This is a genomic window from Solihabitans fulvus, from assembly GCF_008386585.1.
GTDB classification, from domain to species: Bacteria; Actinomycetota; Actinomycetes; order Mycobacteriales; family Pseudonocardiaceae; genus Solihabitans; species Solihabitans fulvus.
Genome location: NZ_VUOB01000063.1, coordinates 1 through 115343 on the forward strand (window position 1 = coordinate 1; position 115343 = coordinate 115343).

Consider the following 115343-nt stretch of genomic DNA (forward strand, 5'->3'; position numbering starts at 1 on the left):
GGCGGCGGGGGCGACCGGTGCAGCGGAAAGCTTGGTGCCACGGCGAGGCCGGCGCCCCCCGTCGACGGGGGGCCGGCCGGCCGAGCCCCGACGCCGGCGAAGATCGTCGTGGCTGGCGGTTTCGGCGTCGGTAAGACGACGTTTGTCGGTTCGGTGTCGGAGATTGTTCCGTTGACGACCGAGGCGGTGATGACGGAGGCCAGTGCTGGGGTGGATGACCTGTCGGCGACGCCGAACAAGGTGACCACGACGGTGGCGATGGACTTCGGTCGTGTGTCGCTGGACAGTGATCTGATCTTGTATCTGTTCGGGACGCCGGGTCAGCATCGGTTCTGGTTCATGTGGGACGACTTGGTGCGGGGCGCGATCGGCGCGGTCGTGCTGGTGGACACCCGCCGTCTTGCGGACGCGTTCGCGTCGATCGACTTCTTCGACGACCGGCAGTTGCCGTATGTGGTGGCGGTGAACTGTTTCGACGGGTTGCTGCACCACCGCGTCGAGGACATCCGCGACGCGCTGACGATCGACGAGTCCGTCCCGATCATCACGGTCGACGCCCGCAACCGGCAGTCCACCAAGCAGGCGCTGATCAACCTGGTCGAACGCGCCATGCGCCAACACCTGCACGCCTAGTGCGGTGTCCCGGACACCGCACTAGCCCGTCGTCGGCGCGTCGTCGAGGAACGTCGCCGGGGCGAGTCGACGCCGGTCCACGGCCAGCCGGAACACGTCCGGGCGGCCGTAATGGCCGGCCGCGTCGAAGTTCTGCCGCTCGGCCCGCACCGCGGCGGGGTCGAGGTCGGCGACCAGCAGCCGCTCCTGCCCGCACACCGGCTCGACGATCCACCTGCCGTCGGGGCCGGCGATCGCAGAGCCGCCGTCGTAGGAGGACGGCGTTCCGGCGTCCAGGATCGCCTGGCGCAGCGGGAAGTCCGCCGGCACGTCCGCGTAGTCGATCAGCGCGCCGACCGCCAGCGAGTACACCCTCCCCTCGATGGCGACGAACCGGGTGATGTCGCCGGTCAGCCGGCTCGACCCCGGCCAGGTCGACACGTGCAGCTGCGTGCCGTCCGCGTAGAGGGCGTGGCGGGCGAGCGGCATCCAGTTCTCCCAACAGGAAAGCCCGCTCACCCGCAGCCCTGCGACGTCGTGCGCGCGCAGCCCGTGTCCGTCGCCGGTGCCCCAGACCAGCCGCTCCTCGAACGTGGGCATGAGCTTCCGGTGCGCGCCAACGAGTCCGCGCACGGGGTCGAGCGCGACGAGCGTGCAGTACACCGTCCCACGGGACCGCTCGGTGATGCCGAGGTAGGTGAACACCCCGACATCCCGCACGGCGTCGGTGATCTCGCGCAGCTCCCGGCCGCCCAGCTCGACGGCGGCGTCCAGGTAGGCGGCGTAGGCGGCCTTCTGTGCGGCGTCGTCGAACCGCGCGCCGTCGGTGAGCGTCAGCCAGATCGGGTAGCCGGCGAGGAACGCCTCGGGGAACGCCACCAGCTCGGCCCCGGCGTCCCCGGCGAGACCCAGGTACTCGACGATCTTGGCGACACAGGCCTCGGTGTCCAGCCACGGACAGCGAACCTGGGCTGCGGCGACGCGCATCGGCACTCCTCGCGGTAGGTGCCCTGATCGTGGCGCGTGGCAGCCGCGTCGTCCAGACTCGCGCTAGTGCTCGGTCGCGAGTTCCTTCGCGTCGTCCGCATCGGCCGTGCGGCACTGGTAGCCCGACCGGTGCTTCCTGCTGAGCCGCCAGCCGGCGACCAACACCAGCGCCACCACCGGCAGCGCGTAGATGGAGTACCGCTGCACCGGGTCGAATCCGGCCATCAGCACCACCAGCGCGAGGAACGCCAGCACGACGTAGTTGGTGTACGGCGAGCCGGGCATCCGGAAGGCGGGCCGGGTCAGCTCGCCGCGAGCCGCGGCCTTGCGCAGCCTGGTCTGCGCGACCAGCAGCACGGTCCAGGTGGACAGCACACCGAGCGAGGCGATGGCCGTGGCGATGTCGAACACCTGGTGCGGCACATAGAAGTTCAGCACCACGCCGATGACGTAGACCATCGAGGTGAACAGGATCCCGCCGTAGGGCACGTGCCGCCTGCTCATCCGGCCGGTGAACGAGGGCGCCTCGCCGCGCTGCGCCAGCGACCGCAGGATGCGGCCGGTGGCGTACAGGCCGGAGTTGCACGAGGACAGCGCCGCCGTCAGCACCACCGCGTTCATCGCCGCGCCGACGCCCGGCACGCCGAGCCGCGCGAACACCGTGACGAACGGGCTCTGTAGGCCGCTGTAGGCGTTCCACGGCAACAGCAGCACCATCAGCAACACCGAGCCGACGTAGAACAGGGCGATCCGCCACACCACGCTGTTGATGGCCTTCGGCACGATCTTGCGCGGGTTCGCCGTCTCGCCCGCAGTGATGCCGACCATCTCGATGGCCGCGTAGGCGAACACGACACCCTGGAGGCTCAGCAGCGCGACACCGACACCGCTCGGCAGAAAACCGCCGTGCGCGGTGAGATTGTGCAGCCCTGCCTGGTCGTCGCCGATGTGCGCCGCGCTGAGCACCAGCCCGAGCCCGACCACCAGGAACGCGACGATCGCGAGCACCTTTATGATGGCGAACCAGAACTCCAGCTCGCCGAACAACCGCACCGACAACAGGTTCACCGTCAGCAGCACCACCAGCGCCGCGAACGCGCTGACCCACTGCGGCAGGTCGGGAAACCAGTACTCGACGTAGATGCCGACCGCGGTGATCTCGGCGACACCCGTCATCGCCCAGTTGAGCCAGAACATCCAACCGGAGGCATATCCCGCCCACGGCCCGATGAACTCGCGGGCGTATTCCACGAAACTGCCGGCGGTCGGCCGGTGCAGCACGAGTTCGCCGAGCGCGCGCATCACGAAGAACGCCGCGATCCCGCACACCAGATACGACAACACCAGGCTGGGGCCGGTCTGGGACAGCCTGCTGCCCGAGCCGAGGAACAGGCCGACGCCGATCGCGCCACCAATGGCGATCATGCCGATATGCCGGTTGGTGAGGGATTTCGCGTATCCCTCGCTGGTGGGCTCGGTGTCGTTCTCCGTCGCGTCGTCGTTGGTGAACGATGCGCTCACGCGACCCCTCCTCATGCTGCGCCAGGACAGCCGACCATAACGAGCGACCGCGCGTCGGGTGGTAATCGAATCCGGGTGATTCGACTCACGGTCACCCGAAAGAGTGCCCTTGGCGGTGGCGCGGCGCACAACGGACGCAGCGGATTTCGGCGCGGCGGCCGAGGATGGTATGGGAAATCGGCGGATTGAATTCCGCACCCGGCGCGGGCCGTCCGCCGGCCTGCTCTTACGATCTTCTTAGCGGTGTGACTGCCTTTCCCGCCGTCGGCTCGGGGCAGGATCGAGACAGGGCCGGAACGGACAGGGAGGCGTGGGGTGCACATCGTCATCGTCGACGACGAGGAGGCCGTTTGCGACTCGTTGTCGCGGACGCTGCGCTTCGAGGGCTACACCGTCGCGATCGCGCACGACGGCGCGCGGGCGCTGGAGCTGATCCGAGCCGAGCAGCCCGACGGGGTGATCCTCGACGTGATGATGCCCGTCCTGGACGGGTTGGAGACCTGCCGGCGGCTGCGCGCCGAGGGCAACCTGCTGCCCATCCTCATGCTGACGGCGCGGGACTCCGTCGGCGACCGGGTCGCGGGGCTCGACGCGGGCGCCGACGACTATCTTGCCAAGCCGTTCGCCCTCCAGGAGCTGCTGGCCAGGGTCCGTGCGCTGCTGCGTCGCACCGTCTACCTGAACGCCGCGCACGCGGCCGGCACACCGGTCGCCGACGGGCGGCTCCGGTTCGAGGACCTGGTGCTCGACCCGCTGACCCGCGAGGTGCACCGCGCCGACCAGCTCGTCCGGCTGACCAGGACCGAGTTCTCCATTCTCGAGGTGTTCCTGCGCCACCCGCGCCAGGTGCTCACCCGCACGATCATGTTCGAACAGGTGTGGGGCTACGACTTCGGCACCACCTCCAACAGCCTCGACGTCTACATCGGCTACCTGCGCAGGAAGTTGGAGGCGGACGGCGGGCACCGGCTGCTGCACACCGTGCGCGGCGTCGGCTACGTGCTGCGCGAGGAGCCGCTGTGACGCGGGTCGGGCGCCGCTGGCGCAGGCTCTCGCTGCGCAACCGGCTGACGCTCATCGCGGCCGTCGCCGTCGCGGTCGCGGTGATCGCCGTGTCGACGGCGGCGTGGGGGCTGATCAAGGTCCGGTTCTACCAGCAGCTCGACGACCAGCTCCGGGCCGACGTGCCGATCGCGTCGACCGCGAGCAGCCCGACCGCCGCGCTCACCGCTCTGCGGCCGGACCGGACGCCCAGCGACCCACCCGTGCCCGAGGACCCGTCCGGCGTGTCGTCGATCGTGGTGCGCTTCCTGGACAGGTCGGGGGAGCCGGTCGCCTACAGCGGCACAGTCGATGTGCTCGACCAGCCGACCAGCATGGAAAGCGCCATGGCCAGGGGTATCGGGCCGCGGTTCGCGCCGGGGCCCATGATCGAGAACCGGCACGGCTGGCGGGTTGCGACGCTGCCGACCGCGAACGGCGCGGTGCAGGTGGCCCGCAGCACCGAGGGCATCGAGAAGACCCTCACGAAGCTCGGCCTGATCCTGATCCTGGTCGGCGCGGGCGGGGTGCTCGGCGCCGCGCTGCTCGGTCGCACGGTGGCGCGCGCCGGGCTGCGCCCGGTGCACGCGCTGACGGACGCGGTCGAGCACGTCGCCCAGACCCACGACCTCAACGGCAGGATCGGGGTCAACGGGGACGACGAGGTAGCCCGCCTTGCCAAGGCGTTCAACGACATGCTCGCCGCGCTGGGCGCGTCGAAGACCGCGCAGCGCAGGCTGGTCGAGGACGCCGGGCACGAGCTGCGCACGCCGTTGACCAGCCTGCGCAACAACATCGAGCTGCTGATCCACGCCGAGCAACAGAGTGGCACCGGCCGGGTGCTGCCGGCCGCGGACCGCGCCAGGCTGCTCGCCGACCTAGGCGCGCAGGCCGCCGAGCTGACCGTGCTCACCACCGAACTGGTCGACCTGGCGCGGGAGAACAACAGCCCGGAGCCGTTCGAGCAGGTCGACCTCGCCGACCTGCTCGTGGCCGCCGTTGAGCGGACCAGGCTGCGCGCGCCGACGGTCCGGTTCAACACGACGCTGTCCTCGGTGCCGGCGAACGCCCGGCCCGCGTCGCTGGAGCGGGCCGTGCTGAACCTGTTGGACAACGCGGCCAAGTGGAGTCCGCCGGACGGCACGATCCTGGTGACGCTCGGGGTGCGGACCGACGACGGCCCGCCGCACGCGGAGATCACCGTGGCGGACGAGGGCCCCGGCATCGCGCCGGAGGACGAGCCGAGGATCTTCGAGCGCTTCTACCGGGCGACCGCCGCGCGGTCCATGCCGGGTTCCGGGCTCGGGCTGGCGATCGTGGCGCAGACCATCGAGGTGCACGGCGGCAGCGTGCGGGCCGAGCGGGCACCGAGCGGCGGGGCGCTTCTGCGGGTGCGACTGCCGATCGCCTGACGCCGACGATCACCGTGTTGGTGGTGTTGCCCGCCCGTTGCCCACCGTCCGCTCGGCAACGGACCGGCGACCGGCTCAGGACTCGCGGCGCTCCCGCAGTTCCCGCAGCGCGGCCAGCTCAGCGCCGGCACGCTCGTTGCCGGCCTCGACCGCGCGGGCGTACCAGAGTTCGGCCTGCTCCTCGTCTTCCTCGAAATCGCTCATGTCGCCGAGATTCGCCATCGCGTTGCCGTCGCCGAGTTCCGCCCCGCGCAGCAGCCACGGCCGTGCCGCCTCGCCGTCGTCCTGTGCCCACAACAGGAAGCTGCCAAGACTCTCGACGGCGCGCACGTCGCCGGTGGCGGCCGCCAGGCGCAGCGGCCGCTCGGCCAGGTCGGGGTCGCCGACCTCGTCGTCGGCACCTCGGTAGACCAGGTCGGGCAGGCGCAGCAACGTGTTCAGGTCGAGCTGGTGCGCTTCGCCGGTGTCGGCCAGGCGGACCAGGCGTTGAGCGAGTTCGGCGTCGCCGTCCTCGTCGCCGGTGCCCCGGTGGACCAGCTCGGCGAGCCGCCGCAGCGCGGGGGCGTCCAGCTCGTTCGATCCGTCCATTCGCCCGTTCTCCTTGCCATGTCTGGATGTGCCGAGGACAGTCTGGCCGATGGCCACCGAGCCTGGCCGGTCAACCCGCAGCTGATCGGATTCTCACCGGAACACTCTCGTGTTCTCATCGTCGTCTTATCGAGTTGCCCGAGATTTGACCCGTGCGAGAACACGGGTCGGAGCGCTGGGTCCACGTGGCCCTCGGCTGTTTCGCGGTGTCCGTGCTGGCGATCGGTTACCTGCACGTCGACCTGCGCGGCCGGGTCGACCCGCTCGCGCAGGTCGTCAGCGACTACGCGCTGGTCGGCTCCGGCGCGGACCTCTTCGACGTGGGCGTGTGCTCGCTGGCCGCCGGCACGGTCGCCCTGCTGGTCGGCCTGACCGCGGCGGGCGCGCCGCAGAGTCGGCCGGTGCGGGCGTTGTTCGGCGCGTGGTGCCTCGGGCTCGTGCTCTGCGCGCTGTTCCCGACCAGCCCGACCGGCAGCCCGCTGTCGATGTCGGGCCAGGTGCACCGCTTCGCCGGCGGCGTCATGCTGGTGAGCCTGCCGCTGGCGGGCAGGCTGTTCGCCGGGCAGCTCGACGGCGAGCAGCGCTGGCGGGCCGTTGCCGCGCGGGTCAGGACGCTGTCGCGCTGGTCCGTGGTCGCGCTGGTCGCGTTCGTGCTGAGCCAGGTTCCCGAGGCGACGCCCGGCCTGCCCGGCGCGCGGCTGCTGGCCGGCTTCGCGGTGCCCGGCCTCGCCGAGCGGGTGTTGATGGCCGTCGAGCTGGCGGTGCTGGTCTCGCTCGGCCTCGCGACGCTGCGCGCGGAGCGAAAGCCGTTGCCGTGTTAGGGATCGCGATCGCCTGCGCCGTCGCGGCCGCGTGCTGTTTCGCGGGCGCCGTGCATCTCCAGCACAGCGCCGTGCGCGCTGCCGCCTCGGCCGGCGTGCTGCCGTTCGCCGCGCTGCGCGGCCTGCTCTCCTCGCGGGTCTGGCGGTCCGGGATAGCGCTGACCGTCGCGGGCGGCGGCCTGCACATCGTCGCGCTGTCGTTGGCGCCGTTGGTGATCGTGCAGCCGATCGGCGTGCTGAGTCTGGTGCTGACGGTGCTGTTCGCGCGGACGACGCGCGGACCCGGCGTGCTGGCTGCCGTGCTGCTGTGCGCGGGCGGGGTCGGCGCGTTCGTGTTGCTGTCAGCCGGGTCCGCCGCCGACACCGCGACGAGCCCGCCGCAGCTCGGCCCCGCGCAGCTCGTCGCCGCGGCCGGGCTGCTGCTGGCCGCGATCGGCCTGGCGACCAGGGGAAGGGCGCGCTGCCCGCTGCTCGCCGTGGCCACCGCCGTGCTGTTCGGCTTCGGCTCGGCACTGGTGCGCGCTGCGGCAAGCGGCCCCGGCGGGCCGTCGCCGCTGCCCGCGGTCGAGGCGGTCGCGGTGCTCGCGGTCGGCGGCTGGCTGCTGCACCAGGCGTACGCGAGCGGGCCGGCGGCGATCGTCGTCGCGGCCACCACGGTGGTCGACCCGATCACGGCGGTCGGCATCGGCGTTGGCCTGTATGGGGAATCGGCCGCGCCGACGGCGGGCCACCTGATCGGAGAGACGGTGGCCGGGCTCGCCGCCGTCCTCGGTGTGCTGGTGCTGAGCCGACAGAACGGCACTGACGAACAGAAACAACCACCAAGGGAGAACGACGTGATGTCCACGAAGCCACTGCGGGTCGTGATCGGCGCGGACACGTTTCCGCCCGACATCAACGGCGCGGCGCGCTTCGCGCACCGGTTGGCCGTCGGCATGGCCGCGCGGGGCCACGACGTGCACGTGATCTGCCCGTCCGGCGACTCGCGGGCGAGCACGACCACCCTCGACGGCGTCACGGTGCACCGGATCGGCTCGATGCGCACGCCGTTCCACCCGACGTTCCGGGTCTGCCCGCCGTGGCGCGCGGCCGGTGCGGTGCGGTCGCTGTTCGCCGAGCTCGAACCCGACGTGGTGCACGTGCAGGCGCACTTCCTGATCGGCCGGTTCCTGGCCCGCGCCGCGCGCCGCGGCGGCGTGCCGTTGGTGGCCACCAACCACTTCATGCCGGAGAACCTGCTCGGCTACGGCCCGGTGCCGCCCGTGCTGCGCGCGCCGCTGTCCCGGTGGGCGTGGCGGGACCTGGCCAGGGTGTACCGCTCGGCCGTGCTGGTGACGGCGCCGACGCCGCGCGCCGTGCAGTTGTTGCGCGACAACGGGATGACCGGACCGACCGTCGCCGTCTCCTGCGGCATCGACCTCGACCTGTTCGGCCCTGCCGCGAACCGGCAGGTCGGCCGGCCAGAACCGGAGGTGGGCAGGTACAGCCCCTCGGTGTTGTTCGTCGGGCGGCTGGACGAGGAGAAGAACGTGCACGAGCTGCTGCGCGCCGCCGCGCGGTGGCCCGCCGACCTGGACGCGAGGATCGAGCTGGTCGGCGACGGTTCGCAGCGGGCGGCGCTGACCGCGCTCGCCGAGGAGCTGGGGATCGCGCACCGGGTGCGGCTGCGCGGGTTCGTCGACGAGGCCGAACTGGTGGAGGCCTACCGCCGGTGCGCGGTCTTCTGCATGCCGGGCACCGCCGAGTTGCAGAGCCTCGCGACGATGGAGGCAATGGCGGCGGGCAAGCCGGTGGTCGCCGCCGACGCGATGGCGCTGCCGCACCTGGTGCAGTCGGGCCGCAACGGGTGGCTCTACGAGCCGGGCGACGTGGACGCGCTCTCGGTGCGCCTCGCCGGGCTGCTGCGGGACTCGGCCACCAGGGCGCGGATGGGCGCGGCCAGCCGGGAGATCGTCGCTGGCCACGACCTGGACCGGACGCTGGACACCTTCGAGGATATCTACCTGGACGCGGTCGGCGTGGTCAGGGTGGGTGCGCTGCCCGAGGCGTCCTGACAAGCGAGGTTCGCGTTGTCATTTTGTGTCATGTCGTGTGACACGCGAACGATCGAATAGCTATCGAGTCTACCTGGACACTGCGTGACCGTCGCTACACGGAGGGAGGTGCCTACGTTTGGCCCTACGACGTCGGCCAATCGCCCTGTAACAATCGTTCATGCTCCGGCAAGCCCTGTCATGTGTTGTCATATAGTGGGCGCGCCGGTCATGCGGGCAGGGTCTGGTTCGGGTCGAACGAAGCTGGTGGTGGGGTGGGCGAGATGGTCGGTGGATCGGTCACGGCGACGAGGTTCGCGGTCGAGCGGGTGGGCGGCGCGCAGGTCGGCGGGTGTGCCGACGGCGAGGACATGTTCAGCACGATCTTCGAACGCTCCGGCATGTGCATGGCGCGCCTCGACCCGCAGTTCCGGGTGCTCGACGCCAACCCCGACTTCGTCCGCCAGTTCGACCGCGCGCCGGCCGAGATGACCGGGCGCGGCCTGCTCGACCTCATGCACCCGAGCGTCGGCGACCGGCTCGGCCGGCAGCTGGCCAAGCTGGTCGAGGGCCGCCGCTCCAGGGTCAGCGAGCACGTGGTGGCGCTCCGCGCGGGCGGCTCCGCGTTCACCGGCGAGCTGACCGGCGTCGCGGTGCAGGGCCACGACCGCAGGACCGGCGCGATCGTGGTGCTGATGCGGCCGGACGACCAGGCCGTGCCAGGGCAGGTCGTCGTCGACCGCGACCGGGTGCTGACCGAGGTCGACGCCAAGATCCTGGAGGGCGTCGCGGCCGGCATGTCCACCGTGCAGCTCGCCGCCCAGCTCTACCTGAGCCGGCAGGGCGTCGAGTACCACGTGAGCGCGATGCTGCGGAAGCTCAAGGCGCCCAACCGGCCGGCGCTGGTCTCGCGGGCCTACGCGCTCGGCATCCTCAGCGTCGGCAGCTGGCCGCCGAAGGTCCTGCCCAACTGCGTCAAGTAGCGGGGCGGCCCCGGCGCGGGGCCGGATGGCGTCAACCCGGAGAGGTAGCGCCGTTCATCCCTCGGGCCCCGGCGACTACGTACGTGGGGCGATGGCAGCGCACTTTTCCTTGTGAATCATAGGTTTCCCAGCCGATTCACAAGGAGGACGTGTCGTGATCCGTCGACTTCTTCCCCTCGGTGCCGCGCTCGCCGTCGGCATCGGTGCCCTCACACCGGTGGCGATGGCGAGCGCCGCGCCGACACCGCTCCAACTCACCCTGCCGGCGCCGACCGGACGGGAACCGATCGGCACGGTGTCGCTGCACCTGGTCGACCCATCCCGGCACGACGACTGGGTGCCGGGCCAACCTGTGCGCGAACTCATGGTGCAGCTGTGGTATCCGGCCGCCGACACCGAGAACTATCCGGTCGCGCCGTGGATGTCGCCGGGCGCGGAGAAGCATTTCCTTACCCAGTACGGACTTTCGACCGACCAGATCCGCCTGCCGGTGACGCACGGCCACGTCGGCGCGCCGGCGCAGCGGCGCGCGTGGCCCGTGGTGCTCTACTCGCACGGCTCGCACGACGACCGGAGCGGCGGCACCGCGGAGGTCGAGGACCTGGTCAGCCACGGCTATGTCGTGGTCACCATCGACCACACCCACTACGCCAACGAGGTCGAGTTCCCCGACGGCCGGGTCGTGCCCGAGGTGCACGACTCGGACGTGCCGCGCCAGGTCGCCATGCGCTCGACCGACACCAGCTTCGTGCTCGACCAGCTCAGGACGATCGCGGGCGGCGGCGACCCGGACGCCGAACACCGCCCCCTGCCTCGCGGCCTCGGCGCCGCGCTCGACCTGCACGACGTCGGCATGTTCGGCCATTCCTTCGGCGGTCTCACCACCGCGCAGGCCATGCACGACGACCCGAGGATCCTGGCGGGGGTGGACTTCGACGGACCGTTCTTCGGCGGGACGGCCGCCACCGAGGGTGTGACCGGGCCGTTCCTCGTGCTCGGCTCGCGCACGCACGACTGGCGCGAGCTGTTGCCGCTGCTGCACGGCTGGCACCGGGACCTCCAGGTCGGCGGCTCGGCGCACCAGTCCCTGTCCGACTGGGAGTTCCTGATCACCCAGGCGCAGCCGGTGCTGAAGTGGACACCGGAGCAGCTCGACCAGGCGATCGGCACCATCGATCCCGCGCAGGCACTGAAGATCGGCCGCACGTACCTTCGCGCGTTCTTCGACCTGCACCTGCGCGGCCGGTGCACCAGGCTGTTCGACGGGCCGACGCCGCGCTTCCCCGAGGTCCAGTTCATCAACTAGTTCGCCGTCACGCCACCGTGGCCGGCTGGGTCGCCGCCCCGTCGGCCGCGGTGGGCACCGCGCGCGTCGTCCGCAGCGGGGACAGCAGGACCGGCAGGACCGCGAACAGCTCGCCGAGCGTGCCGACCCACATCGCCTGTCGCACACCGACATACGTGCCGAGCACGCCGCCGGCCACGGCCCCGATCGGCATCGAGCCCCAGACCACGAACCGGAACGTGGCGGTGACCCGGCCGAGCAACGGTGTCGGGCACTGCCGCTGCCGGATGCTGACCGCCGAGATCTTGTAGGTCATGAAGCTGACCCAGCCGAGGCCGTTGAGCGCCAACGCGATCGCGAACCGCCAGTCGGCCTGGTACATCGGCACGGCGAGCAGCCACAGCGCGGCGCTCACCGCCATCGACAGCCACATCGCGGGACCCTGGCCGACCCGCGCGACGACCCGCGCCACCAGCAGCGCGCCGAGCAGCCCGCCAACCGCCTCGACGGCGAACACCAGGCCGCACAGGAAAGGCGACAGGTGGAGCTGGCCGGCGAGCAGCACCAGCAGCACCGAGGCGCCGATCGTGCCGCACAGGTTGGAGATCGCGGAGCTGATGGTGATCGCCCGCAGCAGTCGGTTGCCGAGGACGAAGCGCAGTCCCTCGGCGATCTCCGCACGCAGGTTCCCGGCCTTGGCGCTCGCCGGCCTCGTGTCGGGCCTGCGAACACCGGCAAGGAACAACGCCGACAGCAGGAAGGTGACCGCGTTGACGACGACCGCCACCGGCGCGGTGAGCGCCCCGATCACCGCCCCGCCGAGGCCGGGCCCGCCGACCGCGGCGACGTTACGGGTGACCTCCAGCCGGACGTTGCCCTCCACCACCTGCTCGGCGGTGACCAGCCTCGGCAGGTAGCTCTGAAAGGCCACGTCGAAGAACGCGGTGCAGACGGACATGCCGAACGCCACCACGTACAACTGGGGCAGGGACAACACATCCAGGCACGCGGCGACGGGAACCGAGCCGAGGAGCACGGCACGGCAGCAGTCGCCAACGATCATCACCCTGCGCTGCCGCATCCGGTCCACCCACGCGCCGGCCGGCAGCCCGATGACGAGCGCGGCCAGATACTCGAACATGACCAGCAGGCTCGCCTGGAACGGCGTGGCGCGCAGGGTTCCGATGGCCACCAACGGAAGCGCGACCACGGTCACGCCGGCGCCGACCTGGCTGACGGTGTCGCCCGCCCACAACCGCCGGAAGTCGCGGTGGAAGAGCAGGCTCGAACGGTTCGGCGTCATGGCCGTCAACACACCAGCTGGCGACGGGCGCGACCAACGTTTTAGCCTGGACGAAAAGGTCGGGGCACCGGGGGCGGCATGGGCGAGGTCAGGTTCGACGCGAACGACGTCGCCAACATCAGGTTCGCGATCTCGCCGCTCTGGGAGACCGTCGCGAGCCTTCGGGCGCTCGCCGACCCCGGCCGCCACGTCGTCCACCTGCCGTGGATCAAGACGGCAAGGACGGCGGCGCAGGGCCGCGACCTCGCGGCGCGGACGGCCCCGCTGCTGGGATTGACGGGGCGGGACGGCTCGCTGCCCGCCTTCCTGACGCCGCCGCCGAACTGCCCGCTCGCCGAGTTCGAGGAGGAACTCGCGATCGTGCTGGCCACCCCGGCGGCGCGGGTCAGGGCCGATCTCGAGGCGACGCAGCCGTCCTCGTTCGCCCGGGCCCTCGCCGAGGACCCCGAGCGGGAACTGCCCCGCCTGGTCGACGCGGTGCGCGGCTGGTGGCTGGCGGCGATCGAGCCGCACTGGTCCCGCATGCGGGCCGTGCTGGAGGCGGACATCTCGCACCGGGCCCGCCAGCTCGCCGAGGACGGCCTCGCCGCGCTGTTCGACAGCCTGCACCCGACGCTGCGCTGGGCGGGCGACCGCCTCGTCTCGACCGATCCGCGCAGCCCCGAGATCGAGCTGCGCGGCAGGGGACTGCCGTTGACGCCGAGCGTCTACGCCAACCGGTGCGTGTTGCTGGCCGGCGGCGCCGCGTCCTCGCCCGTCGCGATCTATCCCGCCCGCGCCGTCGGCACGCTGTGGGAGGGACGGCGGACCGACGTCGACGGGCTCGCGCGGCTGCTGGGCAGGAGCCGCGCCCGGCTCCTCGGCTACACGAGTTCGCCGAGCACCACGACGCAACTGGCCGCCCGCACCGGCCTGAGCCTCGGCGCCGTGTCCCAGCACCTCGCCGTGTTGCGGGAGGCCGGGCTGGTCACCAGCAGCCGCTACCGGCGCGAGGTGAACTACACCGCGAGCGATCTCGGCGCCGCGCTACTCGACCGGGCCTGACGACCGCCGTCCGGCCGCGCGTTCCGCTACGCGCGTCGACTCCGGCGGTCCAGCGCCAGAGCGAGCGCGAGCACCGTGCCGAGCGCGACGCAGAAGCCGCCGACGATGTCGGTGGGGTAGTGGTAGCCGAGCCCGACGAGCGTGCTGGCGACCGCGACCAGCACGAGCGCCGAGAGCGCCAACTGGGCCGTCCGCCACGCGCGGGTCAGCCCGGACAGCAGCACCCAGGCGGCCACCACCAGCGCGGACACGCTGGTGGTGTGCCCGCTGGGGTAGGACAGCCACTGCGCGTCCGCGCCGATGGTCCGGCCGGTGATCGGCTTGAGCAGCTCGGTCACGCCCAACGCCAGCGCGGGCCCGAGCAGCACGAGGACCAGGCCGGCCCAGCGCCGCCGGATCGCGCAGTACCCGGCCAGCGCCAGGATCGCCAGCACCACCGGCAGGGGGTCGGCGATGCGCAGGACGAGCCGCTGGAGCCCGAGGTGGGGGTCGAGCAGAGTGTTCACCGCGGAGGTCAGCGGCCGATCCACGCGGCCCGGCACGCGCCCGCCCGCGTAGACGACGCCGAGCGCGGCCGTCACGACGACGGAGCCGAGCAGCAGCCACACCGCCGTTCGCCGCCGCGCCTCGGGCAGCAGACGGCCGCCGGTCCGCGTCTGGTCCTGTGCCGCGTCGGTCACCCCGCCACCGTACGGGGCCGGCGCCGGGCGGTCCCGGTCAGCCGTTCCCACCCCGTGGACGGCGGCGATGTCCGGCAGCCAACCGGAGATCCGGTCCGGCGCGCACGGCGCGTGTCCCTGGCGACACGCGCGGCAACACCACTTCGTTACTCATCGAATTTGTTGATACCGGCGCGCGGCGCGCCCATGACCGGATATACCCAGCGCGACGTCTACTGGGGAGGACTCCATGAACGCGCTGCTGGCCGCACTGCCGCCACTGGTCGCGCTGATGTTGTTGCTGGCCAAGCGAAGCGCCGTCGTGGCGGCGTCGTCCGCGCTGCTCGCGGCGCTGGTCATCGCGGCGATCGCGTTTCCGGTGTCGCTCGGCACCCTCGGTGGGGCGCTCGGCCGGCTCGCGCCGACCGCGGTGGAGGTCGTGCTGATCCTGCTCGGCGGCCTGGTGCTCAACCAGCTGATGTCCGCGGCAGGCGCGCAACAACGGCTCGCCGAGGCCATTCTCGGCCTGTGCGGCTCGCCGACCCGCGCCGTCGTGCTGATCCTGCTGGGTGTCACGCCGTTCGCGGAGTCGGTGACCGGCTTCGGCATCGGCGTGGTCGTCGCCATCCCGCTGTTGCGCCAACTCGGCCTGCCGCCGGTGAAGGCGGCCATCATCGGCCTGCTCGGTCTGCTCACCGTCCCGTGGGGCTCCCTCGGCCCTGGCAGCCTGGTCGCCGCGCAGCTCGGCGGCGTCGACTACCAGCAGCTCGGCGTCCGCTCCGCGCTGCTGTCCGGCCCGCTGTTCCTGATCTCCGGCGTCGTCGCCCTCTCCGTCGCCTACGGCGTGCGCGCGGCCCTGGCCGGCCTCGGCGACCTGCTGCTCGGCGCGGTCGTGCTCGCGGCGACCCTGTGGGCGGTCAACAGCTTCGTCGGTGTGCCGCTCGCCGGCGTGCTCGGCGGCCTCGCCGTGATCCTGGTGCTGCTGCTGGTCTCCCGGCTCGCGCCGAACCGCGCGGCACGGCGTCCGGCCGACCGCGCCACCCGCTCGGCGGTGCTGCCCTACCTGCTGCTCGTGGTCGGCCTGCTCGGCAGCCGCCTGGTGCTGAACCTGGTCGGGAACCCCGCAGGCTGGAGCGCGGTGGCCAGTCCCGCGTTGTGGCTGCTGGTGACCTGCGTGGCCGGCCCGGTGCTGCTGGGCCTCGACACGGCGGGGGCGCGCGCCGGCTGGCTCGCCGGGCTGCGCCGCACGGCGCCGGTCGCCACCGCGACGGTCTTCTTCCTCGCGGTCGGCGTCGTGCTGACCGCGTCGGGGATGAGCGCGGCGCTCGCCGGCGCGGCGGCCGGGCTCGGGCGGCCCTACCTCCTGCTCGCGCCGTTCGTCGGCGGCCTCGGCGGCTTCCTGGCCGGCTCCAACACCGGCGCCAACGCCATGTTCGCGGCCAGCCAGGCCGCCGCGGCGCACGCGCTCGGTGTGTCGACGCTGACCGTCCTCGGCGCGCAGAACACCTCGGCGGCCCTGTCGATCATGGCGTCCGCGCCGAGGGTCGCCCTCGCCGCCCAGGTCGCCTCGACCGCCCCGGCCCAGACTCCGGCCCAGGCGCGGGTGCCGGCCCCGGCGGGCGGCGGCGCGGTGGCGACGACCGAGGCGGCCGAACCCGACGCCACCCCGCGCCGCGTGCTGCCGACCGTCGTGCTCACCGACCTCGCCATGCTCACCGTGATCGCGGTCGTCACGGCGATCACGGCCTGACTTCGCGATCACGGTGCTGGCGGTATCCGATCCGCTTCGAGAGGAGAACAATCGGGAGGCACGGGGAACAGAGACCAGCGCCGGGGGACTCTCGGAGGTGGTAGGTGACCGAGCGACACGCGCAGCCCGGCCGCGACGCGCCGGCCCTGGACTCGGCCGCCACCTTGGTGCGAGCCACCGCGCAGGCACTGCGCCGCCAACGGTTTTCCCGCCTCGGCCTTGACCGGACCGTCGGCGCGCGGCTGCGGTTGTCCCGCTGGCTGCCGCACGCCGCCCGCGACCGCGCGTTCGCGGCCGTCGGCGCGCTCGGCGGCGTGCCGCCCGGCCAGCTCGGCCACGTCGACCTCGGCCGGACCGCGCAGTGGGTCGTCGACCAGTACCGGCCCTCGGGGAAGCGGTACCCCGGGGTCGTCATCGGCGCGTCCAACGGCGCCGCCGTGCACCTGTGCGCCGCGCTGGGCATGCCGTGGCTGCCGCAGACCACGCTGCTGCCGATCCTGTGGCAGGGCAACGATCCCGACCGCCCGGCGGCCGCCATGCGATTCGGCCAGCAGGCCGCCGAGCCGCTGCTGGAGTACAACCCCGACGTCGTGCTGCACCACGTGCACGACGGCAACCAGGGCCGCGTCGGGATGAGCCGCACGACGTCCTTCCGGCTCAAGTGGTTGCGCCTGCCGCTCGCCTACCAACGGTTCGTCGACGAGCACGTCGAGCCGGGCGGACCGGTGCTGCTGCTGGACTGTCGGCTGCGCTGGCCGGCCACGAGGGTTGCCGAGCGGCACCTGTTCCAGACCGGCGGCTACGGCGGCCTCGACCCGGACGCCCACCTGCTCGGCAGCGCCGAGGTCGCGGAGTTCCTTGCCGCACAAGGATCGACGCTGCGGCACTTCGACGCGCCGCCCGCCGACGGGCCAGCCCCGGAGGGCGAGTGGGGCACCGCCCCCGAACTGGTCGCCGACGTGCTGGACTGGGCGGCCGCCCACAACCGGCCGGTGCACCGGATCAGCTTCGAGGACCCGCAGGCATTGTCCGCGCCGACCACCGAACTGCACCGGGAATGGTTGCGCACCAAGGGGTTCTCCGGCGACCGGCTGCTGGTCGAGTCGTACCTGATGGTCGATCCCGTCGGTGCGGCCAAGGTCGGGCTGGTGCCGTTCTGGACGGTGTTCCCGGTGCGCAGGGCGCAGGCCGGCCTCCAGCGCTACGTGGCGGACGTCGCGCCGGTGCGGGAGTTGCAGGTGCTGCTGTATCCGCACGGCGTTCGGTCGGCGGGCTGGGGCCCGCCCGCGTGCTGGGACAGCCTCACCGAGTTCGTCGACCGGGTTGAACTGCCCGCGACCGACCGCCGCAGGTACCCGGCCGACTACCGCGCGTTGCCGGCCTACGGTTCGCTGCTGCGCGGTCTGGCCGGCGGGACGCCGGAACTGCCCCTGCCGACGCTGTCGGCCGCCGAGGTCCTGGCCGGCCTGCGTCGCCTCGGTGGCACCGAGGTCTCGGTGATCGACGACGACGCCTCCGACCAGCCCCGGCACGGGCGGCGCTGACCGGCCGCCCGCGCCGGACGCGGTGTCGCTCGGGCGTCAGTCCCCCGCGCGGCCGCCGAACATCAGGTCCTCCCAGGCCCGCCACGCGGTGTACTCCGGCCGCCACCTGAACTGGTTCAGGCTGTCCGAGAAGCTCTGCGTCGGCGCTTGCACCGTGCGCAGGAACAGCTCGCCGACCCCGTCCAGCTCGACGAAGCTGATCGAGTCGGGCCCGGCGTCGAGCTGTTCGAACGCCTCCGGCAGCCCGAAGACCGGATGCGCCAACAGGTCGGCGACCTCGACCAGCGACGGACCGGCCGGCCATTCCACGATCAGCTTCGCGCCCTGCGCCCACGCGGTCAGCCACCCCGCGCGGCCGAGCAGCAGACTGCGGCGGAACACCGCGCTGCCAAGGGCCGCCGGCCCTGGCACCCGCCCCTCGGCGGCGATCCTGGATCGTTCCAGCGAGGTCAGCTCGCCCGGCTGGTCGAGCCCGATCCAGCGGGCGGGCGTGTGCCGCTCGCGCAGCCAGAGGTCGGCGAAGGTCGTCGCGGCGTGCCAGGCCCGCCGCCCGACGCCGGCCAGCACCACCCGCGCGGCGGGCTCGGTGTCGACCAGGTACAGCTCGACGCACCGGTCGAACTGCCGGTGCCGCAGCCCCGGCACGCCGTTGAGCTCGTCGAACACCACCCTCGGCAGCAGTTCGAGCAGCAACGGCCCGAGCGCGACCTCGTGCGGATGCAGCGTCAGCGTGTGGAAGGGCGCCCGCTCCAGCTCGACCGACCGCAGCAGCTGCGTCGGCCGCTCGCGGCCGTCGCCGGACCCGAGCTGGAGGTGGCTGGCCGAACTGGACACCGCGCGCAGCAGCCCCAGCTCCAGCTCCTGCTGCGCGACGCTCGTCGCCTCGGGAAACAGGGCGCGCCGCAGCTCGGGCGGCAGCACGGGCCGGTGGCCGGAGTCGGCGCGCAGCGCGTCGACGAGCGCGTTGCGGCGGACGTCGCCCAGGTCGGCCACGACGGGCCGGATCGCGGGGGTTGCCTGACTGGGGTTCTCGCCGGTGTAGCGACCGCGCAGGTCGACCAGCTGTTCGGTGAGTGACGTTCGTGCCATGACCAGTCCTCGGTTCCACCGCCCGGCTCGGCAGGACAAGGACGCAGTGGCGCGCGTCGCGTGATCGACAGGTGTTCCCGTGAGCAGGGGTACCTCAACCCTGCGGCGGATCTGCCACTCGTATGCCGGGGAGTGGCTCCTGCCGGGCGTCTGCTCACCACGCCTGGCCCGAAACTACCACGGGTCCAGCTACGGTGTTGGGGACAGACCGGTCAGTCGTTGATGGGAGTTCGTGGTGGGTGCCGAGGAGACCAGCTTCATCGAGTGGCGGGCGAAGGCCAAGGACGAGCGGCAGCACAAGCAGAGCTCGGTGAAGGTCATCGTCATCGCGGCCGTGCTCGCGGTGATCGCCATCGCGGCGATCCTCTACCTGGTGCTGTAGGGCGATGGAGGACGTCCGCTACGTGCGTTTTCACGCGAAGACCCCGAACGGACGCGGCAGCTACCCCGGCGTCTTCGGTCTGGTGAACGGCCTGTCCCGGACCGGGCGGCTGACCGAGGTCCAGGAGCGGTTCCGCGAGACGAACAACGCCTGGTACAACGCGAACTACACCGACCCGACCACGGTCGACCCGTCGGTCTACGACCGGGAGGCGAACCCCGGCGCCGCCGCGTGGTTCAAGCCCTCGGCGGCCCAGCTGATCGAGCGAGTCACCGGCTACCTGGAGATCCTCGACGCACACGGCGTCGGCTGGGTCCGGGCGGAGTCCACCGATCCGGGCAGGATCATCTACGAGGATGCCGAGCAGATCGTCGTGGTGCCGCACGCGCCTGCGGCCGGTTAGCTCGACCATCCCTCTGCCGTGCCGAAGGGGCACCTCCCGCGCAGCGGCGCTGCTGTTCGCGGGAGGTGCCCCTTCGTCGTGCGTCAGGGCAGGCCGGGCGGGTCAGTGCGCCGCGTAGCCGGTGAGCCGCTGTGGTGACACCCGCACGACCACGCGCACCGCGCCCTCCGCGTCCTGTTCGAAGGGCTTGCCGTCGTACTTCCAGGACAGCTTGTCGTTGAGCTCGACGCCGCCCGACTCCTCGATCTTGGCAAGGCCGCGGACCTCCACGTAGTTGTAGGGGTTTCCGTCCTCCAGGATGGTCACGCTGACCTGTGGGGTCCGCCGGATGTTGCGATCCTTGAGCCGCCCGGCGACCGTCGAGAACACCAGGTCGTCGCCGTCGCGGCCGATCCACATCGCGGAGGTCTGCGGGCTGCCGTCGGCGTTCACGGTGGCGAGCACGGCGAAGTTCCTGCCGTCGAGGAGAGCACGCACGGCGTCGTTCAGTTGCACAGTCACACCGGCAGGCTAGGCCCGCACACCGGGGACGCGCACGAAATCGGGACGAAGCAACACATTTCGCGACTCTGCTGCGAACAGCCGATTGACAGCCCGACACCGCTCGGCGAGGGTGTGCCGAGACCAAGTGGTATAGACCAACTTGGGTATGGACCACGTCTCCGGATGTGGAGGCGGGTTCCCGGCAGGAGGGGTCCCTGTGTCGAGCACCAAACGGTGGGCAGCCGCCGCGATAGCCCTGTTCGCTGCCCTGGGTGTGGCGGCAGCGCCGCCGGCCGGGGCGCAACAGCAGCCGCAGCAACAACAACAGGACAACCGGGCCAGGGACCGCGTGGTCTCGGCGTATTTCGCCGACTGGGACGTCTACGGGCGCGGCTACCGCGTCAGCGACATCCCGGTCGACAAGATCAACACCATCCAGTACGCCTTCGGCGTGCCGACCTTCGACAAGGCCACCGGCGCGGTCGGCTGCGGCATCCTCGACCCCTGGGCCGACTACCAGCAGGTGTACTACGGCGGCGCGGGCTCGGTCGACGGCATCGCGGACAACCCCAACGACCCGAACCAACACCTGTTCGGCAACTTCAACCAGCTCCGCAACCTCAAGGCCGCACACCCGGGTCTCAAGGTCGAGATCTCGCTCGGCGGCTGGTCGAAGTCCACCTGGTTTGCCAGCGTCGCCGCCACCGCCGACCGCCGCGCCGCCTTCGTGAAGTCCTGCGTGGACACCTTCATCCTCGGCAACCTGCCCACCGGCGGCTGGCCGGCCGGCGCGGGCGGCCCCGGCGCCGCGGCCGGCGTCTTCGACGGCATCGACATCGACTGGGAGTACCCGACCAAACTCGGCGCGGGCAACGTCGACTACGGCCCTGCCGACCGGCACAACGCCACCCTGCTGTTCCAGGAGTTCCGCCGCCAGCTGGACGAACTCGGCGCGACGACCAAGGCGCACTACCTGCTCACCGCCGCGCTCCCCGCGGCCACCGGCAGCACCGCCGACTTCGAGCTCGCCGCCGCGGTGCGGTCGCTGGACTGGGCGAACGTGATGACCTACGACTACAACGTGCCCTCCGGCCAGCTTTCCGCGCCCAACACGCTGTTCCGGCCCGACTGGCGCGACCCCAAGGCCGACGACCCCACCTGGAACACCACCGGCACGGTCGCCCACTACCTCCGCAGCGGCGTGCCCGCGAACAAGATCGTCGTCGGCGTTCCCTTCTACGGCAACGAGTACCTCCGCGTCCCCGGCGCGGACCACGGCCTCTACCAGAAGGCCGACAACAGCGGCCAGGACGGCAACAGCCTGGCGTGGGACGCGAAACCCCAGCCCTCCTACCACGACCTGGTCGACGTCGCCAAGGTCGTCGACAAGAACGGCAAGGGCGGCAACGGCTTCACCCGCTACTGGGACTGGTCCGCCGGCGAGCCGTGGATCTTCAGCGCCGCGCAGAACCACCACCTCTGCGGCGGCACGAACCCCGACGGCAGCTGCGCTTCTCCCTACCAGGCAACGACGACAACCACCATCACCTACGACGACCCCGCCGCGATGGCCGAACGCACCAACCTGGTCCGCGCCGCCGGCCTGCGCGGCGTGATGGCGTGGGAGATCAGCCAGGACTCCGACGACCACGCCCTCACCGCCAAGCTCGCCACCCTGCTCCCGCCGAGCGGCCCGCCCGGTCCGCCGCGGCAGCCGCTTCCCCCTGTGGTCAGCCAGGTTCCGACCACCGATCCGGTCGTGTTCGTCACCATCGACGATGGCTGGACCACCCCGGCCGACGGCCAGCGCCTGCTGCTTGACCAGCAGGCCAAGCCGACCATGTTCGTGCTGCCCGACGCGGTGGCCAACAACCCCGGCTACTTCACGACGCTGGAGGCGGCCGGCGCGGTGGCGGAGGACCACACCGTCAGCCACCGCGACCTCACCACGCTGCCCGAAGCCGAGCAGCAGAAGGAGATCTGCGGCGCGCGCGACCGCAACGCCACCACCTTCGGCGAGACTCCCAGCCTGCTGCGTCCGCCGTACGGCTCGTACAACACCGACACTCAGCGGGCCGCGGCGGCGTGCGGCATGCACGCCATCGTCAACTGGGACGCCGTCGTGGCGGACGGAAAGATCAGCTACTACAACGGAAGCCTGAAGGCCGGCGACATCATCCTGCTGCACTTCACCGCGAACCTGGCCACCGACGTCCAGGTCGCCCTCGACGCCGCCAAGGCGGCCGGCCTACACCCCGCCCAACTCACCAGCTACCTGCACTGAGCGGGCCGCCCACGACGGCGTGGGCCCTCGCGCGCTGAGTACCAGGACGGGTCCCGTGGATCTCCGTCCCGCCCGTGATCGAGTCGCGGCGGGGGAGGCCCACGGGGTCCGCCCTAGTGGATCCGTGTCCGCCTAAGGCATTTGTGCCCTATTGCAGGCTGGACCCGGTGGTTAGCTTCGCCTAAGAGCTCCTAACACAATGACTGTCCGACGGAGTGGCGTCCAGCTGACGCCTCGCCACGTTGTCGTCGCCCCACATGGCTCCGCCATGAGGGGCTCCTCCGCCTTGCGACGCGCCACCTGGACGCCACTCCCAGTCGAACGCCATCGTGTTAGGAGCTCTCAGTGGCGACGTCATGATCGTCCGGGCGCGGCACTCCACCCATCCCTGCTGTGGGGGAGGTACTCAGCCATGCACAACAAACACAACAGCGAGCAGGCGTCGACGACCGGGTCGGTCAGCCGTCGCACCGTGCTCAGGGCGGCCGGTGGCCTGGCCACCGCGTTGACCACCCTCGACCTGATCGGGGCCGGTGTCACGGTTCCGATGCGCAGCGCACTGGCCCAGGATGCCTGTGGGCTGCCGGACATCCAGTTCGACATCGGCAACTACATCGCCCCGCCGCAGACCGAGGAGAACAACGTCGTCGTCCGGTTCGGCCCGGTGAACACGACGTTCCTCACCGCGCGGTTGACCCGCACGCCGACCAAACAGGACCGGTCCTCGCTGGCCAACGCGCTCGCCGCGCTGGAGGCCAGCTACCCGTTCAGCGCGGGCGGCATCTTCACCTTCATCGCCTACGGCATTCCGTACTTCGCCAAACTGCCCGGCGGTCTGACCGGCCCGCTGGTGTCCGCCAGGATGCCGCGCCTCGCCGCCGACCACAGCCGCCTGGTGCTGGAGGAGGCGGTGGTCGGCCCCACGGACGTGTCCCCGCAGAATCCCGGCATCACCAAGCGACGGTTCAACGTGCCAGTGCAGGTCGAACAGAACGACGTCCTGATCACGATTCGCGGCGACGACTCCAGCTACGTCGCCGACGTGGTCAGGTGGTTCGGCGGGAGCAACTCGCTCGCCGGCCGCGCGGTCGCCTCACCGGTGCCGAGGCTGCTCACGTTCACGTCGAGTCGCGCGATGTTCCAGCAGATGGGCCTGCCGCGCTATGTCGCCGACCGGAACCAGCTGCCGTTCGCGAAGTTCATCCACCCGCACTCCCCGATGTGGATGGGGTTCGGCGACCAACAGGTCCAGGGCAGTGGACCGGCCGAGATCACCACCTGCGCCGGCAACTCATCGGCACGGCTGACCACGGCGGTCGCGGGAGACTACTTCGATAGCGCATCCGTCCAGCACCTGTCGCACCTCATCCTGGACATGGAGCAGTTCTTCGACTTCGACGCGGCCGGAAACCCAGGTCCGGACGGCGTCTTCACCGAACGCGTGCAGTACATGTTCCGATCGACGCCGCCACCGTCGCTCGGCAACCCGGACCAGTACACCGACGGCGGCGGCCCGTCCTTCCTGGAGACCACGTTCGCGGGCACCGGTGACGCCGAGAACAGCGCGAAAGGCATTGGAACTCCGGAGAACCAGCATCGGATCGGCCATCTGTCCGGCTTGCAGCGGTCGTCGCGGGCGGCCGACGGTACGCCGATCCACATCAGGATGGACGGGCCTGGCTTCGACAACCTGGACGTGCCGGACGGAAGCATCCAGCCGAAACTCCAGTTCACGGTCTTCGTGCCGAGCGCCGACTTCTTCGCCACGATGCGCCGCAACCAGGCGTCGCTCGACCTGGCCGCGGCGAACGCTGTTCCGGAGCAGGACAACGGGCTGGAGCGATTCATCACCGCCACCAGGAGGCAGAACTTCCTTGCCCCGCCCCGCCGGCACCGGGCCTTCCCACTGCTCGAACTCACCTGAGATGTAACCCGGGCACGTATCTAGTAGGGGAGTGCGCTTCGACAGACCGGGCTGCTCGTGGAGAGGACGCTGCCATGGACAGGCGTTGGGCGCGCGAGCTGGCCTCGAGGCTCGAGTGGCGGGGGAGGCACGGGGACGAGGCGCTCGTGCCCGTGCTCCACCCGAGCCTCACGGGAGGGGCGGGGCGGGCGCCGTCCGGCCGGGACTCGCCACCCCTGGCCGGCGGCTCCCGGCGCCGGTTCGTCCGTGGGGCCTCGATTGCCGCCGCCGCGGTGGCGACGGCGGTCGGGTTCGGCCTGGACCGCCTGGTGATCGGCGGCCAACGGTCGGTCGCTCGCCGTACCGGCACCGCGGAGCCGACCCTGGAGCCGTACTCCGGCCAGTGGCGCTTCGTCGCGGCCGGCAAGGACCTGCCGGAGGGCGGCGTGTGCCCGTTCGACCTCGGCGCGGTCGTCGGGTTCGTCGAACGCGCCGACGGCACGGTCCGCGGGATCGCCGGCGTGTGTACCCACCTGGGGTGCCGGCTGATGCTGGACACGCCGGCGCGGCAGCTCAGTTGCCCCTGCCACAACGCGGCGTTCTCGATGACCGGGGCCGTGCTGCGGCACCAACTCCCTGTCCCGCCGCCGGTCCTGCCCCGACTGTTGGTGCGCGAGGCCGGCGGCGTGATCCAGGTGTTCGTGCCGTAGTACGGCCCCGGTGGGCCGTCACGGGTTCTGCGCCTCCTTCGGACGCGGAGCCGCCGGGGTGCCGGAGTGGCGGCTCGCCGGCCTGAAATGGCTCAGGCGCAGGAGATGTGGCGGTATCGCGGTGTGGGGTCGGGCCCTGGGGACCGGCGACTTCCGCGTGGCAGCGGCCAGCACCAGACCGGCGGCGATCAGGACGACGTCCTTGATGACGTACTGGCCGGCCAGCGTCGGCTCGAGCGGATGCGTCCAGATCTCCCCTGGCACCAGGACAAGCGACGACATCGCGCCGGCCATCTGGACGAAGAACACCGTCAGCGTGAGGCGCGGCCAGAGGCCGGTGAGGAAACCGAGTCCTATCAACGTCTCCATCAACGCCAGCAGCGGCTGGGACACGCCAGGCGGGACCAGGTCGAAGGTGATGATCGACATGGCACGGGTGGCCAGTTCCACGGCGGGGCTCATGCCCGCGAAGAACTTCAGCATGCCGAACCACACGAACACGACGCCGAGGCACAGCCGTAACAGCGTGAGGCTGTGCGAACAACACCATGCCCCGACCCCGGCGGACAGGGATCTGAGACCATCGAACGACTTGTTGAGGCTCATGCGCTGGTTCCTGTTCTGCTAGGGAACCTGCCCGACCGTCACGTGGTGCGCGCAGTCACAGGAGGGCAGTTCATGGCGGACCGGACGGGAGTGGCGTCCCCGTCTCGGAGACGAACGTGAACTGGGCAGCGTCGGGCAGCGCCTCGACAGCCGGCGTCACGCGGGTCTTGCTCGACCACGGGACGGTGGGCTCACCCTCTCGGTGAGCCGCAGCGTCCCGGGCGCCGTGACACGGGTCGGCAGCCCTCGACGGCGCACATCAGCGCGCCCGCGTGTCATCTCGTCCATGGCATTCATCGCAACCTCGCCAGCAGGGGTTGGGTCGGTTCGCGCGTTACGACCAGAATTGTCCAGACCGACTGGAAAACGCACACGGACCAGAAGGGCTTAGGCGGACCCGGATCCCCTAAGCGGATCCGGATCCTTTGGAGGGTGCGCCGCCGCCTCGAGCGCTAGGTGTCAACCCAGGTTGACACCTGCCCGCACAGCTACCTAGATTGACGCGATGCGCCTCAGATCGACACGGTTGTTCGGTGCGGAGCTGCGGGCCGAGCTAGGCACCCCGACCCGGTTGCGAAAGCTGCCGAGCAGTCCCCGTTCCCGGGTGTGGCGGGCCGAGCTGAACGGCGTCCCCGCAGTGATCAAACAGGTCGTCGGCGGCCAGGATCCCGGTGTGCGGTTCGACCGCGAGGTCACCGCGCTCCGGCTCGCCGCCCGCGCCGATCCGCCCCTGGTTCCCGCGATCCTCGGCGTCGACCCCGACCGGCGAATCCTGGTGCTGGCGCGCGTGGACGCCCAGCGCCCACCCGAGGACTGGGTGGTGGACTACGCGGCCGGGCTGGCCCGGCTGCACGCGACCACCTCCGCCGCCGACCTCGGCAGCCTTCCCCGCTGGACCGCGCCGGGCGCGCACGACGTCGCGGCCTTCCTAGACCTGGCCCGCGCGCTGGAAACACCGGTGTCGCCCAAGGCTTCCGCCGAACTCGACGGTCTGCTGAACCGGCTCGACCGCCAGGCCGGGCACGCGCTGCTGCACGGGGATCCCTGTTACGGCAACGACCTGCACACCGCCGAAGGGGTCCGGTTCGTCGACTTCGAACAGGCGTCGCTCGGCAACGGACTCACCGAACTGGCCTACCTGCGCATCGGCTTCCCCACCTGCTGGTGCGTCACCGCGCCGACGGAACCCTTGCTGCGCAAGGCCGAGAACGCCTACCGCGATGCCTGGCGCGCCGTGACCGCCACCGATCTCGACGGCGACCTCACTGACGCATGCGCAGGCTGGCTGATCCGAGGCAGCGCGCTGGTCGAACGAGCGTGCCGCGACGGAACCGACTACCTGGCGAGGATCCCGCACCAGGACTGGCAGTGGGGCACCGCGACAGCCCGGCAACGGCTGCTCCACCGCCTAACCGTCGTAGCCCAACAAGCCACGCCCACGGCCGAGTTGACCACCGTAGGCACCCTCTGCGCAGCGATGCGCGACACCCTCCTAACCCGCTGGCCCACCCTCCAACCACTACCCGCAACCCGCCCCTAAAACCACCCCACAGACCGCGCCTCACCCCCGTAACCCATCAACGGGCCTTTTCGGGGCGGCGCTGCTGGTTACGGGAGCACGACGAGGCGCTTGCCGCGCATGTCGGTTCGCTGCCAGGCGGTCTCGATGTCGCTGAGCGGGACGGTCTCCACGTCGAAGGTGAGTTCGCCGGATCGCGTCCACTGCACGATCCGGCCGAGCACCTCGGCCATGGTGTCCGGGCCCAGTCCCTTGGCCGAGCCGTAGATCTCCACCCCGGAGGTACGCACACTCTCCGCGGCCAGCGCCAAGGTGGCCCCGGCCACCTCACCGACCTGAATGACCCGGGTCGGCTTCTTGGGGAACGCAAACGAATCCGGGACCAGTGAGCGCAGCAGGATTTCGGTGGGGCGACCCCACAGGTAGTCCACGACGACGTCGTAGCCGTCCCCCCTGGCATCGGTGAACGCCCGCACCAGTTCCTCATCGGACACCGTCGTGTTGATCACCGTGTCGGCGCCGAGATCCCGCACCTCGCGCAACTGGTCCTCGTCACGACCGGTCGCCACGATCCGCCCGGCGCCCGACAGTCGAGCCAACTGGACCGCGAGCCGGCCGCCGAACCCGGTAGCGCCCTGTACCAACACCGTCTCGCCAGCAGCGAAACCCGCAGCGGTCGTGATCGACATGCCGGTGAAGGCCGCGCCCAGCACAGTCGCGACGACCGGCTCGATGCCCTCGGCGATCGGCACGACGGCATTGCTGGCCACCACGGTCTTCTCGGCCAGCGCACCGTAGGGCAAGCGTGGGTTACCGAACCCGACCAGCGTGCCATCGGCCAGGGCGCCAACGCCGTCGAAGGCCGGGATCACCGGGAACTGGGCAACATAGTTCTTGCTGGCATAGTGCGTGCCGGCCGCGATCGCCTTGTCGACGTTCTCGACCGCGACCGCCCGCACCGAGATGAGTACCTCGTCGTCGCCGGGCACCGGGTCCGGGAAGTCCTCATACCGGGGCACGCCACCGGCCTCGTGCAACACCGCAGCCTTCATCACAGCTCCTGGCCGAAGACCGAGGCGATCCACCGCTGCCAGGCCGCCAGCACGCGCGGCCGACGGGCGGGCGAGTGGTTCCACCTGCCGTTCCGCGCATGGTGGTGCGCGACGGAGTGATGCCGCGCGCGGCCGTGGTGCGTCGTGCCCTGATGCCCGGCTGGGTGCTCGACGTGAGCGGGAACCCCGGGAATGCGATGCATCGCCGAATGTGCCAGGTCGCGGAACGTGTGCTGGGCTGTCATTGTCGTCATCCTCTCCGTTCTCTATCACCGATAGGGAGACTCTATCACTGATAGGCTGCGTGTGGGAGGTGCAATCAGTGACGTTGGACAGGCAGCAGATCGTCACGGAGGCCATCGCACTGCTGGACGCGGACGGCCTGGACGGGGTGACGCTACGCAAACTCGCCGCGCGGCTGGGCGTGCGGCAGCCCACCCTCTACTGGCATCTGCCCAACAAGGCCGCCCTCATCACCGCGATCGCCGATGCCATCCTCGAGCAACACTTTCCGGAGATGGCACCACCAGAACCCGGGCAACGATGGCAGGACTGGCTGATCGGCCTGGCCGAGCGGTTGCGCCGCGCGCTGCTGGCCCACCCCGACGGCGCCCGGGTCATCTCGATCTCCCAGCTGTCCCTGCGAATGGCCGCGATCTCCGAACTCGCGTTCAGCACCCTGGTCTCCTGCGGCGTCTCGTTGCGGCAGGCCCGCCTGATCGTGCTGACGGTGGAGCACTTCACCGTGGGCCATGTCCTGGAGGAGCAGGCCCCCCGTCCGGATGTGGATGCGGCGCCGGGTTTCGATATGGCCGCCTTCACCCAGACGTACCCGACTGTGGTTGCTGCGATCACCGAATACTTCCAACACGATCACACCGTCGACGACCTGTTCCGCGACTGCCTGAATGTGATCATCGAGGGCGCGACGACATCCAGCCGTCGTCCGGACGGACCGCCTTCCACGCCCATCACGCCTGGACCGCCATGACCGGCGGGACAGCACGCCGATTCCGCCGGGCTCGACGGACCTCACGTCGAACCGTTGGCTCCGCCGCGGGACCGCTGACTGCCCAACCGCGGGTCACGCCCCGGCGCCCTGCTAACGGAGCAAGATCACGTTCGTGGCACCACGTGAAGAAGATCCGCAAGTCCGACTCCGAATGCGCCACCCGCGGCATGAGCGTGTGTTGCCAGCAGGTATTCACGTCCGTGTGCTCGTTCTCAGTCGTAGTGTCGCAGGGATGGCCAGAGTTGTGCCCAAGTGCCGTGCGGTTGCCGGCACTCGTAGATCGCGGCGTGCTGGTCGATCTCCTGGTTCCGGATGTGATCCGGCATGGTGATGGGCCTGATTTCGTGCACCTCCGACCAGAACCGGTGCAGGTAGGGAAGCGTGAACTCACCGACGCACAGCACAGTCTCCGGGCTGCCGGACGGCGGTCCCCAGTCGGCGTAGGAGTTCTGCCCGCTGACGACCGGATTGCCCAGCCCCTCGGAGCGGCCGAGGATGGTGAGCGCGCCGGCTTCGCCGTAGTTGCTGGTGAGGATCGCTGTGCCCGGCGGCATCCTGGCCGCCGCGGTCTCGACCTGGGCGACGAACTCGGGCCAGCCGACGGTTTCCATGACCGTGGGGTTGAGCGCACGCAACGCATTCTGGGCGCGGGCCGGCAGCACGGGGTAGCCGATCACGACCGCGATCAGTCCTGACAGGACGATGACGGCTGGCCAGCGTAACCGCCTCCGGCCGGCGGTCATCTCGGCGCGCACCGCGCCTGCCGCGAACAGCGCGATCAGTGCGGGTGCCGGATAGTAGGGCTTGCCGCCGCCGAGGGTGAACACGACGACCGCGGTCGCCATGATCGCCAACGCCCACCGGTGGTCATGTCCCGGTCCCCAGCCCAGCCGACGAACCCCGAGCACGCACAACACGACGAGCGGCGGGCCCGCCAGCAGCAGCAGCAGAGGCAGCTTCGCCAACGAGCCGAGCGGCCCACCGGTCCGATCGCTGAGCACCTGCGCCATCGCCAGGTTCGGCCAGCCGTGCCGCGCGTCCCACACCACGTTCGGGACAGCCATGAGGACGGCAAGGGCGCCCGCGAGCCACGGGCCGGGCGTGCGCAGCGCGTCCCGGTGCCACACCAGGAGGCCGATCGCCACGCCCAGCAGCAGCACGACCACCGTGTCCTTGTTCTCCAGCCCGATGCCACCGATCACCCCGGCCGGCAACCACGCCGTCGTGGTGCGCAACCGCAGCGCCCTGGCGACGGCGACGAACATCGCTGCCCAGACCAGCTGGTCGGTCACGGGCGTGCCGAACAGCACCGATGCCGCCACGAACTCCACGCTGGCCGCGACCGCGCCGGCAGCAATGGTCTGGGCACGCGCCCCGCCCCCGAACTCCGCGGCCAACTTCCCGCCGAGCACGACGCAGCCGGCCTGGCACGCGATCGCGAACACCCGCAGTGGCAGCACGCCGCCGGGCAGCGCGGCGGCCCAGCGGGCCAGCAACGGGGTCAGGGGCGGCTGGTCGACGTAGCCCCAGGCCGGGTGCCGGCCGGTGATCACGTAGTAGAACTCGTCGCGGTGCCAGCCATATCGGGTAGCCACCACGAGGTGCACCACGACTGCGACGGCGGCGACGGCGAGCACTGGTCGCCACGCCAGCTTCGGCTGCTGCCGGGCAGCATCCACGGTTGTGGCCAGTTCATCGGTCTTATTCACGAGTCCCCCAGGAAGGCGCTGGTCAGGAGGTGGCGGACGGTGACCCGGCACTGGTCGTCGGTCAGCATCGCGGAGTCGGGGTCGCCCAGCCGGTGCCACGCGAACCAGGCCACGGTTTCGGCGATGAACCGGGCGGCCGTAGCCACGTCGGGCACTTCCCGCAGGTGACCGGACCGGATGCGCTTGCGCAGGTAGCTGTTCAGGGCGTCGAAGTGGCCCCGACGGCGCTGCACGAACCAGAACTGGAACATCTCCGGCAGTTCGCGGGCGCACTGCGCGACGAGCGCGAGAACGTCCTTGTTGTCTTCGATGAAGCTGTAGAGCTCGTCGACGATCTCGCCGAACTCCTCGCGGACCGTGTGGATCCGCCGCCGGGTCAACGCGGCGGCCAGCCTCGGGAACCCTTCGGCCTCCGTCCACCGGCGAGCCAGCGCGACGATCTCCTCCTCGGCGGACAGTTGCACCGGCGTGTCCAGGCCGTTCAGCAGGTCCGGGCCGATCGACCAGGCCAGCGCGACGTAAAGCAGTGCTTCCTTGCTCTGTACGTAGGTGTAAAGCGCGCCGTGGCTGAGGCCAAGCGCTTTCGACACGTCGGAGATGCCGGTCTCCCGATAGCCGCGCTGGGTGAACACTCGCGCGGCCGTCTCGGCGATGTCCGCCAGCGACCGCGTGGCCACTCGTCCTGCCATGGCCGCAGCCTTTCCTAACTGACTCAGTCAGTCAAGTTTGCGACGAGTGGGAGGGCAGGGATCGGGTCGCCCCAGCAACGGAAGCCGGCGGCCGGCCGAACGTCCGCTCATCGGCAGTAGAGGACGTTCGAGCCGGGTAGGCGCCGACGTCGCAGGACGACGCACGCACTGGTCGGTCCAGAGACCGCCGGCCATCCACGACCGTGGTGACAGCGCCCGCCTGGTCCTCGTCTCCGGCGGGGAATAGCGCACGGTCGGAATAAGTGCCCTCCACCAGTAATCAAGCACCTCAAACGCGGTTGTCTGAGCAGCCAACGAGACGCCGACGGGAACCCCTACCGGTGCGGCACACACCAACGGACCGATGGAATCCCCGACGTCAACGGACACCCTTGGAAGCTCACGTCACGCCAGTTCCGCAGAACGCTCGCGTGGTTCATCGCGCGCCGCCCCGGAGGCGCGATCGCGGGTGCTATTCACTACCGCCACTTGAGCATTCACATGTTTGAGGGCTACGCGGGAACCTCAGATTCAGGCTTCCGGGCTGAGGTGGAGGCCGAGCAGGCCCTGGCGCGCGGTCAAACGGCCCGAGCGCCCCACCCATCAAACGGCCAGAGCGTCAACCACACACGACCCTAGGGCCGCGTCAGAGCGGCGCGCACGATTCGCAGCGCCTCCTCCGCGTCCAGTCCAAGCCCCAGCACCGTCGACGCATAGTGCTCAGCCGCCCGTCGCGCCCGTTCCAGGCTGTGGTCGCCGCCCGCCGAGACGAACGTCCCGGCCCGTCCGCGCGTCTCGATCAGCCCGGCCTCCTCCAACTCCCGGTACGCCCGCGCGACGGTGTTCGCGGCCAGGCCGAGGTCGGCGGCGAACTGGCGCACCGTGGGCAGCCGAAGGCCGACGGCGAGGCTGTGGTCGGCGATGCCGGCGGCGAGTTGCGCGCGCACCTGCTCGAACGGCGGGACGGCGGACTGCTGGTCGATGCTGACGGCCGGCTGCGTAGGCACGGCACCACGGTATCGGCCGCCACCACCCAGCCGCCTCTCCCCGCACCCTCCCCGCAACGGAAGAACCCCGGCCGCCTCTCCCCGCAACGGGTGAACCCGATGGGCGGTTTAGCCCCGCTTGTCCTGGTCGATCTAGTCTCGGGACATGTCGGCAACCTCGCAGTCCCCAGTCGTCACGGTCGAACGCGGGCTGACCGCGGCCGAGGTCCGGCAGCGCGTCGCCGACGGCAAGACGAACGACGTCCCGGCGCGGGCCAGCCGCAGCATCGGCGAGATCGTCCGCGCGAACGTGCTCACCCGCTTCAACGCGATCATCGGCGCGCTGTTCGTCATGATCCTGATCGTCGGCCCGCTCAAGCAGGGCCTGTTCGGCCTGGTGATCGTCGTGAACACGGCGATCGGCATCTTCCAGGAGCTGCGCGCCAAGCGGACCCTGGAACGGCTCGCGATCGTCGGCGAGGCCAAGCCGAGGGTGCGTCGCGACGGCGAGACCGTCGAGATCCCGGTCAACCAGGTCGTGCTGGACGACATCATCGAACTCGGGCCCGGCGACAAGGTCGTGGTGGACGGCGCGATCGTTGCCGCCGACAGCCTTGAGATCGACGAGTCGCTGCTGACCGGCGAGTCCGACCCGATGGTCAAACACGACGCGGACGCCGTGATGTCCGGCAGCTTCGTGGTCGCCGGGACCGGCGCCTACCGCGCCACCAAGGTCGGCAGGGACGCCTACGCGGCCAAGCTCGCCGAGGAGGCCAGCAAGTTCACCCTGGTGCACTCCGAGCTGCGCTCCGGCATCGACAGGATCCTGCGCTTCATCACCTGGCTGCTGTTCCCGGCCGGCGCGCTCATCATCTACAGCCAGCTCACCGTGAAGAACCAGTCCGTCCCCGACGCGCTGCGCGGCATGGTCGCCGCGCTCGTCCCGATGGTCCCCGAGGGCCTGGTGCTGCTGACCAGCATCGCGTTCGCGGTCGGCGTGATCCGGCTCGGCCGCCGTTCCTGCCTGGTCCAGGAGCTGCCCGCGATCGAGGGGCTGGCCAGGGTCGACGTGGTGTGCGCGGACAAGACCGGCACGCTCACCGAGAACGGCATGCGCCTGTCCGAGGTGCGCACCCTCAACCAGGACGGGGCCGACGTCGGCGCGGTGCTCGCCGCCGTCGCCGGCACCGACCCGCGCCCCAACGCCAGCATGCTGGCCATTGCCGAGGCCTACCCGAACGGCCCGAACGAACCAGACGGGCCAGGCTGGCGGACCACCGCGATCGCGCCGTTCTCCTCGGCACGCAAGTGGAGCGGCGCGAGCTTCGACCAGCACGGCAACTGGATCCTCGGCGCCCCCGACATGCTGCTGCCCGCAGACAGCCCCGAGCTGGCCACGGCGGTCGAGGCAGGCGCGCAGGGGCTGCGCGTGCTGCTGCTGGCCCGCTCCGCGCGACCGGTCGACGACCCGGCCACGGCCACCGACGTCACCCCTGTCGCGCTGGTCGTGCTGGAGCAGCGGGTGCGCGCCGACGCCGGTGACACGCTGCGCTACTTCGCCGAGCAGGACGTCGCGGTCAAGGTGATCTCCGGGGACAACGCGGTGTCCGTCGGCGCGGTCGCCGGCACGCTCGGGCTGGCCGGCGCGGACCGGCCGGTGGACGCTCGCGAGCTGCCGGAGGACCAGGCTGAGCTGGCCGGCGTGCTGGCCGAGCGGACCGTGTTCGGGCGCGTCACGCCCGCGCAGAAGCGCGACATGGTCGGCGCGCTCCAGTCGCGCGGGCACACCGTGGCGATGACCGGTGACGGCGTGAACGACGTGCTCGCGCTCAAGGACGCCCAGATCGGCGTCGCGATGGGTTCCGGCAGCCCGGCGACCCGCGCGGTGGCGCAGATCGTGTTGCTGGACAACAAGTTTGCCACGCTGCCCTACGTCGTCGCCGAGGGCAGGCGGGTCATCGGCAACATCGAGCGGGTCGCGAACCTGTTCCTCACCAAGACCGTCTACTCCGTGCTGCTGGCCGTCCTGATCGGCATCGTGCGGCTGCCCTTCCCGTTCCGGCCGCTGCACCTGACCCTGATCGGCGCGCTGACCATCGGCATCCCGTCGTTCTTCCTCGCGCTCGCCCCGAACACCGAGCGGGCGCGCCACGGGTTCGTGCCGAGGGTGATGCGGATGGCGGTGCCGGCCGGCGTGGTCGCCGCGGTGGCCACCTTCGTGACCTACTGGCTCTCGCACGTCGTGGACGGCACCACCACGCAGGCGCAGGACACCACCGCGGCCGTCGTCACCCTGTACCTGGTGGCCGCCTGGGCGATGGCCATCGTCGCGAGGCCCTACGTGTGGTGGAAGATCGCGCTGATCGCGGCCATGTTCGCCGGTTTCCTGCTGGCCCTGTTCCTGCCGCTGGGCCGGCGCTTCTTCGAGCTGGACATCAGCCACGCCGGCTCGATGGCCACGGCGGTCGGCGCCGGGGCGGTGGCCGTCGCGGTGATGGAGATCGGCTGGTGGCTGGACGGCTGGTTCCGGCACGAGAAGCGCCGCCTGCTGGGCTGAACGAGCGCCTGATCGGTCGGGCTGAAGATCAACGCACGCCGTGCGGCACCTCACGGTCGGTGAACGGTCGGCTGCGGTTCGCGCCCCATCCGGCCCAAGGGTGATCCAGCGCACTTCGTCGCCCGGACCGGTCCGGTGACCGCGTGTCGGGCCGAAATGCCGGACAGGACGGAGTTCCGGGATCACAATTCCTCGTATGGGCTAACGCTTGGCGCGCGTCGCGCGACAGCCCACACGGAGGGATGAGAAATGAGCGTCGACACCCGAACGGACTCCGACCCCGCGTCACGCGCGGCTCGCGCCGGCATCGCCGTAGGCAGCTCGCTGCCGACCGAGCCGTGCAGCGTCGTCTGGAGCTGCGGACACGCCTACGTGCTTGAGGGCGCGCACGGCCGAGTCCGCTGGGTGGGCAGGGATGACCGAGGCCGTCCGAGGGCACTTAGTGGCGCCGATCTCCAGCGTCGCGGCTGGAGCCGCACGCCGGGGCGCTGACCGCAGGCTCCCGATCTTCCCGGGCCCCTGGCTCTCGATCTTCTGGGTGCGCAGCTCCCGATCTTCCGGGTGCGAGGCTCCTGATCTTCCCGGGTGCGCGACGCGCCCGAGGCTTACTCCGATCGCGTGTGGCACGCTTACCTCACCGCGCGGGGGAGGGTCAGGCAGTAGCTGCCGTCCGCATACCCAAAACCGCGCCAAGAAGCGAGCGGCAGGGGAGAGCACGTGGCGCAGCCAGGCAGCGTGTCGGCGCAGGGCGGGACCGATCCCGCCGACCGGCTGCTGACCATCCCCAACGTGCTCAGCGTGCTGCGGTTGGCCGGCGTTCCGCTGTTCCTGTGGCTGCTGCTCGGCCCGAAGGCTGACGGATGGGCGCTGGTCGTCCTCGCGGCCAGCGCCATCACCGACTGGCTGGACGGCAAGCTGGCCCGCTGGCTGAACCAGGCGAGCAGGCTCGGCGCGCTGCTTGACCCCGCCGCCGACCGGCTGTACGTGTTCTCCACGCTTGTCGCCTTCGTCGTGCGCGACATCATTCCGTGGTGGATCGCCGCCGTCCTGATCGGCCGCGAAGTCGTCGTCGGCGCCTTCCTGCCGATTCTGCGCCGTGCCGGCTTCGGCCCGCCCGAGGTGCATTACCTCGGCAAGGCGGCCACATTCTGCCTTCTGTACGCCTTTCCGCTGCTGCTGTTGGCGCAGGGCGGCTCCACGGCGGCCCAGCTCGCCCGCCCGTTCGCCTACGCCTTCACCGCCTGGGGCGGCGTGCTGTACCTGTGGTCGGCCGCCCTGTACGTCTACCAGGCGCTGCGGGCCGTGCGCGGGGGCGGCGGCAGGCGTGCGGGGAATGCCTGAGGTGACGCGGTGGATAACGCTTGGGATCATTGCCTTGCGGCACGTGTGAACGTCTCAATACGCTCGGCCGTCCGGCTGAAACGGGAAGATGACCAGCAAGAAGGAGAACACCGAAGGTGATTCCGGAGGAGCTCAAGTACACCCAGGAACACGAATGGGTTGCGCGCACCGGCGATAATTCCGTGCGGATCGGCATCACCGACTACGCCCAGGAGCAGCTGGGCGAGGTGGTGTTCGTGCAGCTTCCCGAGCTGGGCCAGCAGGTCGCCTCGGGCGACACGCTCGGCGAGGTCGAGTCGACCAAGAGCGTGTCGGACATCTACGCGCCGCTCGCCGGCGAGGTGATCTCCCGCAACGACGCGCTCGACCAGCAGCCGGAGCTGATCAACGAGGACCCGTACGGCGAGGGCTGGATCATCGAGCTGCGGCTGGACGACCCGGACGACCTGGACAGCCTGCTCGACGCCGCCGCCTACAAGCCCCTGGCGGAGCAGGGCTGATGTCGATCTTTCGACGGTTCCTCGCCCTGTTTGGGAGCCGCCAACGGCGTGGTAGTTCAGGCACGATAGGTTTGGACAGTCTCGATGGATCAGCCAGCAGGAGGAGAGCTCAGGTGAGCACGAACGACGGGCCAGGCGTTCCACCGGAGCAGTCTCCGGAGCGGACGTCCATTTTCCGTGCGGACTTCCTCGCGGACGTCGAGGGCGTCCCCGACGCCCCGGCGCAGGAGCCGGCGGTCGCCGGTGTCGACGCGCTTCCCGCTGGTTCCGCCCTGCTGGTGGTGAAGCGCGGCCCGAACGCGGGCTCCCGCTTCCTGCTCGACCGGGACACCACCAGCTCGGGTCGCCACCCGGACAGCGACATCTTCCTCGACGACGTGACGGTCTCCCGCCGGCACGCCGAGTTCCGCCGCGAGAGCGGGGCGTTCGTCGTGATCGACGTGGGCAGCCTGAACGGCACCTACGTCAACCGCGAGCCGGTCGACCACGCGGTCCTGGCCAACGGCGACGAGGTCCAGATCGGCAAGTTCCGCCTGGTGTTCCTGACCGGTCCGGCATCCGGGGGCCAGGGGGCTCAGTGACGGCGGCCGGGCGACCGCAACGCGGCGGGTTGAGTATCGGGGCGGTGCTCACGCAGCTTCGCCCCGAGTTCCCCGACGTGACCATTTCCAAGATCCGGTTCCTCGAGTCGGAGGGTCTGGTTCGCCCGGCCCGCACGCCATCGGGGTACCGGCAGTTCAGTCCGGTCGACGTCGAGCGGCTGCGGTTCGTGCTTGCCGCGCAGCGGGATCGCTATCTCCCGCTGAAGGTGATCAAGGAGCAGCTCGACGCGGCCGACCGGACCGAGGAGCCAGCGGCCCAGCCCGCGCGGCCGGCTCGCACGTTGGCCTCAGTGGACGGACTGCCGAGGGCGGTGCACTTCGCGGCGACCGCCGAGGTCAGGCTGACCCGCGAGGAACTGCTCGCCGACAGCGGGATCGACCTCGCCATGCTCGGCGAACTCGAGCAGTACGGGCTGATCAGGCCGGGTGCGGCCGGCTTCTACGACCCGGACGCGCTGCTCGTGGCCAGGACGGTGCGCGCGATGACCGAGTTCGGCATTGAACCTCGGCACCTGCGGGCCTTCCGCGCCTCGGCGGACCGCGAGGTGGGGCTGCTGGAGCAGATCGTCACGCCGCTGTACCGGCAACGGGACCGGGACGCGCGCGGTCGCGCCGACGAGGTGGTGCGCGAACTGGCCGCGTTGTCGGTGACCCTGCATACGCTGCTGGTGAAGGCGGGCCTGCGAAATGTGGCAGGCAGTTGACGATTTGATGCCGAGATGTCCGCTGTCTGGGACATCCGCATCGGGATGGTGTCGAACACGATGCAAAGGACAACGGGGGCGAGCATGCGGCCCGCTTGGCGGGTAGCGTCGACCGTGTTGGTGAGGGATCCTCGTTTCAGCGGGGACGCCAAGGTTCAGCGCGCTGAGGGAGGCGATACCCGATGAGCGAGATGCGCGTCGTCGGAGTGCGGGTGGAGCTGCCCGCCAACCAGCCGATCCTGTTGCTGCGCGAAACCGAAGGCGAACGGTACCTGCCGATCTGGATCGGCTCGGTGGAGGCCACAGCCATCGCGCTGGAACAGCAGGGCGTCCGGCCGGCAAGGCCGCTCACCCACGACCTGCTCAAGGACGTCATCGGCGCACTTGGCCGGGAGCTGGAGCAGGTCAGGATCACCGACCTCCAGGAGGGCACGTTCTTCGCCGAGCTGGTGTTCGACGGGGACATCCGGGTCTCCGCGCGGCCGAGCGACTCGGTCGCGCTGGCCCTGCGGGTCGGCGTGCCGATCCATGCCGAGGAGTCCGTGCTGGCCGAGGCGGGCCTGGTCATCCCTGACGAGCAGGAGGACGAGGTCGAGAAGTTCCGCGAGTTCCTCGACTCCGTGTCGCCTGAGGACTTCCGAGGCGCCGACACCTGATCGTTCCGTGTGCACAACGTGCGGACCCGGCGCCCATCGTGGCACCGGGTCCGCGCGTTTTCGCCGTGCTGGACACCGCACGTGCTGGACACCGCACTACAGGTGCGACACGAACCAGGCGACGATGGTCCGCAGGATGGCCGCCTGACTGTCCCGGTCCGCGATCACGTGCCCCTCGCCGGCGATCTCCTCGAACCGCACCGGCAGCCCGAGGTCGGTGAGCCGCAGGAACATGCGGTCGGAGTTCTCCACGGCCACCCTGGTGTCGTTGCTGCCGTGCATCAACAGCAGTGGCGCGCGCAGCCGGTGCGCGTTGTGCAGCGGGCTGCGCTCGATGAGCATCGCCGCGTCCTCGGGATCGTCGGGATCCCCGATCCAGTCCCGGCCGCGCAGCCGCCAGGTCGGCGGGAACGACCGGATGTCGTCGATGAGGTCGGACGGCCCGCACTCGCTGACCCCGGCCCGCCACAGCTCCGGCAGCCTGGTCAGGCAGCTCAGCGCGGCGAAGCCGCCGTAGGACGCGCCATAGACCCCGAGCCGGTCGCCGTCCGCCCAGTCCACCCCGCGCAGGAACCCGGCGGCCGCGGCCAGGTCGGCGAGGTCGCCGCCGCCCCAGTCGCGGTAGACCAGCCGCTGGTACCGCATGCCGCGCCCGGACGAGCCGCGCACGTTGGGCGCCAGCACGCCGATCCCGTTCGCCAGCAGCGCGTGGATCAGCGGGTCGTAAGCCGGATACGTGCGGAACTCGGGCCCGCCGTGCACGAGCACCACGACGGGTGACCTGTCCTCGCCGCTCGGGCGGTACAGCAGCCCGTCGACGGTCAGGCCGTCCGCGCTGTCGAACCTGACGATCTCCGGGGTGACCAGGCCGCCTGGCAGGTCCCGGCCCGCGTCGGTGAGCCGGCGCGCGCCCCCGGTGGCCAGGTCCGCGAGGTAGAGCTCGGTCGCCGCGTCCGGCCTGGCCAGCTGGACGAGCAGCGCCGAGCCGTCGTCGGTGAACCGCAGCGCGTGGCCGCCGAGTCCGTGCTCGGTGACGGCCATCCCGCGCGGCAGGCCGCGCACCGGCCCGCGGTCGCCGGTGCGCAGGTCGAGGCGGACCAGCTCGGTGTAGCCGTCGACGTTGACGCCCCAGGCCAACCACCGGCCGTCCCGCGACAGCGCCCCGCCCTCGACGTCGTGGTCGGGCGTGTCGAGCCACCGCCACTCGCCGTCCGGCGCGAGCAGCGCGACGCCGAGGAAGTCGCGGCCGTGCGTCGCGCACAGGTAGATCCCGTCCTCGGACCAGCCGATCGGCAGGTACTTCGACGGGCCGTCGTGCGGGGTGAGGTGCGTGACGGTGTCGTCGGCGGGTGTCCCAGGACTCGGCGCCAGGTCGACGGCGAACAGGTCGTGCTCGGTGTTCTGGTGCAGCCGAAGCACCAGCAGCCGCCGGGAGTCGGGGGAGAAGCAGACCGGCAGGTACCGGTCGTCGCCGCGCAGCACCAGCCGGTCCACGCCGGTGGCCAGATCCCGCACCAGGACGTCGAAGCAGCTCCGGTCCCTGCTGTTGCTGGCGTAGGCCAACAGCATGCCGTCCGGGCTGTAGGGGTCGCCGGTGGTCCCGTACGGGATGCCGATCTCGTGCCGCACGCCGGGCTCGTCGGCCAGCCTGCTCACCTCGCCGGTGGCCGGGTCCAGCTCGGCGAGCTGGTAGTCCTCCGCGCCGGTCGGGTCGGTCTGCACCAGCAGCCCCGTCCCGTCCGGCCGCCACACGCACCGCGTCACCACCCCGCCGACCGACAGCTCCCTGGCCGGCGTCGATCCGTCGGTCGCGCGCAGCCACACCTGAGGCCGCCCGCCCGCGTCGCTGACGTAGGCCACCGTCCGCCCGTCGGGGCTCGGCACCCCACCGCCGAGCGCGTCGACGTGCCGCACAGTTGTACTGCTCTCGGCGAGACTGCTCTCGGCGAGACTGCTCTCGGCGCGAGTCATCGTGCGGCCTCCGCGATCGCCTGCTGGATGGCGGCCGCGGCCACGATGCCGCGCCGGAACCAGCTCAGTTCCAGGTTCTCGTCCGGCGCGTGGTTGGCCTCGTCCACGTTGGCCAGCGGAACGCCGTAACAGGGCACGCCGAGCTGCTCGGTGAACGAGGCGATCGGCAGGCTGCCGCCGAGCGCCGGCACCAGCAGCGGCGGCTCGCCGAGTCCGGCGTTCGCGCCGGCCAGCACGGCCTCGGTGTAGGCGGTCTCTGGCAGCGTGCGCGAGGGCTGCATCGCCGCGCCGGTCGTGAACTCCACGCCGGGCGCGTGCCTGGCGATGTGGGCGCGCAGCGCGTCGGCCACGTCCTCGGTGCGCTGGCCGCCGACCAGCCGGATGTCGCAGCGGGCGATCGCCACGTTGGGGATGACGGTCCGGTGTTCGCCGGCGTCCTCGCAGGTCAGCGAGTTGATGGTGAAGGTGGGGGAGGTCAGTCGCTGGTAGTAGCCCGCCGACGCGGGCGGTTCGAGGCCCGGCGCGCCGATGTCGGCGAGCACGGTCGGCACGTCCACAGGAAGGTCGGCCAGCGCGCGCAGCTCGCCGGGGCTCAGCGGCGTGACGCTGTCGGCGAAGCCGTCCACCAGCACCCGGCCCTCCGCGTCGCGCATGGTGGCCAGCAGCTGGACGAGCTGCCAGGCGGGGTTCGGCGCGACGCCGCCCCAGTTGCCCGAGTGCAGCGGGATGTGCGAGCCGGTCGCGCGCAGCTCGAAGGCCAGCACGCCGCGCACGCCGAGCACCACGCAGGCGCGCCCGGACTCGTGCACCGGCCCGTCGCTCCACAGCGCGAGGTCGGGGCGCTCCGGCGCGATCCTGGCCCGCACCGCCTCGGCCAGGTGCGGGCTGCCGATCTCCTCCTCGCCGTCGAGCAGCACGGTCACCCGGCACGGCAGGCCGCCGGTCAGCTCGCGCAGCGCGCGCAGCCCGAGCAGCTGGGCGAGGTGTTGGCCCTTGTTGTCACCGGTGCCGCGCCCGTACATCCGACCGTCGCGCACCTCGGGCCGGAACGGCGGGCTGGTCCACTCGGTCAGCGGGCCGGGCGGTTGCACGTCGTAGTGCCCGTAGATCAGCACGTGCGGGGCGCCTGGCGGGCCGGGATCGGTGCCGATCAGCACCGGCCAGCCCGCCGTCTCGACGACCTCGGCGGCGAGCCCGGAGCGCTCCAGCAGCGCGACACCGTGGCGTGCTGCCTCGGTCATTCCCTCACCGGTACGGCTGACGCTCGGCTGGGTGATCCAGTCCGCCAGCTCGGCGAGCAGTTCGGCGTCGTGCCGGCGCACCCAGGCGCCGACCCGTTCGACCAGTTCGCGCACGTCGACTCCAAGTGGTTGCAACTTGTGAAATCGATAGCAGCAAAGCAAATCGGTTGTGGCGTGGCAAGGGCTGTCCTCGGCCGTGCTCGGTTAGCCTCGCGGAATGCCAGGTCAGCCCGATCGGGACCGCAACGCGACGGTCGAGGAACTGCGGGCGCTAGGGCATCCGCTGCGCTGGCGGATTCTGCGGCTGTGCCTCGACAGCGCCCGCACCAACCAGGAGCTGGCGCAGCGGCTCGGGGTGGCGCCGGCGACCGTGCTCCGGCACGTCCGGGTCCTGGTGCGGACGGGATTCCTGGCCGCGGAGCCGGTGCGCACCGGGGCGCGCGGGGCGCTGGAGCGGCCGTACCGGGCGACCAAGCGCACCTGGGGGCTCGGCGTCATCGACTTCGAGCAGCCGGAGCTGTCCAGGCAGGTCGACCTCGCGATGCTGGCCGCGCACCGGGCGGAGCTGATCGAGGCTGGCCCCGAGGCGAGCAGGGACGGCGCGCGGGGGACGCTGCGGCTCGGCGCGGAGTCGCAGGCCGAACTCCGCGAACGGATGGTCGAACTCATCAGCGAATTTGCAGATCGCAACGAGGCAGGTGGCGAGCCGCTCAGTTACCTGTGGTCATTGATTGCCCGCGAGCCCGACACGCACGGTGACCGACAGGGATGATCATTAGCGTTATCTCAACCTCTACTTGAGGGTGAGGTTCATTCCGCCCCGCGCGTCGCGTTGACCCGCCCGCAACCCCGACCTACCGTCGAGGTCGAGTGAATCGCCGTCATGTGATTCCACACGCGGCGAGGTCACGTCCGGCGTTCCCCTCAGCGGGACCGTCGGTGTCGGTCGCCGGTCGAAAGGCCGGACGAGGGGAGGCAGGCGTGGTCGAGGAAGTGCCCATCAGGGCCGAGGCCGGCGAACAGGGCGAACTGTTCCCGGACTCCTCGATGCCAGACGAACTCGTCGGATACCGGGGGCCAGCCGCGTGTCAGATCGCGGGCATCACCTACCGGCAGCTCGACTACTGGGCGCGCACCGATCTGGTGTCGCCGACGATAAGGAGTGCACAGGGCTCGGGCAGCCAGCGCCTGTACTCCTTCAAGGATGTCCTGGTGCTCAAGGTTGTCAAGCGGCTCCTCGACACCGGGGTCTCGCTACAGAACATCCGCGTGGCCGTTGAGCACCTGCGCAAGCACGGGGTGCAGGACCTCGCCAGGATCACGTTGTTCAGCGACGGCACCACCGTCTACGAGTGCACCTCGCCCGAGGAGGTCGTCGACCTGTTGCAGGGCGGCCAGGGCGTGTTCGGCATCGCGGTCAGCGGCGCCATGCGGGAGATCAGCGGCAGCATCCACGAGTTCCCCGCCGAGCGGGCGGACGGCCTGGAGATCAGCCCCATCACCGAGGACGAGCTGTCCCGGCGGCGTCGCGCCCGCGCCACCGGCTGAGCAGTCCCGGCACGTCTCGAAGGCGTCTTTCCTGACCCGCGATGTCAGGAGGGACGCCTTCTCGGCGCATTCGGACAGTGATATCGGCTGGCCGCAGCACTGTCGGCCGGTCGGCTCGGGGTAGGATTCGCTGGTAGTCGCTTACCCCACGCGGGAGAGCTCGGGTCGACCTCGGACCCGGCGCCGAAGGAGCAAATCCTCCCCGGAACCTCTCAGGCAGAAGGACCGCGCGGGTAGACGCCTCTGGAAAGCGGGTCGTGCGCGCGCGGACGACCCCGCCGACGGTGCAAACCGCGCCGGTGCCCGAACCCCGGGCACCCGGCCGGTGAAGCTCTCAGGCGCCCGTTGGCTCGGGCACGGACAGAGGGGGAGGGCAACGGCAGCAGTGCCAGATGACGAACAGCCGTATGCCCAACCGCCGGAGGCGCCCGCATGACTCAGGACCGCATTCCTCTCGCCGCTCTCGAGCACGGCACCCCCTTCGCCGACCGGCACGTGGGTCCCCGGCCCGCCGAGCTGGCGAGGATCCTCGACGTGATCGGCGTCGGCTCGCTCGAGGAGCTGGCCCAGCGCGCCGTGCCGCCGTCGATCCGGGAACGCGAGCTCGTGCTCGACCTGCCGGCCCCGGCCACCGAGTTCGAGGCGCTCGCCGAGCTGCGCGCGCTGGCCGCCCGCAACCGGCCCATGACGCAGATGATCGGCCTCGGCTACCACGGCACCGTCACCCCGCCGGTGATCCGCCGCAACGTGCTGGAGAGCCCGGCCTGGTACACGGCCTACACGCCGTACCAGCCGGAGATCTCGCAGGGTCGCCTCGAGGCGCTGCTGAACTTCCAGACCGTGATCGGCGACCTCACCGCCCTGCCGCTGGCCAACGCCTCCATGCTGGACGAGTCGACCGCCGCCGCCGAGGCGATGACCCTCGTGCGCCGCGCAGGCCGATCCAAGTCCAACCGCTTCGTCGTGGACGCCGACACGCTGCCGCAGACCATCGCGGTCATCGAGACCAGGGCCGAGCCGCTCGGCATCGAGATCGTCGTCGCCGACCTGTCCCAGGGCATCGAGGGCCTCGGCCTCGGCGGCGACTTCTTCGGCGTGCTGCTGTCCTACCCCGGCGCGTCCGGCGTGGTCCGCGACCATGAGGCGCTGATCGCCGAAGTGCACCAGGCTGGCGCGCTCGCCGTCACCTCGGCCGACCTGCTCGCGCTGACCCTGCTGCGTCCGCCGGGCGAGATCGGCGCCGACGTCGTGGTCGGCACCACCCAGCGCTTCGGCGTGCCGATCGGCTTCGGCGGCCCGCACGCCGGCTACATGGCCGTCCGCCAGGGCCTGGAGCGGCAGCTGCCCGGCCGCCTGGTCGGCGTGAGCGTCGACGCCGACGGCTCGCTGGCCTACCGGCTCGCGCTCCAGACCCGCGAGCAGCACATCCGCCGCGAGAAGGCCACCAGCAACATCTGCACCGCCCAGGTGCTGCTCGCCGTGATCGCCTCCATGTACGCGGTCTACCACGGCCCCGAGGGCCTGCGCGCCATCGCCACCAGGGCGCACCGGATGGCCACCGTGCTGGCCGCCGGGCTCTGCGAGGGCGGCGTCGACGTCGTGCACGGCGAGTTCTTCGACACCGTGGTCGCCGCCGTGCCCGGCCGCGCGGCCGAGGTCGTCGCGGCGGCCAGGGAGCAGGACGTCAACCTCCGCCTCGTCGACGCCGACCACGTCGGCATCGCCTGCGACGAGACCACCACCCGCGCGCACCTGTCGGCCGTGTGGAAGGCGTTCGGCGTCGCCGTTGCCGACGTGGACGCGCTCGACGCGGACACCGCAGACGGCATTCCGCCGGAGCTGCGCCGCACCTCCGAGTACCTGACGCACCCGGTGTTCCACGCGCACCGCTCGGAGACGGCGCTGCTGCGCTACCTGCGCGCGCTGTCGGACAAGGACGTCGCGCTGGACCGCAGCATGATCCCGCTCGGCTCCTGCACCATGAAGCTCAACGCCACGGCCGAGATGGAGCCCATCACCTGGCCCGAGTTCGCCGACCTGCACCCGTTCGCGCCGGTCGAGGACGCGGCCGGGATGCTCGAGCTCGTCGGCGACCTGGAGCGGTGGCTGGCCGAGGTCACCGGCTACGACGCGGTGAGCATCCAGCCCAACGCCGGCAGCCAGGGCGAGTTCGCCGGCCTGCTCGCGATCCGCGCCTACCACCGCGACCGCGGCCAGAGCGCGCGCGACGTCTGCCTGATCCCCTCCAGCGCGCACGGCACCAACGCGGCCAGCGCCGTGATGGCCGGCATGCGCGTCGTCGTGGTGCGCTGCGACGAGCAGGGCAACATCGACATGGCGCACCTGCGGTCCACCGTGCAGGAGCACGCGGACGACCTCGCCGCCATCATGATCACCTACCCGTCCACGCACGGCGTGTACGAGGACACCGTGCGCGAGGTCTGCGCCCTGGTGCACGACGCCGGCGGCCAGGTGTACGTGGACGGCGCGAACCTCAACGCGCTCATCGGCCTTGCCCAGTACGGCAAGTTCGGCTCGGACGTGTCGCACCTGAACCTGCACAAGACGTTCTGCATCCCGCACGGCGGCGGCGGTCCCGGTGTCGGCCCGATCGGCGTGCGGGCGCACCTCGCGCCGTTCCTGCCCAACCACCCGCTCCAGCCGACCGCGGGCCCCGCGACCGGTGTCGGCCCGATCAGCGCGGCGCCGTGGGGCAGCGCGTCGATCCTGCCGATCTCGTGGGCGTACGTGCGGATGATGGGCGCCGACGGCTTGCGCAGGGCCACGCTCACCGCGGTCGCCGCGGCCAACTACGTCGCGCGGCGTCTCGACGAGCACTTCCCGGTGCTCTACACGGGTGAGGGCGGCTTCGTCGCGCACGAGTGCATCCTCGACCTGCGCGGGATCACCAAGGCGACCGGCGTGACCGTCGACGACGTGGCCAAGCGGCTGGCCGACTACGGCCTGCACGCGCCGACCATGTCGTTCCCCGTGGCCGGCACGCTGATGGTCGAGCCGACCGAGAGCGAGGACCTGGCCGAGCTGGATCGCTTCTGCGCGGCCATGATCGCGATTCGCCACGAGATCGACCTGGTCGGCTCGGGGGAGTGGCCCGCCGAGGACAACCCGCTGCACAACGCCCCGCACACGGCCGCGTCGGTGACCGGCGAGTGGAACCACCCCTACAGCCGGGAGGTCGCGGTGTTCCCCGCCGGGCACGCCGCGCCGAAGATCTGGCCGCCGGTGCGCCGGATCGACGGCGCCAAGGGCGACCGCAACCTGGTCTGCTCCTGCCCGCCCCTGTCGGCCTACGAGAGCTGAGCGCGTTGCATGAAACCCCCGTCCGCGATCCTCGCGGGCGGGGGTTCCCGCATGTCCGGCTCACCCGCAGGGCGGCTGATAGGGGAGGTCGCCGCCGACGTAGCGCTGCCACTGCTCGGCGGTGAGCGTGTTCCTGGTGGCCGCGCAGATCCACGCGACGTCCTGGTCGACGTCGAGGCCCCACAACCGCACGGACAGGTCGCTGCTGCCGGTGGCGAGGGCGTGTCCGTTCGGGCTGAACGCGACCGCGTAGACGTAGTTGGTGTGGCCCTTGAGGGGTTGTCCGAGTGGCGTGGTTTTGTTGGGGTTGTTGGTGTTCCAGAGTCGGATGGTGGAGTCGGCGCTGGCGCTGGCCAGGGTGTGTCCGTCTGGGCTGAACGCGACTGCGTAGACGTAGTTGGTGTGGCCCTTGAGGGGTTGTCCGAGTGGCGTGGTTTTGTTGGGGTTGTTGGTGTTCCAGAGTCGGATGGTGGAGTCGGCGCTGGCGCTGGCCAGGGTGTGCCCGTCTGGGCTGAACGCGACTCCGTAGACGTAGTCGGTGTGGTCGGTGAGCGGCTCGCCGAGGGGCAGGGCCTTGGCGGGGTCGGTCAGGTTCCACAGTCGGATCGACTTGTCCTCGCTGCCGGTGGCGAGGGTGTGCCCGTCCGGGCTGAACGCCACCGACCTGACCACGTTGGTGTGGCCGACCAGTGGCTCGCCAAGGGGAGTCGCCCTGGTGGGGTCGCTGATGTTCCACAGTCGTACCGATTTGTCGGCGCTGCCGCTGGCGAGGGTGTGTCCGTCCGGGCTGAACGCCACCGACCAGACGGCGTCGGTGTGGCCGAGCAGAGGTTGGCCAAGCGGGGTCGGCCGGCCGGGGTCGGCGAGGTTCCACAGTCGGATCGACTTGTCGTAGCTGCCGGTGGCAAGGGTGTGCCCGTCCGGGCTGAACGCCACCGACAGGACCGTGTTGGTGTGGCCGGTGAGGGTGCCAAGCGGTGTGGGCCTTGCGGGGTTGGTGGTGTCCCACAGCCGCGCCGTGCTGTCGCGGCTGCCGGTGGCGAGCGTGTGTCCGTCGGGGCTGAACGCGACCGAGTAGACGTAGTTGGTGTGGCCGGTGAGCGGCGAGGCTGGCAGGCTCCACAGCCGGACCGTGCTGTCGCGGCTGCCGGTGGCGAAGGTGCGTCCGTCCTGGCTGAACGCGAGCGCGGTGACGGCGTTGGTGTGGGCGGTGAGGGGTTGCCCGAGCGGTGTGGGCTGGCGGGGGTTGCTGGTGTCCGTCAGCCGCACTGTCTGGTCGTCGCTCGCGGTGGCGAGGATGTGTCCGTCCTGGCTGAACGCCAGCGCGGTGACGGTGTTGAAGTGACCGGTCAACGGCGCGCCGAACGACGTGGGTTGGCTGGGGTCGGTGATGTTCCACAGCCGGGTCGTGTAGTCGGCGCCGGTGCTGGCCAGGGTGCGTCGGTCCGGGCTGAACGCCACCGAGAAGACGGTGCCGGTGTGGCCGGTGAGGGGTTGGCCGAGCGGCGTCGGCTGGGTGGGGTCGGCGACGTTCCACAGCCGCACGGTGTGGTCGGCGCTGCCGCTGGCGAGGGTGTGTCCGTCCTGGCTGAACGCCACCGAGTAGACGGAGTCGGTGTGGCCGGTGAGGGGCTGGCCGAGCGACGTGGGTTGGTTGGGGTCGCTGACGTTCCACAGCAGCACCGTGTGGTCGGCGCTGGCGCTGGCAAGGGTGTGCCCGTCCGGGCTGAACGCCACCGAGTAGATCGCGTCGGTGTGGCCGCTCAGGGGCTGGCCGAGCGCCGAGGGCCTGGCCGGGTCGGTGACGTTCCACAGCCGCACCGTGTTGTCGTTGCTGCCGGTGGCGAGGGTGTGCCCGTCAGGGCTGAACGCGACCGTCCAGACGATGCCAAAGGAACCGATCAGCGGTTGGCCGAGCGAGGCGGCTTCGCCTGGCGTGGCGGTGTTCCACAGCCGCACGGTGTGGTCGGCGCCGACGCTCGCGAGGGTGCGTCGGTCCGGGCTGAACGCCACCGACCAGACGGAACCGGTGTGCCCGGTCAGTGGCGTGGACAGCGGGGTGTTTCCCGCCGTGATGAGCCGGGTGTAGGTCTCGTCGCCGGGTTGTATGCGGTGCGCGACGAGGTCGAGTTGCGCGGACAGCGACGTGTCGGTGCCGCGCAGCTCGTCGGCCTCGGTGAGGATCCGGCTGTAGACGGCGAGATCGCGCTGGCGGAGCGCGTCGCGCTGTTGCTGGACGGCGATCACGGCGGTGGCGGTGGCGACCAGGGCGAGCGCGGCGAGGGCCGCGATGGTCGCGGTGCGTCGTCGAGTGCCTCGGCGGCGTGCCGTGGTGCTGGCGGTGAGGAACTCCCGTGCCGTCGGGCTGAGGTCGCCGGGTGCCGAGGTGGCCGCCCAGGTGTCCGCGGTGTCGAGCTGGCTTCCCCGGTACAGCGCGGACTGGTCGCGGTCGTGCTGGTGCCAGGCGGCCGCCGCCTCCTCCAGGTTCTGGTGGGTGAGCCTGCCGACCCGGTCGGTGTCGATCCAGCCGCGCAGCCGGGGCCAACCGCGAATCAGCGCTTCGTGCGTGATCTCGACGGTGTCCTGCTGTCGAACGAGCAGGCGCGCCTCGGTGAACGCGTCCACGACCGCCGCGACCTCCGCCGGGTTCGTGCTGCCGCTCACCAACTCGGCGTGGCGCACGCGTCGCCGGGTGTCCTCGGTCCCGTCGCCGATCTTGGTCAACCGCAGGAACAACCACTGCGCCGCGAGCCGCCCGGCGTCGTCCAGGTTGGCGTACACCTCCTCGGCGGAGTTGGCGACGGCGTCCTGGATGCGGCCGGTGTGCAGATAGCCCGCCACGGTGAGCGTTGAGCCGTTCCGCTGTTGCCAACTGACCCGCAACGCGTGTGCCAGCAACGGAAGCCGCAGTCGCCCAGCCTCGTGGGCGCCGGCCGCGTCCTCGCCGGTTCCGCTCGTGGTCCCCAGATCGTGCAGGAGCAGCTCGACCAGTCCCGGTTCGACGTCCAGTCCCGTGCCCCACGCGGGCCGCAGGATCGTCTCGCGCAGTTCCTCGTCCGACATCGGCCCGACCACCAGCGGGGCGTCCTGGAGTGCGGCGCGCAACCGGGGATGGTCGAGGCAGGCGGCGTAGAAATCCGCCCTGACCCCGACCACGACCAACCCGACCGGGTCCACACCCAGCCGGGAGTCCGCTCGGCCGCCCGCCAGTTCCACCAGGACTTCGATGAAGGCGCGGCGTTGGCGGTCGTCAACGCAGAGCGTGAACAGCTCCTCGAACTGGTCCACCACAACGACAACGCGTGCCCGCGGGTCGTCGTCGGTGCGGTCGCGCAGCGCGTCGGCGAGCATGGGGAGGCACAGCGACGGGTTGGCGGTGAGCCGTTCGACCAGTTCCGGCACGTCGGTGTCGGTCAGCCTGGCGAGGTTGGCGGCCAGCACCCACAGCGGGTCGACGGTGGGCGTCAGCACCACCTTCGGCCACCGGTCCGAGCCGGGCAGGGCGGCGTGGTCGAGTTTCGGGAGCAGCCCGGCGCGCAGCAGCGAGGACTTTCCCGCCCCGGAAGGCGCGATGACCACCTGCATCCCGCCGGTGTGTCGGCGGTGGTCCAGGCGGGTGACGAGTTCCGCGATAAGCGTGTCCCGCCCGAAGAACCAGCCGGCCTGCTCTGGCCCGAACGCGGCCAGCCCCGGATACGGGCAGTCCTGCGTGGCCGGGCCCGGCGTGGTGCGGCGCAGCTCGCGCACACCGTCGAAGTAGTAACGGTGTTGGTCTCGGCCGGCCTGGTAGACCTCGGCCGTGCCGGAGGCCCGCGCCTCGAGGTGGATCTCGTCGCCGGGATCCCGCGCCGGTTCCGGCTCCGCGTCAGGGTCTTCGCTGGGACTCATCGTTCATCCCCCTGGTGATGTGGTGATCACTCCGGGCCGACGCGGCCGACCGCGTCGCGTTCGGTCAGCCGCACGGAGGGGCGTAGGGCATGCCGTTGCCGACGTAGTTCTGCCATTGCGGGGCGGTCAGGGTGTCTCTGGTGGCCGAGCAGATCCGCCCGATGTCCCGCTCCACGGGCACCTCCCACAACCTGGCCGACTTGTCGGCGCTGCCGCTGGCGAGTGTGTGCCCGTCGGGGCTGAACGCGACCGAGTAGACGTAGTTGGTGTGGCCCGTAAGCGGACGGCCGAGAGCGGTGGGGTGGTTGGGGTCGGCGATATGCCACAGCCGCACCGTGGTGTCGGAACTTCCGCTGGCGATCGTGCGCCCGTCCGGGCTGAACGCGACGGAGTAGACGGTGTTGGTGTGGCCGGTCAGTTGGCCGAGGGTCTTGGGCCGCACCGGATCGGTGACGTCCCACAGCCGCACCGACTGATCGCCGCTGCCGGAGGCGAGCAGGTGCCCGTCCGGGCTGAACGCCACTGTCCAGACGATGTTGTTGTGCCCGGTGAGCGGCAGGCCGAGGAGCGCTGCCCGGCCGGGGTCGGAGACGTTCCACAGCCGCAACAGGCCGTCGGTGCCGCCGGTGGCCAGGGTGTGCCCGTCCGGGCTGAACACCACCGAGTTGACGCTGCCGCCGTAGCCCTTCAGCGGTTGCCCCAGCGCGCGCGGCCGCGCGGGGTCGGTGACGTTCCAGAGACTGACGGCCTTGTCGTAGCCGCCGGTGGCGAGGGTGTGTCCGTCCGGGCTGAACGCCACGGACATGACTGCGCCGGCGTGGCTGGTCAGTTGGCCGAGCGCCTTCGGCCGCGCGGGGTCGGTGACGTTCCACAGTCGGGCCGTCTGGTCGAAGCTGCCGGTGGCGAGGGTGCGCCCGTCCTGGCTGAAGGCCACCGAGGCCAGCGCGGCGGTGGACCCGATCAGCGCGCCACCGAGCGGAGTGGGTCCTCGGGGGTCGGTGAGGTTCCACAGTCGCAGTGACCTGTCGTAGCCCGCCGTCGCCAGGGTGCGCCCGTCCGGGCTGAACGCCACGGCGCGGACGGCGTCGGCGTGGCCGGTCAACAGGGTGTCGGGCAGGGCCCACAGCCGCACGGAACTGTCGTAGCTGCCGGTGGCGAGTGTCCGGCCGTCCGGGCTGAACGCGACCGAGGCCACGGCGTTGGTGTGACCGGCGAGCGGTTGGCCGAGCGGCGTGGGTTGGTTGGGGTCGCTGACGTTCCACAGCCGGACCGTCTGGTCGCCGCTCGCGGAGGCGAGGGTGTGCCCGTCCGGGCTGAACGCCACCGACAGGACGATGTTGGTGTGGCCCGTGAGCGGTTGGCCGAGGACCTTCGGCTGGGTGGGGTCGGCGACGTTCCACAGTCGGACCGTCTGGTCGCCGCTGCCGGTGGCGAGGGTGCGTCCGTCGGGGCTGAACGCCACCGAGATGATCATGTTGCTGTGACCGCCGGTGAGGGGTTGGCCGAGGACCTTCGGTTGGGTGGGGTCGGTGATGTTCCACAACCACACCGACTTGTCGCTGTCGCCGACGGCGAGCGTGTGGCCGTCCGGGCTGAACGCCACTGACCAGACGATGTCGGTCGGACCGACGAGTGGCTGGCCGAGGACCTTCGGTTGGGTGGGATCGGTGACGTCCCACAGCAGCACCGATTTGTCGGCGCTGCCGGTGGCGAGGATGTGTCCGTCGGGGCTGAACGCCACCGAGGACACGGCGTTTCTGTGGCCGACGAGGGGCTGGCCGAGGGCGATCGGCCGCGCGGGGTCGGCGACGTTCCACAGCGACACCGTCTTGTCGTTCTCGGCGACGGCGAGGACACGGCTGTCCGGGCTGAACGCCAACGAGTAGACGGCGTCGTGGATGTTCGTGGTCAGGGACTGGCCAAGTTGCGTCGGTCGGGTGGGGTCGGTGACGTTCCACAGCCGCACCGTGTTGTCCTTCCCGCCGGTGGCGAGGGTGTGCCCGTCCGGGCTGAACACCGCAGAGGAGACCTGGTCCTTGTGCGGGGGCAGCGGCGTGGACAACGGGGTGTTCTCGGCGTTGAGGAGCCGGGTGTAGGTCTCGTCGTCGGGCTGCATCCGGTGTGCGACAAGGTTGAGCTGGGCGGACAGCGACGTGTCGGTGCCGCGCAGCTGGTCGGCCTCGGCGAGAACCCGGCTGTACACGGCGGAGTCGCGCTGATGCACCGACTCACCCCGTTGCACGACGGCGATGACCGCGGTGGTGCTGGCGACCAGGGTGAGCGTCGCGAGGGCCGCGATGGTCGTGGTGCGTCGTCGGGTGCTTCGGCGGCGCGCCCTGGTGCTGGCGGTGAGGAAGCCCTGCGCCGTCGGGCTGAGGCCGTTGTGCGGCGCGGTGCTGGCCCAGTTGTGCGCGGTGTCGAGCTGGAATCCCCGGTACAGCAGGGACTGGTCGCCGCCGTGGTGGTGCCAGGCGGTGGCCGCCTCCTCGAGGTTCTGCTGGGTGAGCCTGCCGACCCGGTCGGTGTCGATCCACTCTCGCAGCCGGGGCCAACTGCGCAGGAGGACCTCGTGCGTGATCTCGACGGTGTCCCGTTGTTGGGTGAGCAGCCTGGCCCGCGTGAACGCGTCGACGACCGCCGCCGCTGCCGCCGGGTCGGTGCCGCTGTCCAACAGCTCGGCGCGGGGCACGCGTCGCCGGGTGTCCTCGGTCCCGTCGCCGATCTTGGTCAGCCGCAGGAACAACGACTGCGCCAGCAGGCGCCCTGCGCCGTCCAGGTTGGCATACACCTCCTCGGCGGTGGTGGCCACGGCGTGCCGGATGTGCCCGGTGTGCCGGTACCCCTGCACGGTCAGGACGGAGCCGTCTCGCTGTTGCCAACTGGCCCGCAACGCGTGTGCCAGCAACGGAAGCCGACCGGCCTCGTAGCTGGTGACCCCGTTCGCGCCGATCTCGGCCGTGCTGCCGAGGTCGTGCAGGAGCAGCTCGACCAGCCCCGGTTCGACCGCCAGCCCGACATCGTTGGCGGGAAAGCTGATCGCCTCGCGCAGTTCCTCGTCCGACATCGGCCCGACCACCAGCGGGGCGTCCTGGAGCGCGGCGCGCAACCGAGGATGGTCGACGCAGGCGGCGTAGAAGTCCACCCGCAGCCCCACCACGACCACGCCGATCGGGTCCCCGCCACCGGTCGGGCCGCCCGCAAGGCGGACGAGCACCTCGATGAAGGCGCGGCGTTGGCGGTCGTCCGTGCAGAGGGTGAACAGCTCCTCGAACTGGTCCACCACAACGACAACGCGCGCGTGCGGGTCGTCGGCGCGGTCGCGCACGGCGTCGGCGAGCTGGGCGACGCAGCGGGACGGGTCCTCGGCGAGGTCGCCGACCAACGTCAGCACGTCGGTGTCGGTCAGCCTGGCGAGGTTGGCGGCCAGCACCCACAGCGGGTCGACGGTGGGCGTCAGCACCACCTTCGGCCACCGGTCCGAGCCGGGCAGCGCGGCGTGGTCGAGTTTCGGGAGCAGCCCGGCGCGCAGCAGCGAGGACTTTCCCGCTCCCGAGGGGGCGATGACCAGCTGCATCCCGCCGGTGTGCTGCCGTTGGTCCAGGCGGGTGACGAGTTCCGCGACGAGCTTGTCCCGCCCGAAGAACCAGCCGGCCTGCTCGGGCCCGAATGCGGCCAAACCCGGATACGGGCACTCCCGCACTGGGTCGTCCCGCGCGGCGGCGCGCTGATCGCGCACGCCGCGGGGATGGTGGATGTGCTGGTCCCGGCCGGACTGGTAGACGCGGGCCGCGTCCGACGCCGTCGCCTCGAGGTGGATCCCGTCGCCGGGAACTCGCGCCGGTTCCGCTTCCGCGTCAGGGTTTTCGCTGGGACTCATCAACTCACCCCTCCGTGATGTGCTGATCCCCTCCGGCCTGGTACACGCGGCTGTGGTCCGACGTCGTCGCGGTCATCGTGACCGTCGTGCCGGGTGGCCTCGGGTCGGCCGACGCGGGTCGCGGGTCGCCGGCCGGCTCGCGCGCGCCGGCCGCCGACAGGACCTCCGGGTCGGACCGGTAGGGCCGGTCCGGGCGGCAGATCCAGCCGACCGTGCTGGTTTCCTTCACCGTCACCTCGACCGGTCGGAACGTGGCCGGATCGGCGACCGGGCTGTTGCGGACGACCTCGTCGAAGAACCACTCCGACGTGATCACCGCAAGCACGCCGGGCGACTCCGCCAGCGCGGTCTTCACCGCGCGCGCCTCAAGCAGGCGGAACGTCAGGTTGATCGCCCCGGCGGTCGCGCCGTGCTCGTCGATGGCGACCTCCCCGGCGTGCAGCGCCAGCCGCAGCCGGATCCGTTCCTCCCGCCGGTGCGTCGCGTTGTGCCGGCGCAGTTCCTCGGCCAGCGCGTGCGGCAGGGACTCCACGAACGGCCCCTTGGGTGTCTGCGCGGGAGCCAGCACGAACACGCCGTCGCCGCGATCCTCGTGCCGGCACTCGGCCAACGACATGCCCGCGTCGCGGAAGGCCCGATCCAGCGCGCGGTACAGGCCCTGCCGCACCGCGACCTGGTGCGGGGTGGTCCGGTTCCGGTCCCCGAACCCCTCCACGTCCACCGCCAGGATGGTGCGGTGGACGGCTGATCGTGACTCTGTCATCGCGGCATCACCATCGACATGCTCGCATCCGAACGCCGCGCGAACAGTGCCAGTTGACACACTTGCGGACATTCGGGTGGCGGCGCGGCCGGGCGGTGGCGGGTTTCCCGACCTGGTCCGTGTGTCGTGGAATGAAACCCGGTCGCCCGGCGTCGGCTGGCCTACCGTTGACCGAAGGTTGACGAGAGGAGTGCCGGTGCGGTTATGGGAGATCGTGGCGAGTCTGCCGACGGAACTCGGTTCCGAGCAGGTCTTCGGCGAGCCGTTCGAGACGGCTGACGGGACGACCATCATCCCCGTCGCGAGGATTCGCGGTGGTGGCGGCGGTCGCACGGGCGGCGGTCAGGACCAAGGGGGCGAGCTTGCCGGGAGGGCCGGCCTCGGTTTCGGCGCCGCACCGGCCGGGGTGTTCGTCGTCAAGGACGGCAAGGCCACCTGGGAGCCGGCGTTCGACGCCACGGCGGTGCACCGGCTCGGCGCGCTGATCGGTCTCGCGGCGGTCGTGTTGTTCGGCGTCGCCGCGATCCGCAGGCCGCCGTGGCCCGACGTCCGGATCAAGGTTCGGAAGGCGCTCGACTAGCGCGGTCCCGGGAGGTCAGCGGTAGTCGAGGCCCGAGAGCCGCCAGGTGAGCTTCCGGCGGACCGGCGGTAGGTGGCCCGCCAGCCGCATCGCCGCGTTGCGCAGCGGCCGGATCCTCGGCGGCACGGTGGCCAGCCTGGTGAGCCGGTCGGCGACGGCGACGACCTGCTCGGCCACCGGGCGGCGGGTGCGGGTGTACTCGTCGAGCGGACCGTCGCCGCCGCCGGTCATGGCCGCGTCGAGCGCGTGGCCGAGGGCGACCGCGTCCTGGATGCCGGTGTTCATGCCCTGCCCGCCCGCGGGGCTGTGCACGTGCGCGGCGTCGCCGGCCAGCAGCACCCGCCCGGCCCGGTAGGTGTCGGCGACGCGGTGGTGCACCCGGAACCGCGACCCCCAGCGCACCTCGCGCACCACGGCAGGGCGACGCAGCGGGCCGCGCTGGTCGAGCAGCGCCTGCACGTCGGCGACGGTCGGGTGCTCGGGGGCCTCGTCGACCGTGGCGACGAACCGGTAGGTGCCGCCGGGGAGCGGGGCGACCACCACCATGCCGGCGGCGGCGAAGAACAGGGTGACCTCGTCGGTGGGCAGGCTCCAGTCCATCTCGACGTCGGCGAGCAGGAACGACTCGCCGTAGGTGCCGCCGGTGAAGCCGATGCCGGCGTGCTCGCGCACCGCGCTGTGCATGCCGTCCGCCCCGACCACGTATCGCGCGGTGATCGCGTGCCGGTCGCCGTTCTCGTCGGCCACGGTCACCGTCACGCGCTCGGCGTCCTGGCTGACGTCGGTGACCGTGTACGGCCGGAAAACCCTGCCGCCCAACGCATGCAGGCGGTCGAGCAGGATCGCCTCGGTGCGGGCCTGGGAGAGCATCAGCGCGTAGGGGTAGCGGGTGGGCAGCCGGTCGAACCTGGTGCCGAACAGCTCGCGGTCCCGGTCGCGGGCGACCAGCCTGGTCGAGCGGACGCCCTCGGCGACCATCGTTTCGGTCGCGCCGACCTCCTCGAGCACCTCCAGCGTCCTGGCGTGCACGACGGCGGCCCGCGAGGTGTTCGCGCCCTCGGCCTGCCGGTCGAGCAGGACGACGTCGATGCCTCGGCCAGCCAGCGTGGCGGCGAGCGTCAGGCCGGTCGGGCCTGCCCCGACGATGACGACATCGGTGCTGGTGGGGAGCGTGTTCACGAGTTGCCTCCTGGGTCAACGAGTGTTTGCCAACGCCTGTTGGCAATGACGTTAGGGCGCGCCGACTGTCGTGTCAACAGGTGTTGGCCTACAGTTGTTGGCATGACTGACTCGACCGTGGCCCGCCGCTCCGACCGGACCCGCGCGGCGATCCTCCAGGCCGCCCGCGAGCGGTTCGCCGCCGACGGCTATGACCGCGCCACCATCCGGGCCATCGCGGCCGACGCGGGCATCGACCCGTCCATGGTGATGCGCTACTACGGCAGCAAGGAGGGCCTGTTCGCGGCCGCGGCCGAGATCGACCTGCGGCTGCCCGACCTCACCTCGGTGCCCCGCGCTGAGATCGGCGCGCGGCTCGTCGGGCACTTCCTCGACCTGTGGGAGAACGCCACCGGCGAGTCGCTGGTCATCCTGCTGCGCGCCGCCACCACCAACGAGGCCGTCAGGGCCGAGCTGCAACGCATCCTGGCCACCCAGGTCGCGCCGACGCTCGCCGCCGCCTGCCCGCGCCCCGAGGAGGTGCCGACCAGGATGGGGCTGGTGGTCACCCAGATCCTCGGCCTCGCCACCACCAGGTTCGTCCTCGACCTGCCAGTGGTGGCCGCGCTCGACCGGGCCACGATCGTCGCCAGGCTCGGCGCGACCGTCCAGGGCTACCTCACCGAACCGCTGTGAGCGTTGCGGCGCAGGGGATTGCGGCGACGGCCCGGCGAGCGGCGGCACGCCGCGCCGGACCCTGGCGCGCGGTGATCTTCAGCATGGGTTCAGTCGCGAGGCCTTGCCGCGCGGCCGGATCCGCGCGAGGGTGAGTCGCCGCCCCACCGACCGGTACGACGTACCGGAAATGGAGCGTGCGATGCGAGAGACGGACCAGGCCCACCCCGAGACTCGACGGCGGTCGAGGCGAATGGTCGCGGTCGGCGCGGCGACGGTGGCGCTGGTGCTGGCCGGGATCGCCGGCCAGCAGCTCGCCTGGGGACACACCGCGACGGACCGGTCTGCCGCGTCCGCGCCGGCGACCGTGCTGCTCGACGGCGCGCGGCTGGCCAGCAACAAGCAGCGGGTCGGCACCGATCCGACGCTGCGGGCCGACCTCGCCAAGCTGGTGTCCTCGGCCGACGCCGACCTCACCTCGGGGCCGTGGTCGGTGCTGGACAAGAAGCAGACGCCGCCGAGCGGCGACAAGCACGACTACCTCAGCCAGGCGCCCTACTGGTGGGCGAGCAAGCCGCCGACCGCGAGCAATCCGCACGGCTGCCCGTACGTGCAGAAGGACGGCCAGCGAAACCCCGAGGCCGACCAGATCAGCGACCACGCCGAGCGCGGCAGCGCCTTCGACGCGATTCCCCGGCTCGCGCTGGCCTGGTACTACACCGGTGACGTCAGGTACGCGCAGCGCGCCGAACTCGACGTGCGCGCGTGGTTCCTCGACCAGGCAACGAGAATGAACCCGAACCTGACCTACGCCCAGGTCATTCCGTGCAGCACCGCCGTGCGCGGCACCGGCATCATCGATTTCTCCGAGGTGTTCGAACCGGTCGTCGACGCCTTCGCCCTGCTCGACTCCGGCGCGCCCGGCTGGTCGGCCGCCGACCAACAGGGCATCAGGACCTGGCTCGGCCGGCTGCTGGACTGGCTGCGCACCAGCCAGCAGGGCAAGCAGGAGGCGCAGGCCGCCAACAACCACGGCAGCTGGTACGACGTGCAGGCGGCGGCGATCACCCTCTACCTCGGCGGGACCGCCGACGCGGCGGCCGTGGTGAAGGGCGCCGAGGCCAGCCGGATCGCCAAGCAGGTCAAGGCCGACGGCAGCCAGCCGCTGGAGCTGGCGCGCACGAGGTCCTGGCACTACAGCAACTTCAACGCGCAGGCGCTGTGTCGCCTCGCCGAGATCGGCCGGCACGTCGGCGTGAACCTGTGGTCCTACACCGCATCCGGCGGCGGCAGCCTGCCAAAGGCCGTCGACTACACGATCGCCGCCGCCGAGCACGGCAAGAGTTCGTGGCCGCACCAGGAAATCGGGACCTTCGACCAGACGATCGCGCTGCCGCAGCTGCACGCGGCCGCCGACGAGGCGGGGGACGCCAAGGCCAAGGCCGCGATCGGGCACGTGCCGGCCCCGTCCGGCGGCGATCTCTGGGCGCTGCTGCCCGCCTGCTGAACCGTTGTCATCCGATCTCCGGAGTAACTTCCTCACCATCGGCGCTGTTTGTCGCTTTCGCTCGACAAATCGATCCGAGGAATTCTTGACGGCCGACCCGCATGGCGACACAGTCGTACGGTGCTCGTCACGCCGCCGCCCGAGCGCACCACGGACCTCATCCCGGAAAGGCACAGCGATGTGGTGTAGAGGCGCAAGCGGAACCCGGTCGTCACGGAGGTTGGTGCTCGTCCTCGCCGCCGGAGTCCTGGCGGCGGGGGCGAGCGCGACGGCGGTCGCGGCCGGAGCGGCCGGCCTGACCGTGTACGTCTCGCCGACCGGCAGCGACAGCAACTCCGGCGCCGCGCCGGACCAGCCGGTGCAGACCCTCCAGAAGGCGCGCGATCTCGCGCGCGGCCTCAACCAGAGTCCCGCCGGGGACGTCACCGTCTCGCTGGCCGACGGCACTTACCAGCTGTCCCAACCGCTTTCGCTCGACGCGCGGGACTCCGGCGCGAACGGCCACCGCGTGGTGTGGACGGCCGCGGCCGGCGCGCACCCGGTGGTCAGCGGCGGCGTCGGCCTCACCGGCTGGCACCAGACCGATGCCGGCAAACACATCTGGGCCGCGCCGGCGCCGGCCGGCCTGCGCACCAGGCAGCTCTACGTCAACGGTGCGCGGGCGACCAGGGCGACGGGTGCGCTGCCGGTGACCGTGACCCAGACGTCCACCGGCTACACCGCCTCCGCCGCGACGATGGCGGGCTGGCGCAACCCCGGCGACATCGAGTTCGTCTACACCGGCGGCCTCGGCGCGTGGACCGAACCCCGTTGTCCGGTCGGCTCGATCTCCGGCAACACCATCACGATGGCGCAGCCGTGCTGGAACAACTCGACCAGGCGGGTGCTGCGCACCGACGGCTCGGGCCGCACCTACGAACTGGTCGGCAGGGCGTCGATCACCGAGTCGCCAACGGCCGTGGAGAACGCCTACGAACTGCTCGACCAGCCGGGGGAGTGGTACCTCGACTCGGCCAAGAGCACCGTCTACTACATCCCGCGCGCCGGCGAGGACCTGGCCACCGCCAAGGTCGTCGCGCCCGCACTGGAGACGCTGGTCTCCGGCCAGGGCACGGCGAGCGCGCCGATCCACGACATCTCGTTCAACGGGCTCCAGTTCTCCGACGCGACCTGGCTGTCGCCGAGCGGCCCAGAGGGTTTCTCGGAGATCCAGGCCACCTACCGGATCACCGGCACCACCGGCTACGCCACGCAGGGGCTGTGCCAGTTCAAGGCGGGCGGCACCTGCCCGTACGGCAACTGGACCAAGTCGCCTGGCAACGTGTCCTTCAACCACGACAAGGGAATCGCGTTCACCGGCGACGGCTTCGCCCGGCTCGGCGGGGCCGGCCTCGACCTCGGTGACGGCTCGCAGGGCGACCTGGTCAAGGGCTGCGTGTTCACCGACATCTCGGGCAACGGCCTGGAACTCGGCGGCGTCGACGTCACCATGCCAACCGCGGCAGGCGACCACACCAGCGGCAACCAGATCCTGGACAACCACCTGTACTCGCTGCCGGTCGAGTTCCACGGCGGCGTTGCCATCGACGTCGGCTACGCGGAGCAGACCACCATCGCGCACAACCAGATCGACCACACCGCCTACACGGGCATCTCGATCGGCTGGGGCGGCTGGCCCGACAAGATTAAGAAGCCGGCGGAACCCAACTACTCCAACAACAACACGCTCGCCAACAACCTGATCTTCAACCACATGTCGATGCTCGGCGACGGCGGAGCCATCTACACCAACGGAAACACCGGCGGCAGCCTGGCCACCGGCGAACACCTCGTCGGCAACGTGGTGCACGACCAGAAGAGCAACAAGGGCCACGCGCTCTACACGGACAACGGCGCGGGGAACATCACCCTGCGCGGCAACGCCGAGTACAGCAACGCGGCCAACGACTGGGGCAGCAAGCACGTCGACTACACCGCGAACAACGGCAACTACGACCCGCTCGACCTTGAGGGCAACTACTGGGAGACCGGGCCGGCCGACTACAACCAGAAGGCCGTCACCATCAAGGGCAACCACGTGATCACCGGCCCGAGCCAGATCCCGGCGAGCATCATCGCCAACGCCGGCCTGGAGTCCGCCTACACCGGCATCCTCGGCTGGCACCCGGCGAGCTGAGGCGGCCCGACCCGTCCCGCCCCATCGACGCGGTCGCCCCGGACCGGTCACGCGCCGCCCCTAGGTGCGTGACCGGTCCGATGGTACCGCGCGACCGTGCCCCCGCGTTCAGGAGTTGGGGTCGGGTCGGTTCTCGGCGTCCAGCTCGGCGATGAGCTGGACGGACATCTGGTGCATGCGGCCGAACAGGTCGCGGATGAGCCCGAGCTGCTCGTCGGTGTAGTCGCCCATGAGCCGCGTCCAGGCGGCGGCGACGCCCTGGTAGTGCGGGGCGATCTGGGCGGCGCGTTCCGGGACGAGGCTGATGATCACGCGTCGGCGGTCGGCCTGGTCGTGCTCCCGCCGGACGTAGCCCGCCTTGAGCAGGCGGTCGATCATGCGGGTGACGGCGCCCGTGGTGAGCCCGGTCCGCTCGGCCAGCTCGCCCGCGGTGACGGCGTCTCCGGGGCGCAGCGTGTTGAGGCAGCGCAGATCCGTGACATGCAGGCCGAGCCGGTCGGCGATGGCCTGGTGCAGCACCACGCCGTCGGTGGTGCTCTGCCGCGCGCCCGCGGCGATGTCCGACAGAAGTTGCTCACGTTGCTCGGCCACGGCCTTGACACCTCAATCTCACCCATGCAGTATCTGCATCACGCAACTATTGCTTCACGCTGTAGTTGATCCGATCAGCAGAATACTCCAGGGGAGTCGATCGACATGACCAACACCGCCCAACAGGACGCGGAGCTCGCCGTCCGCACCCTGTCCGACCGGCTCGGCGACGCCTGGGCCAGCGCGGACGCCGACGCCTACGGCGCGTTGTTCACCGAGGACGCCGACTACGTCAACGCCATCGGCACCCACTACACGGGCCGCGCGGCCATCGTCGAGTCACACCGCGCGCTGTGGCGGAAGATCTTCCGGGGCACCCGGCTGGAGGGCCGGATCACCCAGGTCCGCCTGCTCGCCGAGGACGTCGCCATCGCGCACGGCGTCGGCACGGTGCTGCGCGGGAGGCAGCGCATGACCAGGCGCAACGCCAAGGTGCAGTCCATGATCGCGGTCCGGCGGGACGGCCAGTGGCGGTTCGCCGTGTTCCACAACACCGAGTACCACTGGCTGAAGGAGGCGATCGGGTTCACCGTCGCCCCCGGCTCCGCCCCGGCCGACGCGCCCACCTTGAGCGTGCGCCTGTCCACCTGGGCCGCGGAGCCGACCGGATCCTCGCGCGGGATCACGTCGTGACCGGGACGGCGGTCCGCACGAGCACGGCAAGGACGTTGGTCAGGGCTGGCGCGGCCGGCCAGGTGTTGTTCGCGGTGGTGTTCCTGGTCGAGGACGCGACCCGCCGGGGATTCCAGCCGTGGCGGCAGTGGGTCAGCCACCTCAGCCTCGGGCCGTGGGGCTGGGTCAACATCGCCGCGCTCGCGGTGGCCGGAGCAGGCGCGGTGCTCGCGGCGGTCGGCGTCGCCAGGCTGCTGCCGGCCGGGCGGGCGCGGTGGCTGCCGCGCGCCATCGGCGCCTACGGCGGCGCGCTGGTCCTCGCCGCCGTCTGTCCCATCGACCCCGGCCTCGGCTGGCCGACCGGCCAGCCGCCCGCGCACACCCTCACCGGAGGGCTCCACCAACTCGCCGGGGCGACGATCTTCGGCGGGCTGACCGTCGCCGCGTGGGCGGGCCGCCGCTTGGCCGCATCCGGGCAGGCCGGCGCGCGATGGGCCAGGTGGTCGGCCGTCACCGGAGTTACCGTGCCCGCCAGCTTCCTGCTGTGCGGCATCCTGGCCGGCCTCGACTACTCGGGCGCCTGGCCGGACGCGCCGAGCGGCCTGTTCGAACGCCTCGCCCTGCTCGCCGGCACGGCGTGGCTGACCGCCTTCCTCGCGCATCTCGCCGCAGGACCCTCGGGCCCGGCCCCGAACGCCGGCAGGCCATAGGAAGTCGGGCGGACCGGCGCCTACTCGACCAGCGCCTGCCGACGCTCGCCGAACAGCGAGAAGACCCCGAGCCACGGCTCGGGGTCGCCGTCCCAGGCCAGCGTGCGCATCTGGTCAAGGCTGCGCCTGCCGGCGATCGTCCTGAGCAGTTCGAACGAGGACACCCGCAGCGTGCCGGCAGGCTCGCCCTCGCCGAGCACCCGCGTGCCGTGCTCCAGTTCGACGCGCAGCGCCGGCAGCCCGTCGGACCGCATCCGCTTGTCGACCTCCTGCAACGGCCGGGTCAGCGCCGACCGCACGGCCACGTTGTCCCGCTCGCCCGGCCGGCCGAGCGCCGTCCTGATGTCCTGTTCGTGCGACACGATCTCGGTGACCAGGATCGGGCCCATCGGCGAGTCGAACAGCCCGTCGGCGGCCTGCCGGTTGAGTGCCCACTCGGTGAGCGAGTCGTCGAGCGACCGGCCCCGGCGCTCCCGCACCTGCCGTTCACCCCACTCGCCAGTGTCGACGCCGTCGAACCGTCGTTCGGTGAAGTCGGCGAGCCCGCCGGCGAGGTGGGCGACCACGTCGCCGACCGTCCAGCCGGGACACGCGCCGACGGCGGTGTTCAGGTCGGCGTTCCTGGCCAGCTCGGTGATCCGTTGCCGAGCCGCGTCGTACACGTCCGCGTTGCTCATCGGTGACCTCGCTCCTGGAGTCGTTGCCGCTCAACGGGTTCTCGGTCAGGCTCCCGTCGCGCTCGCGCTCGCGGTCGCCTCGAACCGGCCGGCCGCCGCCTCGATCACCTCGTCCAGGACCTCGCGGGACCGGATCAGGTCGGCGATCGTGCGGTTGATGCGCTCCCGCTCCTCGGTCAGCTCGGCGACCAGCCTCGGCGTCGCGATCTCGGCGGGGCCGCCGTCGCTGTCCCGCATGCAGGGCAGCAGCCGCGCGATCTTCTTGCTGTGCAGCCCCGCCGCGAACAGCTCCTGGATGAGGATGACCCGGTCGACCGCGCTGCCCGGATAGTCGCGGTGGCCGCCGAGGGTGCGGCCGGACACCAGCAGCCCCTGCTGCTCGTAGTAGCGCAGCGACCGCTCGCTCACCCCGGTCCGCTGGGCCAGTTCACCGATCCGCATGCCACACCCCGGGAGCCGATTCGCGACTTGAATCTGACACTGATGTCAACTCCTACCGTACCCGTGGCCGACTTCGCCGCGGCCGCCCGCAACGCCGTCGACGCGCTGGCCGGCGCCTGACGAGACCGGCGATACCTGCCATCGACTGTCAGGTGGGGAAGACTGCCGGCATGCGCGCGAGCCGGCTGCTGTCCCTGCTGTTGCTGCTCCAGACCCGCGGCCGGATGACCGGGCAGCAGCTCGCGGAGGAGCTGGAGGTCTCGGTCCGCACGGTCTACCGGGACGTCGAGTCGCTGAGCGCCGCTGGCGTCCCGGTGTATGCGGACCGGGGCGCCAGCGGCGGCTTCCAGCTGCTGGACGGCTACCGGACCAAGCTGACCGGCCTGACCGGCGGCGAGGCGGAGTCGCTGTTCTTCGCCGGCATGCCGGGGCCCGCCGCCGAACTGGGGCTCGGCGCGGTGCTCGCGGCGGCCGAGCTGAAGCTTCTCGCCGCCCTGCCGCCCGAGCTGCGGTCCCGCGCGGGCCGGATCCGCGAGCGCTTCCACCTCGACGCGGCAGGCTGGTTCCACGAGGCCGACCGCGTGCCGTGGCTGACCGAGATCGCCGACGCCGTGTGGAACCAGCGCCGCATCGAGCTGCACTACCAGCGCTGGGGCCAGCCGAGAGAGGTCACCAGGCTGGTCGACCCGCTCGGCATCGTGCTCAAGGCCGGCAAGTGGTACCTGGTCGCGAGCGCGGAGGAGAAGATCCGCACCTACCGGGTGGCCAAGGTCCTCGACGCGCGGATCACCGACGAGAACTTCGACCGGCCGCCGGACTTCGACCTCGACGAGTACTGGCGCTCCTGGGCCGAGCGCTTCGAGGCGAGCGTGTACCAGGGCGAGATGGTGGTGCGGATCTCGCCGCGCGGCCTGGCCCGCCTGCCGCACCTCGTCGCGCAGCCCATCGCCAGGGCCGCGCTCGCGACCGCGGGCGAGCCCGACGAGGACGGCTGGGTGCGGGTCGTGCTGCCAACCGAGTCGATCAACCACGCCAGGGTCGACCTGCTCAAGCTGGCCGAGGACGCCGAGGTGCTCGAGCCGCCCGAGCTCCGCGCCGACCTGGAGCGCACCATCGTCGCCATGGCCGAGCTCTACGGCGCCCCCGACTCCTGACGTCCGGGGCGCCGTCGCCGCGTCAGGCGAGGCCGCCGGCCGCGGCGATGGACTGCCCGGTCACCCAGCGGGCGTCGTCGCCTGCCAGGAACGCCACCACGTCGGCGATGTCCTCGGGCCGGCCGACCCGGCGCAGCGGCGTCATCGCGGCGAACGTGTCGAACTGGTCCCGGATCGCGGCCGTCTCGTCGGTGTCGGTCAGGCCGGGCAGCACCGAGTTGACGGTGATCCCGCGCGGGCCGAGTTCCTTGGACAGCGCAACGCCGAGGTGCTCGACGGCGGCCTTGGTCGCCGTGTAGACGCCCTCGCCGGGGAAGCTCACCCTGGTGTAGCCGGTGGAGATGTTCACGATCCGGCCGCCGTCGCGCAGCTGCCGCGCCGCGTGCCGCAGCGCGAGGAACGTGCCTCGGACGTTGACCGCGAGCACCCGCTCGAACTCCTCGTCCTCGATGTCCACGACTGCCTTGTGCAGGTTGAGGCCCGCGTTGTTCACCAGGATGTCCAGGCCGCCGAAGGTGTCGCGCGCGGTGTCGAACAGCAGGGCGATGTCGGCGGCGACCGAGAGGTCGGCGCGCACCGCGACACCCTTGCCGCCGGTCGCCTCGATCGCGGCGACCACCTCGGCGGCCGCGTCGGCGTTGCGCTGGTAGTTCACGATCACGTTGGCGCCGTCCGCGCCGAGGCGGCGGGCGATCGCCGCGCCGATGCCCCGCGAGGAGGCCGTGACGATCGCGGTCCTGCCGGTCAGCGGAGCCGTTGTCGATGTTGTCATGCCGGCGACGGTAAAGTCTGACATCGGTGTCAGAGTCAAGCCCAGGGGAGGCCGGCGTGCGCATTGGAGAGCTGTCTCACCGCACCGGGGTGAACGAGCGCTTGTTGCGCTACTACGAGCAGCAGGGCCTGCTCGAACCGGAACGCCTGTCCAGCGGCTACCGCGTGTACCGCGAGGCGGACATCGGTGTGGTGCACCGGATCCGCACGCTGCTCGCGGCCGGCCTGAACACCGCGACGATCGCGCAGGTGCTGCCGTGCGTGCGCGACGACGGCGACCGGCTGATCCCCTGCGCGGGCCTGCGCGCGAACCTGACCGACGAGCTGTCCCGCATCGACAGGGCGATCGACGAGCTGCGCGCGTCCCGCGAGATCCTGCACGAGGTGATCGACAACACCGCCCTCGACGACGGGTCCGTCGGCACTGCGGCCTGACTCGCTGGTGCAGACACCGCGCTAACTCGCGGCCGGCCTGGCCCTGGCAACGGTCCTGGCCAGCCACAGGCACGCCGCCGCGAGCGGCAGCTCGCCGAGCACGGCCATCGCGACGGCGAGCAGCAGCGGGCCGCCCGCCTCGGCGGTGCACACGTCGAACCACGCGTCCACCAGCGCCAGCGTGCCGGTGACCGTCGCGGCAGTCGCCGCGCGCCGGTCGCGGCGGAAGCCCCACCACGCCGTCGCGGCGAGGCCAAGCGCCAGCGCCAGGTCGAGGCCGACCCAGGCCACGTTCCAGTGCCGCGCCTGCGCGGTGGCCGGCAGGGTGAAGCCGAGCCCGACCGACCACGGCACCATGACCAGCGCGATGACGGCGGCGACCGGCGCGACCCGCCGCGCCACCCATCGGGGCACCGCCGGTGCGACCACTGACACGTTCACGGGTCCACCCTGCCGGCGCGGCGCGGCCGCCGGTATCCGGGTCGTCCCTGATTCGACCCGCGGCCGACCCTGAGTCGGCGATACGACAAAGGGACGTCGAGGGGCCCGCGCTCAGCCGCTGATGGACAGCAGCTGGCCGAGCGCGGGCTCGATGCCCCTGCCGTCGTCCACAGTGGACAGACTCCCGCCGGTGAGCCTGGCGAGGTCCGAGAGCGCCTGACGGTCGATGTCGGGACCGATGCCGATGACGCTGATCGGCACCGGTTTGTCGGTCCGCACGAGCGCCGTGAGCTGGGTGGTGAGTTCCTTCGCGGTCAGGCCGCCGTCGTTCGCGCTGTCGGTGAGCACCACGACGCGGTTGTGCCGGCCGTCCTGGTAGTTCTGCGTCGCGGCCTCGTACGCGGCGGCGATGCTCGTGTACAGCAGGGGTTTGGGCGCGGTCATCGGCTGGAGCTGGCCGATGCCGGCGGTCAAGGCGTCGCGCTGCTGGCTGACCGGCGCGGTCGGCACGAGCTCGCGGTACGCCTTGCCGCCGTCGACGTCCCTGGAGAACTCCCACAGCCCGATCGAGCCGGACACAGCGCGGTTCACCTGGCCGGTCAGGGCGGCCCTGAGCCAGTCGATCCTGGTGCGGCCGTCGCCGCCGTCCTCGGTCATCGAGTGCGACACGTCGGCGAGCACGGTGACGACCTGGCCGCCGTCCTCCGCGCTGGCCCAGGACGCGGAGATCTGCTGCGTCGTGTTGGCGTCGGCGGCGACCAGGTTCTGCGTGGTGGCCGACCAGCGCAGCCCCGGCGTCGCCTTGGGATGGTCTTCGGTCGACCCGACCCGCAGACCGGCCGCGGCGAGCACCTTCTGCTGGTCGGGTGTGCGCAGGAACTCGCCGAACTTCTGCGCCCCACGGCCCTGCTCCTCGTTGACCCAGTTGCCGGCCAACGCCATGAACGGGAAGTCGGCGACCGGGTTGGGGCCGCCGGCCGGCACGCCGTAGAGCGGTTTGAGCGGGGGAGCGCCGTTGTCCTTGCCGGTGTTGCGGCGGTAGAGGTCGACCTCGAAGGTCGGCACCGCGCTGAAGCCCGCCGCGTTCACGTCGCCGTTGCCGTCGGCGACCCTGGTCAGCTTGTCCAGTGCCTCCGTCGTGGTGTCGGGCAGGCCGGACGGCCGGCTGGCGACGAGCTTGGTCAGCAGGTCCTTGACCGACCCGGTGCCCAGCATGTCGACGGTCACCGGCCCGATGCCCTGCTGGCTCGCCCCGGCCAGGGCGGACTGGATCGCCATCGCCGTCGGCGGGCTGATCGCCGGGTCGGGCATGGCGATCTTGAACGCGCCCCAGTCCGGCCGGCCGAACCGGGTCCACCCGTCCGGCGCGGACAGCAGGTCGGGCAGGTCGCTCCAGCGGAACCCGCTGGAGGACTGGAGCACCTGGGCCGCAGACTGCGGCATGGCCAGCAGCACCGGGCTGGTGGCGACCGACTGCGGCGGCGAGCCGACCAGCCCGTGGTTCTGCGCGGAGAGGCGGTTGGCCCACAACGAGGAGTCGGGCAGCCAGGCCTGCGGGCGCGGGCCGAGCTTGTTGTCGTCCCAGCCCTGGGTGAGGCCGTCGAGCACGACCTTCGAGTCGATCGACTGCACGTCGACGCGGATGCAGTGCTCCAGGACGACGGGATGCGAGGCGGTCCAGGTCTGCGCGACGGCGCGGACGGCGTCGGCGGCGCTCGGCGCGACCGCGACCCGCAGCACCGAGTCGCCCTGGCCGCAGCCGCCCGCCTGGGCCGCGGCGCGGCGGTCGAGGACGCCGCCGAGCCAGGTCCAGCCGAGCCAACCGATCAGGACCAGCACCACCAGGCCGACGATCGCGAGTGGCCAGCGTGCGACGCCGCGCCGGACCGTGGTTCGCAGCGCGCGGTGTCGGGCCATTGTCCCCTCCAGCGCCCGGTTACAGTCAGTGATTTTCTGCCGCAGCCGGCAGTCGGACGGATCATCCCCCGAAGCCCCGTCACCGGCGGTTGTCACGCTAACAGGTGAAGACTGAGGGTCAAGTGAAGTGACAACAGGTAACGAGAGCGTTGCGCAAGACGGTCCGCTCGGGTGCCCTCGCGGGCGCGATTCGGCGGCTGCTGGCGCGGTCAGGCGGCCAGCAGGGCACCGCTCAGGTCGATCAGGGCCTGCCGCAGCGGGCGGCCCTCCTCGGCGAACGCGGCCTGCCGACGCACGTACTCCGCGCGCCCGCGTTCCGTCTCCACCCGCACCGGCCGGTAACCGAGCGTGGCCAGGTCGTACGGGCTGGCCTGCATGTCCAGCTCGCGGATCCGGACGGCCAGCTCGAAGCAGTCGGCGACCAGCTCGGACGGGGTCGCCGGGTCCAGCTTGTAGCTCCACTTGAACAGGTCCATCCCCGCGTGCAGGCAGCCAGGCTGCTCGAACTCCACCTGCGTGGCGCGGGTCGGCTGGAGCGTGTTGCGCGGCGCGGCGTCTTGTGTGAAGAAGCGGAACGCGTCGAAGTGGCCGCACCGGATCGACGCCGACTCGACCACCGCGTCGGTGCCGGTGCCGCCGAGCCGCAGCGGCCACGCGTTGTGGCGGACCTGATCGGGCCGCTGCCGATAGACCATGGCCCACTCGTGCAGGCCAAAGCAGCCGAGCCGGGGCTGCCTGGTCGCGGTCGCGGTCAGCAGGGCGTGCACGAACTCCACGGTGGCGCGGCGCGATTCGGCGAAGGCCGCGGTGTCCAGGGTCACGCCGTCGGCGGTGCGGGTGTAGGCGGGCCAGCGCAGGTACTCCAGCGCGGACTCGCCCGCCAGCACGACGCCGGGGCCGGGGTGCCAGCGCTCCAGCCTGGCCGGCCGGTGCGAGTAGTAGGAGAACAGGAAGTCCAGCACCGGATGCTTCTCGCCGCGTTGCTTGCGCTCGTGGTGCGGGTCGGTCCAGCGGCGCACGCGGGCGGTGTGCGCGGCGCGGCGCGCCTGCCACTCGTCCTCGGCGAGCACCGCCGTTTCCCGCACTGGCAAGGAGTTCATCGTCTCGGTCCGCTCGCGTCCGGGTCCTGGTCGACCCTGCTGGCCGCGTTCCCAGCATACCAACGGGCCGCCGGGTGCCCGCTGAAGCAAAGGGGCACGTGATTCACTGTGGCCGATGCTCCGGCCAGAGGCGAATCAACCATTGCTCCTGATTGGCGAGCTCTTCAGTTTCTGCGCCATCGCGATAGCGTTGGGCGGCTTCTTTGCGTCCCCGACAGAACGCCCAGAGAGCGATATTTCCTGCGATGGGGATTTCCCACTCTTCGGCGTAGCCGAAGGACAGCTGGCTGACTCTGGCCGTACCCGTCGGCCAGGGCAGAAAGACTCTCTCGCTCTCTTCCCATTCGGCCTCGGGGCGGGGCGGCTGTTCGCTCCACACTTCAATGGACAGGTCTACCGTCAAGACCTCGATCTCGGTCAATATTTGTAGCTGCCCGTCTCCGTGGTAGCTCAGCAGTTCACCGTCAAAAACTGTGGTGTCGGGAGTGTGAGATTCGGGCGCTTCCAGAATGAAGCAACCGTAGTCACAGTCAACTGACGCCCGGTGATGGTATGTGACGCCCATTGTCATCCTGTCAATGAAGGTCGTGCGCGCTCGGCACCACCGAGGCGAGCACCAGCTCTGCCAGTCGCCGCGCGTCGGGGCCCGCGGTGTCGTCCGCGTCGATCGAGCTGACCACCGTGGCGCCCTCGATCAGGATCAGTAGCTGCCTGGCGGGCGCCGACGGCTCCGCGACGCCGGCCTCCAGCAGGCACCGCTCCAGCAGGACGCGGTACCGCGCGAGGTGCCCGCGCGTCAGGCCGAGGACGGCCACGCCGTCGCCCCGGGTGTCGGCCGCGGCGTTCACCATGGCGCAGCCGTGGAAGCCCGCCTGCCGGTACCAGTCCGCCAGCAGGTCGAACAGCGCGAGCACGCGGTCGGCACCGGGCGGCACGGCCTCGACGCCGCGTTCGAGCCAGTCGTGGATCCGCTCGCTCCGCTGTCGCAGCACGGCCTCGACCAGGCCGTCCTTGGACTCGAAGTAGCGGTAGATCGTCAGCTTCGACGACCCGGCCAGCTCGGCGATCTCGTTGACGCCGACGGCGTGCACGCCGCGCTCGTAGAAGGCCAGCGCGGCGACGGCGAGGATCCGCGCCCTGGTGTTCTCCGGGCTGAGCGGCTCACCGCGTTTGACCGGCAACTGGTCCTCCCTGGTGCGGTGGGGATCAAGCTGGTGCGGTGGGGGTCAAGTCTAACCAGGCCACCGTTCAGCATGTGGTCGTTCGTTGACCAAGATAATACCGATCGGTACCTTCTCTTGCATGGTCACGATGATCCCTGTTCGTCGGCTGTGGAGCGCGGTGCTGTGCGGCTACCTCGCCCTCGGCGCGACCCTCCAGGTGCTGCCGGAGTTCGTGGTGCAGCGGTTCCACGGCGGCCCGACGCTCAGCGGCACCGCCGTGGGGATCGCCTTCCTCGCCACGGCGTGCGCGCGGCCCGTCGCGGGCCTGCTCGCCGACACCGGCCGCGCGCGTCCCGTCGTGCTGCTCGGCGGGGTGCTCGGCGCACTCGGCGGACTCGGCCACCTCCTCGCGCCCGACTACGCCGTGCTGCTGGTCGCGCGCCTGCTGATGGGGGCAGGCGAGGCCGCGCTGTTCTCCGGCGCGCTGCCGTGGGTGCTCAGCGGCGCGTCCCCGCAGCGCCGCGGCCGGACCGCGGGCTGGTTCGGCCTGTCCATGTGGGGCGGCCTCGCGGCCGGGCCCGTGCTGGCCACCGCGCTCAACGCCGCAGGCGGCTTCACCGCCGTCTGGATCGGGGTCATCGGGCTCGCGATCGGGTCCGCGCTGCTGGTGCTCAGCACGCCGAAACAACCGCCGGTGGAACCGGTCGCCGCCGGCCCGCGCGGCGGGCTGGTGCCGGCCGGCGCGTCGCTGCCTGGCGTCGTCCTCGGCCTGTCCAGCTACGGCTACGGCACGATCGCCGCGCTGCTCGTGCTGCACCTGCGCGACAACCACATCGGCGGCGAGAGCGTCGGGCTCGCGTTGTTCGCCTTCGGGTTCCTGCTCACCAGGCTACTCGGCAGCCCGCTGGTCGACCGGCTCGGCGGCGCGCGGGTGGCCGCCTGCTCGCTCGTCCTGGAGATCCTCGCCCTGGTGCTGCTCGCGGTGGCCGACACGGCCGCGCTCGCGCTGCCGGCGACCGTGCTCGCCGGGGTCGGCGTCGCCCTGATGTACCCGGCGACGGTCGCGCTGACCCTGCACCGCACGGGCGCGCTGCGCCCCGGCGCCGCGGTCGGCGCGATGACCTCGTTCTGGGATCTCGGCATCATGGCCGCCGGGCCGCTCGGCGGCGCGATCGCCGCGTCCGAGGGCTACCCGCTGGCCTTCGTGCTGGCCGCGGTGATCGGGGGCCTGTCGCTCGCCCTGGTGGTCACCCTGCTGCGGGCGGGCCGCCGCGTCGGACCCGGCGCGGAGTTGGCCGACGCGACCACCTGACGACGCGACCACCTGACGGGTGGAAACCCGTGCCGGGACACGGGTTTCCACTGTCCACTCAGGAGGGTTGACCCACGTGAGTGCCGTCGCGGACGGTGCCGACGTACTCCTCGACGAGGTCCTCCAACGCGACCATGCCGAGCAGCGAGCCGTCCGGCCCGACCGCCCGCGCCACGTGGCTGTGCGCGCGCCGCAACGCGGCGAGCGCCTCGTCCAGCCTGGCGTCGCCGGGCAGCTCCGGCAGGCCCCGGATCCTTGCCCGGGGGACCGGCGTGCGCGGGTCCTCGCCCGCAAGGTCCAGCACGTCCTTCACGTGCAGGTACCCGGCCAGCCTGCCGTCCTCGCCGCGCACCGGGAACCGGGAGAAGCCGGTCGCCGCGACCGCCGCCTCCAGGTCGCCAACGGTCGGCGCGGCCGGCACCGTGGTCAGCCGTTCGGTCGGCACCAGCACGTCGGCCACGGTCCGCTCGGCGGAGGACAGCGTCTGCGCCAGCCTGCGGTGCTCCGAGTCCTCCAGCAGTCCCTCGCGCCGCGACTCGCCGATCAGCGAGGCCAGCTCGTCCGGCGTGTAGGCCGTGTCCAACTCGTCCTTGGGCTCCACCCGCATCAGCCGCAGCACGCCGTTCGCGGCCATGTTGAACAGCGAGATCAGCGGGCGCACCAGCCGGACGAACGCCACGTGCGCCGGCACCAGCCACACGGCGGACCGCTCGGGCCCCGCGATGGCGATGTTCTTCGGCACCATCTCGCCGAGCACGATGTGCAGCACCGCGACCAGCACCAGCGCCACCGGGAAGGACACCGCGTGCACCACCCCGTCCGGCACGCCGAGCGGCCGCAACCCCTGTTCGAGCAGGTGCGCGATGGCGGGCTCGCCAAGCGCGCCGAGGCCGAGCGAGCACAGCGTGATGCCCAGCTGCGCGCCCGCCAGCATCAGCGAGATCTGCTCGCCGGCGCGCATCACCGTCCGCGCCCTGGTCACGCCCCGCTCGACCATCGACTCGAGGCGATCGTGCCGCGCGCTGATCAGCGCGAACTCCGCGCCGACGAAGAAGGCGTTGGCCGCGAGCAGCACGACGGAAATGAAAATCGCAAAGCCGCCGCTCACGACGCAACCTCCTGCACGCGGGCCACCCGCAACTCGGCGACCCGGTGCCGGTCCATCGCCATCACGGTGATCCGCCAGCCGTCCACCCTGACCTCGTCGCCGACGTCCGGGATCCGGCCGAGCCGCGCCAGCACCAGGCCGGCCAGCGTCTCGTAGTCGCCGTCGGGCATCTTGAACCCGGTGGCCTCGGCCACCTCGTCGTCGCGCAGCAGCCCGGACACCATCCAGCTGTCCCTGCCGAGCGGACGCACCGGGGGAGCCTCCCGCCGGTCGTGCTCGTCGCGCACGTCGCCGACGATCTCCTCGATCAGGTCCTCCAACGTGACCAGGCCGGCCGTGCCGCCGTACTCGTCGACCACCAACGCGGTCTGGAGGCCCGAGCCGCGCAGCCGATCGAGCAGCGCGTCGCCCTCCAGCGTCTCGGGCACCGTCGGCACCGGGCGCGTGAGCGACCCGACCTTCGTGGTGCCGCGCTGGTTGATCGGCACGCCGAACGCCTGCTTGACGTGCACCATGCCGCGCACCTCGTCCAGGTCGCCGTCGTGCACCGGGAACCGGGAGAACCCGGTGTGCCTGGCCGCGTCGATCAGGTCGAGCACGGTGGCGTCCGCGCGCAACGCCTCGACCTGCACCCGAGGCGTCATCAGCTCCTCGGCGGTGCGGTCGCCGAAACGCAGCGACCGGTCGAGCAGCACGGCCGTGCGCTGGTCGAGGGTGCCGTGCGCGGCGCTGGACCGCACCAGCGAGCCGAGCTCCTGCGGGGACCGCGCCGAGCGCAGCTCCTCGGCGGGCTCGACGCCCAGCCTGCGCACCAGCCAGTTGGCCGAGCCGTTGAGCGTGTTGATCAGCCAACGGCACGCGGTGGAGAAGCCCACCTGGAACCCGGCGACCGCGCGGGCCGTGGCCAGCGGCCGGGCGATCGCCAGGTTCTTCGGCACCAGCTCGCCGAAGATCATCGACACGGCGGTGGCCAGCAGCAACGCCAGCACCAGCGCGAGCGGCTCGGCGATCTCGCCGGACAGGCCGATCGAGGTCAGCCCAGGTTCGATGAACGCGGCGATGACGGGCTTGGCGACGAAGCCAGTGACCAGCGTCGTGATGGTGATGCCGAGCTGGGCGCCGGACAGCTGGAACGACAGTGTGCGGTGCGCCACCTGGACGCGCTGCGCCTTGGCGTCGCCGACCTGCTCGGCGTGGCTGTCGACCTGGCTGCGTTCCAGGGTGGTGAGGGAGAATTCGGCGGCCACGAACAGTGCCGTGCCGGCGGTGAGGCCGACCACCGCGAGGAGGCCGAGCACGCTGAGGATGGTCCCCGTCATCGGACACCTCCTGCGAGGCCGGTGACGGGATTCGTATGGCAGCCGGGGCTGGTACCCGGCTCAGTACTACAGGGCTCTGCGCTGGCTGCTTCGGCGCTCGGAGGCGGGGCGACGCAGGGTGGAGCACTGCTGCCGGGTGACGGCGCGTCGTGCACGGAAGGTGTCACTCCTCGAAAGGGGATGTACGACTACTGGGCTCAGTGTAATTGGTCCGGCCGCATGCCTACCGGACTTTCCCTCCGTGACGGCACCCCACCAACAGGTGAAACGTCGCGGGACGGCCGTGGTGACGCCGGTCAGCCTGCCGTCCGCGCGGCCTGCCGGCCGGTGCTCTCCCTGAGCACGACCTCGCTCGCCACCCGCACGGTCCTCGGCTCGGCGGCGTTCTCGTCGAGCACCAGGCGCGCGGCCCGCTCGCCCATCTCTTCCAGCGGCAGGCGGACCGTACTCAGGGACGGCACCAGGTCGCGCAGGGTCGGAATGTCGTCGAAGCCGGCCACCGCGATGTCGTCCGGCACGCGCAGGCCGAGCCCGCGCAGCGCCGCCATCGCGCCGAGCGCCATCACGTCGTTGACCGCGAACACGCAGGTCGCGGCCGGGGCGGCGGCCCGAAGGCCGAGCGCGGCCTGGTAGCCGCCGTCCCTGGTGAACGCGCCGGGCAGCACGGCGGTGGCCGGCAGGTCGACGCCGGCCTCGGCGAGGCCAGCGCGGAAGCCCGCCACCCGGTCGCGAGCGGTGACCAGGTCCGGCGGCCCGCCGAGCACCGCGAACCTGCGGTGCCCGAGCCGCGCGAGCGCCGAAGCCAGCGCGCGGGCGCCGGACCGGTTGGCCGGCACCACGGTGTCGGTGGGCAACCGCGCCTGTGAGACACACGCCACGCGCCCACCCTGCTGGGTGAACGCGGCGATCTCCTCGCGCAGCCGCTCGGTGGCGGCGCGGTCGGTGCTGCGGCTGCCGGCCAGCACGATCGCGCGGGCCCGGTGCGCGCGGAGCGTGGACACCAGCTCCACCTCGCGGTCGGTGGAGCGGCCGGTGGTGCCGAGCACGACGACGAGGCCGGCGTCCTCGGCGATCCTGGTCACCCCGGCGGCGATGCTGGAGAAGTACGGGTCGGCGATGTCGTGCACGACGAGGCCGAGCAGCGCGCTGCTGTTGCGGGCCAACGCCTGCGCCGAGGCGTTGGGCAGGTAGCCGAGCTCGCGGGCGCCGGCCAGCACGCGCTCCCGCAGCGCCTCGCTGACCCGACGCGTGCTGCCGTTGAGCACGCGGGACGCGGTGGCCAGCGAGACTCCGGCGTGCGCGGCCACCTCGGCGAGGGTCGCCTGCCTCTGACTCATGCCCACCTCTTCGCTTCGCCCGTGTCGGCCCATGATGCCGTGCCTCGACCCGCGACCCGACGGGAAAAGGGCTAATCCAGGTCAGTCGGCCTGCGCGCGTTCCACCCGGAGCCCGGTGGTGACGATGGCGATCACGGACAGCGCGATGATCGCCTCGGCCCACCAGAACGCCGCGTAGTCCAGCAGCGAGCCCGACGGCGGCGAGCCGGGGGCCGCGTTGCGGAAGCCGACGAGCGCGAACAGCGTGGCCGCCATCCAGCCGAGCGCGGGCCACGGCAGCCCGCGCCGCTGCCCGATGATGATCCAGGCCGCGCCGGCCACCACCAGCGCCAGCGCCCACATGCACAGCATCATGAACCAGGCGAAGATCAACGTGCCCCGAGACCTGCTGATCCGGAGGTCCACCACGCTCAGCCCGGTGCGCGCCTGCCCCGAGTTGACGGCCTTGGGCAGGAACTGCCCGTCCAGGTTGTCCACGGTGAGCACGATCGGCACAGGCCGGTCCGATGCGGCGACCGCGAAGCCGATCGAGGTCCGGTAGGCGTCGAACGGGTAGTCCTGCACGACGCCGTCGGTGATCGACATGGTCAGGTCGGCCGGCGACATCCGCTCGTGCGCGGGGAACCGCAGCAGCCCCTGGGTCAGCGAGGACGTGTCCACGGTCAGCGGTTCGGCGGGCGTGAGGTCGTCGCCGTCCTGGAGGCGTCCCTCCACCCGCACGAGCAGATGCACGTGGAGCTGCCCCGACACGCCGTCCACCTGCTGCACGGTGGCGGCCAACTCCACCCGGTCCGGCGTGCCGGCGTTGCCGACCTCGTACCCGAGCGAGCGGCTGGACCGTTCGTCGTAGTAGAGCGCGATGCCGATCCCGGCCACCGCCATTGTCGCGATCAGCACGGCGATCACCCGGGTCACCCGACGCCTCATCCGCACATGATGTGGCGCGTTGACCCTGGGCGCGAGTTGTCCGAACCGCGCGTCGCGCGCCGTTTGAGTGATCGCGCGGGTAGTCGGACATACGCTGCGCGTAGTGGCTTGGGCCACTTGGCCGTACCGTCGAGGCGCAGCAGTACGGCCGTACGGCGTAACGTGCCTCGGCGCCGCATGCCGCCGGGACGGGCTGGACAACCAGGAGGACGTCATGAACTCGTTCCTGAAGGAACGAGCTTGCCAACCGCCGCGAGCGGTGGTTTCTAGGCTTGCTGCTGCCGTCCTAGCTGGCTGCCAGGATGGGCGCTGCGTCTGGACGCATGACCTCGCCCCAGCGCTCGACACCGCGTTGGTCGATGTTGAGCGCCGCGTTGTGGTCGGCGTGCCCAACGAAGCCGCACCGACCACAGATGAACGACGCCTGCGAGCGCCGGTTCTTTCTGTCTGTCCAGCCACAGCGGTGGCATCGCTGCGAGGTGTAGGCCGGATCGACCTGCACCAACACCACACCAGCCCGCTGGGCCTTGTAGGCAAGGAACTGACCAAGCTGGGCGAACGCCCAGGAGTGCAGCGTGGCCCGTTGGGGCTTGCGAAGCCGTACCCGGTCGCGGATTCCCGTCAGCTCCCCGACGGCGATCCCCCGTCCGGTGCGTTCAGCCTCGGCCACGATGGTCTTGCTGATCTGATGGTTCACGTCGGTGGCGAACCGGGCCTCCGTGCGGCGGCGTTTCCTGAGCAGCCGTCGCGCGGAGGTGGTCTTCTTGGCCTGCAACCGCTTCCGGATTCGTTGCTGCCGCTTGCGGTAGCGGTTCAGGCGCGACCCGGAGAACCGGTCACCGTCAGAGGTGGTCGCGATGTTGACGATGCCCAGGTCGACGCCGAGGAACCCGTTCACCGGTGCGCGCCGGGGCGTCTCGGGGGTGTCGATGACCGCGTGCAGCAGCCACACCCCGTCCCGGTGCAGCAGATCGGTTTCCCCGATCGAGGATCGGGAACGCAACAGGGCCAGATGCCCGGGGTTTCCGACGATCCGCACGTCTTTGAGTCGACCGGCGGTGGTCCAGATCGACACCGTGCCCCCGAGGCCGGCGTCGCCGAGCCGCCAGGACAGGCAGCGGGCGTCGAACGGCTGGCCCGCGTGCGGGCGGAACGCGATCGGGGTGTCCTCGACTGTGCGGCGTCGGTCCGACCCTGGCGGCCCGTAGTTGCCGGCCTTGAGGTTGGCCCGCAGCGTCGTGTAGGCGTCCACGGTCTTGCCGATCACCCGGATCGCGGGCTGTGCGGCCAGCCCGAACCGCTCCCGCAGTGCGGTGTAGAAGCGTTTCTGCACGTCGAACTTACCGAACACCCGGTTGGTGTGCATCTGCTCGGACAGCCAGGACGCGGCGGTGTTGCAGGCGTGCAGGGTGGCCAGCAGTGCCGACGCCTGCTCGGGCGTCGGCAGCAACCGCACCTGCACGACGTGCTTCACATTGATCACCATACCATTGGTCTATGTCACCACGATGGGAACCCAATCCCCATATACGCAGGGGACGCAGTGTCATTTACAACCTTCATGTCCACCTGGTCTTTGTCACGAAGTACCGACGTGGCGCGTTCACCGATCAGACCCTCACCCGCTGCGAGGAGATCATGCGGGACGTGTGCGCGAGCCTGGGTGCGGAGCTGCGCGAGTTCAACGGGGAGACCGACCACGTGCACCTGCTCGTGCATTACCCGCCAAGCCTGGCCCTGTCCACGCTGGTCAACAGCCTCAAAGGCGTCTCATCTCGACGCCTGCGACAGGAATTCCCCGCGCACGTCCGCCGGTACCTGTGGGATCAGCACTTCTGGTCGCCCTCGTACTTCGCCGGATCGTGCGGCGGCGCGCCCCTGTCGATCATCAAGGAGTACATCGAACAACAGAAGCGTCCCGACTGACGGCCCGCTACGCGGGCCGGACAAACCGGGATCGGCTCCTCATGGCCGTGAACGACCAGGCTTCCGCCGATTGGAGTTCAGGTGAACGTGACTGCCGCGAGCGTGAGCACTTCGGCTCCGCAAAAGGGGTTCTTCGGGCATCCGCGCGGACTGTCCACGCTGTTCTTCACCGAGATGTGGGAGCGCTTCTCCTACTACGGGATGAAAGCGATCCTGTTCTTCTACATGTCCTACGAGCTGACCAGGGGCGGCCTCGGCATCGAGTCGGGCACCGCGAAGTCCCTGGTCGCCGTCTACGGCGCCGCGATCTACATGAGCGGCATCGTCGGCGGATGGCTCGCCGACCGGGTGTTCGGGTCGCGCCGCGCGATCCTCTACGGCGGCCTGCTGATCATGCTCGGCCACGTCGTGCTCGCGCTGCCGGCGGGCGCTCCCGCGCTCTACGCCTCGATGATCCTGCTCGTGCTCGGCACCGGGCTGCTCAAGCCGAACATCTCCAACATGGTCGGCGGGCTCTACGACGAGCACGACCGCCGCCGCGACGCCGGGTTCAGCCTCTTCTACATGGGCGTGAACCTCGGCGCGTTCATCGCCCCCTACGTCGTCGGCACGCTCGGCCAGAAGGTCAACTTCCACCTCGGCTTCAGCATCGCCGCCGTCGGCATGGCGCTCGGGCTGGTCCAGTACGTGGTCGGCCGCCGCAACCTCGGCGCCGTCGGCGCCCTGCCGACCAACCCGGTCACCCTTGCGGAGCGGGCCAGGCTCGGCGTTCGCGTCGGCGTCGGCGTGCTCGCGCTGGCCGCGCTGCTGCTCGTGCTCGCGCTCACCGGCGTGCTCAGCGTGCACCTGGTCATCAACACGATCAGCACGCTGTCGGTGGTGCTGCCGATCGTCTACTTCACCTGGATGTTGCGCAGCCCCAAGACCAACGCGATCGAACGTTCCCGGCTGTACGCCTACATCCCGCTGTTCCTCGCTTCGGTGTTCTTCTGGTTCATCCAGGAGCAGGGCTCCAGCGTGCTGGCGCAGTACGCCGACCAGCGGGTCGACCTCGGTGGCCTCGGCTTCACCATCACCTCGTCCTGGTTCCAGTCGGTGAACCCGATCTCGATCATCCTGCTGGCCCCGGCGTTCGCCGCGCTGTGGGTGAAGCTGGGCGGCCGGCAGCCGTCCACGCCACGCAAGTTCGCTGCGGGTCTGTTCTTCGCCGGCCTGTCGTTCCTGGTGCTGGTGATCCCGGCGCTGCTCGACGGCACCGGCACCAAGGCCAACCCGCTGTGGCTCGCGGCGAGCCTCGTGCTGGTCACCATCGGTGAGCTGTGCCTGTCCCCGGTCGGCCTCTCGGCCACCACCAAGCTCGCGCCGAAGGCGTTCGCGGCGCAGACACTGGGCCTGTGGTTCATGTCCGACGCGGCCGCGCAGGGCGTCACCGCGCAGGTCGTCGGCCACTACACGGCCGCAAACGAGATCGCCTACTTCGGCATCGTTGGCGGGGTCGTGGCGGTGGCCGGCGTGGTCGTCTACCTGATCTCGCCGTTCATCCATCGCAAGATGGAGGGCGTCGACTAGCGGTACCAGTTGGGCCGGACGGCCGAAACACCCGTTCGGTACCAGGGAAACCGGGGTTCCCTTTGGGACACTCGGGTGCATGCGTGGGTCGTTCGCGACGCGAGTCGCGGTCGTGGCCGGGGTGAGCCTCGTGGTGCTCGGGGCGGCGCTCCTCGTCGTGCTGCACCTGCTGCCCGGCGCGGGCGGCGTGGACCCGGTGGACAACGTGCTCAGCGACTACGCCAGGCAGTCCGACGGCTGGGTGTTCCGGTCCGCGCTGGTGATCACGGCCGCGGGCTCGGCGGCGCTGTGGCTGGTGCTCGCGGACGGCCGGGTGCTCAGCGGCCGGCTGGTCACCGTGGTGATGACGGTGTGGGTCGGCTCGCTGGTCGGCGTCGCCGCGTTCACCAACGACCCGCTCGGCGTGAGCCGCAGCGTGCACGGCAGCCTGCACCTGCTGTCCACGATCGTCGCGTGCCTGTGCCTGCCGGTCGTCGGCCTCGCCACCGGGTGGCGGCACCGCAGGCATGACACCTGGGCGCGCCTGGCCGGGTCGACGATCTGGCTGGCGTTCGCCAAGATCGCGCTCCTGCTGCTGGCCGTGTACGTGTTGGTGTACAACGACTTCGCCGATGGCAAGGATCACACCGGCACCGGTTTCGGGCTGGTGGAGCGGGGCATGGTCGCGGTGGACATCGGCGCGCTGATCGTGTTCGGCGTGTGGGCCTGGCGGATCACCGGCCGGGCGCGCGGGGCGGCGGACGCGGTCCCGCCGCCGCACCGGGCGGAGACCGGCTCGCCGGGCTGACCCGCCTTGCCGAGTCGGGGGTGCCGAGTCGGGGGTGCCGAGTCGGGGGTGCCGGGTCGGGAGCGCCGAGCCGCCGATCGCGCACCGGGTCGGTGCCGGCTACCGCCGCGCAGTCGCACCGACCCGGTGATCCCTCGATCAGCGCACTACGGCGCGGGGGTCACGCTGACGACCGTGGCGTGCCACGGGCAGTACCGGTCGCCGGTGAGCGACCCGTCCTCGACATAGGAGGGGTGACCGTCGCAGAGCTCCATCGTCACATCGGCGAAGCTGAAGTCCTCGGGGTCGATGTGCCAGCTCCACCCGGTGTTGATGTCGGTGGAACCGCGCACGATCCTGCCGTTGGGGATGCGCGGCGCGGTGGGGTCGCCGTTGAGGTTGCGCAGCGCGTCGTCGATGTTCTTCTGGTTGGTCAGGCGGACCTGGTAGGTCTCGCCGGCGACGGAGATCTTGACCACCTGGTCCTGCTGGGTGGCCATCGCCGAGGATGGGGCGATGGTGAGAGCCAGTACCGCCGCCACACCACCGGCCGCCGCGATCAGCTTGCGCACGAGTGGACTCCTGTCGGTCGTCTGTTGTGCCCGGTCTGGGCGGATTCAGTAGACCGGTTCCGGTGATCGCGGCCAACAGGATGTCGATCACGACCGAACGAGTGATGACAGAAGATCCACAAGCGGGTAGGAACGCGCGAATGCGGTGGTCGCCGCGGCGGCGGTGCGGCGACCACCGCATCCTCAGCCAGTGTTACGCACGAATGCGAACCGCGCCGCCAAAACACGGCAAGTCGTGCCTGTCGTGCCCGGCCCGTGATCCGGCCTGTGCGCCACGTCACCGTCGTCGGCGCGTGGCGCGCCGGATCCCGCGCCGCCGGACGGGTCTCAGCCGGCCTTCGCGGCGAGGGAGCCGCGCTCGACGCCCGTGCTGACCGGCAGGCTGATGGCGCCCCGGATGACCCTGGACGGCCTCCGCCGGACCGGGCCGGCGACGCTCAGCCCGGGGAACCTGCGGAACAGCCCGCCGAGTGCGGCGGCGGCCTCGATCCTGGCGAGGCCGGCGCCGAGGCAGTAGTGGATGCCGGCGGAGAAGGCCAGGTGCTCCCGGTTGTTCGCGCGGGTCGGGTCGAACCGGTTCGGCTCGGCGAACACCGACGGATCGTGGTTGGCCGCGGCGAGCAGCAGCAGCACCCCGTCGTCCTTGCGCAGCACCACATCGTCCAGCTCGACGGTCTCCAGCGCGAACCGCGCGGTGTACTGCACGGGCGTGTCGTAGCGCAGCACCTCCTCGACGACGTCCTCGGCCGTCGACGGGTCCTCGACCAGCCTTCGGCGCGCGTCGGCGTCGGCCAGAAGCGCCAGCGCGCCGTTGCCGATCAGGTTCACCGTCGTCTCGAAGCCGGCGACCAGCAGCAGCTGGGTGGTGGCGAAAAGGTCCTTGCGGGCCAGGGGAACGTCCCCGTCGTGCGCATTGACCAGCTCGCTGACCACGTCCTGGCCTGGATGCTTTCTGCGGTGCGCGACCAGGTCGGTGAAGAACGCGTTCAGCTCGCCGAGCACCCGGCGCGTCTCGCGCAGCTGGGCGAGGTCGCGCGCGCCGTCCAGCGAGCCGGCGAGCGTCGCGCCCCAGCGGGCGAACCGCGCGTGCTCCCGCTCCGGCACGCCGAGCAGCTCGGCGATCACCCTGATCGGCACCCGCACGGCGAAGTCGGTCACGAGGTCGAAACCGTCCCGCTCCGCCACCTCGTCGAGGAACTCCTTGACCACCGCGTTGATCGACGGCGTCCGCTCGCGCAGGGCGCGCGGGGTGAACCAGGGCGCGACGAGCCTGCGCAGCCTGGTGTGCTCCGGCGGGTTGAGCGACAGGAACGAGTCGTCGATGGGGTTGACCGGCGTGTCCGGCCCGGTGCTGCTGAGGCCGAGGTCCACCAGGGAGTGCGCGCTGCCGGGCAGCACCCCGAACCGCTGGTCCCGCAGCAGCGCGTCGCACAGCCGGTGCGAGGTCGTCACGTGCATGCCCAACCGGCTGCGCACCAGGTCGCCGCGCGCCCGCAGCCTCTCGTAGAAGGGATACGGATCGCGCTCGGCCGGCAGCGTCGCCACCTGCGCCAACGGGTCACCGCGCCTGGCGTGCAACCACATGAACCCGCGTCCAGCGAGCAGCGCCAGTCCCAGCTTGCCGTCCCTGAGCATCGGCATGTCCGCCCCCTCCACGGTTCTTCCCCCACCGTGGACCTGATTCCGCTGTGTTTCAAGGGATTCGGGGGCGATGTCGCGCGGTGGTCAGGACGCGGGCCACCCGTTGGGGGTCGGCACCGCCTGGGTCAGTGCGGCGAGACCGGCGCCGATCGAAGGGATGTCGGCAACGGCTCGCTGCACCAGCGCCAGCACGTCGTCGCAGGCCTTGACCACGATCTCGATGTCCTGGTAGTCAGCGCCGCCGCCGTGCGCGATGACCCGGGTGCAGGCCTGCTGGACGGTGTCCTCCTGCGCGATCTGGAGCGCGGACGAACCGGTGCTCGTGGCGAGCTGGTCGAGCCCGGCTGCCACCTTGGCGCCCTCGGAGACCGTGCGCTGCGTGGCGTCGATCGCCTTCTGGTAGAAGGAGTACACGACGGTGGCGTCGATGTCGAAGTGCGATGCGGCGATCCCGGACCAGTGCTGCTTGGCGAGCTGCTGGCCCGCCCTGAAGCTGTCGCGCGCGTTGTTGTAGGGCTCGAGCGCGTGCTGGACGGCCGTGACGGCGGCGTTGAGGGCCGGCGGGTCGCAGTCGACGTAGTGCAGGGTGTCCACCGGGCTCAACGTGCCGGCGCGGCTGGACGCGGTGTCCAGCAGGAGCATGGCGTCCGACAACACGGCGGCGGACAGGCCCTGGTGCTGGAAGGCCAGGTTGGACACGGTCGTCGCGATCCCTTCTGGTGTTCGTGTTTTGGCGGCTGTCAGGAGCTCTCAGGAGTGAGCCGGGTCGACGGTGTTCATGAGGTGCTGGTTGCCCGTGTCGGACCTCTCGTAGTTGTCCGCCGCGGCGCGTAGCCGGTCGGCGAGTCGGGTGGTGGCTCCGTTGAGCTCGGCCGCCTCGCTCGCCCTGGCGCTGAGCGCCAGCATCCATTGCTCCGCCACGGTTTCCGCCTGGCCGGACGCGCCGAACGCCACGGACCCGACGGCGCCCTGCTGGATCTGCGCGTCGGTGACCTCGAGCGCCGCGGAGGCCGCGTCGAGCATCGCCGCGGCGTTGCGCAGTTGCTGTGGGTCGGTCTCGAAACCGCCGCCGCCTGGCCCCGTCATCGCCGAACCTCCGTGTCGCGTCCACCCGGTCGGCTCCGCGCCGAGGGCACCTGTTGTTGCGCCGCGCGAGCGGCCTGGAGCACGGACTGGGCCAGATCCTGCGCGGTGACCTGACCGAGCAAGCGCTCGTTCACCGAGACCTCCACGATCTCGCCGTGGCCGTTGACGCCGACCTCGACGAGGCACCAGTCGTCGCGCGCGACGATGACCTGCTCGTCGAGCTGACGCCGCTGGTGCAGCAGCCCCCGGTTGGCGCGCTCGCTCGTGGCGGCCAGCTCGTCCAGCGAGGGTGTTGGCCTGTCGTTCATCCGCGCCGCCCTCCGTCCGAGGGAAGGGTCGCACCGGCTGTGCGGTGTTGGCGTCCAACCGGCGATTGATATTCGCGGCCGCCGGTAAACCTGTGCGGTAGTCGTCCGTCGACTTGACGGCACCACTTTGTTGCCGGAGACTCTCGCATACTAAGATAGTTGTGAACTGAGAATAAGAGGTGGGGATCGTGGCGGAGGGGGAGGCCGGCAAGCTGCTCGTGCGGCTGTCCGACCAGGACCGGGAACAGGCCGTCGAGGTGCTCAACCTCGCGGTGTCCGACGGTCGCCTGAGCTGGGACGAGCACGCCGAGCGGGTGCGCCTGGTCTACCTGGCCCGCACCTCGGCGGAGCTGCGCCCACACCTCGCCGACCTCGGCGGGGTCACCGAGGTCGTGCCGGCGCAACGGGTCCGTGCGCTGGGTAGCAAGATCAAACGCGCGCCGGGGCCGGTCCGCCGGGTCGAGGCGCGGGCCACGTTCGGCGCGGTCGTGCTCGACCTGTGCGGGCTGGGTCCCGGGGAGCAGCTGGACGTCGAGGCGTCCTCGTTCTGCGGCAAGGTGTGCATGATCGTCGGCGACGACGCGCGGGTGATCGACGACGGCACCGCGGTGCTCGGCAAGCGCGCGCTGCCGGGGCCGCCGGACGAGCCAGGCGGCCCAGTGATCCGCATCGTCGGCCGCAGCACCCTCGGGAACCTGAAGGTGTTCCGGAAGAGTTCGTGGCGCGCGGTCTGGGTCTAATCCCTCAGGCGTTGCCTCAGGCGTGCGAGGTGACCTGGACCTGGCCTAGCAGCAGGCGATAGGTGGGCTCGTCGAAGCTGCCGGCCTGCGGGTGCGCGACGGTCGCCGCCGACAGCGCGACGGCCTCGCGCAGCCGGTCCGGCCACGGCGAGCCGGCCAGGGCGCCTGCGGCGAGCGCCGCGACCCCAGCGTCGCCAGCCCCGGTCGGGTTGCCGTCGATCCTGGCGGGCGGCGCCGCGCGCCACGTGCCGTCCCTGGTCACCGCGAGGAGCCCGGCGGGTCCGAGCGAGGCGACCACCGCGCCGGCACCCTGGGTGCGTAGCGCGGCCGCCGCCTCGATGGGGTCGTCGAGACCCGTCGCGGCGCGCAGCTCGGCGGCGTTCGGCTTGACGATGTCGGGGCGGCCGGCCAGCCCGTGCGTGAGCGGCGGCCCGTCCGAGTCGAGGATGGTGTGCGCGCCCGCGTCGCGGGCGAGGCGAGCCAGCTGCGCGTAGCTGTCCTCGGGCAGGCCGGGCGGCAGGCTGCCGGACAGCACGACCACCCGCGCGGCCGAGGCGAGGTGGCGGTAGTGCCGCAGAAACCGTTGCCAGTCCTCGGCTTCCAGCGTGTCGCCCGGCTCGGTGAACATGGTCGCGTCACCGTCCGAAGTGGACACGACGGCCACCGTCCTGCGGGAGTCCGTGGACACCTCGACCAGGTCGGCCGGCACGCCGGCGGCGGCGAGGTCGGCCAGGATGATCGCCCCGGTCGGGCCGCCGACCAGTCCGGTCGCCAGCACCGGTTGGCCGAGCGCGTGCAGCACCCTGGCGACGTTGAGCCCCTTGCCGCCGGCCCGCTGCTGGACCCGCTGCACGCGGTGGGTCTGACCGGTGCGGATCGCGTCGACCTCGTAGGTCAGATCCAGCGCGGCGTTGAGGGTCACCGTGAGGATCAAGGCTGGCTCCGAGGTTGGTCTGGGTCGCTACGGATGACTAGTATTGCATCATAACGCCGCATTCCGCGCACTAACGAGCATCGTGGCTGTCGGCTGGGCGAGTCGCGTCGCGCCCGGCGAAGCGGATCGTGGCGAGCCAGCCGAGCGCCGCCGAGGCGATCTCGGCGCACGCCATGACCAGCAGCACGGCGCCTGCGCCGAGCTTCGGCGTGAGCACGCCGCCGAGCGCGGCGCCGAGGGCGAACATCCCCGTCTTCAGGCTCGCCCCGGTCGTCGAGACCTGGCCGAGCAACGCGGCGGGGGAGTACCGCTGCCTGGCCGCGAACAGCGCCGCGAGCGTCGGCCCGTTCACGATGCCGGCGAGGAACCCGAGCCCGAGGAGCCCGGTGAGGCTGGTCGCCGCCGGCCAGCTCAGCATGACCAGGCCGTACAGGCCCACGGTGCAGAACACGATGCGCTCCGGCGGCCACCGGTTCAGGTGCCGGCCCACCACCAGCACGCTGACCAGGCAGCCGACGTCGATCGCCGCCCACACCCAGCCGTTGGCCTCCCGTCCGGCGCCGAGCTGCTCGGTGCGCAGCGGCAGCGCCACGGTCAGCATGCCGACGGAGCCGAGCCCGAGCGCGGAGGCCACCGTCGCCCCGCGCAGCGGCGGGGTGCGCAGCAGGTGCCGCAGGCCGGTGCGCACGGCCGTCAGCAGGGGAGGCGGGTCGCCGTCGGCCGGCTGGCGATCCGGAACTCGCAGGCTCAGCGTGGCCACCGCGCCGACCGCGGCGGTGATCCCGACCAGGCCGACCGCGGCGGCGGACCCGAACGCCGTGGCGACCGCGGCGGCGACCGCGGGGCCCGTGATCGAGGCGGTGTTGAAGACCGCGGCGTCCACCGCGTTCGCGCGGGTCACCCGGCCGGCGGGGACGAGGCTGGGCAGCAGGCTGGTGAAACCGCCGCTGGTCATCGGCAGGGTTAGCCCGGCGAGCGCGGTGATCGCCAAGGTCAGCGCGATCGGCGCGTGCCCGGTGGTGAGAACCAGCCCAGTCGCGACGGCCGCGAGCAGGATCTCGTTGCCGGCCAGGATCAGCGTGCGACGCCTGGCGCGGTCGAGCCACGCGCCGAGCACCGGCCCCGACAGGATCGAGGGCAGCGTGTAGGCGGTGACGGCCGCACCGGCGAGCGCCGGGCTGCCGGTGCGGTCGATCATCAGCAGCACGATGGCCACGGCGACCATCTCGTCGGCGATCCTGGCCAGGGTGGCGGCGACCAGGTAGCCGATCGGGATCGACCGGCCCGTCGAGAGCAGGGTGGCTGGCACGGGCCCAGCTGAGCAGAGTCGTCGTTGGCGCGGAAGCGAATTACCGCTGGTGTGGCCTGTCGGGAGCGGGGCGAGACGCTCCGCGCGGCCGACGCCGGTGGCTGGCCGAGGTCAACGGCCGGCGGTCGTGGTCAGGGGGCCGTGCGGCGGTGCCGGCGCACGGTCTCCTCGACCAGGTCGAGCACCGGTTCGAGGTCGTCGGCCGGCAGGCCCATGGCCAGGTGCGACACGAGCCCCTCCAGCACCAGCTCCAGGAAGCTGGACAGGATCTCGACCGGCACGTCGTCGCGCAGGTTGCCCGACTCGCGCTGCCGGTGCAGGCGCTGCCTGGTGGCGGTGGTGAGCTGCTGGGAACGCTCGGCCCACCTCGCCCGGAACTCGGGATCGGTGCGCAGCCGCCTGGACACCTCCAGCCGGGTGCCCAGCCAGTCGGCCGGGTGCTCGTGCTCGGGGTCGAGGCCGTCGGGGCGGTCCACCAGCAGCTCCCGCATCACCTGCACGAGGCCCTGCTCGGCGACGATGTCGGCCATCCGATGGGCGTCGTCCTCGGCAAGTGCGAGGAACAACGACTCCTTGTCGCGAAAATGGTGGAAGATGGCTCCCCTGGACAGCCCGGTGGCCTCCTCGAGGCGGCGGACCGTCGCGCCCTCGTACCCGAAGCGCGCGAAACAGGACCGCGCTCCGTCAAGGATCTGACGGCGGCGGGCGTCGAGGTGGTCCTGGCTGACCCTGGGCACCGAAGGATCGTCTCAGCCTGGGGCTGCCAGGTCCAATCCGTACGTACGTTTTGACCCGTCCGATCGAGTTCGATCTTCGGCTTCGTCGGCTTGATGATTTCAGTGTCGATCAAAAATGATTGGTTGCGGGTAAACGTTTTCCGAGGCTGGTATCCCTCTGTTGACAAGCCGATCCGTTGATGGTGGGATCCGGACCGTTAGGAAAGTTTCCTAACTTATTTGGTGCCCTGCACTCAGGTCCGCCGCCGCACTGTGCACCCCGATCCCGCTAGGGAGGCATCCGTGGCAACCCGATCCCGATGGCGCGCGACGCTGGCCGGTGTCGCCGCAGCGGCGACACTGATCGCCGTGGCGCCGTTCGCGCTGTCGACACCAACCTCCGCCGCCGAAACCCTGCTGTCCCAGAACAAACCGGCAACCGCGTCCTCGGTCGAGTCCGCGACCTACGCGGCCGGCAAGGCGTTCGACGGCGACACCGCCACCCGCTGGGCGAGCAAGGAGGGCCACGACCCCGAATGGGTCAGCGTGGACCTCGGCGCGACCGCGCAGATCACCCGTGTCGTGCTGAACTGGGAAGCCGCCTACGCCAAGGCATACCAGGTGCAGACCTCGCCGGACGGGGTCACCTGGACGTCCATCTACACGACCACCGCTGGCAAGGGCAAGGTCGAGCAGCTCACCGGCCTGTCCGGCGCCGGCCGCTACGTGCGCATGTACGGCACGAAGCGCGGCACCGCGTACGGCTACTCCCTCTACGAGTTCCAGGTCTACGGCACGGCCGGCGGCACCACCACGCCGCCGTCGGCCCCGACCAACCTGCGGACCACCTCGGTCACCTCGACCAGCGTCACGCTCCAGTGGGACGCCTCGACGCCGGGCTCCGCCGGGCCGGTCGCGTCCTACGAGATCGACAAGCACGGCTCGAAGGCCGGCACCGTGGACGGCAACACGCTCACCTTCACCGTCACCGGGCTGATGCCCAACACCCAGTACTACTTCAGCGTCTACGCGCTGGACGGGCAGGGCACGATCTCCCAGCCGAGCCCCGAACTGCCGGTGGTGACCGCGCCGTCGGACGACACCCAGCCGCCGACCGCGCCGGGCAGCCTCACGGTCACCGGCACGACGGCGAACACGGTCTCGTTGTCCTGGAACGCCTCGACCGACAACGTCGGGGTGGTCGGCTACGACGTCTACAACGGCGCGGCCAAGGCCGGCACGTCGACGACCACGTCGACGACCATCGACGGTCTCGCGCCGAGCACCACCTACCACTTCACCGTGAAGGCGCGGGACGCGGCGGGCAACGCCTCCGACGCGAGCAACCAGGTCGACGCCACAACGACTTCCGGCGGCGACACCGTCGGCGAGGTCACCCAGGTCACGACGGACTCCGACATCCCGTGGGGCCTGACGTTCCTGCCGGACGGCTCGGCGCTGACCGCCGAACGCGACACCTTCCACGTCGTGCGGATCACCTCCGCCGGCCAGAAGACCACCGTCGGCACGGTGCCGAACGTATCGACCACCAACGGCGAGGGCGGCCTGCTCGGTCTGGCCGTGTCCAGGGACTTCGCCGCCGACCACTGGCTTTACGTGATGCACACCAGCCCGTCGGACAACCGGGTGGTGCGGCTGAAGTACGAGAACGGCGCGCTGAACACGGCCTCCGAGCAGGTGCTGCTCACCGGCATCGTCCGCGGCCGCTACCACAACGGCGGCAGGCTGCGGTTCGGTCCCGACGGCATGCTCTACGTCGCGGCCGGCGACGCCCACCAGGACCCCAACGGGCAGAACCTGAACTCGCTCAACGGAAAGATCCTGCGGATGACCCCGGACGGCAAGGTGCCGGCGGACAATCCCTTCCCCGGCAAGTACGTCTGGAGCTACGGCCACCGCAACGTTCAAGGCCTCGCCTTCGACTCGAAGGGCCGGCTGTGGGAGTCCGAACTCGGCGACTCCACGATGGACGAGATCAACCTGATCGTGAAGGGCGGCAACTACGGCTGGTCCAACTGCGAGGGAACGGCTGACCACAACGGGTCCTGTAACACTCCCGGCTACATCGCGCCGGTGCGGACCTTCGCGCCGACCAACAAGAACTCGCCGAGCGGCATCGCGATCGTCAACGACACCATTTACATGGCCGAGCTGATGGGTCAGCAGCTGTTGCAGATGAAGATCACCGGCAACACGCTGGCGACGCCCAAGGCCTACTTCACCGGTTCCTACGGCAGGCTCCGCACCGTCGAGCCAGCCCCGGACGGCGGCCTCTGGCTGACCACGACCAACGGCGACAAGGCCGGCACACCGGGCCAGCTGAACAACAAGATCCTGCACATCGCGCTCAAGTAGCGAGCCGCTGACGGCCACCACAAGGCAGCCGACACCGAATGGGCCGGCCGGGCGAGTCCCGGTTGGCCCATTCGCCTGTGTGACGCCGGATTCTGGACCCACCGGCGCGTCCCGTCAAGGCTGAAAAACCGTGCCCCGCCTCACCTCGCGGGCGTCACTCCACTGGGGTGCGACTGTCGGTGGGGGCGTGTAGCGTCTTTGGCGGAGATCACAGGGGGTAGTGAAGGTGATGGCAGTGAGTAGCCTATCGGATGCCGAGGTGACACCCTCGGCGCTGCGCGATCGCGCGGAAGCGGAGGCATATGTCGCTTCCGTCTGTTTCAAGCACGGTCCACCGCGACTCCTCGGAGCCGAACTCGAATGGACCGTGCACCACGCGGACGACCCACATCGTCCCCTTGACGCAACCTGCCTCGCCGCCGCGCTCGGGCCCCACGCCCCGCGGACCCTCGTTCCCGACAGCCCCCATCGCCCGCTGCCCAGTGGCACCCCGCTCACGGTGGAGCCCGGCGGCCAGGTCGAGATCTCAACCCCGCCCCGCAGTTCGCTCACCGAGCTGCTGTCCACGGTGGCGGAGGACATCAACCAACTGACCGCACTGCTCCGGCCCGCCGGCCTCGTGCTCGGCGACCGGGGCGCGGACCAGCACCGGCCGCCGCGCCGGCTGCTGCGAGTTCCCCGTTACGCCGCAATGGAGACCGCGTTCGCGCCGCGCGGCTCCGACGGCATCACCATGATGTGCAGCACCGCCGGTCTTCAGGTGTGCGTCGACACTGGCGAGCGGGCCGACCTGCCGCAGCGCTGGGCAGCCGTGCACGCCCTCGGGCCGGTGCTGCTGGCCCTGTTCGCCAACTCGCCAGGGCACGGCGGGCGGCGGCGGGACTGGGCCTCGGCGCGGATGCGGGCCGTGCACGGCACCGATCCGGTGCGGACCAGGCCGGCCGCGGTGACCGCCGATCCGGCCGCGAGCTGGGCCCGCCGCGTCCTGGACACCCCACTGCTCGTCGTGCGGCGGCCCGGCCAGGACTGGAACGCGCCGCGCGGCGTGACGTTCGCGGACTGGCTGGCCGGGGCGTTGCCGACCGCGCCGACCACCGACGACCTCGACTACCACATGAGCACGTTGTTCCCGCCGGTCCGGCCGCGCGGGTACCTGGAGATCCGTTACCTGGACACGCAGGGGCCCGACCGGTGGATGGCTCCGGTCGCGCTGGTGACGGCCCTGCTCGGTTCCTCCGGCCCGGTCGACGAGGTGCTGGCCCGCACCGCGCCGGCCGCCGGCCGGTGGATGAGCGCGGCCAGGTACGGCCTCGCCGACCCCGGGATCGCCCGCGCCGCACGGGACATCGTCGACCTGGGCTGCGGTGCGCTCGACCGCACCGACCTGCCCGCCCCGCTCGTCTCCTCGATCGCCGAGGACCTACACCGCGCACTCGTTGCCACCAGAGGAGATGACCCGCGTTGACCAGCATCGACCACTCCGGCGGGCAGACCCCCGTCGACCACCGCGACCAGGAGACCCTGCGGGCCCACGTGGCCAGGGAACTCGCCAGGTCCAGGCAGCGCAGCACGTTGCTCACCGACGCCGTGGACGAGGACGACCTGGTGCGGCAGCACTCCAGGCTGATGTCCCCGCTCGTCTGGGATTACGCGCACATCGCCAACCAGGAGGAGCTGTGGCTGGTCCGCGACGTCGGCGGGCGCGAGCCGGTGCGCAGCGACATCGACGAGATCTACGACGCGTTCAAGCATCCTCGGTCCAACCGCCCGCAGTTACCGTTGCTGGGTCCGTCGGAGACCCGGCGCTACGTGGGAGAGGTGCGCGACAAGGTCCTCGACGTCCTTGACCGCAGCACGTTCGAGGGCAGCAGGCTGGTGGACAACGCGTTCGCCTTCGGCATGATCGTGCAGCACGAGCAGCAGCACGACGAGACGATGCTGGCCACCCACCAGCTTCGGTCGGGGCCGCCGGTGCTGCACGCGCCCCCGCCGCCGCGCGCCGAGGGCCTTGCGCTGCCGGCCGAGGTGCTGGTGCCGGGCGGCGGGTTCGTGATGGGCACGTCGACCGAGCCGTGGGCGCTGGACAACGAGCGCCCGCACCACGAGGTCTGGGTCGACGCGTTCCTGATCGACACCACGCCCGTGACGTGCGGCGCGTACCTGGAGTTCGTCGGGGCTGGCGGCTACACCGACCCGCGCTGGTGGACCGAGGCCGGCTGGGCGCACCGGCAGGCCGCCGAGCTCGTCGCGCCCGCGTTCTGGGACCGGGTCGGCGGGGTGTGGCTGCGCACCAGATTCGGTGTGGTTGAGCCGATTCCCGAGGACGAGCCGGTCGTGCACGTGTCCTTCCACGAGGCGCAGGCGTACGCCACCTGGGCCGGTCGGCGGTTGCCGACCGAGGCGGAGTGGGAGAAGGCGGCCAGGTTCGACCCGGCGACCGGCCGGTCGCTGCGCTATCCCTGGGGCGACGAGGATCCGACCCCGGAGCGGGCGAACCTCGGGCAGCGGCACCTGCGGCCCGCGCCGGTCGGCGCGTACCCGGCCGGCGCGTCGCCGACCGGGGTGCACCAGCTGATCGGCGACGTGTGGGAGTGGACCAGCAGCGACTTCCACGGCTATCCGGGCTTCACGGCGTTCCCGTACAAGGAGTACTCGGAGGTGTTCTTCGGGGCCGACTACAAGGTGTTGCGCGGCGGCTCCTTCGGCTCGGACCAGGCCGCGGTGCGGGCGACGTTCCGCAACTGGGACTACCCGATCCGCCGGCAGATCTTCGCCGGCTTCCGCTGCGCGCGGGACGTGCGGCCGGGGGAGTTCGACTGACGTGTGCCGCCATCTGGGTTACCTCGGTCCCACCGTGCCGATCTCCGCGCTGCTGCTGGATCCGCCGCACTCGCTGCTGCGCCAGTCGTACGCGCCGAAGGACATGCGGGCCGGCGGGACGGTCAACGTGGACGGCTTCGGGTTCGGCTGGTATCCGGGAAACGACGAGCCGCCGGTGCGGTATCGGCGCGCCACCCCGATCTGGGCGGACGAGAACCTGCCGGCGTTGGCGGCCGCGACGCGGACCGGCGCGCTGCTGGCCGCGGTGCGGTCGGGCACCGGCGGCATGCCGGTGGTCGACACGGCGTGCGCGCCGTTCACCGACGGGCGCTGGCTGTTCAGCCACAACGGAGTGATCCGCGGCTGGCCGGGGTCGGTGCGGGAGCTGGCCGGCGCGTTGCCGGTCGAGGACCTGCTTACGCTGGACGCGCCGACGGACTCCGCGCTGCTGTGGGCGCTGCTGCGGCACCGGTTGCGGGCGGGCGAGGCGCCGGCCGACGCGGTGGCCGCAGTGGTCGCCGCCGTGGCCGAGGCCGCTCCGCAGTCGCGGCTGAACCTGCTGCTGACCGACGGCGCGGTGCTGGTCGGCACGGCGTGGACGCACGCGTTGTCCGTGCTGCGCAAGGAGAACTCGGTGTTGGTGGCCTCCGAGCCGGTGGACTCCGACGAGGGTTGGCTGCCCGTGCCCGACGGCTCGCTCGTGCTCGCCACACCCTCCACAGTGGACTTTCGACAAATCGACGACGGTCGGCGCGGCGCCGACCGCGACCACGCGCCATCGGCGCCAAGGACAGGACGATGATGACCGAACCCGTGGTGGAAGTGCACCTGACCCCGGCCGACGCCACCGCCGCGCTGCGCGCCGACGTGCGAGCCGGCCTGACCGGGCAGCCGAAGTGGTTGCCGCCCAAGTGGTTCTACGACGCCCACGGCAGCGACCTGTTCGAGCGCATCACCCGGCTGCCCGAGTACTACCCGACAAGGGCCGAGCGGTCCGTGCTGGTGGCGCGGGCCGACGAGATCGCGGCGACGACCGGGGCGCACACCCTGGTCGAACTCGGCTCGGGTTCCTCCGAGAAGACGCGGCTGCTGCTGGACGCCCTGCGCCGCGCGGGTTCGCTGCGCCAGTTCGTGCCGCTGGACGTGTCGGCGTCGGCGCTGCGCGACGCGGCGGCGGCGATCATCGCCGACTATCCCGGCCTCACCGTGCACGGCGTGGTCGGCGACTTCACCGAGCACCTGGCGTTGCTGCCCGGCGACCAGCCGAGGATGGTGGCCTTCCTCGGCGGCACGATCGGCAACCTGCTGCCCGACGAGCGCGCCAAGTTCTTCGGCTCGGTGCGCGACGTGCTGGATCCCGGCGAGTGGCTGCTGCTCGGCACCGACCTGGTCAAGGATCCCGACGTGCTGGTGCGCGCCTACGACGACGCGGCCGGGGTGACGGCCGAGTTCAACCTGAACGTGCTGCGAGTGCTCAACCGGGAGCTCGGCGCGGACTTCGACCTGGCCTCGTTCCGGCACGTCGCGCTCTGGAACGCCGAGCACGAGTGGATCGAGATGCGGTTGCGGGCCGAGCGCGCGATGCGGGTCCGCATCCCCGCGCTCGACCTCGAGGTCGAGTTCGCCGAGGGCGAGGAGCTGCGCACCGAGGTGTCGGCGAAGTTCCGCAGGGAGCGGGTCACCGCCGAGCTGGCGGACGCCGGGTTCGAGCTGCGGCACTGGTGGACCGACGAGGAGGGCAGGTTCGCGGTGTCGCTCGCCCGCGCGACCGGGTAGGCGCGCTGCGCCGACTGCCGGAAAAAACCACCGATCTGCGGGTGTTGCGGTGATCTCCGGTGGTGGGAGTTTCGACGCGCTGTCGAAACGCAGGACCCACCACCGGAGGGCGGGAGATTCACCGTGGCGCAACAGTTCGGCGAACATCGGCGAAGAGGCATTCCGTGGCGTGCGGCCGTCGTGTCCGCGACGCTGCTGGTCGGCACCGTGGCGTCGGGGGCGGTCGCGAGCGCGCAGCCGCAGCCGCAGACCGAGGCGGCGGCCCCGCCGGTGACGTGGCAGAAGTGCACGGACCCCGCGGTCGTGGCGTTACCGCCCGACCAGCAGGCCAAGTACAGCTGCGCGACCTACCAGGTGCCGATCGACTACCGGCATCCGGACCGCGGCACCATCGGGCTCGCGCTGCTGCGCAGGGCCGCCGTCGACCAGGCCAACCGGATCGGGTCGCTGTTCCTGAACCCCGGCGGCCCCGGCGGCAGCGGGTACACGCTGCCCGTCGCGGGCGACCGCATCTTCCAGCCCGACGTTGTCAACCGGTTCGACCTGATCGGCTTCGACCCGAGGGGCGTGGCGCGCAGCGCGCCGCTGAAGTGCTTCACCACCGACGAGGACGCCCAGCAGGTGTTCAGCCGGATCACGCCGGTTCCGCTGACCGGGCAGCAGATCCACACCACGCTGGACGCCACCCGCGACTACACCGACGCCTGCGCGAAGAACGCGGGCCCGCTGCTGGCGCACATGTCCACCGAGGACGTGGTGCGCGACCTCGACCTGATGCGGCGGGGCGTCGGCGACAAGGCGCTGAACTACGTCGGGTTCTCCTACGGGACGCTGATCGGCGCGACCTACGCGAACATGTTCCCCGGCAGGTCGCGGGCGATCATCATCGACGGCAACGTCGATCCGGCGCTGCGCACCAGCGACGGCGTGGAGTACGACCGGGAACGCGCGCAGGGCTTCGAGATCTCCCTCGACGCGTTCCTCAAGCGCTGCGACCAGGTCGGCGCGCTCTGCGCGTTCTCCGGCGACGCGCGGGCGAAGTTCGACCAGACCAGGGACCTGCTGCGGCAGGGGCCGATCACGCTGCCGTCCGGGGCGAAGATCGACTTCGGTGCGTACGTCGGCCGGGTCGGCTCCGCGCTGTACTCGCCGCGCCGGTTCCCCGCGTTGGCCGCCTGGCTACAGGACATCTACGCGGCGGCGCACCCCGGTACCCCGGCGCGGGCGGCCGCGCTGGCCGTGTCGGAGCCGGTCGACGTGACGCGCGGCGGCCGCGCGGACATCCTGCCGGCCACCGCCGACACGCCCTACTCCTCCGACGACTCGTACTACGGCGTGAACTGCGTGGACAAGCCGTTCCCCCGGATTCCGCAGCTGTTCCCGCTGCTCGCGAAGTGGTGGGAGCAGGAGTCGCCGACCTTCGGCCGGTCGCAGGCGTTCGACCCGCTGCCGTGCGCGACGTGGCCGGTGCCGCACCCGGACCGCTACAGCGGCCCATGGCACGCCAGGACCCCCATCCCGGTGCTGGTGTTCGGCAACTACTACGACCCGGCGACGCGGTACGACTTCTCGAAGCGGATGGCCGAGGAGCTCGGTTCGGCGCGGCTGGTCACCTCGGATGCATTCGGGCACACCATCCTCGGTGGCAGCCTCTGCGCCGACCAGGCCGCCGCGCGGTACCTGGTCGACCTGACGGTGCCGAAGGCCGGTCTGGTCTGCCAGCCGAACAAGCAGCCGTTCCAGCCGTGAGGTGACGGCATCGCGCGCCGGCCCCCTCGGTCGGCGCGCGATGCCGTTCGGCGGCGAAACGCTGCGGTGAATTGCTGCTAGGGGACGAGGACCAGCCTGCCGCGCAGGCCGCCCCGGCCGAGGCGCTCGTGCGCGAGCGCCACCTCGGCAAGCGGGTGGACGTTGGCGACCCGCAGCGTCACCGCGTCGGCCTCGACGAGCTTGACCAGCTCGGCGAGCTGGGTGCCGTCCGCGCGGGTCCAGACGGCCGACACCCGGACGCCTCGCAGCGGCACCGGCGTGCCGCCGGCCACGACCGAGACGAACGCGCCGCCGCCGCGCACCGCGCTCAGCGCCCGCACCCCGAGCACCGCCGCGTCGATGACGCCGTGGGTGCCGCCAGGCACGAACTCGCGCACGGCGTCGGCGAGGCTCGCGTTGCGCGGCACGAAGAACTCCGCGCCGAGCGACCGCACCAGCGCCTCGTCCCTGGCGCCGGCCACGGCGACGACCCGCAGGCCTCTGGCGACCGCGAGCTGCACGGCGAAGCCGCCGACGGCGCCGGCCGCGCCGGTCACCAGCAGCGTCTGCCCCGGCCCGAGGCCGACGACGTCGAGGGCCTGGCGCGCGGTGAGGCCGTTGAGCGGCAGGGTGGCCGCCTCGGTGGCCGGGGTGCCGCGCGGGGCGAGCGCGACGGCCGATGCGTCGAGCACCACGTACTCGGCGTGCGTGCCGAGCGAGACGTCGAACCGGTCGGACAGGCCGATCACGTTGTCGCCTAACGAGAAACCGGTGGTCTCCTGGCCGAGCGCGTCGATCTCGCCGGCCACGTCCCAGCCGATGCCGAGCACCTCGCGCGGCTCGACCAGGCCGGCCTCGGTGAGGGCGCCCGACCTGGTGGCCAGGTCGACCGGGTTGACCGAGGCGGCGGTCATCCTGATCCGCACCTGGCCGCGGCCGGGCGCCGGCACCGCGACGTTGGCGATCTCCAGGACCTCGGGGCCGCCGAAGGACCGGACGACGACTGCGCGCATGGGCTCATCTCCTTGTGGTGCCTCGCGACGTTGTGCCTCGCGATCCGGTCGCGCCGGCGACGGTCAGGCGGTGCTGGTGTCGTGCGTCGCGCGGTGTGCGAGCACATCGTCCATGTGTGTCTCGGCCCAGGTCTTGAGGCCGCGCATCATGTGGTGCAGGGACAGACCGAGGTCGGTCAGCTCGTAGGTGACCGTGACGGGCACGGTCGGCGTCGCGGTGCGGAGGACCAGACCGTCGCGCTCCAGGGAGCGCAGCGTCTGAGTGAGCATCTTCTGGCTGACGCCGGCCAGCAGGCGGGAGAGCTCCGAGTAGCGCATCGACCGGGGCTCACCGGCGCAGTCGGCGCCGAACTGATGCGAGCCGTCGCTGCCCAGCGCGGCCAGGATCAGCGTGACCCACTTGTCGGAGATCCGGTCGAGCAGTTTGCGGCTGGGACATGCCGCCAGGAAGGCGTCGTACTCCGCCTTGCTCTGCACCCTCTTCTGGGCCCTCTTCTGGGCCGCTGTCATCGTCGCCATCGGCCACTCCTCCAACCCGTGGGTGCCCTACGCACTCCGAAGTGCCTACTTCCTGTCAGGAAGCTGCCTACCCATGATGAAGCAACAAGCCATTGGGCACCACCACCTGGCCCACCACGAAAGGCAGGGGAATGAGCACGCTCTCCACGTCGCTTCCCGGCGGCACCTGGAACCTTGGGGACCTGACCGTCACCCGGTTCGGCTACGGCGCCATGCAGCTCGCCGGCCCCGGGGTGATGGGGCCACCCGCCGACCCCGACGGCGCACTCGCCGTGCTCCGCGAGGCCGTCGACCTCGGCATCACCCACATCGACACCAGCGACGCCTACGGCCCGCGCGTCACCAACCGGCTGATCCGAGAAGCCCTGCACCCGTATCCCGAATCGCTGCGCATCGCGACCAAGGTCGGCGCGAACCGGGACGAGCAGGGCGGCTGGCCCCCGGCCCGACGGCCCGAGGATCTGCGCCGATCCGTCCACGAGAACCTCGAGAGCCTCGGCGTCGAGGTGCTCGACCTGGTCAACCTCCGGCTCGGCAACGCCGAGGGACCGCAACCCGGCTCGCTCGCTGAGCCGTTCGAGGCGCTCGTCGAACTGCGGCAGCAGGGCCTGATCCGGCACCTCGGCGTGAGCAACGCGACGGCGGATCAGGTCGCGCAGGCGCGGGCGATCGCGCCGATCGTGTGCGTGCAGAACATGTACAACCTCGCGTACCGCCAGGACGACGAGCTGATCGACACGCTCGCCGAAGCGGGCATCGCGTACGTGCCCTTCTTCCCGCTCGGCGGTTTCAGCCCGCTACAGTCCTCGGCGCTCTCGTCCGTGGCCGCCCGGTTGGGCACGACGCCGATGTCCGTCGCCCTGGCCTGGCTGCTTCAGCGGTCGGCCAATATTCTGCTGATTCCCGGTACCTCGTCGGCGGCGCACCTGCGCGAGAACGTTGCTGGCGCGGGACTCCAGCTCCGCGACGAGGATCTCGCCGAGCTGGAGTTCGACGCGCGCGAACCCGACTGATCACCGCGCGCCGGCCCAGCGCGGTCGGAGCCAGCGCAGCAGCCCGACCGCGCCGCCGGTGAGCAGCACCACGGCGGGAACCTCGACGCCGGCAGCACGAAGCCACAGCGCCGCCGCCGCGAACAGCAGGGCGGTGACCGCGCACAGCGCGCTGCGCCGCAGCCAGGCCAGCGCCAGCAGGGCGACCGTGAGCAGCAGAGCGGGTCGAAGGTCCACAATGGACATCAGGGCGAACGTCGTGCCGCCGCAGGCGAGACACGCGACGCCCAACCGGGTCGCGAGGGTGCTGCCGGGCGGACGGAGCTGGGTCCAGCCGAGCAGGCAGGCCCCCAACGCGGCCACCGCCCCGGCGACGGACGTGACCAGTGTGCCGCCGTAGGCGTCGCCGGACCGGACTCCGTCCAGGTACGTCAGCACCGGCAGTCCGCCGACCAGACCCGCGAGGCCGAGCGCCGCGAACCCGAGGGGCCTGCGCCGGTTTTCGGCCCGTCGCGCGTACCAGAGCGCCGTGCCGACCAGCAGCACGAGCGCGCCGAGCAGCCAGTACCCCGAGGCCGACGGGCTGCCGGCCGGCCAGCCCGCGAGGATGTGGAACGGGTCGGTCGGCGGGCCGTGCGAGACCGCGACGGCCGCGACGAGGCGGTCGGCCGAGTGCGGGCCGCCCGGCGGCGGCCCCGTCGTGCCGGCCGCGAGCCGCACGCCCAGCACCACCAGGCCCGAGAGCAGCAGCGGCAACCACACGTCGTTGCGATCTGCCCCCGAGTCCATCGCAACGTTCTACCGCACGGGAAAAGCGCGACGGCGCCGGGGCGGAAGTCCACCCCGGCGCCGTCGCGATCGAACAGGCTATGTCTATCTAGCTGCCTAGCTGCGCACCATCTTGCGGAGCACGTACTGCATGATCCCGCCGTTGCGGTAGTAGTCCGCCTCACCGGGAGTGTCGATGCGCACCACCGCGTCGAACTCGACGGTGGAGCCGTCCTCCTTGCGCGCCACCACCTTCACCGTGCGCGGAGTCTCGCCGTCGTTGAGGGCGGTCACCCCGGTGAAGTCGAAGGTCTCGGTGCCGGTCAGGCCGAGCGACGCGGCCGTCTGGCCCGCCGGGTACTGCAACGGCAGCACGCCCATGCCGATGAGGTTCGAGCGGTGGATCCGCTCGAAGGACTCGGCGATGACCGCCCGCACGCCAAGCAGCGAGGTGCCCTTGGCCGCCCAGTCGCGGGACGAACCGGAGCCGTACTCCTTGCCAGCCAACACGACCAGCGGCACGCCGGCCTCGGCGTAGGCCACCGACGCGTCGTAGATGGTGGTCTGCTCGCCGCCCGCGAGGAAGTTGCGGGTGAAGCCGCCCTGCACGTCCTCAAGCAGCAGGTTGCGCAGCCGGATGTTGGCGAAGGTGCCCCGGATCATCACCTCGTGGTTGCCGCGCCGGGAACCGTAGGAGTTGAAGTCCCTGCGCTCGACGCCGTGCTCGGTCAGGTACTTACCGGCGGGCGAGTCCTGCTTGATGGCGCCAGCGGGGGAGATGTGGTCCGTGGTGACCGAGTCGCCGAGCAGCGCGAGCACCCTGGCGTTCGCGATGTCGGTGACCGGCTTGGGCTCCATCTCCATGCCCTCGAAGTACGGGGGCTTGCGCACGTAGGTGGAGTCGTCGGCCCACTCGAACGTCTTGCCGGTCGGCGTCGGCAGCGACTGCCACCGCTCGTCGCCGGCGAACACGTCCGCGTAGTCCTTGGTGAACATCTCCGAGGTGATCGAGGACGCCACGACGTCGGAGATCTCCTGCGGCGACGGCCAGATGTCGGCCAGGTACACGGGCTTGCCGTCCTGGTCGTGGCCGAGCGGCTCGGTGGTGATGTCCTTGTCCATCGACCCGGCGAGCGCGTACGCCACCACGAGCGGCGGGCTGGCCAGGTAGTTCATCTTGATGTCCGGGTTGATCCGGCCCTCGAAGTTCCGGTTGCCCGAGAGCACCGAGACGGCGGCGAGGTCGGCGGACTGGATGCCGGCCGAGATCTCGTCCTGGAGCGGACCCGAGTTGCCGATGCACGTGGTGCAGCCGTAGCCGACCAGGTGGAAGCCGAGCTTCTCCAGGTAGGGCAGCAGGCCGGCCCGCTCGTAGTAGTCCATGACGACCTTGGAGCCGGGTGCCAGCGTGGTCTTCACCCACGGCTTGCGCGACAGCCCGCGCTCGACGGCCTTCTTGGCCAGCAGCGCCGCCCCGAGCATCACCGACGGGTTGGACGTGTTGGTGCACGAGGTGATCGCCGCGATGGCGACCGCGCCGTGGTCCAGCTCGAAGGTGTCGCCGTCGAGGGTCACCGTGGTGGGCTTGCTCGGTCGCCCGTTCGCGCCGGCCGCGGCCGACTGGAAGGCGGGCGCGTCGGAGGCCGGGAAGGACTCCTCGGACGCCTCGTCGACGGCGTCGGTCTCGGTGACGTAGTTGCCAAGCACCGAACGGAACGCGGACTTGGCGTTGGTCAGCTCGATGCGGTCCTGCGGACGCTTCGGGCCGGCGATCGAGGGGACCACCGTCGACAGGTCCAGCTCAAGGGTCTCGGAGTAGGCGGGCTCGACGGCCGCGTCGTGCCAGAGGCCCTGCTCCTTGGCGTAGGCCTCGACCAGCGCGAGCTGCTCGGCGGACCGGCCGGTGAGCTTGAGGTAGTCGATGGTCTCGCCGTCGATCGGGAAGATCGCGCAGGTCGAGCCGAACTCCGGGCTCATGTTGCCGATCGTGGCGCGGTTGGCCAGCGGCACGGCCGAGACGCCGGAGCCGTAGAACTCGACGAACTTGCCGACCACGCCGTGCTTGCGCAGCATCTCGGTGATGGTCAGCACGAGGTCGGTGGCGGTCGCGCCGGGGGGCAGCTCGCCGTGCAGCTTGAAGCCGACCACGCGCGGGATCAGCATGGACACCGGCTGGCCGAGCATGGCGGCCTCGGCCTCGATGCCGCCGACGCCCCAGCCGAGCACGCCGATGCCGTTGACCATGGTGGTGTGGCTGTCGGTGCCCACCAGGGTGTCCGGGTACGCCTGGCCGTTACGGATCATGACCACGCGCGCCAGGTGCTCGATGTTCACCTGGTGCACGATGCCGGTGCCCGGCGGGACGACCTTGAACTCGTCGAACGCCGTCTGGCCCCAGCGCAGGAACTGGTAGCGCTCCTTGTTGCGCTCGTACTCCAGGTCCACGTTCTTCTCGAAGGCGTCCGGCCGGCCGAAGATGTCGGCGATCACCGAGTGGTCGATGACCAGTTCGGCGGGGGCCAGCGGGTTGACCTTCGTCGGGTCGCCACCCAGTTGGGTGACGGCCTCGCGCATGGTGGCGAGGTCGACCACGCAGGGCACGCCGGTGAAGTCCTGCATGACCACCCTGGCGGGGGTGAACTGGATCTCGGTGGCGGGTTCGGCGCTCGGGTCCCAGCCGGCGAGGGCCCGCACGTGGTCGGCGGTGATGTTCGCGCCGTCCTCGGTACGAAGCAGGTTCTCCAGCAGGATCTTCAGGCTGTACGGAAGGCGCTCGGCCCCGTCGACCGCGCTCAGGCGGAACACCTCGTACGAGGCGTCCCCAACCGTGAGCGTGCCGCGGGCGCCGAAGCTGTCCTTGCTCGCAGGTGCAGACACGTCCAACTCCATCTCGCGACGGCGCAAGTCAGTCGGTAAAAGTCAGTTCGGTTTTCACAACTAGGGGCGAGTCTTGCGCACTAGTGGTGAGTGCGCTGACGGTGCCCTCTCCAGGTAAACAGTACGCTTGTCCTGTATACGAGTTCAACCCGGGTCGATCTAGGCTGCGTTCATGATCACCGTCGAACGGGTGAGCAAGCGCTACGGGCGCGGGGCACCGGTGCTGTCCGAGGTGGATCTCACCCTCGAACCAGGGGTCACCGTCATCACGGGTGGCAACGGCTCGGGCAAGTCCACGCTGCTGCGCATCGTCTCCGGCACCACCGCGCCGACCAGCGGCAGGGTGGGCGGGGTCCCCAAGCCCGTCGGCTACGTGCCGGAGCGCTTCCCCGCCGGAATGCGCCTGTCCACCGACGACTACCTGCGGCACATGGCCGCCATCCGGCGGCTGCCGACGGACGTGGCCAGGGCGCGCGCGGCCGAGCTGCTGGCCAGGCTGGCCTTCCACGGCGAGTCGACCGCGCCGATGGCCACGCTGTCCAAGGGCAACACGCAGAAGGTCGCGATCGCCCAGGCGCTGCTGGCCGAGCCCGCGCTGCTGGTCCTCGACGAGCCGTGGTCCGGGCTCGACGACGCGGCGGCCGTGGTGCTCGGCGAACTCCTCGGCGAGGCCGTCGACGGCGGGGCGGTCGCGCTGGTCACCGACCACCTCGGCCACGCGCGGCGGCTGCCCGGCGCGTGCCTGGTGCAGCTGCGCGCCGGCGTCCTGCAACCTGGCGCGGCCCCCAACTCGCTGGTCTCGATCGAACTGGACCGCGCCGCCGACCACCTCGACCTGTTACGCGCCATGCCGGGCGTCGTGCGCGCCACCGCCGCCGGGACGCGGGTCAGCGCCGTGGCGGCGCGCGAGCACAGCGACGGCCTGCTGGCCGAGGCGCTGAGGCTGGGCTGCTCGGTGCGCGGCGTGCGCCTCCAGAGCGGGGCGGCCAGGTGACGGCGTTGGTGCGGTACCTGCTGGCGGACCTCGTCCGGTCCCAGCGCTACCTCCCGGTGGTGATCGCGTTCCTCGCCGTGCTCGGCGTCCTCTACAGCGGCGATCCCGGCGATCCGGTGTCCGCCTACGCCGGTTCCTGCGTGATGGTCTACCCGATCGCGGCCTGGTTCGCCGTCGTGGTGGCCACCGCGGAGGACCCGGTGCAGCGCACGGTCACCGCGGTCACCGCGGGCGGCTGGGGCCGCCTCCAGGTCGGGGTCGCTGGCCTGGCCACGCTCGGCGCCGTCACGCTGTCCGTGCTCGGCGCGGTGGCGCCGGTCCTGATCAGCGGGCACCCCTACGGCCCGGTCGAGGTCGCGATCGGGCTCGGCGCGCACCTGTCCTGCTCGTTCACCGGCACGGCCGTCGGCCTGCTGGTGTCCCGGCCGGTGATCAACAGGATCGGCTGGACGGCCGTCGCCGCCATGGGCATCGTGGTGATCACCTTCCCGCTCAAGCGGATGCCGCCGGTCGGCGCGGTGCTCGGCCTGCTGTCGGACCGGGACGTCGGCCATGCCCTCCCGGTGCTCGCCGGCTCCGGTGCACTGGCGGCCGTCCTGCTCGTGGTGGCCACCGCCGTCTCCCGTTTCGCGGCCCGCCGTTCCTGACAAAGAGGGAGGCGCGCGACGCACTAGGGACGCGTCGCGCGCAGCAGATCGGGAAACGCCGCCAGGTACCCGGCCAGGGCGCGCGTGCCCGCCGCGACCGAGTCCACCAGCGGATGCCCGGCGACCGCCCGCAGGGCCAGCGCGCGGCTGCCGGTCAGGGCCGCCGCGATCGCGTCCCGCTCCGCCGCCTTCACGGCGCCCATCAGCGCTGCGCAGTGCGGGTCGACCGGGGCCGCAGCCACCGGGTGCGCGCCGTTCGCGTCGACCAGGCACGGCACCTCGACCACGGCGTCGGTGTCCAGCCCGGCCAGGCCCTGCCGGTTGCGCACGTTCAGGATCATCCGTGCGCCCCGGTTGCCGACGATGGCGTGCATGAGCCGCAGCGCGACCTCCTCGTAGCCGCCGCCGCTGACGTCGCAGGACTGCCGTTCACCGGTCCCGGTCACGGCCCGCGCCTCGGCCAGGTAGCTGGCCTCCCGTGCCGCCCTGGTCCGCTGCCACGTGGCCAGCGCGGACGACGGCTTCGCCGCCACCGCGCGGTAGAACTCCTCCTGCTGGTCGCGCAGGTACTCACCCCGCGTCGCGGGCTGCGTCCCGATCTGTGCCACGGTCTCCCTGGTGGCGTAGTAGTAGTGCAGGTACTCGTTGGGTACGGCGCCAAGCGCCCGCAGCCACTCCGGCGCGAACAGCCGCCCCTCCTCGAACGACCCGAGCGCCGCGTCGTCGGCCAGCAGCTCGGGCAGCCGGTCGCGGCCGTCGGCGAGCACGGCCCGCAGCCAGCCGAGGTGGTTGAGCCCGACGTAGTCGAACCACGCGCGGTCCGCGTCGAGGCCGAGCGTCGCGGCGACCCGGCGGCACAGGCCGACGGGGGAGTCGCAGATGCCGATCACCCGGTCGCCGAGCACCGAGGACATCGCCTCGGTCACCGCGCCTGCCGGGTTGGTGAAGTTGATCAGCCACGCGTCCGGCGCGCGCCGCGCCACCCGGTGCGCCAGGTCGACGGCGACGGGCACGGTCCGCAGCGTGTAGGCGATCCCGCCGACGCCGACGGTCTCCTGCCCGAGCAGTCCCTCGGCCAGCGCGACCCGCTCGTCCACGGTCCTGCCGGCCAGCCCGCCGACCCTGATCGCGGAGAACACCACGTCCGCGCCGTCCAGCGCGGTGTCCAGATCGGTGCTGACCCGCAGCCTCGGCCGCCACGCCGCGTCCCTGGCCTGCTGGTCGAGGACCGCCTCGATCGCGGCCAGCCGCGCGGTGTCCACGTCGTGCAGCACGAGTTCGTCGACCAACCGGTCGGGGTCGGCCAGCAGGCTCCCGTGCACCAGGGGCACCCGGAATCCGCCTCCGCCAAGCAGCACCAGTTTCACGGAACAAAACCGTACTGCCAGGTGGATCCATCCCGCCGATCTTGGTCGAAGGTGACATCGTTATCCGATGACGAGTGGTCAGGCGGCCGAGCCGGCCGAGGCGGAGATCTTCGACGTGCTGCTGTCCGGCACGGTCTTCCTGGACATCATCTTCACCGGGTTGCCCCATCCGCCGGCCGCGGGCACCGAGGTGTGGGCCGAGGGGCTCGGCTCCTGCCCCGGCGGCATCGCCAACCTCGCCGTCGCGCTGCGCAGGCTGCAACTGCGCACCGCGCTGGCCGCCGCGTTCGGCGAGGACGCCTACGGCGACTTCTGCTGGGACGTGCTGGCCGACCAGGAGGGCGTCGACCTGTCCTACTGCCGCCGGTTCTACGGCTGGCACTCGCCGGTCACCGTCTCGATGGCGATGAACCGGGACCGCAGCATGGTCACGCACGGCCACCGCGCCCCGGTCACCGCGGACGAGCTGCTGGTGTCGCCGCCGCGCACCAGGGCGTGCTTCGTGCACGTGCAGCCCGAGGACGAGCAGTGGGTGTGCACCGCGAAGCAACAGGGCGCGCTGCTGTTCGCCGACATCGGCTGGGACCACACCGGGGTGTGGGAGCCCGCGCTGCTGCGCAGGCTGGCCGGCTTCGACGTGTTCCTGCCCAACGCCGTCGAGGCGATGCACTACAGCAGGACGGACACGCCGGAGGCCGCCGCGAGGGCGCTGGCCGAGCACGTGCCGGTGGTCGTGGTGACCAGGGCGGGCTGCGGCGCGGTCGCCGTCGACTCGGCCACCGGCGAGGTGGTCGACGTGCCCGGCCTGAACATCGCCTCGCTCGACCCGACCGGCGCCGGCGATGTGTTCGGCGCCGGCTTCGTGATGGGCACGCTGGCCGGCTGGCCCCTCGAACACCGCGTGCGCTTCGCGAACCTGTGCGCGGCGCTGTCCGTGCAGCACTTCGGCGGCTCGCTGTCCGCGCCGGGCTGGGGCGACATCGCCGCGTGGTGGCGGACGATGGCCCGCCGGGCCGACGGCGACCTGCGCGGCTACGGCTTCCTCGACGACCTGCTGCCTGGCCACGCCGGCGTGGCGGTGCGCAGGGCGAGCGCCACGATCGGCTTGCGTCGCATGGCGTGATGGTCCGTGATGGCGCACTGTGAACGGTGGTAGTGGGGCGTGTCACGTGCCGGGCTCCGGGGAGGCTTCACCTGGTCGATGCAGGGGGCGGAGTAAGTTCGGGAACGACCTTCGGGGGACCGGATGTCGTTTCCGCTCGGTTCGCGAGCAACCTGACGACGGTCCCGAGCGCCTTATCTGGTGTCGTGCTCGGAGGCAGCGCGCACATCCCTACCTGAAGGAGTTGCGATCCGTGGTGGCCAGGCGGTCAGCGGGGCTGGTCAAGCTCATTGGACTCTGTCTCACGGCGGGCGTGCTAGTCGCCGCCGTGCTGTTTCCCGTCGTCGGGAGCATCGGCCTGGTGTCGAACCGGGCCGCCGACACGGTGGACCAGACGTCCGGCGATCTAGCCAAGGGTGAGTTGCCGCTGGTCACGACCGTTCAGGACAAGGACGGCAACGCGATCGCCTACCTGTTCAACCAGTATCGGATACCGACGCCCTCGGACCAGATCGCCAAGTCCATGAAGGCCGCGATCGTGGCCATCGAGGACCGGCGGTTCTACGAGCACAACGGCGTCGACTGGCAGGGCATCCTGCGCGCGGCGGCCAAGGCGGGCTCCGGCGGGGACACTCAGGGTGCGTCCACGCTCGACCAGCAGTACGTCAAGAACTACCTGGCGTTCGTGCTCGGCAAGGGCGACAAGGACGCCTACGAGAAGGCCACCGAGCAGACCGTGGCCCGCAAGCTCAAGGAAGCCCGCATCGCGCTCCAGCTCGAACAGCGGCTCAGGGCCGAGGGCAAGGACGCCAAGGAGGTGATCCTCACCGACTACCTGAACGTCGTGCCGTACGGCAACCGGACCTTCGGCATCGGCGCGGCGGCCCGCACCTACTTCAACACCACGCCGGACCAGCTCACCGTGCCGCAGGCCGCGCTGCTGGCCGCGGTCGTCAACGCGCCGAGCACGCTCAACCCAGGCACGGCGCCCGACGACGCCCTCAAGCGCCGCAACATCGTGATCGACCGGATGCGCGACACCGGGGCGCTCGGCCCGGACAAGGCCGCGGCGGAGAAGGCCGCGACCGAGTACAAGGCCGCGCCGCTCGGCGTGGTGTCGCCGCTGAACACGGTGTCCAACGGCTGCGTCATCTCCGAGGGCGACGGCCCGGCCAACGGGTTCTTCTGCTCGTACCTGATCGACTATCTCGCCAAGGCTGGCCTGTCCCTCGACCAGCTCAAGACCGGCGGCTACACGATCAAGACCACGCTGGACCAGGCCGCGACGAGGGCGGCCAAGCAGGCGGCCGAGCAGCAGGTGCCCAAGACCACCGACGGCATCGCGAACGTCATGTCGGTCGTGCAACCGGGCCAGGACAGCCACAAGGTGCGCGCGCTGGTGTCCAGCCGGGACTTCGGCAACGACCTCAACGCGGGCCAGACCGCGTATCCGTTGCCCAGCGAGGTCACCAAGTTCGGCGCGGGCTCGATCTACAAGGTCTTCACCGCGGCCGCCGCGATGGAGCGGGGCCTCACCGGGATCGACAAGACGATCAAGACGCCGGGCAACTACTGCTCGACGGTGTTCAAGGACGGCCGCAAGCCCTACTGCGTGAAGAACGCCGGCACCTACGGCGAGGAGATGACCCTCACACAGGCGCTGGCCACCTCGCCCAACACCGGCTTCCTCGGGCTGGAGGACCAGATCGGCAGCGTCGCCCCGGTGGTCGACATGGCCTACAAGCTCGGCATGCGCGAGACGATGCAGGGCGTCAACGACGATGGCGACCCGCTCAAGGCCGACAAGTCCAACGGCCCGTCTCTCGGCGACGCCACCAAGAACGAGAACCGGGGGTCGTTCACCCTCGGCGCCGGCGCGACGAGCGTCCTGGAGCTGGCCAACGTGTCGGCCACGCTGATGAGCGGCGGCAAGTGGTGCCCGCCGACGCCGGTTGAGCAGGTGCTTGACCGCAACGGCCAGCCGGTGCAGCTCAAGGAGCCTGCCTGCGAACAGGTCGTGCCGAAGGAACTCGCCTACAGCCTCGTGCAGGGCATGAGCCAGGACGACAAGGGCACCGGCACCTCGGCAGGCGCGGCCCGCAACAGCAGCTGGGACCGGCCGATCCTCGGCAAGACCGGTACCACCGAGACGAGCAAGTCGACGGCGTTCATGGGGGCCACCCCGCAGTACGCCGGCGCGGTGATGATTCTCAGCGACAGCCCGAACCCGGAGAACATCTGCGGTGGCAACGGCCGTCCGCTGTACCTGTGTGGCAACAGCGCCAACGGGATCGGCGGTATCTACGGTGGCACGGCCGCCGCGCCGACCTGGTTCAACGCCATGAAGGTCATCCACCAGAACCTGCCGGTCGAGCAGCTTCCGCCTGCGGACCCCAAGTACCGCTAGGGACTTCGTGTTGCACGTGCGCCCCGCAGGCCTCGGCCGGCGGGGCGCACGCGTGTCCGTGATGGACTGATAAAACTTTTCTTCCGTTTTGAGGCAACCTTCAACCCCGCTCGCGCGACTTACCTACAGGGGCGGGTCGTCGCAGGGGCGGCCCGCGGGTGAGGGGGTTGCGCTTCCGTGCGTGTGGGACGACGTCCAGTTGCGACGGTCAAGCTGGTCGGTCTGGTTCTTACCGCGGGGGTGCTGGTCGCCGCGTTGCTCCTGCCGCTGGTCGGCGGGCTCGGGCTGGCCACCAACCGCGCGAGCGACCTGGTCGAGCAGACCTCGGGGGAGCTGGCCAAGGCCGACCTGCCGCTGATGACGACCGTCCTGGACAACGCGGGCACGCCGATCGCGTACTTCTACGACCAGTACCGGCTTCCCACGCCGTCCGAACAGATCAGCAAGGCCATGAAGGTCGCGCTGGTGTCCGTCGAGGACAAGCGGTTCTACGAGCACAACGGCGTCGACCCCAAGGGCATCGGCCGCGCGCTGGTGAAGGGCAGCTCCGGCGACGGGATGACGCAGGGCGCGTCGACGCTGACCCAGCAGTACATCAAGAACTACCTCGTGTACGCCATCGGCAACGGCGACCGCGAGTCGTTCAAGAAGGCGACCAAGCAGACGCCCGGCCGCAAGCTCAAGGAGGCCAGGATCGCGCTGGACCTTGAGCAGCGGCTGACCCAGGAGGCCGGCGGCGACAAGCGGCGGGCCAAGGATCAGATCCTGACCAGCTACCTGAACATCGTGCCGTTCGGGAACTCGATTTTCGGTGTCGGCGCGGCGGCGCGCACCTACTTCAACACCACGCCAGACAAGCTGACCGTGCCGCAGGCCGCGCTGCTGGTGGCGCTGGCCAACAAGCCGATCCTGCTCGATCCCGGCGAGTCGCGCGACGAGGCCAAGAAGCGCCGCAACACGCTGATCGACACGATGCAGGCCAACGGCGCGTTCGGCGAGGACAAGGCCAAGGCCGAGCAGGACGCCAACCGGTACAAGGAGAGCGACCTCGGCGTCACCGACAAGGTCACCCGCCCGCAGAGCGGCTGCATCGGCGCTGGCAACCTGCCGGTCGACGGCTACTTCTGTAGCTACCTGTTCGACTACCTACAGAAGTCCGGGCTGCCCAAGGACAGGATCATGCGCGGCGGCCTGACCATCAAGACCACGCTGGACCGCAGGGCGAACGACGCCGCGCACCAGGCCGCCGCGCGGCAGGCGCCCCCGGATACCGCGGAGGGCATCGCCAACGCCATGGCCGTCGTGCAGCCGGGCGGCGAGCGGCACAAGGTGATCGCGTTGGCCGCGAACAAGGAGTTCGGCAACGAGGCGGGGCAGAGCGCCTGGGAGCTGCCCAGCATGGTGACCAACTTCGGCGCCGGCTCTATCTACAAGGTCTTCACGTCGGCGGCGGCCCTCGAACAGCACGCGTCGGGCATCCTCCAGCAGCTGGACAACCCGCAGGAGCACGTGTCGTCGGTGTTCAAGAACGGCACCAGGCCCTACAAGGTGACGAACTTCGGCCACTACCCCGACAAGATGACCATGCAGGACGCGCTGGCCCAGTCGCCCAACACCGCGTTCATCAAGCTGGAGGAGAAGGTCGGCGTGCGGGCGGCGGTGGACATGGCCGCCAAGCTGGGCATGCGGGAGACCACCCAGTACAAGGCACCCGGCCAGGACACCCCGCTCGGCGAGCGGTTCAAGCGGGACAACAGCGGATCGTTCACGCTCGGCCCCGACGCCACGAGCGTCCTGGAACTGGCCAACGTGGCCGCCACCCTGATGAGCGGCGGGAAGTGGTGCCCGCCGACGCCGGTCGTGCAGGTGCTCGACCGCGACAACCGGCCGGTGCAGCTCAACGAGCCGGCCTGCGAGCAGGTCGTGCCGACCGAGCTGGCCAACACCCTCGTGCAGGGCATGAGCAAGGACGACAAGCCGGGCGGCACCTCGTCCGGCGCGGCGGGAGCGGCCGGCTGGGACCGGCCGATCCTCGGCAAGACCGGCACCACGGAGACCAGCCAGTCGGTGGCGTTCATGGCGGCGACCCCGCAGTACGCGGGCGCGGTGATGACCTTCAGCGACGGCGGCAACCCGCAGACCATCTGCCCTGGGCCGCTGCGGCTGTGCGGGAACCGCAGCCAGGGCGGCGTGACCGGTGGCCACGTGGCCGCGCCGACCTGGTTCGACGCCATGAAGGTGATCCACCAGGGCCTGCCGGTCCAGCAGCTGCCCCCGGCCGATCCCCGGTACTCCTAGGAGTCGGCCGGGGTCAAGGAGCGCCCTGGTCGCGTCGGAGTCGCCCATCTGGGCGGCGTGACCCCGGCCGAGGACCTCTCGGTCGCCGGGCTGAGTCTCGACGGGAAGTCCTACCCGACTCCGGAGGCCCTACGAAAGAGCGCCAGCGCCGCCGTCGCGAAGGCCGGCGCGGACCACGCGAACCGGGACTACGCCAACGGCGAGTACCCGCTGGAGGACGTGGCCGAGGTCGCGGTGTGCGCGGCAGGCCTCGACAACGGCCAGAAGAAGCTGCTGCACGGGTTCCTCGCGTACGCCACCAGTGTCGCGGGCCAGGTGGAGCTCGATCGGAGCAGGCTCGGGCTGCTGCCGCCCGAACTGCTTGCCACAGTTCAGGAACTGCTCGCCGACCACCAGTGGTCGGCCTGGCCGGACCGCTGGTCCGCTGGTTCGCGCGCGCCGATCGCCCCGCCGGAGACCCCGGCGGGGCGATCGCGCGTCCGGCCCCCAGCGAGCCGCCGCCGGCACCCCGGCGCGGCGACGCGCCCGCGCCCCGCAACGGCACCGCCATCCGGGTATCGCGCATGTCACACCGCAACCGCCGCCCGTCACGTCCCGGTGATCGCGCCGGGATATGCTGGTCAGCCGCTGGTGGTTGGGTGCTTTTGGTCCCTGTCTACAAACTGGGGCCATCTGACATGCACTGCTTTCGACATTCCCCTACCAGCCGGTAGACGGAAGTCTGGACCCCGCAGAGGAGCCGGGGAGAGGGCTCCTCCTTGTGTGTCGGCTACAAGAAAGGCTCGCTTCGGTGTTCAGTCGTGTCGCCATCGTCAACCGAGGTGAGGCCGCGATGCGGCTCATCCACGCCGTCCGGGACCTCGCCGCGGAGACCGGGACACCGATCGAGACGGTCGCGCTGTACACCGACGTCGATCGGACCGCGACCTTCGTGCGCGAGGCCGACCTCGCCTACGACCTCGGCAGGGCCTCCGCCCGCCCGTACCTCGACCTCGCCGTGCTGGAGCGCGCGCTGGTCGAGACCGGCGCCGACGCGGCGTGGGTCGGCTGGGGCTTCGTCGCGGAGGACCCGGCGTTCGCCGAGCTGTGCGAGAAGGTCGGCGTCACGTTCGTCGGCCCGAGCGCCGAGGCGATGCGCAAGCTCGGCGACAAGATCGGCGCGAAGCTGATCGCCGAGGAGGTCGGCGTGCCGGTGGCGCCGTGGAGCCGAGGCGCGGTCGACGACCTCGACGCGGCGGTCCGCGCGGCGGGCGAGATCGGCTACCCGCTGATGCTCAAGGCGACCGCGGGCGGCGGCGGGCGCGGCATCCGCGTCATCAACAACGAGGCCGAGCTGGTCGACGCCTACGAGCGGACCAGCCAGGAGGCCGCGCGGGCCTTCGGCAGCGGTGTGGTGTTCCTGGAGCGGTTGGTCACCGGCGCGCGGCACGTCGAGGTCCAGGTGATCGCCGACGGCAGGGGCACCGCGTGGGCGCTCGGCGTCCGCGACTGCTCGGTGCAGCGGCGCAACCAGAAGGTGATCGAGGAGTCGGCCTCGCCGGTGCTCAGCCCCGCGCAGACCGCGGAGCTGAAGACCTCCGCCGAGCGGCTCGCGGTCGCGGTCGGCTACTCCGGCGCGGCGACCGTCGAGTTCCTGTACCACCCCGGCGACAAGCTGTTCGCGTTCCTTGAGGTCAACACCCGGCTCCAGGTGGAGCACCCGATCACCGAGTCGACCACCGGCGTCGACCTGGTCAAGCTCCAGCTGCACGTCGCCTCCGGCGGCAGGCTGACCGGCGAGCAGCCCGCCGAGCGCGGGCACGCCATCGAGGCGCGGCTCAACGCCGAGGACCCCGACCGCGACTTCGCCCCGTCGCCCGGCCGGATCGCGCGCCTTGACCTGCCGGCCGGGCCGGGCATCCGCGTCGACACCGGGGTCAGCGAGGGCGACACGATCCCCGCCGACTTCGACTCGATGATCGCGAAGATCATCGCCTACGGCCGCGACCGCGACGAGGCGCTCGGCAGGCTGCGCAGGGCGATGGCCCAGACCACCGTGATCATCGAGGGCGGCGCGACGAACAAGAGCTTCGTGCTCGACCTGCTCGACCAGCCCGAGGTGATCGACGCCAGCGCGGACACCGGCTGGATCGACCGCGTCAGGGGCGAGGGCAGGCTCGTCTCGCACCGGCACTCCGCGGTGGCGCTGGCCGCCGCCGCCATCGAGGCGTATGAGGAGGAGGAACGCGTCGAGCGGCATCGACTGCTCTCGACCGCGTTCGGCGGGCGCCCGCAGGTGCAGCACGAGAGCGGGCGGCCGCTGGACCTGAAGCTGCGCGGCGCCGGCTACCGCGTCAGGGTCGCGCGCGTCGGCGCGCACCGGTTCCGCGTCGGCATCGACACCGGCGCAGGCTCCGAGGCGCACACCGCGGACGTCGACCTGGACAGGTTCGACCGGCACACCGGCCAGATCACCGTCAACGGCACCCGGTTCCGCCTGGTCACCGACACGCACGGGCCGATCCACCTGGTCGAGGTCGACGGCGTCACGCACCGCGTCAGCCGCGACGAGGGCGGCGTGGTGCGCTCCCCGGCGCCCGCG

General features: G+C 71.2%; 100 protein-coding genes and 1 riboswitch (1 of these 101 running past the window's edge). Of the genes, 53 read left to right on the forward strand and 47 right to left on the reverse strand.

The features are described from left to right. The first annotated feature begins 102 nt into the window (after nucleotides 1-102). Nucleotides 103-633 carry a GTP-binding protein gene (locus F0L68_RS30895; RefSeq protein ID WP_149853485.1) on the forward strand — a complete coding sequence of 177 codons (531 nt, stop codon included), beginning with the start codon at nucleotides 103-105 and terminating at the stop codon, nucleotides 631-633. Between the two features lie 21 nt (nucleotides 634-654). Here the strand turns inward: F0L68_RS30895 and F0L68_RS30900 are convergent, their stop codons facing one another. Beyond that, a complete protein-coding gene (locus F0L68_RS30900; protein WP_149853391.1) occupies nucleotides 655-1599 on the reverse strand; it encodes a carbon-nitrogen hydrolase family protein in 945 nt (314 codons plus the stop codon). Nucleotides 1600-1662: 63 nt separating this feature from the next. After that, a complete protein-coding gene (locus tag F0L68_RS30905; RefSeq protein ID WP_223199293.1) occupies nucleotides 1663-3024 on the reverse strand; it encodes an amino acid permease in 1362 nt (453 codons plus the stop codon). A 411-nt stretch (nucleotides 3025-3435) separates the two neighbouring features. Between F0L68_RS30905 and F0L68_RS30910 the strand changes: the two genes are divergently transcribed. Beyond that, nucleotides 3436-4143 (forward strand): response regulator transcription factor, encoded by a 708-nt coding sequence (locus F0L68_RS30910; protein WP_149853393.1) that lies wholly within the window; start codon nucleotides 3436-3438, stop codon nucleotides 4141-4143. Then, on the forward strand, nucleotides 4140-5573 hold the full coding sequence (locus F0L68_RS30915) for a HAMP domain-containing sensor histidine kinase (protein ID WP_149853394.1): 1434 nt from the start codon (nucleotides 4140-4142) through the stop codon (nucleotides 5571-5573). The genes F0L68_RS30910 and F0L68_RS30915 overlap by 4 nt, the downstream gene beginning before the upstream one ends. 75 nt (nucleotides 5574-5648) lie before the next feature. Here the strand turns inward: F0L68_RS30915 and F0L68_RS30920 are convergent, their stop codons facing one another. Beyond that, nucleotides 5649-6161 carry an SEL1-like repeat protein gene (locus F0L68_RS30920; RefSeq protein ID WP_149853395.1) on the reverse strand — a complete coding sequence of 171 codons (513 nt, stop codon included), beginning with the start codon at nucleotides 6159-6161 and terminating at the stop codon, nucleotides 5649-5651. A gap of 152 nt (nucleotides 6162-6313) precedes the next feature. Here F0L68_RS30920 and F0L68_RS30925 point away from each other — a divergent pair, with 152 nt between their 5' ends. From F0L68_RS30925 to F0L68_RS30940, 4 genes are all read left to right on the forward strand, one after another. Continuing rightward, nucleotides 6314-6982: a DUF998 domain-containing protein gene (locus tag F0L68_RS30925; RefSeq protein ID WP_149853396.1), complete on the forward strand. Its 669-nt coding sequence runs from the start codon at nucleotides 6314-6316 to the stop codon at nucleotides 6980-6982. Further along, complete coding sequence (locus tag F0L68_RS30930; protein ID WP_149853397.1) at nucleotides 6976-9036, forward strand: glycosyltransferase; 2061 nt, start codon at nucleotides 6976-6978, stop codon at nucleotides 9034-9036. Before F0L68_RS30925 ends, F0L68_RS30930 begins: the two co-directional genes overlap by 7 nt. 263 nt (nucleotides 9037-9299) lie before the next feature. Next, the gene (locus F0L68_RS30935) at nucleotides 9300-9998 is read left to right on the forward strand and encodes a helix-turn-helix transcriptional regulator (protein WP_223199279.1); all 699 of its coding nucleotides are present in this window, start codon (nucleotides 9300-9302) and stop codon (nucleotides 9996-9998) included. A gap of 154 nt (nucleotides 9999-10152) precedes the next feature. After that, entirely contained in the window at nucleotides 10153-11304 is a 1152-nt protein-coding gene (locus F0L68_RS30940; RefSeq protein ID WP_223199280.1) for an alpha/beta hydrolase family protein, read from the forward strand. Between the two features lie 7 nt (nucleotides 11305-11311). On the opposite strand, the gene F0L68_RS30945 is transcribed toward F0L68_RS30940, so the two are convergent. Further along, the gene (locus F0L68_RS30945; RefSeq protein WP_149853398.1) at nucleotides 11312-12586 is read right to left on the reverse strand and encodes an MFS transporter; all 1275 of its coding nucleotides are present in this window, start codon (nucleotides 12584-12586) and stop codon (nucleotides 11312-11314) included. A gap of 78 nt (nucleotides 12587-12664) precedes the next feature. Between F0L68_RS30945 and F0L68_RS30950 the strand changes: the two genes are divergently transcribed. Continuing rightward, the gene (locus F0L68_RS30950; RefSeq protein WP_149853399.1) at nucleotides 12665-13630 is read left to right on the forward strand and encodes an ArsR/SmtB family transcription factor; all 966 of its coding nucleotides are present in this window, start codon (nucleotides 12665-12667) and stop codon (nucleotides 13628-13630) included. Between the two features lie 26 nt (nucleotides 13631-13656). On the opposite strand, the gene F0L68_RS30955 is transcribed toward F0L68_RS30950, so the two are convergent. Beyond that, nucleotides 13657-14310, reverse strand: coding sequence for a phosphatase PAP2 family protein (locus tag F0L68_RS30955; protein WP_149853400.1), 654 nt, complete (start codon nucleotides 14308-14310; stop codon nucleotides 13657-13659). Nucleotides 14311-14539: 229 nt separating this feature from the next. Here F0L68_RS30955 and F0L68_RS30960 point away from each other — a divergent pair, with 229 nt between their 5' ends. Both F0L68_RS30960 and F0L68_RS30965 read left to right on the forward strand, forming a co-directional pair. Continuing rightward, nucleotides 14540-16039, forward strand: coding sequence for an L-lactate permease (locus tag F0L68_RS30960; RefSeq protein WP_149853401.1), 1500 nt, complete (start codon nucleotides 14540-14542; stop codon nucleotides 16037-16039). A gap of 104 nt (nucleotides 16040-16143) precedes the next feature. Then, nucleotides 16144-17583 carry a hypothetical protein gene (locus tag F0L68_RS30965; protein ID WP_149853402.1) on the forward strand — a complete coding sequence of 480 codons (1440 nt, stop codon included), beginning with the start codon at nucleotides 16144-16146 and terminating at the stop codon, nucleotides 17581-17583. 36 nt (nucleotides 17584-17619) lie between these two features. On the opposite strand, the gene F0L68_RS30970 is transcribed toward F0L68_RS30965, so the two are convergent. Continuing rightward, complete coding sequence (locus tag F0L68_RS30970) at nucleotides 17620-18672, reverse strand: hypothetical protein (RefSeq protein WP_149853403.1); 1053 nt, start codon at nucleotides 18670-18672, stop codon at nucleotides 17620-17622. 235 nt (nucleotides 18673-18907) lie between these two features. Between F0L68_RS30970 and F0L68_RS42755 the strand changes: the two genes are divergently transcribed. Both F0L68_RS42755 and F0L68_RS30975 read left to right on the forward strand, forming a co-directional pair. Further along, on the forward strand, nucleotides 18908-19054 hold the full coding sequence (locus F0L68_RS42755; RefSeq protein ID WP_188316922.1) for a hypothetical protein: 147 nt from the start codon (nucleotides 18908-18910) through the stop codon (nucleotides 19052-19054). Nucleotides 19055-19058: 4 nt separating this feature from the next. Then, nucleotides 19059-19457, forward strand: a complete 399-nt coding sequence (locus F0L68_RS30975) for a hypothetical protein (RefSeq protein WP_149853404.1) — start codon at nucleotides 19059-19061, stop codon at nucleotides 19455-19457. Between the two features lie 102 nt (nucleotides 19458-19559). Here the strand turns inward: F0L68_RS30975 and F0L68_RS30980 are convergent, their stop codons facing one another. Further along, entirely contained in the window at nucleotides 19560-19958 is a 399-nt protein-coding gene (locus F0L68_RS30980; protein WP_149853405.1) for a PPOX class F420-dependent oxidoreductase, read from the reverse strand. Nucleotides 19959-20157: 199 nt separating this feature from the next. Here F0L68_RS30980 and F0L68_RS30985 point away from each other — a divergent pair, with 199 nt between their 5' ends. From F0L68_RS30985 to F0L68_RS30995, 3 genes are all read left to right on the forward strand, one after another. After that, nucleotides 20158-22224, forward strand: a complete 2067-nt coding sequence (locus F0L68_RS30985) for a glycosyl hydrolase family 18 protein (protein WP_188316923.1) — start codon at nucleotides 20158-20160, stop codon at nucleotides 22222-22224. Nucleotides 22225-22636: 412 nt separating this feature from the next. Further along, nucleotides 22637-24148: a DUF7405 family protein gene (locus F0L68_RS30990; protein ID WP_223199281.1), complete on the forward strand. Its 1512-nt coding sequence runs from the start codon at nucleotides 22637-22639 to the stop codon at nucleotides 24146-24148. A gap of 74 nt (nucleotides 24149-24222) precedes the next feature. Beyond that, entirely contained in the window at nucleotides 24223-24837 is a 615-nt protein-coding gene (locus F0L68_RS30995) for a Rieske (2Fe-2S) protein (protein WP_149853407.1), read from the forward strand. An 18-nt stretch (nucleotides 24838-24855) separates the two neighbouring features. Here F0L68_RS30995 and F0L68_RS31000 read toward each other — a convergent pair whose 3' ends face one another. Then, nucleotides 24856-25443, reverse strand: a complete 588-nt coding sequence (locus F0L68_RS31000; RefSeq protein WP_149853408.1) for a DoxX family protein — start codon at nucleotides 25441-25443, stop codon at nucleotides 24856-24858. Between the two features lie 505 nt (nucleotides 25444-25948). On the opposite strand from F0L68_RS31000, the gene F0L68_RS31005 reads away from it, so the two are divergent. Beyond that, a complete protein-coding gene (locus F0L68_RS31005; RefSeq protein WP_149853409.1) occupies nucleotides 25949-26983 on the forward strand; it encodes a protein kinase family protein in 1035 nt (344 codons plus the stop codon). Nucleotides 26984-27051: 68 nt separating this feature from the next. On the opposite strand, the gene F0L68_RS31010 is transcribed toward F0L68_RS31005, so the two are convergent. After that, nucleotides 27052-28014 (reverse strand): quinone oxidoreductase family protein, encoded by a 963-nt coding sequence (locus F0L68_RS31010; protein ID WP_149853410.1) that lies wholly within the window; start codon nucleotides 28012-28014, stop codon nucleotides 27052-27054. Continuing rightward, the gene (locus F0L68_RS31015) at nucleotides 28014-28259 is read right to left on the reverse strand and encodes a hypothetical protein (RefSeq protein WP_149853411.1); all 246 of its coding nucleotides are present in this window, start codon (nucleotides 28257-28259) and stop codon (nucleotides 28014-28016) included. The genes F0L68_RS31010 and F0L68_RS31015 overlap by 1 nt, the downstream gene beginning before the upstream one ends. A gap of 77 nt (nucleotides 28260-28336) precedes the next feature. Here F0L68_RS31015 and F0L68_RS31020 point away from each other — a divergent pair, with 77 nt between their 5' ends. After that, the gene (locus tag F0L68_RS31020) at nucleotides 28337-29005 is read left to right on the forward strand and encodes a TetR/AcrR family transcriptional regulator C-terminal domain-containing protein (protein ID WP_149853412.1); all 669 of its coding nucleotides are present in this window, start codon (nucleotides 28337-28339) and stop codon (nucleotides 29003-29005) included. A 233-nt stretch (nucleotides 29006-29238) separates the two neighbouring features. Here F0L68_RS31020 and F0L68_RS31025 read toward each other — a convergent pair whose 3' ends face one another. The 3 genes from F0L68_RS31025 to F0L68_RS31035 all read right to left on the reverse strand — a co-directional run bounded on the left by F0L68_RS31025 (nucleotide 29239) and on the right by F0L68_RS31035 (nucleotide 32431). Continuing rightward, nucleotides 29239-30735 carry an ArnT family glycosyltransferase gene (locus F0L68_RS31025; protein WP_223199282.1) on the reverse strand — a complete coding sequence of 499 codons (1497 nt, stop codon included), beginning with the start codon at nucleotides 30733-30735 and terminating at the stop codon, nucleotides 29239-29241. Continuing rightward, nucleotides 30732-31424: a TetR/AcrR family transcriptional regulator gene (locus F0L68_RS31030; RefSeq protein ID WP_149853413.1), complete on the reverse strand. Its 693-nt coding sequence runs from the start codon at nucleotides 31422-31424 to the stop codon at nucleotides 30732-30734. The genes F0L68_RS31025 and F0L68_RS31030 overlap by 4 nt, the downstream gene beginning before the upstream one ends. A 635-nt stretch (nucleotides 31425-32059) precedes the next feature. Next, nucleotides 32060-32431, reverse strand: coding sequence for a GntR family transcriptional regulator (locus tag F0L68_RS31035; protein ID WP_149853414.1), 372 nt, complete (start codon nucleotides 32429-32431; stop codon nucleotides 32060-32062). Nucleotides 32432-32576: 145 nt separating this feature from the next. Between F0L68_RS31035 and F0L68_RS31040 the strand changes: the two genes are divergently transcribed. The 7 genes from F0L68_RS31040 (at nucleotide 32577) to F0L68_RS31070 (ending at nucleotide 38770) form a co-directional block, all read left to right on the forward strand. After that, nucleotides 32577-34967 (forward strand): cation-translocating P-type ATPase, encoded by a 2391-nt coding sequence (locus F0L68_RS31040; RefSeq protein WP_149853415.1) that lies wholly within the window; start codon nucleotides 32577-32579, stop codon nucleotides 34965-34967. 249 nt (nucleotides 34968-35216) lie between these two features. Beyond that, complete coding sequence (locus F0L68_RS31045; protein WP_188316924.1) at nucleotides 35217-35459, forward strand: hypothetical protein; 243 nt, start codon at nucleotides 35217-35219, stop codon at nucleotides 35457-35459. A 225-nt stretch (nucleotides 35460-35684) separates the two neighbouring features. Next, complete coding sequence (gene clsA / locus F0L68_RS31050; RefSeq protein WP_223199283.1) at nucleotides 35685-36308, forward strand: cardiolipin synthase ClsA; 624 nt, start codon at nucleotides 35685-35687, stop codon at nucleotides 36306-36308. A 116-nt stretch (nucleotides 36309-36424) separates the two neighbouring features. Continuing rightward, a complete protein-coding gene (gene gcvH, locus F0L68_RS31055) occupies nucleotides 36425-36808 on the forward strand; it encodes a glycine cleavage system protein GcvH (protein WP_149853416.1) in 384 nt (127 codons plus the stop codon). A 113-nt stretch (nucleotides 36809-36921) separates the two neighbouring features. Beyond that, nucleotides 36922-37389 (forward strand): glycogen accumulation regulator GarA, encoded by a 468-nt coding sequence (gene garA / locus F0L68_RS31060; RefSeq protein ID WP_149853417.1) that lies wholly within the window; start codon nucleotides 36922-36924, stop codon nucleotides 37387-37389. Beyond that, nucleotides 37386-38114, forward strand: coding sequence for a transcriptional regulator FtsR (ftsR, locus tag F0L68_RS31065; RefSeq protein WP_188316925.1), 729 nt, complete (start codon nucleotides 37386-37388; stop codon nucleotides 38112-38114). Before garA ends, ftsR begins: the two co-directional genes overlap by 4 nt. A 182-nt stretch (nucleotides 38115-38296) precedes the next feature. Then, nucleotides 38297-38770, forward strand: coding sequence for a bifunctional nuclease family protein (locus tag F0L68_RS31070; RefSeq protein WP_149853419.1), 474 nt, complete (start codon nucleotides 38297-38299; stop codon nucleotides 38768-38770). Between the two features lie 96 nt (nucleotides 38771-38866). On the opposite strand, the gene F0L68_RS31075 is transcribed toward F0L68_RS31070, so the two are convergent. Both F0L68_RS31075 and F0L68_RS31080 read right to left on the reverse strand, forming a co-directional pair. Continuing rightward, the gene (locus F0L68_RS31075) at nucleotides 38867-40741 is read right to left on the reverse strand and encodes a S9 family peptidase (protein ID WP_149853420.1); all 1875 of its coding nucleotides are present in this window, start codon (nucleotides 40739-40741) and stop codon (nucleotides 38867-38869) included. Beyond that, the gene (locus tag F0L68_RS31080) at nucleotides 40738-42096 is read right to left on the reverse strand and encodes a M20/M25/M40 family metallo-hydrolase (protein ID WP_149853421.1); all 1359 of its coding nucleotides are present in this window, start codon (nucleotides 42094-42096) and stop codon (nucleotides 40738-40740) included. Before F0L68_RS31080 ends, F0L68_RS31075 begins: the two co-directional genes overlap by 4 nt. Nucleotides 42097-42199: 103 nt before the next feature. Here F0L68_RS31080 and F0L68_RS31085 point away from each other — a divergent pair, with 103 nt between their 5' ends. From F0L68_RS31085 to gcvP, 3 genes are all read left to right on the forward strand, one after another. Then, complete coding sequence (locus F0L68_RS31085) at nucleotides 42200-42754, forward strand: transcriptional regulator (protein ID WP_149853422.1); 555 nt, start codon at nucleotides 42200-42202, stop codon at nucleotides 42752-42754. 209 nt (nucleotides 42755-42963) lie between these two features. Further along, entirely contained in the window at nucleotides 42964-43530 is a 567-nt protein-coding gene (locus tag F0L68_RS31090) for a MerR family transcriptional regulator (protein ID WP_149853423.1), read from the forward strand. Between the two features lie 141 nt (nucleotides 43531-43671). Next, a riboswitch (glycine riboswitch) is annotated at nucleotides 43672-43768 on the forward strand. Between the two features lie 194 nt (nucleotides 43769-43962). After that, on the forward strand, nucleotides 43963-46851 hold the full coding sequence (gene gcvP / locus F0L68_RS31095; protein WP_149853424.1) for an aminomethyl-transferring glycine dehydrogenase: 2889 nt from the start codon (nucleotides 43963-43965) through the stop codon (nucleotides 46849-46851). Nucleotides 46852-46911: 60 nt separating this feature from the next. Here the strand turns inward: gcvP and F0L68_RS31100 are convergent, their stop codons facing one another. From F0L68_RS31100 to F0L68_RS31110, 3 genes are all read right to left on the reverse strand, one after another. Further along, complete coding sequence (locus tag F0L68_RS31100) at nucleotides 46912-50739, reverse strand: WD40 repeat domain-containing protein (protein ID WP_149853425.1); 3828 nt, start codon at nucleotides 50737-50739, stop codon at nucleotides 46912-46914. Between the two features lie 64 nt (nucleotides 50740-50803). After that, nucleotides 50804-54616 carry an NACHT and WD repeat domain-containing protein gene (locus F0L68_RS31105; protein WP_149853426.1) on the reverse strand — a complete coding sequence of 1271 codons (3813 nt, stop codon included), beginning with the start codon at nucleotides 54614-54616 and terminating at the stop codon, nucleotides 50804-50806. A 4-nt stretch (nucleotides 54617-54620) separates the two neighbouring features. After that, on the reverse strand, nucleotides 54621-55379 hold the full coding sequence (locus F0L68_RS31110) for a hypothetical protein (RefSeq protein ID WP_149853427.1): 759 nt from the start codon (nucleotides 55377-55379) through the stop codon (nucleotides 54621-54623). A gap of 196 nt (nucleotides 55380-55575) precedes the next feature. Here F0L68_RS31110 and F0L68_RS31115 point away from each other — a divergent pair, with 196 nt between their 5' ends. Next, a complete protein-coding gene (locus tag F0L68_RS31115) occupies nucleotides 55576-55959 on the forward strand; it encodes a spore germination protein GerW family protein (protein ID WP_223199284.1) in 384 nt (127 codons plus the stop codon). 15 nt (nucleotides 55960-55974) lie between these two features. On the opposite strand, the gene F0L68_RS31120 is transcribed toward F0L68_RS31115, so the two are convergent. Further along, nucleotides 55975-57138 (reverse strand): FAD-dependent oxidoreductase, encoded by a 1164-nt coding sequence (locus F0L68_RS31120; RefSeq protein ID WP_149853429.1) that lies wholly within the window; start codon nucleotides 57136-57138, stop codon nucleotides 55975-55977. Nucleotides 57139-57240: 102 nt separating this feature from the next. Here F0L68_RS31120 and F0L68_RS31125 point away from each other — a divergent pair, with 102 nt between their 5' ends. The 3 genes from F0L68_RS31125 (at nucleotide 57241) to F0L68_RS31135 (ending at nucleotide 61475) form a co-directional block, all read left to right on the forward strand. After that, nucleotides 57241-57813, forward strand: coding sequence for a TetR/AcrR family transcriptional regulator (locus F0L68_RS31125; RefSeq protein ID WP_149853430.1), 573 nt, complete (start codon nucleotides 57241-57243; stop codon nucleotides 57811-57813). Between the two features lie 181 nt (nucleotides 57814-57994). After that, complete coding sequence (locus tag F0L68_RS31130; protein ID WP_223199285.1) at nucleotides 57995-59299, forward strand: alginate lyase family protein; 1305 nt, start codon at nucleotides 57995-57997, stop codon at nucleotides 59297-59299. Nucleotides 59300-59522: 223 nt separating this feature from the next. Next, the gene (locus tag F0L68_RS31135) at nucleotides 59523-61475 is read left to right on the forward strand and encodes a right-handed parallel beta-helix repeat-containing protein (protein WP_223199286.1); all 1953 of its coding nucleotides are present in this window, start codon (nucleotides 59523-59525) and stop codon (nucleotides 61473-61475) included. A gap of 108 nt (nucleotides 61476-61583) precedes the next feature. Here the strand turns inward: F0L68_RS31135 and F0L68_RS31140 are convergent, their stop codons facing one another. Beyond that, the gene (locus F0L68_RS31140; protein ID WP_149853432.1) at nucleotides 61584-62066 is read right to left on the reverse strand and encodes a MarR family winged helix-turn-helix transcriptional regulator; all 483 of its coding nucleotides are present in this window, start codon (nucleotides 62064-62066) and stop codon (nucleotides 61584-61586) included. Between the two features lie 105 nt (nucleotides 62067-62171). Between F0L68_RS31140 and F0L68_RS31145 the strand changes: the two genes are divergently transcribed. Beyond that, a complete protein-coding gene (locus F0L68_RS31145) occupies nucleotides 62172-62699 on the forward strand; it encodes an SgcJ/EcaC family oxidoreductase (protein ID WP_149853433.1) in 528 nt (175 codons plus the stop codon). After that, the gene (locus F0L68_RS31150; protein WP_188316926.1) at nucleotides 62696-63388 is read left to right on the forward strand and encodes a DUF998 domain-containing protein; all 693 of its coding nucleotides are present in this window, start codon (nucleotides 62696-62698) and stop codon (nucleotides 63386-63388) included. Before F0L68_RS31145 ends, F0L68_RS31150 begins: the two co-directional genes overlap by 4 nt. A 20-nt stretch (nucleotides 63389-63408) precedes the next feature. On the opposite strand, the gene F0L68_RS31155 is transcribed toward F0L68_RS31150, so the two are convergent. After that, entirely contained in the window at nucleotides 63409-64065 is a 657-nt protein-coding gene (locus F0L68_RS31155) for a maleylpyruvate isomerase family mycothiol-dependent enzyme (RefSeq protein ID WP_149853435.1), read from the reverse strand. Between the two features lie 45 nt (nucleotides 64066-64110). After that, nucleotides 64111-64506, reverse strand: a complete 396-nt coding sequence (locus F0L68_RS31160; protein ID WP_149853436.1) for a MerR family transcriptional regulator — start codon at nucleotides 64504-64506, stop codon at nucleotides 64111-64113. Between the two features lie 170 nt (nucleotides 64507-64676). On the opposite strand from F0L68_RS31160, the gene F0L68_RS31165 reads away from it, so the two are divergent. Next, a complete protein-coding gene (locus F0L68_RS31165; RefSeq protein ID WP_149853437.1) occupies nucleotides 64677-65660 on the forward strand; it encodes a helix-turn-helix transcriptional regulator in 984 nt (327 codons plus the stop codon). Nucleotides 65661-65682: 22 nt separating this feature from the next. Here the strand turns inward: F0L68_RS31165 and F0L68_RS31170 are convergent, their stop codons facing one another. After that, the gene (locus tag F0L68_RS31170; protein WP_223199287.1) at nucleotides 65683-66432 is read right to left on the reverse strand and encodes an SDR family oxidoreductase; all 750 of its coding nucleotides are present in this window, start codon (nucleotides 66430-66432) and stop codon (nucleotides 65683-65685) included. Between the two features lie 56 nt (nucleotides 66433-66488). Between F0L68_RS31170 and F0L68_RS31175 the strand changes: the two genes are divergently transcribed. Continuing rightward, entirely contained in the window at nucleotides 66489-66866 is a 378-nt protein-coding gene (locus tag F0L68_RS31175) for a MerR family transcriptional regulator (protein ID WP_149853439.1), read from the forward strand. Nucleotides 66867-66887: 21 nt separating this feature from the next. On the opposite strand, the gene F0L68_RS31180 is transcribed toward F0L68_RS31175, so the two are convergent. From F0L68_RS31180 to F0L68_RS31200, 5 genes are all read right to left on the reverse strand, one after another. Continuing rightward, on the reverse strand, nucleotides 66888-67307 hold the full coding sequence (locus F0L68_RS31180) for a hypothetical protein (RefSeq protein ID WP_149853440.1): 420 nt from the start codon (nucleotides 67305-67307) through the stop codon (nucleotides 66888-66890). A 111-nt stretch (nucleotides 67308-67418) separates the two neighbouring features. After that, on the reverse strand, nucleotides 67419-69224 hold the full coding sequence (locus F0L68_RS31185; protein WP_149853441.1) for a substrate-binding and VWA domain-containing protein: 1806 nt from the start codon (nucleotides 69222-69224) through the stop codon (nucleotides 67419-67421). Between the two features lie 209 nt (nucleotides 69225-69433). After that, on the reverse strand, nucleotides 69434-70324 hold the full coding sequence (locus F0L68_RS31190; protein WP_149853442.1) for a 3-methyladenine DNA glycosylase: 891 nt from the start codon (nucleotides 70322-70324) through the stop codon (nucleotides 69434-69436). A 103-nt stretch (nucleotides 70325-70427) separates the two neighbouring features. Next, nucleotides 70428-70889 (reverse strand): hypothetical protein, encoded by a 462-nt coding sequence (locus tag F0L68_RS31195; RefSeq protein WP_149853443.1) that lies wholly within the window; start codon nucleotides 70887-70889, stop codon nucleotides 70428-70430. A gap of 10 nt (nucleotides 70890-70899) precedes the next feature. Continuing rightward, nucleotides 70900-71505, reverse strand: a complete 606-nt coding sequence (locus F0L68_RS31200; RefSeq protein WP_149853444.1) for a TetR/AcrR family transcriptional regulator — start codon at nucleotides 71503-71505, stop codon at nucleotides 70900-70902. 121 nt (nucleotides 71506-71626) lie between these two features. Here F0L68_RS31200 and F0L68_RS31205 point away from each other — a divergent pair, with 121 nt between their 5' ends. Continuing rightward, nucleotides 71627-72799 carry an MFS transporter gene (locus tag F0L68_RS31205; RefSeq protein WP_149853445.1) on the forward strand — a complete coding sequence of 391 codons (1173 nt, stop codon included), beginning with the start codon at nucleotides 71627-71629 and terminating at the stop codon, nucleotides 72797-72799. A gap of 58 nt (nucleotides 72800-72857) precedes the next feature. Here the strand turns inward: F0L68_RS31205 and F0L68_RS31210 are convergent, their stop codons facing one another. The 5 genes from F0L68_RS31210 to F0L68_RS31230 all read right to left on the reverse strand — a co-directional run bounded on the left by F0L68_RS31210 (nucleotide 72858) and on the right by F0L68_RS31230 (nucleotide 78976). Further along, nucleotides 72858-73907 carry a hemolysin family protein gene (locus F0L68_RS31210; RefSeq protein WP_149853446.1) on the reverse strand — a complete coding sequence of 350 codons (1050 nt, stop codon included), beginning with the start codon at nucleotides 73905-73907 and terminating at the stop codon, nucleotides 72858-72860. Further along, on the reverse strand, nucleotides 73904-75226 hold the full coding sequence (locus tag F0L68_RS31215) for a hemolysin family protein (protein ID WP_149853447.1): 1323 nt from the start codon (nucleotides 75224-75226) through the stop codon (nucleotides 73904-73906). Before F0L68_RS31215 ends, F0L68_RS31210 begins: the two co-directional genes overlap by 4 nt. A 296-nt stretch (nucleotides 75227-75522) precedes the next feature. Continuing rightward, complete coding sequence (locus F0L68_RS31220) at nucleotides 75523-76563, reverse strand: LacI family DNA-binding transcriptional regulator (RefSeq protein ID WP_149853448.1); 1041 nt, start codon at nucleotides 76561-76563, stop codon at nucleotides 75523-75525. Between the two features lie 81 nt (nucleotides 76564-76644). Further along, nucleotides 76645-77490, reverse strand: a complete 846-nt coding sequence (locus F0L68_RS31225) for a DUF4436 family protein (RefSeq protein ID WP_188316927.1) — start codon at nucleotides 77488-77490, stop codon at nucleotides 76645-76647. 286 nt (nucleotides 77491-77776) lie between these two features. Next, a complete protein-coding gene (locus tag F0L68_RS31230; RefSeq protein ID WP_149853450.1) occupies nucleotides 77777-78976 on the reverse strand; it encodes an RNA-guided endonuclease InsQ/TnpB family protein in 1200 nt (399 codons plus the stop codon). Nucleotides 78977-78987: 11 nt separating this feature from the next. Between F0L68_RS31230 and tnpA the strand changes: the two genes are divergently transcribed. From tnpA to F0L68_RS31245, 3 genes are all read left to right on the forward strand, one after another. Then, nucleotides 78988-79416 carry an IS200/IS605 family transposase gene (gene tnpA, locus F0L68_RS31235; protein ID WP_149853451.1) on the forward strand — a complete coding sequence of 143 codons (429 nt, stop codon included), beginning with the start codon at nucleotides 78988-78990 and terminating at the stop codon, nucleotides 79414-79416. Between the two features lie 81 nt (nucleotides 79417-79497). Further along, nucleotides 79498-80985 (forward strand): peptide MFS transporter, encoded by a 1488-nt coding sequence (locus tag F0L68_RS31240; protein ID WP_149853452.1) that lies wholly within the window; start codon nucleotides 79498-79500, stop codon nucleotides 80983-80985. 79 nt (nucleotides 80986-81064) lie between these two features. After that, nucleotides 81065-81772, forward strand: coding sequence for a DUF998 domain-containing protein (locus F0L68_RS31245; protein ID WP_149853453.1), 708 nt, complete (start codon nucleotides 81065-81067; stop codon nucleotides 81770-81772). 146 nt (nucleotides 81773-81918) lie between these two features. Here the strand turns inward: F0L68_RS31245 and F0L68_RS31250 are convergent, their stop codons facing one another. The 5 genes from F0L68_RS31250 to F0L68_RS31270 form a co-directional block, all read right to left on the reverse strand. Next, the gene (locus F0L68_RS31250; RefSeq protein WP_149853454.1) at nucleotides 81919-82323 is read right to left on the reverse strand and encodes a BP74-related protein; all 405 of its coding nucleotides are present in this window, start codon (nucleotides 82321-82323) and stop codon (nucleotides 81919-81921) included. A gap of 327 nt (nucleotides 82324-82650) precedes the next feature. Continuing rightward, nucleotides 82651-83964, reverse strand: a complete 1314-nt coding sequence (locus F0L68_RS31255; protein ID WP_149853455.1) for a cytochrome P450 — start codon at nucleotides 83962-83964, stop codon at nucleotides 82651-82653. 84 nt (nucleotides 83965-84048) lie between these two features. Further along, nucleotides 84049-84663, reverse strand: a complete 615-nt coding sequence (locus F0L68_RS31260) for a hypothetical protein (protein ID WP_149853456.1) — start codon at nucleotides 84661-84663, stop codon at nucleotides 84049-84051. A 51-nt stretch (nucleotides 84664-84714) separates the two neighbouring features. Continuing rightward, on the reverse strand, nucleotides 84715-85050 hold the full coding sequence (locus F0L68_RS31265) for a type VII secretion target (protein ID WP_149853457.1): 336 nt from the start codon (nucleotides 85048-85050) through the stop codon (nucleotides 84715-84717). Then, entirely contained in the window at nucleotides 85047-85358 is a 312-nt protein-coding gene (locus F0L68_RS31270; protein WP_149853458.1) for a YbaB/EbfC family nucleoid-associated protein, read from the reverse strand. Before F0L68_RS31270 ends, F0L68_RS31265 begins: the two co-directional genes overlap by 4 nt. A gap of 188 nt (nucleotides 85359-85546) precedes the next feature. Here F0L68_RS31270 and F0L68_RS31275 point away from each other — a divergent pair, with 188 nt between their 5' ends. Then, on the forward strand, nucleotides 85547-86098 hold the full coding sequence (locus tag F0L68_RS31275; protein ID WP_188316928.1) for a DUF1707 SHOCT-like domain-containing protein: 552 nt from the start codon (nucleotides 85547-85549) through the stop codon (nucleotides 86096-86098). A 16-nt stretch (nucleotides 86099-86114) separates the two neighbouring features. Here the strand turns inward: F0L68_RS31275 and F0L68_RS31280 are convergent, their stop codons facing one another. From F0L68_RS31280 to F0L68_RS31290, 3 genes are all read right to left on the reverse strand, one after another. Then, on the reverse strand, nucleotides 86115-87032 hold the full coding sequence (locus tag F0L68_RS31280; protein WP_149853460.1) for a 1-phosphofructokinase family hexose kinase: 918 nt from the start codon (nucleotides 87030-87032) through the stop codon (nucleotides 86115-86117). Between the two features lie 70 nt (nucleotides 87033-87102). Beyond that, on the reverse strand, nucleotides 87103-88341 hold the full coding sequence (locus tag F0L68_RS31285; protein ID WP_223199288.1) for an MFS transporter: 1239 nt from the start codon (nucleotides 88339-88341) through the stop codon (nucleotides 87103-87105). A gap of 131 nt (nucleotides 88342-88472) precedes the next feature. Next, entirely contained in the window at nucleotides 88473-89078 is a 606-nt protein-coding gene (locus F0L68_RS31290; RefSeq protein ID WP_149853461.1) for a TetR/AcrR family transcriptional regulator, read from the reverse strand. A 282-nt stretch (nucleotides 89079-89360) separates the two neighbouring features. On the opposite strand from F0L68_RS31290, the gene F0L68_RS31295 reads away from it, so the two are divergent. From F0L68_RS31295 to F0L68_RS31320, 6 genes are all read left to right on the forward strand, one after another. Then, nucleotides 89361-91433 carry a PQQ-dependent sugar dehydrogenase gene (locus tag F0L68_RS31295; RefSeq protein ID WP_223199289.1) on the forward strand — a complete coding sequence of 691 codons (2073 nt, stop codon included), beginning with the start codon at nucleotides 89361-89363 and terminating at the stop codon, nucleotides 91431-91433. 229 nt (nucleotides 91434-91662) lie between these two features. Continuing rightward, nucleotides 91663-92898, forward strand: coding sequence for a glutamate-cysteine ligase family protein (locus F0L68_RS31300; protein WP_149853462.1), 1236 nt, complete (start codon nucleotides 91663-91665; stop codon nucleotides 92896-92898). After that, on the forward strand, nucleotides 92895-94253 hold the full coding sequence (egtB, locus tag F0L68_RS31305) for an ergothioneine biosynthesis protein EgtB (RefSeq protein WP_438672331.1): 1359 nt from the start codon (nucleotides 92895-92897) through the stop codon (nucleotides 94251-94253). Before F0L68_RS31300 ends, egtB begins: the two co-directional genes overlap by 4 nt. A 1-nt stretch (nucleotide 94254) precedes the next feature. Then, a complete protein-coding gene (egtC, locus tag F0L68_RS31310) occupies nucleotides 94255-95055 on the forward strand; it encodes an ergothioneine biosynthesis protein EgtC (protein ID WP_149853463.1) in 801 nt (266 codons plus the stop codon). Next, nucleotides 95055-96029, forward strand: coding sequence for an L-histidine N(alpha)-methyltransferase (egtD, locus tag F0L68_RS31315; RefSeq protein ID WP_149853496.1), 975 nt, complete (start codon nucleotides 95055-95057; stop codon nucleotides 96027-96029). Before egtC ends, egtD begins: the two co-directional genes overlap by 1 nt. Before the next feature lie 123 nt (nucleotides 96030-96152). Further along, nucleotides 96153-97778: an alpha/beta hydrolase gene (locus F0L68_RS31320; protein WP_223199290.1), complete on the forward strand. Its 1626-nt coding sequence runs from the start codon at nucleotides 96153-96155 to the stop codon at nucleotides 97776-97778. A gap of 77 nt (nucleotides 97779-97855) precedes the next feature. On the opposite strand, the gene F0L68_RS31325 is transcribed toward F0L68_RS31320, so the two are convergent. Both F0L68_RS31325 and F0L68_RS31330 read right to left on the reverse strand, forming a co-directional pair. After that, nucleotides 97856-98791, reverse strand: coding sequence for an NADP-dependent oxidoreductase (locus F0L68_RS31325; protein WP_149853464.1), 936 nt, complete (start codon nucleotides 98789-98791; stop codon nucleotides 97856-97858). Between the two features lie 63 nt (nucleotides 98792-98854). Then, nucleotides 98855-99310: a winged helix-turn-helix transcriptional regulator gene (locus tag F0L68_RS31330; RefSeq protein WP_149853465.1), complete on the reverse strand. Its 456-nt coding sequence runs from the start codon at nucleotides 99308-99310 to the stop codon at nucleotides 98855-98857. A gap of 131 nt (nucleotides 99311-99441) precedes the next feature. On the opposite strand from F0L68_RS31330, the gene F0L68_RS31335 reads away from it, so the two are divergent. Then, complete coding sequence (locus F0L68_RS31335; RefSeq protein ID WP_149853466.1) at nucleotides 99442-100323, forward strand: aldo/keto reductase family oxidoreductase; 882 nt, start codon at nucleotides 99442-99444, stop codon at nucleotides 100321-100323. Here F0L68_RS31335 and F0L68_RS31340 read toward each other — a convergent pair whose 3' ends face one another. Beyond that, the gene (locus F0L68_RS31340) at nucleotides 100324-101091 is read right to left on the reverse strand and encodes a hypothetical protein (protein ID WP_149853467.1); all 768 of its coding nucleotides are present in this window, start codon (nucleotides 101089-101091) and stop codon (nucleotides 100324-100326) included. It lies immediately after the preceding gene. A 96-nt stretch (nucleotides 101092-101187) separates the two neighbouring features. Further along, nucleotides 101188-103947: an aconitate hydratase AcnA gene (gene acnA / locus F0L68_RS31345; protein ID WP_149853468.1), complete on the reverse strand. Its 2760-nt coding sequence runs from the start codon at nucleotides 103945-103947 to the stop codon at nucleotides 101188-101190. A 172-nt stretch (nucleotides 103948-104119) separates the two neighbouring features. Between acnA and F0L68_RS31350 the strand changes: the two genes are divergently transcribed. Together F0L68_RS31350 and F0L68_RS31355 are read left to right on the forward strand one after the other, a co-directional pair. Next, nucleotides 104120-104941, forward strand: coding sequence for an ATP-binding cassette domain-containing protein (locus F0L68_RS31350; protein WP_149853469.1), 822 nt, complete (start codon nucleotides 104120-104122; stop codon nucleotides 104939-104941). Further along, nucleotides 104938-105588: a hypothetical protein gene (locus F0L68_RS31355; protein ID WP_149853470.1), complete on the forward strand. Its 651-nt coding sequence runs from the start codon at nucleotides 104938-104940 to the stop codon at nucleotides 105586-105588. The genes F0L68_RS31350 and F0L68_RS31355 overlap by 4 nt, the downstream gene beginning before the upstream one ends. Before the next feature lie 23 nt (nucleotides 105589-105611). Here F0L68_RS31355 and F0L68_RS31360 read toward each other — a convergent pair whose 3' ends face one another. Next, nucleotides 105612-106955: a 6-phospho-beta-glucosidase gene (locus F0L68_RS31360; protein WP_149853471.1), complete on the reverse strand. Its 1344-nt coding sequence runs from the start codon at nucleotides 106953-106955 to the stop codon at nucleotides 105612-105614. Between the two features lie 67 nt (nucleotides 106956-107022). Between F0L68_RS31360 and F0L68_RS31365 the strand changes: the two genes are divergently transcribed. The 3 genes from F0L68_RS31365 to F0L68_RS31375 all read left to right on the forward strand — a co-directional run bounded on the left by F0L68_RS31365 (nucleotide 107023) and on the right by F0L68_RS31375 (nucleotide 112762). Continuing rightward, nucleotides 107023-108078 (forward strand): PfkB family carbohydrate kinase, encoded by a 1056-nt coding sequence (locus F0L68_RS31365; RefSeq protein ID WP_149853472.1) that lies wholly within the window; start codon nucleotides 107023-107025, stop codon nucleotides 108076-108078. Nucleotides 108079-108313: 235 nt separating this feature from the next. Beyond that, on the forward strand, nucleotides 108314-110464 hold the full coding sequence (locus F0L68_RS31370; protein WP_223199291.1) for a transglycosylase domain-containing protein: 2151 nt from the start codon (nucleotides 108314-108316) through the stop codon (nucleotides 110462-110464). Between the two features lie 177 nt (nucleotides 110465-110641). Next, a complete protein-coding gene (locus F0L68_RS31375) occupies nucleotides 110642-112762 on the forward strand; it encodes a transglycosylase domain-containing protein (RefSeq protein ID WP_223199292.1) in 2121 nt (706 codons plus the stop codon). 129 nt (nucleotides 112763-112891) lie between these two features. On the opposite strand, the gene F0L68_RS31380 is transcribed toward F0L68_RS31375, so the two are convergent. Then, on the reverse strand, nucleotides 112892-113155 hold the full coding sequence (locus tag F0L68_RS31380) for a hypothetical protein (protein WP_149853474.1): 264 nt from the start codon (nucleotides 113153-113155) through the stop codon (nucleotides 112892-112894). A gap of 397 nt (nucleotides 113156-113552) precedes the next feature. Between F0L68_RS31380 and F0L68_RS31385 the strand changes: the two genes are divergently transcribed. Beyond that, nucleotides 113553-115343 carry the 5' portion of an ATP-binding protein gene (locus tag F0L68_RS31385; RefSeq protein WP_149853475.1) on the forward strand. It continues 3678 nt past the right edge of the window, so only the first 1791 of its 5469 coding nucleotides appear in the window; it begins with the start codon at nucleotides 113553-113555; its stop codon lies beyond the right edge, outside the window.

What these genes read in the sequence shown, in the direction of transcription:
- F0L68_RS31075 (WP_149853420.1), bottom strand. Translation starts at nt 40,741, where the DNA reads ATGACTCGCGCCGAGAGCAGTCTCGCCGAGAGCAGTCTCGCCGAGAGC.
- tnpA (WP_149853451.1), top strand. Translation starts at nt 78,988, where the DNA reads ATGTCACCACGATGGGAACCCAATCCCCATATACGCAGGGGACGCAGT.
- F0L68_RS31125 (WP_149853430.1), top strand. Translation starts at nt 57,241, where the DNA reads ATGACTGACTCGACCGTGGCCCGCCGCTCCGACCGGACCCGCGCGGCG.
- F0L68_RS31195 (WP_149853443.1), bottom strand. Translation starts at nt 70,889, where the DNA reads ATGGGCGTCACATACCATCACCGGGCGTCAGTTGACTGTGACTACGGT.
- F0L68_RS31220 (WP_149853448.1), bottom strand. Translation starts at nt 76,563, where the DNA reads ATGAGTCAGAGGCAGGCGACCCTCGCCGAGGTGGCCGCGCACGCCGGA.
- F0L68_RS31015 (WP_149853411.1), bottom strand. Translation starts at nt 28,259, where the DNA reads ATGACAGCCCAGCACACGTTCCGCGACCTGGCACATTCGGCGATGCAT.
- F0L68_RS31160 (WP_149853436.1), bottom strand. Translation starts at nt 64,506, where the DNA reads ATGCGGATCGGTGAACTGGCCCAGCGGACCGGGGTGAGCGAGCGGTCG.
- F0L68_RS30900 (WP_149853391.1), bottom strand. Translation starts at nt 1,599, where the DNA reads ATGCGCGTCGCCGCAGCCCAGGTTCGCTGTCCGTGGCTGGACACCGAG.
- F0L68_RS31330 (WP_149853465.1), bottom strand. Translation starts at nt 99,310, where the DNA reads ATGGCGACGATGACAGCGGCCCAGAAGAGGGCCCAGAAGAGGGTGCAG.
- F0L68_RS30990 (WP_223199281.1), top strand. Translation starts at nt 22,637, where the DNA reads ATGCACAACAAACACAACAGCGAGCAGGCGTCGACGACCGGGTCGGTC.
- F0L68_RS31270 (WP_149853458.1), bottom strand. Translation starts at nt 85,358, where the DNA reads ATGAACGACAGGCCAACACCCTCGCTGGACGAGCTGGCCGCCACGAGC.
- F0L68_RS30945 (WP_149853398.1), bottom strand. Translation starts at nt 12,586, where the DNA reads ATGACGCCGAACCGTTCGAGCCTGCTCTTCCACCGCGACTTCCGGCGG.
- F0L68_RS31145 (WP_149853433.1), top strand. Translation starts at nt 62,172, where the DNA reads ATGACCAACACCGCCCAACAGGACGCGGAGCTCGCCGTCCGCACCCTG.
- F0L68_RS31045 (WP_188316924.1), top strand. Translation starts at nt 35,217, where the DNA reads ATGAGCGTCGACACCCGAACGGACTCCGACCCCGCGTCACGCGCGGCT.
- F0L68_RS31185 (WP_149853441.1), bottom strand. Translation starts at nt 69,224, where the DNA reads ATGGCCCGACACCGCGCGCTGCGAACCACGGTCCGGCGCGGCGTCGCA.
- F0L68_RS31215 (WP_149853447.1), bottom strand. Translation starts at nt 75,226, where the DNA reads ATGACGGGGACCATCCTCAGCGTGCTCGGCCTCCTCGCGGTGGTCGGC.
- F0L68_RS31205 (WP_149853445.1), top strand. Translation starts at nt 71,627, where the DNA reads ATGGTCACGATGATCCCTGTTCGTCGGCTGTGGAGCGCGGTGCTGTGC.
- F0L68_RS30970 (WP_149853403.1), bottom strand. Translation starts at nt 18,672, where the DNA reads ATGGCACGAACGTCACTCACCGAACAGCTGGTCGACCTGCGCGGTCGC.
- egtD (WP_149853496.1), top strand. Translation starts at nt 95,055, where the DNA reads ATGACCGAACCCGTGGTGGAAGTGCACCTGACCCCGGCCGACGCCACC.
- F0L68_RS31340 (WP_149853467.1), bottom strand. Translation starts at nt 101,091, where the DNA reads ATGGACTCGGGGGCAGATCGCAACGACGTGTGGTTGCCGCTGCTGCTC.
- F0L68_RS31350 (WP_149853469.1), top strand. Translation starts at nt 104,120, where the DNA reads ATGATCACCGTCGAACGGGTGAGCAAGCGCTACGGGCGCGGGGCACCG.
- F0L68_RS31010 (WP_149853410.1), bottom strand. Translation starts at nt 28,014, where the DNA reads ATGAAGGCTGCGGTGTTGCACGAGGCCGGTGGCGTGCCCCGGTATGAG.
- F0L68_RS31265 (WP_149853457.1), bottom strand. Translation starts at nt 85,050, where the DNA reads ATGACGGGGCCAGGCGGCGGCGGTTTCGAGACCGACCCACAGCAACTG.
- F0L68_RS30975 (WP_149853404.1), top strand. Translation starts at nt 19,059, where the DNA reads ATGGAGGACGTCCGCTACGTGCGTTTTCACGCGAAGACCCCGAACGGA.
- F0L68_RS31130 (WP_223199285.1), top strand. Translation starts at nt 57,995, where the DNA reads ATGCGAGAGACGGACCAGGCCCACCCCGAGACTCGACGGCGGTCGAGG.
- F0L68_RS31335 (WP_149853466.1), top strand. Translation starts at nt 99,442, where the DNA reads ATGAGCACGCTCTCCACGTCGCTTCCCGGCGGCACCTGGAACCTTGGG.
- F0L68_RS31070 (WP_149853419.1), top strand. Translation starts at nt 38,297, where the DNA reads ATGAGCGAGATGCGCGTCGTCGGAGTGCGGGTGGAGCTGCCCGCCAAC.
- F0L68_RS31040 (WP_149853415.1), top strand. Translation starts at nt 32,577, where the DNA reads ATGTCGGCAACCTCGCAGTCCCCAGTCGTCACGGTCGAACGCGGGCTG.
- F0L68_RS31110 (WP_149853427.1), bottom strand. Translation starts at nt 55,379, where the DNA reads ATGACAGAGTCACGATCAGCCGTCCACCGCACCATCCTGGCGGTGGAC.
- F0L68_RS31230 (WP_149853450.1), bottom strand. Translation starts at nt 78,976, where the DNA reads ATGGTGATCAATGTGAAGCACGTCGTGCAGGTGCGGTTGCTGCCGACG.
- F0L68_RS31155 (WP_149853435.1), bottom strand. Translation starts at nt 64,065, where the DNA reads ATGAGCAACGCGGACGTGTACGACGCGGCTCGGCAACGGATCACCGAG.
- F0L68_RS30905 (WP_223199293.1), bottom strand. Translation starts at nt 3,024, where the DNA reads ATGATCGCCATTGGTGGCGCGATCGGCGTCGGCCTGTTCCTCGGCTCG.
- F0L68_RS31255 (WP_149853455.1), bottom strand. Translation starts at nt 83,964, where the DNA reads ATGCCGATGCTCAGGGACGGCAAGCTGGGACTGGCGCTGCTCGCTGGA.
- F0L68_RS31170 (WP_223199287.1), bottom strand. Translation starts at nt 66,432, where the DNA reads ATGACAACATCGACAACGGCTCCGCTGACCGGCAGGACCGCGATCGTC.
- F0L68_RS31225 (WP_188316927.1), bottom strand. Translation starts at nt 77,490, where the DNA reads ATGAGGCGTCGGGTGACCCGGGTGATCGCCGTGCTGATCGCGACAATG.
- F0L68_RS31100 (WP_149853425.1), bottom strand. Translation starts at nt 50,739, where the DNA reads ATGAGTCCCAGCGAAGACCCTGACGCGGAGCCGGAACCGGCGCGGGAT.
- F0L68_RS30935 (WP_223199279.1), top strand. Translation starts at nt 9,300, where the DNA reads ATGGTCGGTGGATCGGTCACGGCGACGAGGTTCGCGGTCGAGCGGGTG.
- F0L68_RS31365 (WP_149853472.1), top strand. Translation starts at nt 107,023, where the DNA reads ATGACGAGTGGTCAGGCGGCCGAGCCGGCCGAGGCGGAGATCTTCGAC.
- F0L68_RS30960 (WP_149853401.1), top strand. Translation starts at nt 14,540, where the DNA reads ATGAACGCGCTGCTGGCCGCACTGCCGCCACTGGTCGCGCTGATGTTG.
- F0L68_RS30950 (WP_149853399.1), top strand. Translation starts at nt 12,665, where the DNA reads ATGGGCGAGGTCAGGTTCGACGCGAACGACGTCGCCAACATCAGGTTC.
- F0L68_RS31105 (WP_149853426.1), bottom strand. Translation starts at nt 54,616, where the DNA reads ATGAGTCCCAGCGAAAACCCTGACGCGGAAGCGGAACCGGCGCGAGTT.
- F0L68_RS31165 (WP_149853437.1), top strand. Translation starts at nt 64,677, where the DNA reads ATGCGCGCGAGCCGGCTGCTGTCCCTGCTGTTGCTGCTCCAGACCCGC.
- F0L68_RS31085 (WP_149853422.1), top strand. Translation starts at nt 42,200, where the DNA reads ATGCCAGGTCAGCCCGATCGGGACCGCAACGCGACGGTCGAGGAACTG.
- F0L68_RS30995 (WP_149853407.1), top strand. Translation starts at nt 24,223, where the DNA reads ATGGACAGGCGTTGGGCGCGCGAGCTGGCCTCGAGGCTCGAGTGGCGG.
- F0L68_RS31005 (WP_149853409.1), top strand. Translation starts at nt 25,949, where the DNA reads ATGCGCCTCAGATCGACACGGTTGTTCGGTGCGGAGCTGCGGGCCGAG.
- F0L68_RS31325 (WP_149853464.1), bottom strand. Translation starts at nt 98,791, where the DNA reads ATGCGCGCAGTCGTCGTCCGGTCCTTCGGCGGCCCCGAGGTCCTGGAG.
- F0L68_RS31190 (WP_149853442.1), bottom strand. Translation starts at nt 70,324, where the DNA reads ATGAACTCCTTGCCAGTGCGGGAAACGGCGGTGCTCGCCGAGGACGAG.
- F0L68_RS31245 (WP_149853453.1), top strand. Translation starts at nt 81,065, where the DNA reads ATGCGTGGGTCGTTCGCGACGCGAGTCGCGGTCGTGGCCGGGGTGAGC.
- F0L68_RS31300 (WP_149853462.1), top strand. Translation starts at nt 91,663, where the DNA reads ATGGCAGTGAGTAGCCTATCGGATGCCGAGGTGACACCCTCGGCGCTG.
- F0L68_RS30920 (WP_149853395.1), bottom strand. Translation starts at nt 6,161, where the DNA reads ATGGACGGATCGAACGAGCTGGACGCCCCCGCGCTGCGGCGGCTCGCC.
- F0L68_RS31000 (WP_149853408.1), bottom strand. Translation starts at nt 25,443, where the DNA reads ATGAGCCTCAACAAGTCGTTCGATGGTCTCAGATCCCTGTCCGCCGGG.
- gcvP (WP_149853424.1), top strand. Translation starts at nt 43,963, where the DNA reads ATGACTCAGGACCGCATTCCTCTCGCCGCTCTCGAGCACGGCACCCCC.
- F0L68_RS31030 (WP_149853413.1), bottom strand. Translation starts at nt 31,424, where the DNA reads ATGGCAGGACGAGTGGCCACGCGGTCGCTGGCGGACATCGCCGAGACG.